The following is a 115,343-nucleotide window of genomic DNA, read 5'->3' as shown; positions in this document are numbered from 1 at the left end:
AAATAGCTGCACCCCAGGTTAAACCAGCACCAAAACCAGAGGTAGCAATGATATCATTTGGTTTAATTTTTCCTTGCCTTACTGCTTCATCTAATGCGAGGGGAATGGAAGCAGCAGAGGTGTTACCATAATGGGCAACGTTACTGATTACTTTATGTTCAGGAATATTTAACCGATCAGCTACAGAGTTAATAATCCGCTGATTTGCTTGATGTAAAATCAGCCAATCTATTTGATCTACGCTGAGATGAGCTTCAAATAAAGCTTTATCTATGACTTCTGGAACTTTCTGAACAGCAAAACGATATACTTCTTTACCGTTCATGGTGATGGGGTGATAAGTGCCTGTAGGTACATGAATATCTGGACTAACCTGTTTTGTAGTGCCTTGATAACCCAGGTTGAGATAGTGATTTTGACTACCATCGCTTTTCAGGGAAAATCCTAATAGGCGATCGCTCTTATTTGCTTGCAATACCACCGCCCCAGCACCATCGCCAAACAGCACACAAGTGCGCCGATCTTGCCAATCTACCCAACGAGAGAGGATATCTCCGCCTATCAACAGTACATTTTGATAAACTCCTGTTCTAATATATTGGGCTGCTGTCACCAGTCCAAACACAAACCCCGAACAGGCTGCAGTTAAATCAAAGGCTACTGCTTTAATTGCTCCTAATTCAGCTTGAATGCGACAAGCATTGCCAAACAAATCATCTGGGGTAGAAGTTGCCAGCAAAATTAAATCAATATCTTCTGGTTTAATTCCCGCGGATGCGATCGCCTGTTTACTGGCATCGGTAGCTAGTGTAGTCAATGATTCTGGCGGTAATGCTAACTGCCGTTGACTAATTCCTGTTCTTGTGGTAATCCACTCATCAGAAGTTTCCACCAGTTGAGTTAGTAACTGGTTGTCTAACCTAGTTGCTGGTACTGCCGAGCCACTACCTGTAATTGCTATACCATGTAGGAATAAATTCTGCACTCCTAAATCTCCCCAGTTGTCAATTGTCAATTGTCAGTTGTCAAGAAGCAGTCAGAAGTCAGCAGTCAACAGTCAGCAAACCCCATTCATGATTGACTAATGACTAATGACAAATGACTATGGATTCTCGCTCACAGAAGGCTAATCACTCTCGCTCTGTAGAATTTGATATTGTGACTGTAGTCTTTGCAATACTTGATTGTCTACAGCTTCTTTGGCCATACGAATAGCACTAAAAATAGAAGGTGCTTCAGAACTACCATGACCGATAAAACAAATCCCATTCACGCCTAATAGTAATGCACCGCCATGTTCTGCGTGATCCATGCGCTGTTTAACCCGTTTCAGGTTAGGTTTTAAAATTGCTGTACCAATTTGTCCCCGGATACCTTGCGGTAGTTCTTCCCGCAGAATTTGTAAAATTACTCCTCCTACTGCTTCGGCAAATTTTAATAACACATTACCCACGAAGCCATCACAAACGATGACATCAAATTCCCCTGATAATACATCACGTCCTTCCGCATTACCAGCAAAGTTAATTTGGGTATTTTCCCTTAATAATTGATGGGCGCGGAGGGCTGTTTCGTTACCTTTAGTGTCTTCTTCACCGATATTCAATAATCCTATTTTGGGTTCAGGCATTCCCAAAACATATTGACTATAAATTGAACCCATGACTGCAAACTGCTCTAAAAATTTAGGGCGACAGTCTACATTTGCACCAACATCCAGTATTAATACTGGCTTACCTGCTTTAATGGTGGGGAATACTGTGCCTATGGCTGGACGATCAATTCCTGGTAATCTGCCTAAACGTAGTAAAGCTGATGCCATTGCTGCCCCAGAGTGACCAGCAGAAAATACTGCATCTGCTTGTTTGTTTTTAACTAAATCCATCGCCACGTTAATAGAAGCCTGACGCTTTTTTCTGACCGCGTTTAAAGGCTCTTCATCCATTGCGATCGCTTCCTGTGCCGGAACAATCTCTAATCCTACCATATTGGTTTTTGGCGGTATGACAGCTTCAATTTGTTGCTGATCACCTACCAACAAGATTTTCACACCCAATTCTTCTTTCGCTCGTAATGCGCCAGCGACGATTTCAGCGGGTGCGTAATCCCCTCCCATAGCGTCAATTGCGATGCTTACACCAGTCGATCCCATTGCTCCTAGCTCAAAGAAACCTTACAAATTTTATCAGATCGCAACACTCAACAATTAAAAATTCCAGAAAAAAGGTTTTTCAGCGCCTTCAGCAACTATATTTTCTTTTTTCTGCAACTAAGCAACTTATTTATATTTATATCTATACAAGCCTAATTATTTATGTATACAAAGCATTTACTCAAATATTTAATTCAGTAATATTACTATATTATAGTATTTAAAATTTACTTTCAAGTAGCTATGATTAAGATAATTGTCTTTTTTAGGGCAATATATCAGGTTTGAATTGCCCTAAATATATCTAAAATTATTTAATTTTGCCTATCCAACCAAGTAACTAAATCAGATATTTCAGAAAAGTCTAAAAACTCTTCTCCTAAGATTTCTAATTGTTCGGTAGATAATAAGCGAATCCTTTCAACTATGAATGAATCTATTTCCCCAAAGCGCCGATTTAACTGACGATTTAAGAACCGGAAAGCTTCTTTTTGTTCTCCTTTTAATTCTCCTTTTTGCAAAATATCCTGATAAATTACAGATTCTTGCATAATATCCTCGCTCAATAATTGACGAATTAGATTTTTCTCGAATCGTAAACCTGCTAAAATCTCTGTGTAAGCAGCAGTATTCTGTCTGGCTGGTACATCTGTAATTTTAGCAATTTCTCTGGCTACTTGGGATAATAACCCTGGTGCGGAATTTGTTCTTGTTAATGGCGCTAATGGAAGTAATGCTGGGTTGTGGAGAAACAAATCTGAATCTTGCTCCCACATTCTGATGACTCGATAGCGATGATTTGTCATTTCATCAATATAAGCCTCGGTAAAAGCGATTTCATTACTTGTTTCTTGTAAGAAAATCACTACTTGGGTAACGGGTAGATTATATTGTCTAACTAATCTGACAAAATAATCTAATATTCTTAACGGAATGGGAGTTTCTGATTTGGTGTTGGTTTGAAATTCTAGATGTAGGATTCTGTTTTTTGTTTGCAACAATATAACGGAATCTGCGCGGATTGGTTCTATGCTGAGTTCAGTTTTTAAGACTTTAACTAAAGTTAGATATTTCGATGTAGCGAGGGTTGGCTGATAGGCATTGTTTTCCCACTGGCTAACTGTTTGCTGATAGACACCCTGTTATATCTTCCTCTACTATCATTGATAACATTCTACTAATCAGTTAGCATGGAATTGCCAAAGTTATTAATGTGTCCTGGTTGAAAAATTAAATTTTTTAATTCTTCACAAATAGATTTAATTAATTCTTCATTCTCTGCTATCAAATAACGTCCATGCATTAGTTTATTTCTCAATAAGCTGAGTTTCCTGATTTTGGTGGTAATCGTATCTCGCTCTTCTTTCCCAACTACACTAGCGAAAGTTAATTGAGAAACAAGCACAGGTTTCTTTCTTCCTTGTAGCTCATCTACTTTGCATTTCTCTAAAAAATCAACTATTTCAATAATATCTGCTAAATCCTTCAAATTTACATAATATAGCCAGTGCATGAACAGAGGATTATATTTTGGGTAGTCATTTCTCTGGGACTTTACTGCTTCTTCTTTTAACTCTTTGAAATCTTTTAGTTTGTCTTTCTAATCAGAATTTATTTGATATATATCAAATTGAATTTCAGTATTTTCTATATATTTATCAATAGTAAATTCCCAGTAATAACCATATTTTTTAAGCATTATAGATACAATAAACTCTCTAAGTGCATTTTCAATATTCATCACTAAAGGGAACAGTCGTTTACTGCGTTCATCTCCATAAGAGTTATAAACAAGAGTTGCTTTTTGAAAGTAATTTTCTGCTGGTATAACTAGAGAATTTTCTAGTTGGAAAGGTTCAACTGGAACAGCCATTTCAACATCAAAAGTTACCAAAATATAGGAACTTTTGCTAGACTGCCAGTGTACATTTAACTGAAACTCAAAATTTTGTGTAATATAGGCTGTTAGTTCATATTGGTTATTTGATGGATTTAAGGGGGTTGATTCATATTTGTCGTAGACAGCACCCAAATCATCGAAAAGATCATACAAGTATTTTTCCAATTCTTCTTGTGACTGTTCAAAGACGGTCACGTAACAAGCACGAATCATTCTTTTACTGTCCCGTGAAATATCTTTCCAAAAAGTTTCTGGGCTTCAGCACGGCAATCTTCAGAAGCTTTCGATAATTTCCCTGCCTCTTGTGTTAATCGTTGTGCTTCTGCAACAATCTGTTTTTGTTCATCAAGCGAGGGAAGCATCACAGGTAAATTATTTAGGGCAGTAATAGTTAACATAGGCTGAATGCTACCAGTCGCAAGGGAGTGAATCAGGGCTTGACCAACATCTGAATTAAGATAGAAAACTAAGTAAGCAGGATCAATTTTGTCTGTTAAGTGCAGTATTGCAAGATGTGTATCTATGTTGGCTGGTTCGTCAGATTCATAAACAGCAGCTATTCCCGGACGCATGATTAAACTAACCAGCACATCACCCTTATAAACTTGAGTTTTTTCTAGTTTCTTGTGTTCCTCTGGAGTTAGATAGCGCAGATGATTTAGGTTGATACCTTCAGTTGAAATATTACGTGCTGATATCAAAGGAATTTCGCCTATATCCTTAATCCCATTGATAAAATAACCACGCTGAGTAGTTCCTAAACTACCCAATTTGACTACTGGAAAGGGGCTTTTCTCTAACTGAGCCATTGCGCCTGTAATAGATTGGGAGTAAGGCTCGAAGTTCCAGACACCCTTTTGACGTAACTTTGAAAGATTAACTATGATTTTTTCCATTGAACTACCTTCCTAATAACTCAGCTAAATCTTTAATTGCTTTCCTCACTTCTGGCGGTTCATTAACTTCATCTTCTGAGGCAGAAATACGACCAGATGAGTCATAGCCAATATCATCAATCCTAGCCATGTAAATCTTATCATCCTGCTCAATTTCTAGCTGATTTTCTGCTGTCAAAGGTATATCCCGCTTTTCTAGAAGAACCACGCTAGTTTTTACAGCAGCACCATAGGGTCTAAATGTTTCTTGTGGTAAACTCACAACTGCCTTCAATCTTGCCCAACGTAAAATCCAATCTCTAACATCCTGCATGGAACTATTTGCTAACACTCCATCAGGTAAAAGAATTGCTAACTTACAATTTGGTGCTAGAAATTCAAGACAACGATTTAAAAAAGCAACTTCTTGAGGAATACTTTTAACAACCTTGCCATTTTTCTTTGTCACCCCATCCCGTGAAGCAAAATCCTTCAAAATATTATCATTTGTCAATTTAGAACCAAATGGAGGATTAGTTAAAATCATCGTTAAACCTCCCAGATAAAACCCAGGACGTTCTGGAAGTCCTTCTGTAATTCCTCCTGTAATGCTACCCAATCTTTCCAGTGAATCCATAACCTTTAAATCGGCATATTGTGCGCCATTCATTAAAGTGTTAACTCGCGCTACGTGCATGACATTTCGAGAATATTCAGCCCCAAATAAATGATTATCTCGAAACTTGATAAACTCTTCCGTTGGTTCTTCAGGATTAATCCCTTCCGCACTACCACCATTATTTGCTATTGCTTTTGCATATTCCTGTTTACGCACATAATCCAAAACGTGGGTTAGCATCCGCGCTGAACCGCAAGCAGGATCACCAACATAATCATTTACTGTTGGTTGCAAAATTCCTACCATTAAATTAATTACTGGTGTAGGTGTGAAATATTGCCCCAAATCATCGCGGAAAGTCTTACTTAAAAAGTCCTCAAATACCCCACCTTTGACATCTGCTGAAGATTTTCGCAAACTCCAAGGCTGTAAACGCTTGACAATTTCCATTGTGGTGTGAGGCTTGAATTGCAAAACATCAGCTTCATTAAAAGCCAACCTCACACCCAAATCATCACCAAATTTTTTCGCTAGTGTATCCCGTTCCCACTGCTTTGCTTTTTCAAAAGTGTCTCTGACTTGAACTAATAAACGTTCTGGGTCTGTTTCATTACTGACACTAAATACATAAGCCCGTGATTCTCCTGTTTGCTTTACTAAGTCAATTGTTGCTTGTTCGTCGTACCACTTAGCAAACAAGAATTTAACCATTGCATCAACGGCTTCTTGTGGTTGCAAACCTTCATTATCTCTGAGAATAGAATGACATCCAGAACGGGTATCTCCCAAAACCTCCCGAAACTTATCACGGGATAGTGGTGTGAGTCCGGTTTGAATCCCATCTGCTTCACTGGGATTAAGAATTACAGTATAAGGACTATGGTTTGCAGCTTCACGGGCGCTTTCATACTTTGGTAAATCACCTATAGGTTCTAATTTGCTGGGATAGTCCAGGTTACGACGATAAACTTCTGTATATTGACCACTAGTTAAAATTGCATAACGAGGAAATGGTGAAGCGGGTTTTACCCGCCCTATTTAAGTCACATTAACTAACTCAAAACCCAACTAACCAAAGTTCTCACCCCGAAACCGGTAGCACCAGCACCGTTATAGCCATTTTCCTTATCAGCCCAAACAGGACCGGCAATATCCAGGTGCGCCCAAGGAGTATCCTTAACAAACTGCTTCAAAAACAAAGCCGCAGTAATAGAACCACCGTAGCGAGGTCCGGTATTTTTCATGTCCGCAATACCCGATTTTAACCCTTCAAAATACTTTTCTTCCATCGGCATCCGCCAAATTTTCTCACCTGCTGCTTCTGAAGCGGTTTGTAGTTGGGAAGCTACTGTATCATCAGGTGTAAATAAACCAGCGATATCATCACCCAAAGCCACTACACAAGCACCTGTGAGAGTTGCTAAATCAACGATCGCATCTAAACCCAATTTATCCGCATAAACCAAAGCATCAGCCAAGGTTAAACGCCCTTCAGCGTCGGTATTGTTGACTTCGATTGTTTTGCCATTTGATGCGGTTAAGATATCTCCTGGGTGCATTGCCTTACCGCTAATCATATTTTCGGTGACGGCTGAGATAAAGTGAACTTCCACATCTGGCTTTAGCTGCCCGATAGCTTTAGCAGCGCCTAAAGTTGACGCAGCGCCACCCATGTCAATTTTCATGGTTTCAATACCGCTACCAGCGCCTTTAATGTTTAAACCACCGGAGTCGAAAGTTAAACCTTTACCAATAATCGCTAATTTGCGTCTGGGTGTAGTAGCTGGTTTGTAAGTGAGGTGAATAAATTTAGGTGGTAATTCAGAAGCTTGGGCTACTCCTAAATATGCCCCCATACCTAATTTTTCACAATCTTCTTTTTCCAAAATTTGTAATTCTAAACCGTGTTCCTGAGCTATTGCTTGGGCAGTTTCTGCCATTGTAATCGGTGTCACAGCGTTAGCTGGGGCGGCTACTAACTGCCTTGCTAAAATTACCCCAGAAACAATTTGTTCTGCACGGGTAATAGCCGCTTCTTGTCCAGCTAAACCCAATAAATCAATAGTTTCGATGTTGGGATTTTTATCTTCTGGTTCAGATTTAAAGCGAGTATCTTGATATAGTGCCAGTTGTGTGCCTTCTGCGATCGCTTGGGCTGTGGCTGCTGGATCGTTGTTGTAAACTGGTAAACTAACTGCCAGAGTTTTGGTTTTTTGCTTTTTGGCAGTGCGAGCGACAGCAGCAGCAACACGGCGTAAAGTTTCTAATTTCAAAGCATCCGGTTTTCCCAAACCTACCAAAATCACCTTCCGCACGGGATGACTAGCACCTAAGCGAATAACGACAGTGCTATGAGGTTTACCTGTAAATTCTTCTTCGGCAATGATTTCTTTGACAATTCCGGCGCATTTCTCGTCTAGAGTCGCTAAATCGCCTGTTAACTCTACTGCGTCTTCAAATAAGCCAACTGCTAAGGTATCACCAGTCCAATCTAATAAAGCTGTATTTGTAGGTTGAATCGTCATTTTTGTAATGTTCTGTAAACCTTCCTTACTTGTACCAGTATTGCTCAAAATTTCCAGCGTGTGGGAACTCCTGTTAAGATAATCCCTATTAGGGATTGTTTACCTACTTAGTAGCATGACTGTATTTTAAAGATTCTACAAATTCATGATCCTTCAAAATCTTATACAAATTCACATCTTCCTCTAATAAACAAGCATGACCACTATCAGGTAAGATTAATTTCTTAGGATTAGGTAAAATCTGATCTAACCGTTCCACTTCACTCACAGAAGGTAACAAGCGATCGCTCCCTCCAGCTATTAATAATACCTCTTGCTTTAATTTTTGCAATCTTTCCTCTTCAACTTGAAACTCCCGCAACAATGACAACCGCCAATTTACCGTTTCTGCGGGTAAAGAACGCATGGTTCTCAGCAGTTCATGGCGAATACTACTAGACATCCGTGATAAAGATGCTAAAAATGGTAGTAATCCTAATGCACCAATATCATAAAACCAAGATGGCACAAAGTCAGTCAGTTGAGATAAAGAATTGAGCCAAGGACGTAATTGAAAGGCTGAAGCAGGATTAATTAAAATAATACGTTTGAATAATTGTGGTGATTGGGTAGCGACTTTCATAGCTAAACAACCCCCAAAAGACTCACCACACAGGTAAACAGGACGGTGACAACTTCTTTCTAATTCTGCGTGAATTAAGTCTAAAACATTATTGGTTAACACCTCCCAGGTGGTGAGGTCTTGTCTGGGGATCGCTAAACAACGGACATCAAAACCCAATTCTAAGCCAGCAGTTTGCGATCGCAACATTTGACCAGTTCCATCCATTCCTGGTAAATAGACAAACAGGGGATACTCTGGTTGTACTCTTTTGGGAGTTAGGAAACAAGGTTTAAGTTCAATGTTTGTCATTTTGCCCGTGTGTCTCTATCTATTTGACCTTGTTTAACTGTACCGTTTCACTGCGAATTCTGGGGACTGGTGACTGGTGACTGGTGACTGGGGACTGGTGACTGGGGACTGGTGACTGGTGACTGGTGACTGGTGACTGGTGACTGGTGACTGGTGACTGGTGACTGGGGACTGGTGACTGGTGACTGGTGACTGGTGACTGGTGACTGGTGACTGGTGACTGGTGACTGGTGACTGGTGACTGGTGACTGGTGACTGGTGACTGGTGACTGGGTAAAAATAACTAATAACTAATGACTAATAACTAATGACTAATAACTAATGACTAATAACTAATAACTAATAACTAATGACTACTAACTAATGACTACTAACTAATGACTAAAATCAGCTTTTCGAGATAAAAATCGGCCAAGTCTGAAACTATGATTACAGATTTTAGTGAAGTTTGAATGAATTATATATAAATAAGTGAAATCGCTTAACCGATCCTTCACAAACTCGCTCAAGCTAGGTAATTGTTAATTGGTGATTCAATTTTAGATTTTAAATTTTAGATTTTAGATTGTATTGAGATTTTATTTCTCTGACTACAGCCTCAAATCTCCACACTAAAAACTAAAATTGCCTTAACCAGTCAGTTCCCAGCACCAATTAATTATCCCATTAGTTACTGTATCTTTTGTGAAAAATATCGTATTTTTTCTTGATGTGATTTTTACATTTCTTTACTTTCAACTGTCACATCTATGGTTAACAATAAGAGGCACTATCACTGAGCAATGTATAAATTACAGATTTAGCTTGCTTTTTTGAATTTTGGTTTGTTGAATGGATGATCACAACTGAGGAATAAACAGTTTACAACATGATTAACAACAACTATTTCCAGTGATTTGAGGATCAATGAGTAGAATTTCTAGATATGGCAAAACAATGATTAAGGTAATAAATTTGCTAAGATTAAGATATTGTTTGAAAAAAATAGTGGCAATATTATATAATTACCTGGCTTTACAGGAGCAACTAAGCAACAAAACTGTTTAATAATTTGTTTTTTAATTCCTATGAATCTAGAAAATAAAACTTCAAAAACCTTTGCCCTGACTACACCTCTCTACTATGTAAACGATGTTCCCCATATTGGTAGTGCGTACACCACAATGGCAGCGGATGTAGTAGCCAGATTTCAACGCTTGTTAGGAAATCAGGTACTGCTGATTACCGGTACAGATGAACATGGGCAAAAAATTCAGAGGTCAGCAGCAAGTTTAGAAAAACCACCACAGGAATTTTGTGATCAAATAGTACCGAGTTTCATCAACTTGTGGCAGGTTCTAAATATTCAATATGATCGCTTTAGTCGCACTACCGCTTTAAACCATCACGCGATTGTAAAAGAATTTTTCCAAAGAGTTTGGGAAAATGGCGACATTTACCAAGGACAACAAAAAGGCTGGTACTGCGTATCCTGTGAAGAATTTAAAGAAGAACGAGAACTGTTAGACGGCAAACGCTGCCCTATTCATACTACCAAAGAAGTAGAGTGGCGAGACGAGCAAAATTACTTTTTCCGGTTATCCAAGTATCAAACCCCGCTAGAGGAATTTTACCAGTCTAGGCCAGATTTTATTCAACCTGCCAGTCGCCGTAATGAAGTCCTCAGTTTTGTCAGTCAAGGTTTACAGGATTTTTCCATTTCGCGGGTAAATCTGGATTGGGGTTTTCCTGTACCTGTAGATCCTCAACATACCCTTTATGTGTGGTTTGATGCTCTGCTGGGTTATGTAACCGCATTATTAGAACCAGATGCAGAACCAACTTTAGCGAATGCTTTAGAAAAATGGTGGCCGATCAATCTCCATCTGATTGGTAAAGATATATTGCGGTTTCATGCAGTGTACTGGCCAGCAATGCTGATGTCAGCCGGTTTACCTTTGCCAGAAAGAGTATTTGGCCATGGATTTTTGACTAAAGATGGTCAAAAGATGGGGAAAACTCTGGGTAATACCCTTGATCCTGTAGCCTTAGTTGAAAGTTATGGTAGTGATGCCGTTCGTTATTACTTCCTTAAGGAAATCGAATTTGGCAAGGATGGAGATTTTAATGAAATTAGGTTCATTAATGTTCTCAATGCAGATTTGGCCAATGATTTAGGTAATTTGTTGAATCGCACTTTGAACATGGTGAAGAAATACTGCGCTGGTAAAGTTCCATCAATCGCTCCAGAAGTTATTCCCGCTGAGAATGCTTTAAAAGCGATTGGTTTAGGGCTGGGGGAACAGGTGAAACAATCTTATACAGCTTTAGCTTTCAATGAAGCTTGCTACGTTGTGTTGTCATTAGTTCAAGCCAGCAATAAGTTTATAGATGAACAAGCACCTTGGACATTATATAAACAGGGAAAACAGGAAGAAGTGGAAGCGGTGCTGTATACGGTTCTTGAATCAGTAAGACTAGCAGCTTATCTCCTTTCCCCAATTATTCCCAACATTAGCAGCGATATTTATCAGCAACTAGGCTGGGGAATCAATTTTAACAATCAAAAAGAAAGTTCAATGGTTGCACCTTTTACTACCCATGCAACATGGGGCGTACTATCAGATAAACAACAGTTGGGTACACCTCAACCAATTTTTAAACGGATAGAACTACCAAAAAACAATTAACACTTTCCATTTTTGATTGAGTGTAAAAACCTAATCGGGGGCCTACTTTGTTTGTTGGCCCCGGAATTTATCATAAGCCAATCTAGCAAGAGCGTAAAAGTTAATGATTTCTATCGGCAATAACATGGATAACAACCGAGGTATGACAATGATGTTGAATAATTTGGAAAATGACTCGATTTTTTCGCCGGAACAGGTTTTAGAAAATCGGGGTCGGGTGGCGATATTTATTGATGGCTCGAATTTATTTTATGCGGCTTTACAGTTAGGAATCGAAATTGATTATACTAAGCTTTTGTGTCGATTAACTGGAGGTTCTCGACTATTGCGGGCTTTTTTCTATACTGGTGTAGACCGCACAAATGAGAAACAGCAGGGATTTTTGTTGTGGATGCGTCGCAATGGTTATCGAGTCATTGCTAAGGATTTGGTGCAGTTACCGGATGGCTCAAAAAAAGCTAACCTAGATGTGGAAATAGCTGTGGATATGATGGCGTTAGTCGATTCCTATGATACCGCAGTTTTGGTGAGTGGTGACGGCGATTTGGCTTATGCTGTAAATTCTGTCAGTTATCGGGGTGTCAGGGTTGAAGTGGTGAGTTTAAGATCGATGACCAGTGATAGCTTAATTAATGTGAGCGATCGCTATATTGATTTAGAAGCTATCAAGGAAGATATTCAAAAAACACCCCGTCCAGGTTATCCCTATCGACCATTATCTAGTATGGGATTCTTGGACGATCCTAGAGATAGTCAAGGACATTTAGAAATTCCAGAATAATGCAAAATCCACAAGGCGGGAATCAGCGGAGAGAATGTTCACAACTTCAGAGGGGAAGTAAATCTCACTCCCCCCGCTTCTATTCTTATATTTTACAAATGCTGAGAAATTTCTCTTATCTGTCTTTAATTTTATTATTGTTACTTGGCTTATATTCTTGCGGAAATCCATCTTCTGTAAAACCAGAACAGGAAAGTTCAGCTAACCAAAATACAGATAGTAAGTTAACTTTTTTCGGTGTGGCTTTAGAACAGTTTGATGAAGAAGGTAGACCTATTTGGAAAGTCCAAGCTCAACAAGCCAAGTATACCAAAGAAACAGAAATTGGTGAAGCCCAAAATCCCCAAGGCGAACTTTATCAAGATGGCCAAATAGTTTATACAATTAAAGCCGAAACAGCCGATATTAAGCAAGATGGTAAACAACTGTTACTCAAAGGTAAAATTCTGGCTATAGATCCACGGAATGGAGTAGTATTACAAGGTAATGAATTAGAATGGCGACCTGAAGAAGATTTATTGATTGTTCGTAATCAATTTAATGGTAATCATAAACAATTAAAAGCCACAGCACAGGAAGCAAGAGTAAAAACCCGTGAACAGCGAATAGAATTTTCGGGAAAAGTCGTTGCTATATCAGGTGATCCGCAATTACAAATGCGAACTGAGCAGTTAGTTTGGCTTCTTAAAGAAGAAAAATTAATTGGCGATCGCCCTATCGAAATTGACCGTTATCAAGATAATAAAATAACTGATCGTGGTAGAGGAAATGGTGCTGAAGTCAACCTAAAAACTAAAGTTGCTACTCTTAAACCCCAAGGCCAATTACAGTTACTAAATCCACCGATGCAGATAATTAGTAACTCAATGACTTGGAATATTAACCAAGAAATAGTGAGAACAAATGCCCCTGTGCGTGTGGTTCATCAAGCTGAAAATGTCACTGTAACTGGCAATAAAGCAGAAATGAAAATACCAGAAAAAACAGTTTATTTAACAGGCAATGTAAATGCCGTGGGCAAAAAGAGTCAATCTTTAAAATCAAATCAACTCACTTGGTATTTAGAGAAAAAATTATTAGAAGCACAGGGAAATGTAGTTTATCGTCAAGTTGAACCACCATTAAACTTTCAAGGTACAACAGCAGTCGGTAATCTGGAAACAGAAAATATTGTTGTTAAAGGTGGTGGTTCGGGTAATAGAGTCATCACAGAAATTATTCCTCAAGATTAAACTGGTGACTGGTGACTGGTGACTGGGTAATCAATTTTATTTTTCCCAATTACCAATTACCAATTACCAATTACCAATTACCAATTACCAATTACCAATTACCAATTACCAATGACTAACCTCTATAAACAATTTCATTACGACTGGGTACACCTAATTTTGGTAAAGAATTTTTAGGTGAATGGGGAGTCAGGGCTGTAGGAACACCAGTATATACTTGTAATTGTTTCACCAGATGTTGTAAAAGCTGATCTTGTTCAGAGCGAAAACTGGGGACATTGTAACCGCGATTGATAATAGCAAACCAGACTAAACCGCGATCGCGTGTGGGTAAAACTCCTGCTAAAGCACTGACATCGCTGAGAGTTCCAGTTTTCATCACAGTTGCCGAGGGCATACTTCTAAACTGCATTGTGCCACGATTATCAAAGCCAGAGGTAGGGAACAAATCAGCTAAGGTCAAATTATGGGCGGATGCTTGGCGTTGTAGTGCCATAAACATAGCACAGACGGCTCTAGGGGAAATTTTATTTTCTCTTCCTAAACCAGAACCATTAATTAATTGAATTTCCGACTGTGGAACCATAGCTAGTTGAGCAGCAGTAGATTTAACTACATTTGCCCCTCCCACTGATTGAGCTAACATCTCAGCTATGTCGTTGTTACTGTAAACATTCATCTCTTTAATGAGTTGATGTAGGGGTAAAGAAAGATGACGTACCAGTAAAGTTTGTTTAGGGTTAGGTTGTGCTGTCACCTGCACCGTACCATTAATTACTACTTGGGGTTTAGGTGTTCCCTTGGGCATTCGGGAATATTGGTAAATTACAGAACGATTCCAACTTTTGTGGTTTAAAGCTTGTTTGAGTAATTGACCTGCTGCGGTAGGATTAGTATAGAAATTCATGGCAAAATTGCCAGTAATTACCAAATTTCCCTTGACTTGCTTAATACCGATTTTATTGAGAGCATTACCAACAGCGATCGCTTCCTCTCCGACAAACATCGGATCACCACCAGCAGTAATCACCAAATCACCCTGTACTACCCCATTAACTATAGGACCTGTAGCACTAATCAAAGTTTCAAATTGATGGTTTGGTCCCAAAATTGTAAAAGTTGCTAATGAAGTGGCCACCTTAGTTAAAGATGCTGCGGGTAGAGGAATTGTACCTTGGTGATTAGCCATTAACATCGGACCCGACTGCAACCAAACTCCCTGTTGCTGGATCAGATTTTCCGTTACCAGCTTAGAAGTCATCAACTCCTTGAGATATTCCTGTACTGTCATAGCTCCGGCTGGGTTGGGATCAGGTGCAATAACAAAGCCAGGACTACTTTGCCAAGCCAATGCTTGTAAAGCATTTACAGGTTGGATTTTGACTCCAGCCATATCGAGCCAAAGTGAAACCAAACCTGAACCTAATAATTCCAGCATATTTAATTCCTCTATCTTTTTTCAGATATCTAATAATTGTTTGCAGTGTTGGCATATTATGCCTTTTAATTCCACTTCTTACTATCTGGAAAACTTGCCACCAGGAAAACTCAATCATTAGTCATTAGTCATTAGTCATTAGTCATTAGTCATTAGTTATTAGTTATTAGTTATTAGTTATTTTTATCCAATCACCAGTCCCCAATCACCAGTCCCCAGCGATGCACTGAGCTTGTCGAAGTGTCCCCAATCACCAATCACCAATCACCAAATTACTTTCTTTCTGGATGGGCTGTTTCCTCTGGGGTAGGAATACCTAACTTATTAATCGCTGCAATCATCTGATACAAACGCCCCAAATCTCTTTGATTGAAGTATAAAACAAGGCGGGGTAAATCAGAGGTTTCATCTTGACCTTCTTGAGGTAATACCTGACTTTTTTCAATTTTGCCTTGAACCAGAATGTCTTTAAATTCATTATTTAATTGTTCCACCAATTCATTTGATAACTCGTGTCTGAGACGAATCACCAATAGATCACCTACGTAGCGGCTAGAGTGATAAACTTGGTAAAAACGGGTAATGGCATTGCAAGCCACCTCTAGATTATCTGTAACTGTGTACAGACTAGGATCTTCTGGACTCACAAGACCTTTTGCCACCAATTGCTCATCAATATATTTACTCCAAGAGTGCCAATAATCACCACCAGGAGGATCGATGAGAACCACAGGAACAGGACCGAATTTACCTGTTTGGCTTAATGTCATACATTCAAAAGCTTCATCTTGAGTGCCAAAACCACCGGGAAACAAAGCTACAGCATCACTTTCTTTGAGCAAAAAGAGTTTGCGGGTAAAGAAATATTTAAAGTGAATGAGTTTAGGATCACCTTCAATAAAAGGGTTAGCCTGTTGCTCAAAAGGTAACTGAATATTTAAACCAAAAGAATTGTTTCTTCCTGCACCTTCTTGGCCAGCTTGCATGATACCACCACCACCACCTGTCATCACCATAAATCCTAGTTGAGATACAGCGCGAGCAAATTGAACTGCCATTTGGTAATCAGGGGTTTCTGGTGCTAAACGAGCAGAACCAAAGATAGTAACTTTGCGAGTGTGTCGATAATCATAAAAGAGTTGAAAGCCTCTTTCCATATCTGCTAAAGCCGCAGACAGTATCTTCCAATCAAGACGATCAATTTCACTATCAGCTAAACGAACTATGGTAGCAAGTGCCTGCTGGATAAATTGCCGATGTTTTAAGGTCGGTAGACGATCTATTAATTCAGCAATATCAGCTTGGAGGGACTCTAGTATTTCAAAGGACTCTTGAGAGGTCATGAGAACTGCCACAACAATGGCATTATATTTTATGTGAACTACCTACGCTGCCGCAAGCGGAAACATTTACCCAAAAGGGGTTTGTATAATTTAGGTGGTCATAGGGTCAAGATTTTTCCGGGTTCCCCAAAAATCATCAATTGCAAATTGTCTGTTTTGTTGTGCAGAAAGTTTTCTAGAGACGCAAACTTTGCGCCTCAGAAACCAATTAACAAATACTTACCTAAAACACGACAAATCAATTAAATTTGTAAGCAGTTGAGGTTTAAAGATGTTTTTCCAAAGTGGTAGCCAAGGTAGATTTAGGCACAGCACCAACTACCATATCCACTTTTTGTCCATCTTTAAAAATCATTAATGTGGGAATGCTGCGGATACCATACTGACTGGCAACTTGAGGGTTTTCATCAGTGTTAACTTTCACTACCTTGAGTTGACCTTCATACTGACTGGCGATTTCCTCAACCACAGGAGCCACCATGCGACAAGGACCGCACCAGGGAGCCCAGAAGTCAACTAAAACGGGTACTTCGCTATCTAGTACTTCCTGCTTAAAACTAGAATCTGTAACTTGTGCTGCTGCTGACATTCCTAACAACCTTTGCCTATTATATTTATGAGTTTAGTGAAAATTCTACCATAGCAAAAACATCAGCTTGGGAGTGAAGGATGTACATTTGCAAAGAAGCTATGGAATTTATGGATAATTATAAGGAACCGCCCGAACATTAGTCCGGGCGGAGTGTGGTGTGAGGAGTGAACGGAAACATTTGTCTCCGCTATTTCTATTGTAGGCTACAGTTGGGATTTTTCCAGTGATTGTTTAGGTTTGCTGGGAAAAAATTTTTGTTTGAGGGAACAGGGAACAGGGAACAGGGAACAGGGAACAGGGAATAGGAAGTAACATATTATTCTTCCCAGTCACCAGTCACCAGTCACCAGTCACCAGTCACCAGTCACCAATCACCAGTCACCAATCACCAGTCACCAGTCACCAGTCACCAATCACCAGTCACCAGTCCCCAGTCCCCAGTCCCCAGTCCCCAATCACCAATCACCAATCACCAGTCACCAATCACCTATTTATTTACCCATACCCAACTGTTGGGCTTTTTGGTAAACTTTGCCTTCTGTCAACAGAGAGGGAGCAATAACTACTTCTACTTGCTGCATTTCTTTTAGGTCTTTTGCTCCTAATGTACCCATGCTGGTTTTTAATGCGCCAAGCAGGTTGTGAGTACCATCATCTAATGCTGCTGGACCTCTGAGTATTTGTTCTAGAGTTCCAGTTGTACCCACACGAATACGAGTACCACGGGGCAGCACTGGGCTAGGAGTTGCCATTCCCCAATGATAACCCCGTCCTGGGGCTTCTGCGGCTCTGGCAAAGGGTGAACCAATCATTACGCCATCAGCACCGCAAGCAATACATTTACAAATGTCGCCACCGGTGATTAAACCACCATCGGCAATGACAGGTACATATTTGCCCGTTTCTTGATAAAAGTCATCTCTGGCAGCGGCACAGTCGGCAACTGCTGTGGCTTGGGGTATACCCACACCTAAAACCCCACGGGATGTACAAGCTGCACCGGGTCCAATCCCTACTAACACTGCGGATGCACCTGCTTTCATTAAATGCAAGGTGACTTGATATGTAACGCAGTTACCCAAAACTACGGGAATAGGCATAGACTGGCAAAACTCTGCTAAGTCTAAAGGTTTAATAGACTCTGGAGAAAGGTGATCTGTAGAAACTACTGTAGCTTGGATAAAAAATAAATCAGCCCCAGCTTTAGCTACTACTTCACCATATTTGCTTGCTCCTACCGGTGTTGCACTAACTGCCGCAATACCGCCTTGTTGTTTAATTTCCTGAATACGTTTTTCAATGAGTTCGGGCTTGATCGGTTCGGCATAAAGTTCTTGCATCAGTCCCACAAATTCATCTTTGCCCACTGAAGCAATGCGATCTAATATCGGATTTGGGTCATCATATCGCGTTTGAATACCCTCTAGGTTAAGAACTCCTAAAGCTCCTAACTGGGATAGACGCACCGCCATACCAACATCTACTACACCATCCATTGCACTAGCAATAATGGGTATTTCTCGTTCAATATTACCAATTTTCCACTTTGTATCCGCTAGACTCGGATCTAATGTTCTGTTACCGGGGACTAAAGCTATTTCGTCAATGCCGTAGGCTCGGCGAGCCATTTTTCCCCGCCCAAGTTGAATTTCCACTCTTTCATTTTTCTCAAATCTGTTTAAGCTAGGGTATCAAATTGTGGGGATTTTGGCAGAGATTTTTTTAAATTTAGGAGTTCAGGAGTTCAGAAGTTCAGGAGTAAGGAGTTCAGGAAAGAATATAACTTTTGCCTTTTGCCTTCTATTCCCTGTTCCCTGTTCCCTATCTCTTTCTAGATTGAATTTTGTCAAAAATAGCACCATCATCAAAAAATTTCTTCTGCACAGCATCCCAACCACCTAAACTACCGACTGTATAAAGTTTGCTGATTCTGGGAAATTTATTTTGTACTTCTTTGGTTACAGTTGGGTTAACTGGTCTAAAACCAACTTTGGCAAATTCTCTCTGGGCTTCTGGTGTAAATAAAAACTTGACAAACGCTTCTGATACTTCACGAGTTCCGCGTTTATCTACGTTTTTATCAACTACTGCTACGGGTCCTTCTATGGATATATTCGTGGAAGGTACTACATAGGATGTATCTGTTTTTCCTTGTTGTGCTGCTAAAATTACTTCGTTCTCATAGTTGATTAGTACATCACCTTGATTTTTTTTGAAAAAAGCGTCACTTGATTCTCTGGCATCTTTAGGTAATACTACTACATTTCTAAATACCTGTTGCACAAAGTTGAAGGCCTGGTTTTCGTTGCCTCCATTTTGTGTTATTGCACCCCACAAGGCCAAAAAATTCCACCTTGCACCACCAGAAGTTTTAGGATTTGCTGTGACTATTTTTACCCCTGGTTTGGTGAGGTCGTTCCAGGTTTTGATACCTTTGGGATTTCCAGGACGGGTTTCTAATGCTACTACGGAACGGGTAATTATTGAGTTGTTGGGCGCTTCTTTTTCCCAACCACGGTTAATTAAACCTGCTTGTTCGATTTTTTTTGTGTCTAGTCCTAGTGCTAATGCTACTACATCGGCTGGTAAACCATCAATGACTGCGCGAGTTTGAGAACCAGAACCACCATAGCTTTCTCTAATGACCACATCCTGACCTTTTTCCCGTTTCCATTTGGCTACAAACTGCGGAATGATTTTGCTGTAAGCAGCTTTTGTTACTGCGTAAGTCACCAAGGTAATTTCTACTTTTTTGCTCTGTTGACTAATTAGGGTCTTTTGAGTTGTAGTCCCGGCAAATACGGGCAATAACGTATTTGTACTAAAAGTAATTGCTAAAACTACGGTTGATGCAGTTTTTACGGGCAAAAATTTTGCTGCTTTCTCAAAATTGTATGTCATTGGAGATTTTTCCTTCGTCCTTAAATAAACTACGGTAATTCGATAGGAATAATGTAATTACTTATAAAAACAGAGCTTATCAGATGCAATTGCGAAAATCAAGACGTAAAATACAAAAAATCTATCGGTAAACAAGTGTATTTATTTATATAATAAATTTGTAAACTTTGTATAAAGTAAAGTTATAAATAATTCTCTTATATGCAAATATTTAAATGTGATCAAAGAGAGATGTCACCGGAATCTGCTATAATCCCCATATTTTCTATCGAAAAAGTGCTGTTTTACTCTTGCGTTTATAACCCATATCTGCAATTATCTTGTATTATGTTCATTAAATCCCGTAATCCTATCGGGTAACTGTAGATTTTGAGGAAAAGAAATGAGTTGGTGGCAACGCGCACTAAAACAATTACAACGTAAATTAAGCGTAAATTCACTTAAAAGTTTTTTATCCCTATTTGTAGTGGGAATATTCTTGGGTTTGGCAGTTGCAGCTTGCTCTGGGACAAATGAGGGTGGTTCTACTCCAGGTAATTCGGCTACGACAAAACCAAAAAATGTAGAATTAACTTTGGTATCTTTTGCTGTCACCAGAGATGCGTATAAAGCCATTATTCCTAAATTTGTCGCCAAATGGCAACAAGAGCATAACCAAACGGTTACATTCAAGGAAAGCTATGGCGGTTCTGGTTCTCAGACTCGCGCTATTGTTGATGGTTTACCAGCAGATATTACTCACTTAGCGTTGGCATTGGATACCCAAAAAATTGAGAAAGCAGGTTTAATTCAACCAGGATGGGAAACAGAAGTTCCCAATAATGGTATTGTTTCATCATCTGTAGCTGCATTGGTGACTCGTGAAGGCAACCCCAAAGGTATTAAAACTTGGGCAGATTTAGCAAAAAATGATGTTAAACTGATTACTGCTGATCCGAAAACATCGGGGGTAGCACGGTGGAATTTCTTAGCTTTGTGGAATTCAGCCATTAAAAGTGGAGATGAAGCAAAAGCTGTTGAATTTGTGACTACTGTTTACAACAATGTGCCTGTTTTGACTAAAGATGCACGTGAAGCTACAGATGCCTTTTTTAAACAAGGTCAAGGAGATGCTTTAATTAATTATGAAAATGAAATCATTTTGGCACAGCAAAAAGGTTTGAAGGTCAACTATAGTATCCCTGATGTGAATATTTCCATTGATAATCCTGTGGCAGTGGTAGATAAAAATGTTGATCAAAATGGTACTCGTGAAGTAGCAGAAGCATTTGTCAAATATTTATTTACCCCAGAAGCACAACAGGAATTTGCTAAAGTTGGTTTTCGACCTGTGGATGAGACGGTAGCTAAAAGCAAAGAATTTTCTGAAAAATATCCTCCAGTGAAAAGTTTGAGTACAGTTCAAGAATTAGGTGGTTGGGATGCTGTGCAGCAAAAATTCTTTGCTGATGGGGCTATTTTTGATCAAATTCAACAAGCTAAAAATAAGCAGTAATTAGTTAGTTTCAGTTATCAGTTTAATCTCATGTTTTGGGAATTTTGAATTGGGAATTTTGCATCATTTATGGCAGTATCTACAAGCGGTAAGAGGGAGAGAAAACCCTTTATTGGCAAAGAGTTTTTAGATAAAGTAATTCGTCTACCTTGGACTTGGCGAATTACAATTTTATACCTAGCTTTCATGTTGTTTCTGCCTATTGCGGCTATGTTTTTCAAAGCTAGTACAGAACCACCTGCAAAGTTTTGGGAAATTGCTACCAGTGAATTAGCATTGGCAACTTATAATGTAACTTTTGTAACTTCATTTTTGGCTGCTGCTGTTAATGGTATATTTGGTACATTAATTGCTTGGGTATTGGTAAGGTACGATTTCCCTTTAAAGCGAATTTTTGATGCTACCGTAGATTTACCCTTTGCTTTGCCGACATCGGTAGCAGGTTTAACTTTAGCAACTGTGTATAGTGATAATGGTTGGATCGGTTCTTTACTTGCACCTTTAGGTATAAAAGTTTCCTTTACTCGTTTGGGTGTAGGTGTGGCGATGATTTATATATCTTTGCCGTTTGTGGTGAGGACCGTACAACCTGTATTGCAAGAGATGGAAAAGGAACTTGAAGAAGTAGCTTGGAGTTTGGGCGCTTCTCAGTGGACAACTTTTACAAAGGTGATTTTACCGCCTTTATTTCCCACAATTTTAACTGGTATTGCTTTGGGTTTTTCCCGTGCAGTGGGTGAGTATGGTTCGACGGTAATTATTGCTTCTAACACACCGTTTCAAGATTTAATTGCACCAGTGTTAATTTTCCAACGTTTAGAACAATATGATTATTCAGGTGCAACGGTGATAGGGGTTGTTTTATTGGCAATTTCTCTAGTTTTACTCTTAGCAATTAATTTATTACAAGCTTGGGCAAGAAGATATGACAACAGGTAAACCAAAGCAAAGTTGGGTTCCAGGGGTTTTAATTGGGATAGCTGTTGCTTATTTATTTCTGGTGCAGTATATCCCAACTATTAATGTGTTTTACCAAGCTTTTAAAAACGGAATTGGACCATTTTTTGAGAATTTGAGTAGAGTGGACTTTCTCCATGCTGCTTGGTTAACTCTATTATTAGCTGTGATTTCTATACCTATCAATACTGTTTTTGGTTTGTGTGCAGCTTGGGCGATCGCTCGTCATAAATTCCCTGGTCGTGCTATTGTTTTAAGTATTATTGATCTACCTTTTTCTATCTCTCCAGTTGTTGCAGGTTTGATGATTGTTTTACTCTATGGTAGACAAGGTTGGTTTGGTCCTTGGCTGCAAAGTCATGATATTCAAATCATTTTTGCTTTTCCAGGAATGGTTTTAGCTACTTCTTTTGTGAGTATGCCTTTTGTTGCTAGGGAAGTGATTCCGGTTTTGGAAGAGTTTGGGAAAGACCCGGAAGAAGCAGCGAAAACTTTGGGTGCAAATGAGTGGCAAACTTTTTGGCGTGTGACTTTACCTAGTATTCGTTGGGGTTTACTCTATGGTTTAATTTTAACAAATGCCAGAGCTATGGGTGAATTTGGGGCGGTTTCTGTGGTGTCTGGTAATATTGCTGGTAAAACCCAAAGTTTGCCTTTGTTTGTGGAAGATGCCTATAAGCAATATGAGACGGAAGCAGCTTTTTCGGCAGCGGTTTTGTTGGCATTTTTGGCGGTGGTAACTTTGGTGGTGAAGGAAGTTTTGGAGAGGAAAACTCGTATTAAGGATGTGGAGTAATTGGTGATTGGTGATTGGTGATTGGTGATTGGGTAAAATATAATCCGTATTAAGGATGTGGAGTAATTCTTACTTTGCGCTGACACAAAGGAAAGAGGTTTTAGAGGGATTTTGTGTGAGTTTTCAAATTTTCAAAGAATTGGAATTAAGAAAATAGGATCAAGATTGTAAATTGCTGGGCAGGTGTTTTTATGAGTGATGAAAATATTTTGATAAGTCAGAGAATTAGGGTGAGAATTACCAAGGATTATCATCAAGAACCTGTTATTTCTCGTCTGGTTTCTGATTATGGTTTAACTATCAATATCAAAGCTGCTTTTTTAGGTCAGGATGCTATTAGTGATGGTTGGTTTGATTTAGATTTACAGGGAACTGAAACGCAAATTTCTAATGGTTTAAGTTATCTGCAAGAGTTAAAGTTAGAAGTTTGGGATGAGGATAGAATAGGTAATTGGTAATATCAAATATCACCCTAACCCCCCTTTTTTAGGGGGGCTTATTTTTATTTTATTTCTAGGTTTAACTAAGACACTCTGCTAGGTCTTTTTCTGGTGTGGTGATAAGTTGTAAATGATAGGTTTCTGATAGCAATTTGACAAGGTTTGCTGATAGGAATGCGGGAAGGGTTGGCCCGATGCGAATGTTTTTGATGCCTAAATAAAGTAGAGTTAATAAAACAGCGATCGCCTTTTGTTCATACCATGATATTATCATTGATAATGGTAGTTCATTCACTCCTACTTCAAAGGCATTTGCTAAAGCTACGGCAATTTGAATTACTGAATAAGCATCATTACATTGTCCCACATCTAATAATCTGGGAATACCGCCAATATCACCTAATTGTTTATCAAAAAAGCGGAATTTTCCACAACCTAATGTTAATACTACACAATCACTAGGAACTTTTTCTACTAAGTCGGTGTAGTAGTTTCTGCCTGGTTTTGCACCATCACAACCACCTACTAGGAAGAAGTGTTTGATGTCTCCTGATTTTACAGCATCAATTACTGTATCTGCAACTCCTAAAACCGCATTTCTGGCAAAACCTGTGGTTACTATTCCTTTGTTTTCTTCATCTGTAAAACCTGGTAGTTCTAATGCTTTATTAATGATGGGTGAAACATCAGAAATACTCAAATGTTGTAAACCAGGATAACCCACTGGACCTAATGTAAATACTTTGTTTTTGTAAGTTTCATGGGGTGGTACAAGACAGTTTGTAGTCATGGCGATCGCACCAGGAAATTTTTCAAATTCATGGGTTTGATTTTGCCATGCTGTACCATAATGTCCATAAAGATGGGGGTATTGTTGTTTTAATTTTGGATAACCATGCGCTGGTAATAATTCCCCATGAGTGTAAACTTTAATTTCTGTTCCTGCGGTTGCTTCTAAAATAGCTTTTAATGCTAATAAATCATGTCCAGAAACGAGAATTGCTTTTCCTTTTATATGTCCTAATTTTACAGGTGTGGGTGTGGGATGTCCAAAGGTTTCTGTATTTCCTGCGTCTAAAAGCTGCATTGCTGTCAGGTTAATTTCCCCAATTTTTAAAGCTAAGTTTAACCAATCTTGTAAAGTTTTATCTTGGTTATCTAAATCAGCTAAAACTTCATGGCAGAATGTATATAAACCTTCATCATGCTGATTTAATTCTAAGGCATGAAAAGCATAAGCAGCTAAACCTTTTAAACCATATAATACTGTAAGTTTGAGAGAGAAAATATCAACGTTATTTGCAGATTGACTGATAAATTCAAATTCTAAATCTTTACCTTGTTGAATTTGATCTGTTAAACTACTGGCAGGTTGGAAAGTGTTAATATTGGAAACAACAACTTTATTACCTAATGCTTGAATTTTTAATTTGAGACTGTCACGCAGTGCGATCGCCCGATTCACAAAAGCGATAAAATCAGAAGTTGTAAAATTCACATTGGTTAATGTGGAAAATAGCATCTCACAGGTAAACTCATCGGTGTCACGAGTATTAATACCTAAAGATTTTGCTTGTAATGCTATTTGGGAAAGTCCGCGTAAACAATGTACTAATAAATCTTGTAAAGCATCTACTTCGGGACTTTTACCACACGCACCCCACTGATGACAGACATCTCCACGGGTGGTTTGTTCACATTGGTTACAGAACATAATTCGTTCCTCAACTCTTGATGCTTACAGTGTAGTGATTGCGATTGAGGATATCCTTGATTTAAGTCAAGTGTATTGGTAAAGTTTGGTAAAGTTTTTTCAGTACACAGTTATTAAAAGTTAACTAAACTTAAATAACACAAAAACTAAAGTAATATACTATACTAAAGAATAAGATTGAATATGAAACCTCACAGTAAATACTCAGTAAATAATATATTTTATGAATCAACAATCTCGAAATAACAAAAACATTAAACTAGAAAATCTCAAAAAGATAACCAGTAATGGCTTTAATATTGAAGATGCAAGTGATAAAAGTGTTGATTTAGCATTTCTCTCTTTAAAAATTGCGCTAGAGGCTTACTTTTCTACGTATCATTGTTATGGCGGTCAATTTCATTTGATAACTGATGATAGTTACAAAGATTTACCAGATTTTTTAACATATAGCGATATTGTAGGAGTGTTAGTTTTATCAAAATATTGTGAAGCATACACAGAGTGTATAATTCATTTTCATCATTTTGCTGAATTAGTATTAAAGAATTTTCTAAGGCATGATAATCCTTTATTTGTAGTTTCTCCATCTAGTGAAAAAAATATACTTTTAACAATACAAAATTAGTAAAAATGAATTATCTTTAGAAGATGAAAAAGATTTAAAAACAATTACCTTTTCGGAATCTTTAACAGCACTTTTATCTCTAATCAAGAATATAGAAAATGATTATTATGAAAAATTATCATTTATAGTTGATAATAAAGAAATATTGGAAACATTAAATAATTTAAGAAATACAATTTGGCATCGTGGTTTATATATTCTTAATTATGAAGCTTTAGACGAATTTATTGGGAGGTATATCCTTCCTTTTGTTGATGAAGTAATAAACCATGAAAATTATCTTGGACGTAGAAATTTCTGGAATTATGAAGAATTAGATTGTGGAATAGACCCAATTAAAGAGATTATTAACCATTTCCAGGAAGTTAAAGAAGGGGAATCTTATAATTTAGAGAAAATTGCTTTTTTTAAAGAATTAGGTAGAGCAGCTTATAATGTTAATATTCCTTGGTTACAATATCAATCATCAATTGAGAACAAAGCTCTTATTGTTATTAAAGATAATGATTATAATCAGATATGCAAATGTCCAGTGTGTGGTGTTAATTCTCTAATAATTTATAAAGAGATAGACTATGAAAGAGATCCTTATAATGATGAAATTGTTCACATCTTATCCTCTTGGCCTATTCATGTTAGGTGTGAATGTTGCTCATTTGAATTACATCATGACATCGGAAACGCTAGTCAATATGGAATTGAAGGAATAAGAGATTTCTGGATATAGTATATTATTTAAAAAGTAGGGAGGCAAAATTATATATAAGACAATCTCACGTAATTATTGCTATTCGCTGATTACTGATAGCTGACTGCTGAATACTAACAAATTAAATTGCTATAATCAAAGTATCAACCTTAATCATCAACTATAATGACCATCAAAGAATTACTCTTACAAGAAATTGATAATACTCCCCAGGAACTACTAGAGGATGTTTTAAGTTTTTTGCGATCGCTCAAAACAACACCACAAGCATCCCTAGCTACATATCAGGAACTATTGGCAAGAATTGATTATTTAGAAGCAATAGTAGGTATTCGCAAAGGATTAGATGAATTTAAGCAAGGGGAAGGAATACCAGCAGAAGAAGCTCTAGCAACTTTAAAGAATAAATTTAACATTCCTCCACGCCCATGAATTATGCCCATGAATTATGACGTTATTATTCAACCTACTGCTTTTCAAGAAATCGAAACAGCTTATCGTTGGATGTGCGATAATACAAGTCCTGAATTAGCAAACAATTGGTATTATCAACTAGAAGATGCTATAGAATCATTAAAGAAATTTCCTAAGCGTTGCAGTATAGCACCAGAAACCAAAGCAATAGGTTCTGAAGTTCGGCAACTCTGGATCGGAAAACAAAGAAAATATCGAGTTTTATTTGTCGTTGAAGAATATGTTGTTGCTATTATTCATATTCGTCATAGTAGCCAATCTTATATAGATGAAAACTGGGAATAAGAATAATAGTTCATAAATCAAATAGTATGACTATAAATAAATACACTCTTATTTATGACTCTCACTGAAAAAGTCCTAGAAGTCAAAAACTTCCTCCACCAAACCCCCATCTTTGAAAACATCATTGATGAACAACTCCAAGCAGTTGCTAATATTGCTATTCTCCAAACATACAAAAAAAACGAAACCCTATTTTGGGAAGGAGACGCAGCAACGGGATTTTTTATTGTTAAATCTGGTAAAATCAAAGTATTCAAAGTAGCAAACCACGGTAAAGAACAAATATTACACATCTTTGAAATATCAGAATACTTTGCAGAAGTTCCCGCTTTTGATGGGGGAAACTTCCCCGCATCCGCAGCAGCAATAGAATTTTCTGAAGTTGTCTTTATTCCCAGAACTTCATTTTTCATGGTTTTACAACAACATCCCACTTTAGCAATAGCCATGCTGGGAACTTTTGCACGACATCTCAGGCATTTAACCCACTTGGTTAATGCTCTTTCTTTCCAAGAAGTTCCAGAAAGATTAACCAATTATCTATTAAAATTAAGTCAGAAAAACGGTAATATCAATGTTGTCGAATTAGACTTACCCAAAACCCAACTAGCTGCTTTATTAGGTACTGTTCCTGAAACCCTTTCTCGCGCTTTTTATAAACTCACTCAAGAGGGTAAAATTACAGTGAACGGAACAAAAATTATGTTATCTGATGAAATACTCACATCCAAGAGTACCTAAAGCTTAATATATGACTCCCTTGGATCATACATATATGATACCAGAAAAAAAGAGTATGTCAATATCAATGGCTGAAATAACCGATCTTCGTAAAATTATTGATAATATTCTCAATAATATTGAGAATAGAGGCTTGTTATTGCGAAAAAAAGGAAGTTAAAAAATTTTTGGATTTTTGAGATTTAAAAAATTTATGAATAACGAACCGCAAAGTACGCAAAGGAAAGAGGTTTTATCTCTGCGACTCTGCGTGAGCTTTAAAAATTCTGTAACTTATATTGCTTCCACTTCTCCTGCTGTCTTGCTCTTTTTTCCTCCGTCAAACTATCAAAACAGTGAGGACAAGAAATACCTTCTTCATACTTAGGTGAAGTTTTATCAGCCTCAGCAATGGGATGTCCACAACAGAAGCATAACTCATAACTGCCCTCTTCCAATCCGTGACGCACCGCAACCCGTTCATCAAATACAAAACATTCCCCTTCCCATAAACTTTCTTCTTTGGGGACTTCTTCTAAGTATTTCAGAATACCCCCTTTGAGATGATAAACTTCCTCAAAACCTTGAGCCAGCATATAAGATGTGGCTTTTTCGCAGCGAATACCACCAGTACAGAATAAGGCAACTTTTTTATGTTTGTTCGGGTCTAAGTTTTTACTTACATATTCAGGAAAATCTCGGAAAATCTGCGTTTGGGGATTTTTTGCCCTTTTGAAAGTTCCTATACTAACTTCATAATCATTACGGGTATCAACTACTGTTACTTCTGGATCAGAAATCAAATCATTCCATTCCTTTGGAGTGACGTAGTTTCCTACCTTTTCATTTGGGTCAACTTCCGGTATTCCTAATGTAACAATTTCGCGTTTTAACCGCACTTTCATCTTTTCAAATGGCGGTGTGTCGGTGTATGATTCTTTGTGTTCTAAGTCTGCTAACCGCGCATCACTACGCAGAAATGCCAAAACCGCATCAATCCCAGAACGAGAACCAGCTATGGTCCCGTTAATGCCTTCTTTGGCTAGTAAAATTGTGCCTTTGATGCCTTGTTGCTGACAAAAAGATAACAGCGGTGCTTGCAGTTCTTGATCATCGGGTAAACTGACAAATTTATACAGCGCAGCTACAACTATAATATTTTCTTGGTTATTTTCTGGGTTCATCTGTTTACAAAAAAAGAATAATAGGATATTATTTACTTTAAGTTTAAAGTTAACTCGTTTCTGAAAAAGAGGAACTTGTTTAATTTTGAATTTTGACTTGAAAAACGGGGGTTTAGCTCAGTTGGTAGAGCGCCTGCTTTGCAAGCAGGATGTCAGCGGTTCGAGTCCGCTAACCTCCATCTAGGTTTTTTGGAAGACAACGGATAAATTATTTGCTGGCATTTGGTAAATTTTCTGCAATGTCAAATTTTCAGCTTTTGCTGCTTTTACCACATTTTCTAAATTACGCACTCCCCAAGCTGGGTTTTGCGATCGCAAAGACTCATCAAAAGCAGCGTTACTGGGTGCGGTATGTTGACCGTTTTGTTTATAAGGTCCGTATAAATAAAGAATACCATCTGGCGGTAAAATTCGTCCAGCCCCGGACATCAGTCCTAAACAAGCTGACCAAGGGGAAATATGAATCATATTAATATTGACTATAGCAACTATTGGCGAGTCGGTGATTTTTTCTTTCTCAACTGGCCAAACGGGTAACTGTACATCTATATCTAAAGGTGGGTAAATATAATCACTTTTACATTCTGCCATCCAAGCTGTGATACTGTCTCTTAAGAGGGGGTTTGGGTCAGAAGGTAGCCATTTTCGCGGTGCTAGATGATGTGCAAAAAATACCGCGTGTTCTCCTGTACCACTGGCTATTTCTAAAATTGTTCCTGTTGTGGGTAAGACTTGTTGAAGTACCTCTAAAATGGGTTCGCGGTTGCGTTGGGTTGCGGGTGCAAATTGTTTTTGTTCTGGGGTTGTGTGCATGTTTTTGAGTTTTTAGGGAACGCAGATGAACGCAGATAAACGCAGATAATTTCAGAAGTTTTATTTTTTGTAGTTTTACATATTTGTATAATATTCACATAAAATTATTATAATTGCGATCTTCGCTTTCTATTTACATAATTTGTGAGCATCCAACTTTGCTAAAATCATAGCATGGATAAAAAACCCCTTATCCATTCTCTTCCCTTTGTGTACTTTGCGTACTTTGCGGTTTGCTTATTTCATAACCTGGACAAATTACTATTTGCAATACTCACTCATATTGTTTTACGTTTTACCACACTACAGGAGAAAAAGTTGCCTAAGTCTATTCATTCCACCCAACCACCATTAAAATTTATTCCCCCAAATTTTCAACCGTTGGTACTCAAGGTGATGTCTTTTTTTCTCCCTTTTATTTTACGGGTGAGAACTAGACCTTGGCTACCTGCTGGTATTGTGAACATAGAAGCTGAAAACGCCGAAGTGTTAGCTAAATTATATCATGAATTTCAAGAGGGTAAAATTAGATTTTTAATTGCTTTTCGTCATCCAGAAGTTGAAGATCCTTTAACAATGCTATATTTGCTTTCTCGCATTGTTCCCAAGGTAGCGCGGGAAAAAGGCATTGATTTAAAATATCCTGTTCATAGTCATTTTATGTATGAAAGAGGCATGACTTTATGGGCGGGAAATTGGTTAGGATGGTTATTTTCTCGCTGCGGTGGTGTACCAGTTCGTAGGGGAAGAAAAGTAGATAGAAATGCGATTCAAATGGTAAGAAATTTATTTGTCAATGCAGAAATGCCTATTGCGATCGCTCCTGAAGGTGGTACAAATGGTCATAGTAGTATTGTCAGTCCTTTAGAACCTGGTGTAGCACAAATAAGTTTTTGGTGTGTGGAAGATTTGCAAAAAGCTAACCGCCCAGAAACGGTTTTTATTATTCCTATTGGTATTAAATATAGTTATGTTAACCCACCTTGGGAAAAAATAGAATGGCTAATATCAAAATTAGAAGCTGATAGTGGTTTACCAGTTGATGAAATTAATCAAACTGGCAAGAATGGGGAAGAAATTTTATATCAGCGACTTTTTCGTTTAGCAGAATATTTAATTACGGAAATGGAAGACTTTTATCGGCGTTTTTATCATCGAGATTTACCAGTAATTATTGGTGAAGAAACAGCTAACCCTAATCAGGTTTTAATTAATAGGTTAGGAAATTTAATGGATACAGCTTTACAGGTGGCTGAAGAATATTTTAATGTGACGGCACAAGGTAATTTTATTGATAGATGTCGGCGGTTAGAAGAAGCCGGTTGGAATTATATTTATCGTGATGATATCGAGGATATCAATAGTTTACCACCTTTTAAACGTGGTCTAGCTGACTGGGTAGCAGAAGAAGCAGATTTGCGAATGCAACATATCCGAATAGCCGAAAGTTTTGTAGCGGTGACAGCTAATTATATTCAAGAAAAACCGACAGCTGATAGGTTTGCAGAAACGACTTTATTAATGTTTGATATGTTGTCTAGAATTAAAGATTCGACTTTACCTGGAAGACCACGTTTAGGTTTAAAACAAGCGATGATTACTGTCGGTGAACCAATTTCCGTAACAGAAAGATGGGAAAAATGTCAGGGAAATAAACAAGCTGCTAGAAAAGGTGTGAGTGATTTAACAAAGGATTTATTTGCAGCTTTGCAGCAGTTGATTAAAGATTAAAAAAAGATTAAAATCTTACGCAATTTCTGTCAGGATATCCCCAGGGTAGACGCAAAGACTCAAAAAAGACTCAAATAAGTTTATTGGTATCTTTGCGTGATTTTATAACAAACCTAGTCTTCCAAATCTAAACCTGTATCATCATCATTATCATAAGCCAGATCGTCGAGGTCGATAATCTCGGAAATTTCTTCTTCAACGTCACTGGTCAGGTCAGATTCTATATGCTCACGCGCTATTAGACGACCAGTTGATTTTAACCATTCCAGCAGTATAAATTCATTACTGGTACGAATTACTGTAGCTCTTTGGTTGCGGGGTTGTTCATGTAGTGGTCCGTTGAGCATAAAATATATTGCCTATATGCCTATATATTGCCTAAAAATTTTGTCCGTATAAGGTCTAATTTCTTAACAACAATTTAGTTGTGCTTTAATTATAAACTATTTTTTGCATAATTAATTATTCATGGCTAAAATATTTTTTGCTACAGATTCTCCTACAGAAATTACTGATAAACGATTACCTTTTTTAACTACTAATAATTCATCTCCCGTAAATTTTTCTTTAAGTGTAGATAAAAAAATCGGTTGAGAAAATACCTCGGCAAACTCTACCTTTACAGTTAACCACCGGGGAGATTCAGGAGTAGACTTAGGATCATAATATTTACTATTAGTATCAAATTGAGTTGGATCAGCAATACCAGTTTCTACTATTTTCATCAAACCGAAAATTCCTGGAGGTTCAGCATTAGAATGATAGAAAAAAGCCAAATCTCCTATTTGCATTTGCTTTAAAAAATTCCGTGCTTGATAATTTCGCACACCATCCCAAATAGTTTGTTTTTGAGTTTGTAAATCAAGAATACTATAGACAGAAGGTTCAGATTTCATTAACCAGTAATTCATATATTAAATTGGGAATAGGGAATTGGGAATAGGGAATTGGGAATTGGGAATAGGGAATTGGGAATAGCTGATTAAAAAACATAAAAGTGATTCCCAGTCACCAGTCACCAGTCACCAGTCCCCAGTCACCAGTCCCCAGTCACCAGTCCCCAGTCCCCAGTCCCCAGTCCCCAGTCACCTAACTAGCAGCTAATTTACCCCAACCAATATAAGGTAAATTGTTTGCTACAGCTTTCACCTGTGCTGCATTTGCTACCAACTGTCCGCAAGCATCCCAAGTACCAGACACAAAAGTGGTTTTAGTTCCCTCACCCATAAACACCGGAAAAGTCAAATCATTGATTTTTACTTGCAAATTTTCCACATTTATGGTAATAGGCGCTTGGGGATTAGCAGTAACTAAATCTTGCAATTGCTTAACTATACTCGGTTCGGCTGTAACGCAAGGTATACCCATTGCCACACAGTTACCAAAGAAAATTTCCGCAAAGCTTTCACCAATAATGGCTTTGATGCCCCATTTAGCTAACGCTTGGGGTGCGTGTTCTCTGGATGAACCACAGCCAAAGTTACGGTTAACAATTAATATCTTTGCTCCTTGGTATTGGGGAAGATCGAAAGGATGTTGACCATTTAAAGCTGTTCTATCGTCAATAAATGCACCTTCTCCTAAACCATCAAAGGTGATGGCTTTTAAGTAGCGGGCGGGTATAATGCGATCTGTGTCGATGTCATCGCCAATTAAAGGAACGGCGCGATCGCTTATCTGTTTGATTTCACTTACCATAGTTTTAATGAACCGCAAAGTACACAAAGGACACGAAGGAAGAAGAGCTTAAGAGAGATTTTTCTTGTGTTTCTAGAGTTTTTTAATGAATGAACCACAGAGACACAGAGGAAACAGAGAAAGAAGAGTTTAAGAAACTTTATGTATGTAAACCACACTTTTAATTTCTCTCTGCGCCTCTGCGCCTCTGCGTGAGATAAAAAAGATGTAGTTTTTTTACCGACAATTTCGGTCTACAGCATTTCCCGTACATCAGCAACTTCACCCTTAATAGCGGCAGTTGCTACCATTGCCGGACTCATTAGCAGGGTGCGACCGGATGCTGATCCTTGTCTACCTTTGAAGTTGCGGTTAGACGATGAGGCGCTGATCTGTCTTCCTTGTAGTTTGTCGGGGTTCATGGCTAAACACATGGAACACCCTGGTTCTCTCCACTCAAAGCCAGCTTCAACAAAGATTTTATCTAGTCCTTCGGCTTCGGCTTCTTTTTTCACTCGTTCTGAACCGGGAACGACAAAGGCTTTTACACCTGCTGCAACTTTACGACCTTGGGCTATTTTCGCCGCTTCTCTTAGGTCGCTGATGCGTCCGTTGGTGCAGCTACCGATAAAGCAAACGTCAATTTTTGTACCTTGGATCGGTTGACCAGGGTAAAGGTCCATGTAACGATAAGCTTCTTCAGCAACAAAGCGATCTTCTTCTGCTAGTTCTGCTGCTGCGGGAATTTTCTGATCAACGCCTATTCCTTGACCGGGTGTTATTCCCCAGGTGACTGTCGGGGGTATGTCTTCGGCATTAAATACTACTACATCATCATATTCGGCATTGGCATCACTCCGCAGAGATTCCCACCAAGCAACGGCTTTGTCCCAGTCTGCGCCTTGGGGAGCGAAGTCTCTATTTTTCAAATATTCGTAAGTAATTTTATCAGGGTTCACATATCCGCATCTTGCACCACCTTCGATCGCCATATTGCAAACGGTCATCCGTTCTTCCATGTTCATCTGTTCAAAGGTAGTTCCTGCATATTCGTAAGCGTAACCTACACCACCTTTAACTCCCAAGGTGCGGATAATGTGTAAAATTACATCTTTAGCGTAAACTCCGGGTCTGAGTTTTCCGTTAACTTCAATTTTTCTAACTTTGAGTTTTGATAATGCTAGGGTTTGGGAAGCGAGAACGTCGCGGACTTGACTTGTACCAATACCAAAAGCGATCGCCCCAAAAGCACCATGACTAGATGTATGACTATCTCCACAAGCTATAGTCATTCCCGGTTGGGTTAGTCCCAACTCAGGGGCAATAACATGAACTATACCTTGATTTCCCGAACCAATATTATGGAAAGTAATGTTATTTTCTTGACAGTTTTGCTCTAACGCCTGGATCATTTCTTCCGCCATGCTATCCAAAAACGGACGTGCTTGGTTATCCGTAGGAACAATATGATCAACAGTGGCCACTGTGCGCTGTGGGAATAAAACTTTTAAACCCCTCTCTTTGAGCATAGCAAAGGCTTGAGGACTGGTAACTTCATGGATAAGGTGGAGGCCGATGAATAGTTGCGTTAGTCCTGATGGAAGTGTACCAACGGTGTGGATGTCCCAAACTTTGTCAAACAGAGTTCCCTTGCTCATACATCAAATTCTATGTTAAAGGAGTCGAGCTTTTGATTATATCAGAAAAGCGATAACGTTATCGAAAAATCAACAGGTAGGTTGGGTTGACGTGAGGAAACCCAACATGATTAAAACCGGGAGCATCCCAATTTTGAAACAATAACCGCAGTAACACTAAAAAATCTCTTAAACTCTCTTACCTTTGCGTCCTTTGCGTTCTTTGCGGTTTAATTATATCAACACTTTGAGTAGGTAGGTTGGGTTGACGTGAGGAAACCCAACATGATTCAATCTAATAATTAACGTAATTTGTTGGGTTTAATTTGTTGGGTTGCGCTGTCGCTTAACCCAACCTACATTTAGTAACTTTAAATTGTCTCCGGGTCAATATTTAATTCTCTCAATTTTGCCGCTAACCGTGCTGCTTTTTCAGCTTCTGCTTCTGCTCTTTTAGCTTCAACTTTTCTTGCTTCAGCATCAAGTTGTAATTTTTTGATTATAACATTTATTTGTCTGAATCAGGATTTCCAGGATTAGAGGATTTTCAGGATTGAATATTTGTCTGAATCAGGATGTCCAGGATTTCAGGATTTTCAGGATTTATACAAAATTCAATTATTTTTAACCATAGGATTCCCTTAATATTAAACTGACTAAATGAAATTGTGTAATAATCGTATTTGTTAAAAAATAACACCTAACGCAGACCATCAAAATCATTAAATTCTCAAAACCCACATCCTGGACATCCTGATTCAGACAATTAAAAAAAAGTCAACTCCTCAAAATAATTAACTGAAAAAAACATCCTGGAAATTTCGATATTGCTAATGTAGTCGGTTAAGATAGGCAGCGCACTAGAATGTAAGTTTACAAGAACTCATAAAATTTTGGTTAGAGTTCAGGAACATTAACGTTTTTCATTCGTCAAATGATATAGCCTTACTTTGAGAAGAGTAATAGGGAGTGTTTGAATGAGGGACAGGAAATTGACAGTTCTGGTAATTGTTTGGGCAATTAGTATCATTCTACTAGATACAACCAGACCGACTTATCTTGTTGAAAAAGCAATGGAAGTTTTTAACTTTGAATTTTCGTCAAAAGACGCTTACGTGCTGACTGTCGAGATTGTTCAGTGGGTTCGTTGGTTGTATTTTGGATCTTTGATTTTCCTAACCTTTTATCTGTTTCAACGTCAGCGTAGTTGGCAGTGAATGTTGTAGTAACAAGTACTTACCTTAAAGCCGTCATGATTCCCTCTGGTTTCAATAAATTCAAACCTTTCTCATAAAAATAAATATAGATATCCGCTACCCCATCATAGGTTTGATAGTTTTCCTGTAAGTAAGGTTTAAAAGGTGATAATAATTCCTGACGAATATAAGGAGGATTTCCAATTACTACATCAAAACCACCTTCAGCGCAAACTTGAGGAAATTCATTTTCCCAAATAAAAGGTAAATCTGTAAACTCTGCATCAGCAACAATAGAATTACCAACTTTGATATTATCATCTAAATAAGTTAAAGCTTTACCCTGAGTTGCAGTTTTTAACCACAAAGATAACTTAGTAATTTCTACTGACTCTGGAGATAAGTCAACCCCAAATAAATTATTACTCAGAATAGTTTTATCTAATTCTAGATTTTCTGAATCTTGATATTGTAAAAACCGCAAATTATCATGCACTCGTTGATACTGACTTTGCAAATAATCAAAAGCAGCAATTAAAAATGCACCCGAACCACACGCAGGATCAACAACTCGCGTTTTTACTAATATCTCATTTCGGTAAGTTAACCAAAATTGAATTTCTTGCGATCGCTGTTTTTCTGAATCTGTAAATTCTGCTAACTGTAAACTCTGTCTTAACTGAGTTTCCCGTTTTTGTAAATATCCACCAATGGCAATCTCGACAATATATTGAGTAATATAAGCAGGAGTATAAAACACTCCTAATTTTTTCCGCTTACCTTGTTTTTTATCAAACTCCTGTTTAGTAAAATCAGCTTTTAATTCTTCTAAATCTGTAATTGACTGTTCAAAAATCCGCCCTAAAATATCTACAGAAACTTCGGAATCAAAATCAAACCGTGTCAGGTTTTTCAGTTGGGTACATAAAGGATCAGGAATATTTAATGTTTCATCTAATAGCGGATCATGTTGAAACAAACCACCATTATAACCGGGAATTGGTGGATCATCATTACCTTGATCAACCCAGCGAAAAACGTCTTTATAAATTTCCCAAATCGGACGATTATTATAAGCATTTCTGCTATCATGAGCTTTAGTAATTGTCTGTTCTGGTAATAATCCCCTATCCTCACAAAATGCAATAAATAAAATTCTGTCTAATGTCTTTTGTGCTTTTTCAATTAATACCGCATCACGGTTAGGAATAGATGATTTATCAATAAAGCGAAAATGTTTAACTATGTTTAATCTGACTTGTTTATATTCCTCATACAGTTGTTTGGTAATATCTTCCTGTGCTTGATCAGAAGTGGTTAATAATCTATCAATTACAGATACATCTTTGATCGGTAAAAAATTATCCCGACAAAGAATAAAATAGAATTTTTTAAACTCCTGAAAATCTGCTAAATTTGCTAATACAAACTTTTCATAATAAGCTGGAGTTTTATTAATATGATATAATCGTAATTCTCGATAATTAGAAATAATGATCCAACGACAATCAGGAGTATAATTAGCATAATGCCATCCTTGATCAACTGCTGATTTATCCCTTCCTGATGCAGCACGATCTAAATTATTTTTAGTTCCTTTTAATTCAATAGGTGCTACTACTTGACCTTGTAATTTTACCTGACCTTTTTGGTTTTCTGTCGCGGTAAAATATCCTAAAGCAGCATCAGCAAAACCACCACCATCAGCAATGTTTTTTTCTGGGTAAAGTTCCCATTTTTTACCCCCACCATCAATTACAGAACGATAACTTAATACATCTTGAAATATCTCTTTTAAGAAATTTCCCTGTAAGGAAACTTCACTGATTTTATCCAGTGTACCTGAATTTAAAGCTTCAACCCATTTGCTAATTATTTGATGACGTGCTGTTAAATCTTCAGGAAATTTAAAAGCAACCAAGGCATTTTTTAACGCCTTTTTCTGAAATAAAGCTTTATCGTCTTTTTGATTCATATCTCATACCTATTGGTTCACTATTATTGAGTCTAACCTACCATGATTAAACAACAAATAAGCGTAACTGCCGAGGTAGGAAAACCGGGGATATTCCCATAAGGGTTAACGGCTATAGAATAAGGTTTTTAGATTGTTATAATAATCTAAAATCTGCTTCACCTGTTCCTCATTAGTATTTGGTTGGCAAGAAATAGACAAACCAGCAATTTGACTTTGATCATAATCAAAATCTGAAGAAGTTTGGGGAATTAAATCCACATCAACCCCTTCCACCTGCCGCAAATGTGCTGCTATTTCTCGATATACAGCTAAAGGTAAATTAGGAAATTCTATTTTTTGTTGATTCTGTTCCATAATTCCATAAAAAGTATAAAATCATCACTATAATATAAAACCGGACATTTCCGGTTATGCAACCAATTTAATTGCCAGAATTGATGTTATATCTATAAACTTACAGCAAACTTACAGCAGATTGTCAATGAATGAAGTACAAACTGCACAACAAAATGACTCCTGACTCCTGACAGCGTAGCGCCAGCCATATTCTGCTGTAACCAGATAGCTAACCAACTCTTACAAACCCATTGAAATGGAAACCCCAACAGCAGGTTGTGCAGGTTCAGACTTTGCAGGTTCAGACTTTGCAGGTTCAGACTTTGCAGGTTCGGTAGAGGGTTTTTCTCCCACTGCTTTAGCAACTTCAATTCCGAACTGTTCAAACACAACCACAGGATTAAAACCTCTGTTCATCTCAATTCGTTTAATCAAAACCCCATTACCCAATCTTTGCCCAGCTTGTACATAGCGGCTGGTAAGTTCTTCCGGCACTTTAATAATTGCCTGGGGTTCTTTACCAATAACAACTATACCACTGACCAAAACCGCTTGAGCATCTTCATGCTTGGGAGCAGGTGGTAACACAGGCTTAACAGGCTCTTTAGCCACAACTTGAGGTAAAACCATGGGCAAAACTGGAGTCAAAGGAGGTTTTGGTTGAGGTGGAGGAGTAGTAATTTGTACACGAGCCTGGACATTTTGTCCCCCCTGAGCTTGATTTGTTCCTGTTTGTTGTGGAGTTGGCAAAGGAGGCAGTTTAGGAACTTCTTTTTGCTCAGAATTGGCAGCAATTGGTACCCATAAGGGCTTAATAATTTCCGCAAATGGATCAGTCCGCCCTTTTTGTGCCAAATCCACGCGCAAATCGCCTCTAGTGGATTCAATCAAGCCGGGATTATTTGCCTTTATTGCTTGATCTTTTTGAGAAGACACCACAGGATTAGCAAAGGGTGTCTTTTCTTCTGGTTTTTCTGCTGCTGTTTGGGGAATTGTTGCTGCTGGAGGAGTGTTAGTAGCTTCTGGCGTATCATTAACTGTACATCCAGCGATCGCCAAAGTTAAAATAGCCGCAGCTACAATCTGTGAATTAATTTGTGAATTTATACCCATTAGCTGTTCTCGAGAGCTATAGGAAAGTTTACTTATGGAAATCAACACGCCTGAAATTGTGATTACAGGCCAAGTCTGTTTTCTTTATAACCTAAATTTTACATTTCCAGAGTTATTTTTAACACTCCAGCAAATCATGGTTTCAGAGGATTGGCTATTAATTTTCAGGCGCTACCATGATTTTTTTCAGCATATCCAATCCTTTTTTGACTTTACGAGAAACAGTAACTACACTAATTCCTAAATGTTCTGCAACTTGCTTCTGTGTCAAATCATGTAAAAACACGCATTCTAACACTTCCCGGGTGCGGTTTTCCAACTGTACTAATACTTGTTGTAATCTGATTTGGTCTTCTTGCGCTAATTGAAAGCTGCGGTAATTTGGATCGGGAACCAATTCCCCCAAACTGGTAGATCCTTCTTCTCCATTCTGTATGGGTACATCCAAACTCAGAGGAGAGCGATTCACCCATGCTAATTTAATTTCCTGCCATTCACTTTGAGAAATTTCCAATGCACCAGCTATTTCTGCATCAGTCGGTTGGCGGTTGTATTTTTCCCGCAAAGAACGGGAAACACCTATGGCTTGCTGTTGTAGTGCTAACCAGCGCCGGGGTATCCGCATGGTTACGCCTTTGTCCCGGAGGTAATGTTGAATTTCCCCACGAATGTAAGGAATAGCGTAAGAACTAAAGGCGTGTCCTTTAGAAAGTTCAAATTTCTCAATAGCTCTAATTAAACCCAAACAGCCGACTTGGATCAAATCTTCATAGCTTTCATGACATTGATTTATCCAGTAGTGAGCTTCTTTTCTCACCAGCCCAAAATTTAGTTTCACTAGTTGATTACGAAGGCGTTCTGAGGGACATTGCTCATATTCTCGCAACAACTGTGAAATCTCATGTTTTAGTTCGTTCGTGGCTGTAGTAGGCATAGCACATTCAGGATTTAGCAAATAGAGTGTTTATTAATCGCTGCTAAACTTAATTTTTAGACGCGCTATAGGCAGATATGCACGTTCTTGAACAACTCATAAAGCCATCAGGCAGACTAAAATTTTTGGCTAGAAAAGATTTTGAGGATGGGTTGAAAATCTAGGGCGATTTTCAGCAGAGTTGCTTTTTAGTGATCGAAGTCAATTTGGTCTGTTGTAGCTTATTAAACAACTCGCATAGAATTAAAATATACAATTCTTTCCCTAATGTCAAACCGGGATATTACGTAACTTAATAAATGCAATATGAAATGTACTGATAAATAGCCAAAAATTCTATCTATTATTTTTCTAAATTAATAAAAATTATTGATTAGTAATAGTACGTATTTAATTTTATTAAATTCATCTAATTTCCCAAAACATGAATTTGACAACTGTTTATTTACGGAAAAATCACAGGTGATGAGAAATCAGCCAAAAGTTTACCAGTCTAAAAAAAACCAACTACCCTCTCAAAAAGCAGGGCAGTTGGATAAATTTTTTTATAGCTGTAGACAGAGTAGTTAGAACATCAATTAATCATGAAACTGCTACTAAAAAAGGATTTTACTCCTGACTCTTGAACGGTAGTTGCTTCATTTGAGGAGTTACCCCTGTGGACGGGTTTCTCGGCTGGAAGGGAGTGGCGTGAGACCCTAAGACCGCACCGCCTCCTCCTGACTACTGCTATAACAACAGGAATTTAGCCGCGATTTGTTTCTACGCGACCGTAGAATAAACCACGAATCTTAACTTCTTTAGGTTCGCCAGCACCCAAATCTGTATCAGAGGGCTGTATACTTTCAAAAGTACCAGCTATTTCGCCAGTAGAACTGTCTACTTTAGCTACTTGTAAAGAAATCTTGCCATTGAGGATTTCTGTACGCTTCACATTAGCTCGTGTCAAATCATCATCGTCGGCTTGGGCTGGTAATGCCACAGCATTATCATAACCACTGACAACACCACGACCTTTGGGATCTAGGAAAGAAGCACCACGATAAGAAGGAACTTTAAACTTACCTTCAAAATCAGTAGAAGTATTAATGCTGGTCAAATTAGGCTGTGTTTGTGCAATCAAGTTTTTGACAGTAAATAAGAAAGGTACTAGTTCACCACCAGGAAGTTTGACTGTGATAGCTTGGAAATCAAGACCATCTTTTTCTACAAAGGTCAGACTGTTATCTGGGTTGATTTTTAAATCACCTTGTACTTGATCAATAGTGGATGTGTTACGAGTCACCAATTTACCAGCTACAAATTCAGCTTCTTGCCGTTTGTTAGCGGGTTCTTCTTTGACAAAGTAATTGGTAGGTTCTAAGCACAGTTCTTTGATGGTGTAGGTCTGACCGTTATCCAAAGCAATAGAACCACGGCTTGTTTCTGCCAGCTGAGGGCATTTGTTAGCCAAGCCAGTACCTCGAATTTGTTCGTAAGTCAGCAAGTCTCTGCTGCTAGATGAAGGCGCATCACTACAAGCAGTTATCAGCCCCAAGCATAAAGCTAAGAATGCAACTATTAAAGCGCGATACCTCATGGTCAACCTCAATGTCATTAATATTTAAGTTGTAAAACGGCTCTACTAAACGTAATAAAACGCATTCCGTTTTGAGTTTTCAGGTTTAGCTTCAGAACCAGCAGTTTCTCTCATCAGAGTTAGATGGAAGTTGCTTTTTCCTTAGCTTCAAACCAACAGTCTACTGAGTGGCATTTGGCAGGGTTTGGCTAAATGGATGAGTAGACCACAACACAGAAACGCCTCAAGGCATCTGTTATTAATGCGAAGTAGGCTATACTTCGCGCTTTGCTCTTACATCAGGTAAAAGCGGCATGACCCAAATCATCCTGTATTGTATATGTATTGCTAGTACATACAATCTTTGGTTTGATAGGGAAATTAGCCAAGTTATAGTGCCAAAAAGCATAAGATTTCTCTGATGCTATTTGTTAGTCGGAAATGAATCCCCAAAATTCACTAAAACGTAATTAAGCCCTCACATTAAATCTGTGGGGATTACTTTACGTACAATATTCAAACTACCATTCACATTGGCATCAATCAATTGACAATTAGCGCCTCGTCATTAGTAGTTCTTCGCTTGATTTTCGCTTGCTTTTTGTGATTTCGCTCTTACCCCTGCCCATCCTCCCTTTTTTCGGGTGTTTCGGGTATTGTATTACTTTTATAGAACAGCAGCAGAAAATTACATGAACAATGACCAAAATTTGCCAGCGGGAAATTTATCTGCTAAGTTGCAAGCGATCGCATCTGCTGTGCAAGATGCAGCCCACGCTTGTCAAGGCAATGTTACAGCATTATTATCTTTGCTGAGACAATTGGAAAAGTTACATAAAGAGATTCGTGATGGAATTTTTCAAGATAGTTTGCCCGATAACCGCCAAAGACTCTACGCACTGCTCAGAGATATTGAGTCTGAGGGGGGTTGGCCTTATATTGAACGTATGCGATTACAAGAATTTCTAGTGAATTTACCAGTAGAAAGTAATGAAAAAACTCCTGTTATCCACAACACTAACGAATCCTGTGATACTGATAACTGGTTAGAATGGTAAGCTCAAGAGTTTACCAATCACCAATTACCGTGGTTTTCAGGAATTAGACTCAAACCAGAAAGGGGTTTTCATGGCCGGTATAGTATCAGTTTCCCGCAAGAATTTAGCTCAACGCCGTAAAAAATTACGTAGGCAGCAGCAAAGAAAAATCATTCACACTATTTGGCGAACACTGGCTGCTAGTGGTCTAGCAGGTGGATTGCTGTGGGTAACACTCCAACCAATGTGGGTGTTAAAAAAACCTGCACAAATAGTTATGAAATCAGGCAATCAATTATTATCCGAGCAAGCTATTCAATCGCTGTTGGCGCTGTCCTATCCCCAATCTTTGTGGCGAATAGAGCCTTCTGCAATTGCCGAAACTTTAGAAGCACAACCCGCTATTGCACAAGCCACTGTAAGCCGTCGTCTGTTTCCGCCTGGGTTAATGATTGAAATTCAAGAGAGATTACCAGTGGCAGTGATTCACACCCTACCAAAACAAAGCACAACCAGTTGCAATACTCAGCCTCAATCTTCGGCAAACTCTGGCAAACAAGCAACATCTTCATGTTTGCAAAATACTCCTGCTGGAAGCAAACAGGATGATGTCAGTTTACTAGATGCTAGTGGCGCTTTGATTCCTCTAGCAAAATACACTGCACTTAACCCCACAGGTAAATTGCCTACCCTCAAAGTTCTTGGTTCACCAGAAAAATATTGCCCCTATTGGACTGAACTTTATCAAGCTGTCAGTCAGAGTTCTGTTAAAGTGATGGAAATTGATTGCCAAGATCCCACAAATTTAATTTTGAAAACAGAATTAGGAAATGTCCATCTTGGTGTTCCTAATGCCCAATTACCGGAAAAAATCCAATTACTTGTGCAAATGCGGCATTTACCAGCAAAATTCAAGCCCAAACAATTAGCCTATATTGATATCAAAAATCCTGACCGACCTTTAGTACAAATGAACCAAAAATAACAAATTAACTTCCCAGATACCTAACAAGCTTGAGCCTGTTTGAGTACAGAAACCAGTTTTTGAGGATAAAAATGATAAAAATATTAGTTAGTTTTACGGTTCGCACCATTGAAATAAAAATTGGCATGAACTTTTGATTAAAATGGCAGGATAAATATTAGAAACTTCTTGGAGATAATCTTTATGCAGGTCGATAAAAAATCAAGGGTTTGGGTGCAGCGTTCTTGCACCTTGGTGGGGAGGTTTCCCAATCAAAACTACCGTCGTCCATTGGTAACTGCATTTTGTATGTGAGTATTCAACCTCATAGGTTTATAACCAAAAACTAAACCAAACGCATTTTTGATATATCTTCTGGAGTAAAAAGTAATGCTTTACACAGTAAATCACTGAAAAATTTAGTAGTTATCGAAAAAATGAACAAATAAAGCTGTAAAATTGACTGCTAATAAAAGTTTCGAGCAGAAATAGTGGGGGATACTGAGCATCAAATTCACAGAGTAATACTGGGAAAACTTAGCAACATAGTATAGAAAATCTTAATGTCTAGATCAAGTTATATAAACCGATTTTCGGACAATGTAGGTATACTTTTCTAGAATTAGTTATGCGATTGCGCGGTGCGCAGTGCTGACAGCCCAGTTTGCTCTAAGCCATAGGCGATCGCCTAAGTTGCCAAATGATCCCATAACTAATTATGATCGTGTCTCGCAGACAGCGCCAAAACTTACAGAGATTTACAGAGACTTACAGAGGGATAACCGCTCCCATGCTCCCCTTGAGTAAGAATTAAAAGTCTAGATTTGTCTAGGTTTTGCACAGCAGAACAATAAAAAATATTGATTGTCATAGACGGTGACAGTCTCCAACTCAACTATATTTGACTCTTAGGTGAATAACACCAAAACAAGTCGTTTATCTACCTTCATCAAGCCAATGACATTTGATAATAACCAAGAGCTTACCTATAAAAATGCCCAATCTGTGGGACAAACAGGGTTATCTTTGTCCGTTAACTCTAATAATCCCTTTGGTAGTTCCGGGCTAAACTTTGCCCAAAGTAACGACAGTAAAAAAATTACGGAAAATAGTCGCATTGGTGAAATTGTTCCGGGCCGAGTCGCCAATATTAAAGTTATTGGTGTTGGTGGTGGCGGTGGCAATGCTGTTAACCGCATGATTGAATCTGATGTTTCTGGGGTGGAATTTTGGTCAATTAACACCGATGCCCAAGCCTTGACTTTAGCTGGCGCTCCCAGTCGTTTGCAAATCGGGCAGAAACTAACCAGGGGTTTAGGTGCGGGGGGTAATCCCGCTATTGGTCAGAAGGCAGCGGAAGAATCACGTGATGAAATTGCTACCGCTTTAGAAGGTGCAGACCTAGTTTTTATCACTGCGGGTATGGGTGGTGGAACAGGTACGGGTGCTGCGCCAATTGTGGCGGAAGTGGCCAAAGAAATGGGCGCTTTGACTGTGGGTGTAGTGACCCGTCCGTTTGTATTTGAGGGACGGCGACGCACTAGCCAAGCCGAGCAGGGTATTGAAGGATTAAAAAGTAGGGTTGATACCTTGATTATTATTCCTAACAATAAGCTGTTGGAGGTAATTCCTGAACAAACACCTGTACAAGAAGCTTTTCGCTATGCCGATGATGTGTTGCGTCAAGGGGTACAGGGTATTTCTGATATTATTACGATTCCTGGTTTGGTGAATGTGGACTTTGCCGATGTGCGAGCAGTCATGGCAGATGCGGGATCAGCATTGATGGGTATTGGTGTGAGTTCTGGCAAATCTAGAGCTAGAGAAGCTGCGATCGCCGCGATTTCCTCACCATTATTAGAATGCTCTATTGAAGGTGCTAGAGGGGTTGTCTTCAATATCACTGGTGGTAGTGATCTCACTCTGCATGAAGTGAATGCGGCTGCGGAAACAATTTATGAGGTGGTTGATCCCAATGCCAATATTATTTTCGGTGCAGTGATTGATGACAGACTGCAAGGAGAAGTCAGAATTACCGTGATTGCGACTGGGTTTACCGGAGAAATTCAAGCTGCTCCACAACAAACTGTGGCCACTCCCAGAGTAGTGACTCCATCTCCCAGGAAGCTAGGAGTACAACCAACTGTTAATCAACCAACTGTTAATCAACCAACTCCAACTCCTGAACCTAAAGAAAAACCGATTCTAGATATTCCTGATTTTCTCCAACGACGACGCACACCACCGAAAAATTAAGTAATTGTAGATTTGAGATTTTAGATTAAGTTTGCAGTCTCAGTTCTGGCGTTTGTGCTTTATACAATTTCTTAGTTTTACGTTTATCACCAAAGATAGGGGTCTGCAATTTAGTTGCCTACCCCATATTTTATTGGAGTTTTTTTATTTGGTAATTGGTAATTGGTAATTGGTAATTGGTAATTGGTAATTGGTAATTCAATTTTGGATTTTGGATTTTGGATTTTGGATTTTGGATTGTTTTTGTCAATTCCAATCTAAAATCTAAAATCTAAAATCTAAAATTTTCTTCCCCAGTCACCAGTTCCCATTCACCTGCTCTAGCCATTGAATAACCTGATGAGCAAGGTGAGTACCATCTAGGCGATCAATTTCTCGGATGCCCGTGGGACTGGTAACGTTGACTTCTGTGAGGTAGCCACCAATCACGTCAATACCAACAAAAATCAAGCCGTCTTGACGCAGTTTTTCTGCCAATAAGGTGCAAATTTCCTGTTCTCTTGCGGTAATTTCCGTTGGAGCAACAGTACCACCTGTTGCCATATTATTGCGAAAATCACTACCACTAGAAAGGCGATTGAGCGCCCCAATGGGTTCGCCATTGAGCAAGATAATTCGCTTGTCTCCCTCCTTAGCTGCGGGTAAATAGTTTTGTACCATTACTGGTAATCGACCTTGCAGGGTACTGAGTTCGACTATTGAGTTAAAATTGCGATCGCCTGATTGTAAAAATAAAATCCCCTCCCCAGCTTTGTTACCCAATGGTTTGAGAACTGTTGCACCCTTAGCTTCTACAAATTGGCGGATCACCTTTTTATCAGCACTCACAATGGTTTCAGGGATGGCTTGAGTAAATTGCAAGGCATACATTTTTTCATTTGCGGCTCTGATACCATTGGGGTTGTTAATTACCAGGGTTTTATTTTGGTCAATGTAATCCAAAATATAAGTAGCATAGAGGTAGGAATCGTTGACTGGTGGGTCTGTCCGCATAAATACAGCGTCCATTGACTCCAAAGCAGTGAGGAGGCTAGAACCTAACTTATACCAAGGATTTGCGGCTACCCAACGTCCCTCTATTAATTCCACTGGTACAAGTTCTACTTGCTGTAAAACAGCCCAAGCTTTGCTATCCACAACATTTAACAAATTCGCTTGGGTTATCCAAACTTCATGACCAAGAATTTGCGCTGCTTCCATGAGGGCAACACTCGTATCATGGCAAGGGTCAAGCTGATGGATGGGATCAATAATAAAAGCCAGTTTCACCCTTTCTACCTCAATTATCAAAAAAAATTTAATTGTTATGGATCTAAAAATCACGTTACAACCCAAGGTTTAACGGGTGATGAACTGCGGGCAAAGCTGATTTAAGGATGCCAGTATTCAAATGAAACGCCTGTAAACGCTGCTGGAGATATTCTAATAATTCCAAAAAGCAGGTTTCTAAGAAAACTTGAATCTCCCGCTACACCGTTAGGTTGGTGGGGGAGTCTCAAGACGCTTGACCTAAACCTTAGAACCTCCAAGAAGAGTATCTAGTTGGCCTGTACTGTCTAAAGTGTAAAGATTATCACAACCACCAATGTGATGATTATTGATAAAAATTTGAGGCAGAGAACGCTTTCCATTTGCTCTTTGAGCCATTTCAGTTCTTGCTACCTCATCTCCATCAATGTTGTATTCGATGAAATCAACGCCTTTATTTAATAGTAGGTTTTTGGCACGGTTACAAAATGGGCAGGTACTCCAAGTGTAGATTTCTACTTTGGCAGTCATAACATCCTCAAGTTGAGCAAATACTTTTCAATTATAAAAGGTAGCTTCTGTCTCATCCTTGGCCAGAACGATGCCAGAGCTACCAGCAAATCATCCAAAATCCAAAATCTAAAATTTTCAAGCTCAATTTTCAAGCTCAATTTTCAAGCTCAATTTTCAAGCTCAATTTTCAAGCTCAACCGCCGTCTACTGCATATTGAATCAACTGGGACAGGCGTAGGCGTACAGTATCTAAACCTAAACGTTGACTGGCGGAGATAAACACCGCTAGAGGAAATTCTTCTTGCGCCAAAGCCAGAGTTTCACTATTGACTTGATCGATCTTGTTAAATACAACTAATGCCGGACCGGGAGTAATAGGCATTTGGGCAAGAATATCCCGAACTGACCGAATATGACTTAACCAGGCAGGATGGGATAAATCCACTAAATGTAGTAGGGCATCTGCTTCGGTGACTTCCTCCAAGGTGGCGCGGAAAGCATCCATTAAAGAAGCTGGTAATTCATGAATAAACCCTACAGTATCTGTGATTAAGGTTTCCTGGGGTTCATTTGTATCCGCATGAGGAATAATCAGACGACGGGTGGTGGGATCAAGTGTGGCAAACAGTTGGTCGGCTGTATATACTTCCGCGTTGGTGAGGGCGTTGAGCAAGGTAGACTTGCCCGCGTTGGTATAACCCACCAAGGCCACTGAAGGAACTTCCCGATGTTGTCGCCGTTGCCTTAACCGACAACGATGAGCTTGTAATTGGTTTACTTCTTGCTGTAGTCGAGAAATCCTTCTTTGAATTGCTCGCCGTTCTGTTTCTAATTTGGTTTCACCAGGTCCACGAGTCCCGATCCCACCCCCTAGTCGGGACATGGCACGGCCTCTGCCGGTGAGTCTTGGCAGCATATATTCTAGCTGCGCTAGTTCAACTTGTAATTTACCAGCACCAGATTGGGCGCGTTGGGCAAAGATATCTAATATCACTTCTGTGCGGTCAACAACTCTGACACCAATCTGCGCTTCTAGGTTGCGGACTTGAGCGGGTGAAAGGTCACGGTCAAAAACTACCAAATTTGCTCCCAATGTTTGGGCGGTTAAAGCTACTTCTTGGACTTTACCTTCACCAATTACTGTTTGAGGATGAATGCGCGATCGCTTTTGTTGTAAGGCCTGCAAGACATCACCCCCAGCCGTATCCACTAGCCTTGCTAGTTCGGCTATGGTGTCTTGAAATCGTTGGGGAGTCATATCATCGGTTAGTACCCCGACTATAACCACGCGATCATGGTCAGCGTCTACTTCTTGAGCAATATATTCCCGACGGAATTCTGCTTCTAGACTTTCCACCAAGTCCAGAAAATCCTGTTCGGCGATCGCATCTAAACTCAGAGGTGGCGATACGCTGGAATATAAGGCTGAATCTGGAATATTCATTCCTGATGACTGAGTTAAAACTAATTGTCTGCTATTAGCTACCAAATGCGCCAAATAAGCTTCTTTTACGTACCCAGTCGCTCCCCCACCCCGACGGGTAAATCCAGTGCCGGTAATATTCAGCATTACTAGAGCATCTAAACGTTGTAGCGCCATTGCTGTCAGTGCCGCCTCATTCGGTGGTTCTGCTTTGAGATGGGTGGCTATACAACGAATACCGCTCAACCGTTCTGCACCATAACGGGGCAGTTCTAGGGGTGGGATTTGGGTTTGACGTGGATTGCCTACTCCTACCCGGATCACTTGTCCGCGACGGTTGAGATAGGCACATACAGGTTGATTTATTTCCGTACTAATTGCTGCCAGCCTTTGGGCGAACTCCGGTGTTGTCATGCGATCGCCCGATATACGCTGGTGGTACAGCCGCTGTAGTTGCTTGAGCTGGCTGGACTTTAAACCTTGGAGATTTCCGAAGATAGTCTCTATAGGCGCTTATGACCAGTAAACTGGCCCCCCCGAATTATTTTATATTTTTATTTTAACAAAAACGGTGTCAGTCCGTAGTTTACCATAAGCTACGGAAATACTGTTCGGAAACAGGGACTTGTGACTTCCACCCAGAACTACTAGCTGATGCTTTTAAGTCTAAATCTGGTACTGTTGTTAACTTCAAGACATTTGATGATTTCCAATCAAAAAAATCCTGGGCGCGATGAATAAAATAATCAATTAAAAAAGGTCTCCCCAAAAAAACAAACGTAATGGGAATATTATCTCTAAAACTCTCTCGCAGTTTATTTAAGTGATCTAAAATTGGGGGAACACTGCTTAAATCATGAGCATGGGTTTCTGTGACTTCGCCGAACTTTTCTTTTTCATACTTATAGAGCGAATATTCTAAACCTTTAATAAATAAGATATCAAATTGCTTATTTATGTAGAGATTTAAAACTCGCTCATATAAAGTATTAACTGGCTCAACTAGACGTAAAATTTCTAGTTTTTTCTCTGGTATATCATGGAGAGTCCGAGAAAAAAGTTTCTCAGTCTCCAGGGGTGTACACTCAACAAACAATAAGCCAAACTCATTGTTGTTTTTGCGTTTTATAGCGTTGAGGAAAGTTTGATATTCTTCGTTTCCTTCTGCGGGTACGTCTTGATCCCAGTCACTAAAATCTAAATTCATGGGAGATTTTCTACAGCTTCTTTAAATTCCTGAATACCTTGAATCAGTGGGTGAATATCATACCAACGCTGCATTTCCCCTTCTTCATCCAAATAGCGGTACTCTAACAGGCAGCGATTAAACATCAAACTCCGATATTGATCATCGTTGATGATACGCTTAGAAAGGGAGACTTCTGCTAATAAACTCCATTGATGGTTTTCCACAGCGCGGCGGTAAGTATCTCTAGCTTGAGTAATGGCGCGTCGAACTGCTCTTTCGGAAATTGGCAAATCTTGAGTGCGTCCAATGGCATCCTGAGTCAACAATAGCAAATTTCTGACGTGACCTCCACTCATCAAACAAAGTCGTTCTAGGGTTTGAGAACTGTCAAATATTTCCGTTTCTAGTGGTTTATCTGGTGCAAACTGCCTGATGCGCCGGGAAATGACCTCTTTAACTTTTTTTAGCCCTGGTTGATATATTTCTCCTCTAGGAGTGCGTACCATTACCATTGGTAAAATTTGCGGATCACCATATATATCACGCAGGTCTGTAGCCCTGGCAGAATAGACCATAGCAATGGGTACAGTATAGATTAAATGGCAATCTAAGGCTTTCAGTTGTTCACAGCGGTCTAAAAAAACTTCTTCATAATTGGTGCGATCGCCATCTTGAACTAACACCATTCTATCTAAGTTGTCAATAATTACTGCCAGTTGGGTGCAGTGAGCAGGTAGGCGCTTTTTCACATCGGCGATAAACTCATTTAAAACCTTAATCAAAGTCACCGTATGGGGATTAACTTTTTCTCGTATTTGCTGCCTTAGTGCCGGTACTGCTCTTAAATTTGCTGTTAATTTGGAAAACTGACTAATTTGCATTTCTACATTCATATCCTCGATGTGAATTTCAGTTAGCGCCAAATCTTTCAAATCTTGCCAACGATCTTTGAGCCAATTAAGCACAGGTTGAGGATTACCAATTGCGCGTAAATCTTTTAGTAATCTCCGAGTACAAGCCAAGAGAATATCTGTATATTGAGCATCTTCTGAATCTATATCTTCTTCATCCGCAGCAAAATAAACTACATAACATTGTCTTGCTTCCAAATATTCCTTGAGTCTGAGTAATTCCGTAGATTTACCTGCTCCTCTATGTCCAGAATATAATTGACAAGTATTTTGATTTGCTAACTGAATACGATTTCCCAATTCTTCTAAAATATCTGCTTCTCCTCGCACATCTTGACAGTCTACATAGTTAGGATCACCTGCGGGTAAGGGTTGGAATGGGTTAAAAGCATTATAGAGGTTTTTGAGTAATTCAGTATTGTTGGACATAGGTAAACAACTTAGTTGATGCAGTTCTGATGATGCTAAAAAGTTAGATGAAGTCAGCAATAACAAGCAAGCGATATAATTTTAATGTCAGAAGCTAAAAATGTCAGATATTTAAAATCTCCACAGTGAAAATTTTAGCAAAAATGTATACACATATATGGACGACAAATGCAAGTACCTGATCAAAAAATATTTTCATAATAAATTCACCAAAAGATTTTAATTTTAAATTAATCAAATTTAATTCATCATACCCCTACGTATTAAATCTTGAAAACGTGCATCTTCTCGAATACAATGAAAATCAGGATCAGCGTTGGCCATTGTTGCAAACTCTTCAGGTCTGAGATTAATTGCTTGCTCCAAGTTTTCTAGTGCTTGCTCAATACTACCTTGAACAGCATAACAACAAGCTTTATTGTACCAAGCATATTTATCATCAGGTTTTATTCTTAATGCTTGATCATAAGAGAACAGAGCTTCGTCCATACGTCCCAAATCATCCAGTGCATTACCTCGATTGTTCCAAGCATAGTGATCATCAGGTTTAATTTTCAGAGCTTGATCATAAGAGAAAACAGCTTCTTCATTACATCCTATCTTGCGGAGTGCGATACCCAAATTGTACCAAGCATAGTGGTCATCAGGTTTAATTTTTAAAGCTTGTTTATAAGAAAAAATTGCTTCTTCATATCTGCTTAAATTCCGAAATGCGATACCACGATTATTCCAAGTAAAACAATCATTGGGTCTTAAATTGAGAGATTGGTCATAAGCTGAAATTGCTTCTTCATTGCGTCCTAAATTTCGTAGTGCATTACCTTTATTATACCAAAAATATGGGTAGTCTGCCTTAAATTTTAAAGCTTCTTCATAAGAAGAAAGTGCTTCTTCATTACGTCCTAAGTTCAGCAGAGCATTACCTCGGTTGTACCAAAAATATGGATCATCAGGCTTAAATTCTAAAGCTTTTTCATAAGATGAGATTGCTTTTTCGTTGCATCCTAAATTCAAGAGTGCATGACCACGGTTGTACCAAGCAAAATGATCATCAGGTTTAAATTTTAATTCTTGTTCATAGAATGTAATTGCAGTTTCATATTCACCAGCAGAATAAAGTAGATTTCCCAATTCAAAAAGCAAACTTGCTCTATTACTATCTGTTTGATGTTTTTCTGCCAGAAGTTCTTGAATTTCTAGAACTTTTTCAATTTTTCCTTCTGAAGTAAGTTGTAGATATTTTTCATAGTCTCCTTCTAGTAAAAGACGACGTGATTCTTCTTCAACTAATTCTGGTGTAGTCGGTAATTCATATACTCCAGAACGCCAATCAAAAAAATCAGGAGCGCGATGGATTAAATAGCTGAGTGAAAATGAACGCAATAAAAATACAAAGCAAAAGGGAAAATCATCCCTAAATCTTTCTCTTTGTTGGTTAAGATGATTTAGTATTGGTGGTACTTTAGTTAAATTGTTAAACTGACCTTCAGTTATTTCGCCAAAGTTTCTTTTTTCATATTTATACAAGGAATATTCCAAACCTTTAATTAATAAGATGTCAACTGTTTGACCTTGAATATAATTCGCTACTTGCTGATATAGCTTATCCACTGGTTCTAGCAAGCGTAATACAGCAATATTTTTATGCGGAAGATCCTGGGGAATTTTATGTATAAAACAATCTGATTCCACAGGAGTACATTGTACAAAATATAACCCAAATCCTAATTTTCTATCCAGAGCGCAGAGTAAATCTTGATATATTTCTTCGGGATCTGGAGGTAAATCATCATCCCAGCTACTGCTATTGAGTATCATATAGATTTGATGGTAGATGCTTGCGTAAAAAATCCAAAGTCAGATATAAATTTTACACTATGGTTATTTTTTAGTATTTGAGCTTCATATCCAATCATCATAATCCTGTTCTTTAAGTTAAGGTAAAATTTAAGGAATATTTTAAACATCAATGTTTACATAATAATACGGTTTTTTCTTTGATTTGGTATCCGTATATTCACTTAAATATATTAATGTCAGGCTATTTGTCTTTCTTAAATTTTTCTAAAAACATATTATTAGGACTTACGCATTGACAGGATCAACCAAATATGAGGTATGGGTTTCGGGCATTTTAACGTGATTTTTTAATTAGGGGTTGCTGAGAAAGTCTTTCCGTGATGGCATAGGAGTCAGGAGTCAGGAGTCAGGAGTCAGGAGGAGATTTGAAAATTTCTTTGCCATCTCTTGAAATCCCAAAAAATGCACACTTTTTCCGGTATACCCTTCAAAACCCTTGCACTAATTTCTGTGTTTATCAGCCTCTAACCTTTGATATATCAAGGTTTTAGGTTTATTCAGCAAACCCTAATTATTTTTGGGCGATAGCGAAGCGCTGCTGCAAGCAGTTCGCTATTGATCGGAAGTTAATCGCCAAAAGCCTGAAACGACGGATTTTCGTTCATGCACATCATGGTGAATTTGTACAGTGCGTAAGTCCTAATTATCACACTTTGATGAGTAAAAAAGAGTTTTATTGTTTTGAGTTTTAACAACAGTAAATTGAGAAAAACCCGAACTTAGTGATTTTATTGATTATAATAATAACCCAAGTTCCTAGTTATTATCTAGGACTTTTGCAGACTATCTTGTTATTCTAATTTGAGAGTCTTTCTTGCATAACTAGGAGGCTAACGCCACGCTTACTTCGACAGGCTCAGTACAAGTCGCTATCAAGGAGTCAGGAGTTTAAGGATATCAAGGAGTTTTTTGTATTTGGAAACGAGGTAAAAACCAACAAAGTGCAAGGTTTTCCTACTCATAGTTTCCAAAACCTTGCACCTATTTTCTTTGTTACAGTCAATGGGTAAAGCGTCGTAATAAAATGGAGTTGGTGACAACACTAACTGAACTAAAAGCCATGAGGGCAGCGGCGCTGGAGGGGCTAAGAACAAAACCAAAATGGGGTAGTAAAACACCGGCTGCTAAGGGAATACCAATTGTATTATATGCAAAAGCCCAAAACAAGTTTTGACGTATTTTGTTGAAAGTGGCACGGCTGAGTTGTATTGATTCCACAACATCAGAAAGACTATCACGCATTAATATAATTTCGGCGGTTTCCATAGCTACATCTGTTCCAGAATGTAAAGCAATGCCGACATCTGCCTGAGATAAGGCGGGAGCGTCATTAATGCCATCTCCTACCATAGCAACGCTAGTGGTTTTACTTATCTCCCCAGTTTGAAGAGCTTGGATGGTGCTGGCTTTTTTCGCTGGGGGAATACCTGCCATGACATCGGTGCTGTTGAGTCCGAGTTGTTGAGCGATCGCATTCGCTGCTTCTAATCTATCACCACTCAGTATAATTACTCGCAAACCCAGCTGACGCAATTTGTCTACTGTTGCTTTGGCATCTGGTCTGAGGGTATCACTGACGGCAATTAATCCAACTAAATTATCACCAACTGCAACACTAATAACTGTTTTCCCCTGTTCCGCTAATCTTTGTGCGTGTTCTTGGGCAGTGTCAGTAATTCCGTGCCAGTTTAACCATTCCCAGTTACCTAACAACACAGTTTTACCATCCACGACAGCGGATACACCCATTCCTGGTTCAGTATGAAAGTCTACTGCGTGGGAAATAGATAAATTTAGCCGCTGTGCTTCTTGTTGAATTGCTTTAGCTAGGGGGTGATAGGTGCCGCTTTCTACTGCTGCTGCTAGTTGCAGAAGTGAGGATGGTTCTAAGTCTGTAAATGGTAAACAGTCTGTAACTGTGGGGTTGCCTGTGGTGAGAGTGCCGGTTTTATCAAAGACTACGGTATTTAGTTGGTGGACTTTTTCTAACACATCACCACCTTTGATTAATAAACCGCGTTCTGCACCCATCCCAGTACCGACAAGAATAGCTGTGGGGGTAGCGAGTCCTAAAGCACAGGGACAAGCAACCACCATCACAGCGATCGCTAATTTTAAACTAATTAAAAGTGAAGAATATTCAATGTTGGCGGTTTGATGATGTGCTGCATGACTCATCATTTCCATACCATTGGAAATAATATTCACCTCTGGCCAAATATGAGTACCAAAAAAGTACCAAAACAGAAAAGTTAGCAAAGAAGCTGTTAAAACGCCATAAGTAAAATAACCAGCAACCGTATCTGCTAATTTCTGAACAGGTGCTTTGCGAGTTTGGGCGGTTTCTACCAAAGCGACAATGTGCGCCAAAGTGGTATCATCGCCGGTTCTGGTAGCTTGAATAGCGATCGCACCAGACTGGTTAATAGTTCCCGCTGCAACAGCATCTCCTGGTTGCTTCATCATTGGTACTGCTTCACCAGTTAACATCGACTCATCTACCGTTGTTTGTCCAAACCGCACCTCGCCATCAACAGGTATTTTATCACCTGGTAACACCTGCAACCATTCACCAACCCGCACTTGTTCGGCTGGTATTTCAATAATATTTGCCCCTGCTACTAATTTATCTGAGTCTGGGTTAACAATTAACCTAGCTATCTGAGGTTGAAGTGCTAATAATTGTCGAAATGCAGATGCTGCGCGTCCTCTAGCTTGTTTTTCTAAAGTTCTGCCTAAGAGGATAAAACCCAGCATCATCACTGGTTCATCAAAAAAGCATTCCCAACCCATTTGGGGAAACAACAGCGCCACCAAACTAGCAATATAAGCTGTTAGACTTCCCAAACCGATCAAGGTATTCATATTTGGCGTTCCCCGTCGCCAACCTTGCCAGCCATCTATAATAATGGGACGACCAGGAATAAGTAATGCTACTGTTGCTAGTCCACAGTGAAACCAGATGTTATTCAATATTGGGAAAATAAAACCACCAAAATGTCCTATTCCTGAAAATAACAATAATACAAAAGCAACTACTAATTGTTTGAAAGCCGCTTGCATTTCCTGACGCTGTTTTGCGTCTGGATCATATTTTTCTTTCCCTGCTTGAGTTTTCGGTGTGCGGGGTTGAGAAGGAAAACCTGTAGCTGTTAATGTTTGTGCTAATGTTTGTGCTAATGCTTGTGCCAGTGCATCGGCATCTATAGCACCAACTTCTGCTTCTACAACTGCCACTTCTGTAGCTAGGTTGACGCAGACATTTTTAACGTCTGGATGTTGGGTTAGCTGTCTTTCTACTGCTTTCACACAGCCAGCGCACTTCATACCCCCTACATCTAAAATAATTTTCTCTGAGTTGGTATCTCTATTGGAGAGGGCGGTTTCTGGGGTAAGTTTATTTTCGGGAACAAGTTGCATGACAAGTTATGAGATTCGCTACAAAAATGCAATGCCTAAAAAAAGGCAGTTCTACTTTGAGAGTAGGCGAAATCTGGAACTATGACCAACTGTGATAGTATTTAATTTAAAAGTTAAAATATTGAATTAAATTTGTAAACTATTGTCAAGGAATCCAGTGCCTATAGGTAAAATATATCACAGATACAAGCTGTATAGGCAACATAAAAATTAGACTTTTGTAGAAATAGTTAATTTCCCAATTGGATGTAGTGGTAAAATACACCATAGATATTAGTAATAATATTAGCAATGTGAGATATTTAGATTTGGATATTGGCATATTTTAAGAAAATAGGGAATGGGGGAAAATTTTTAGATTTTAGATTTTAGATTTTAGATTTTAGATTTTAGATTTTAGATTTTAGATTGGAGATCACAAAAACAATCCAAAATCAAAAATCCAAAATTAATAACTCCTGGCTTCTTTTTTTAGAACCAACCCTGCTTTTTGACGAAGTAGGTATTAACAAAGTCTTCATGGTTTTTATTCAAGTAAATCATGCCTTCAATTAACCCTACAAGCTGCATAATTATTAGTGTAAATCCGTAAGTGAGAGAACCACCGACTACAGAAATAACTAGCATGATAAAGCCTTCTGGGGCATAACCCAGAATAAATTTATGTATCCCAAATCCCCCCAAAATAATGCCACAGTACCCAGATAAAAGTTGTTTGGTAGCATGAGATGGATTAAGATTAGTCATATTTAGTGAAGCTCCTGTATATGTAGGGTTTGCTCTTGAAAGTCTTCTGGTGCGGGCAGGCAAGAGGCAAGAGGCAAGAGTTTGAGCTATCTGTTGGTAACAAATTTTTTCATATTTCATCCTCAAAATGCTCAATTTTGCCATTCTTACCTTCAAAACCCTTGCACCTCAAAATCTTCTTTATCAGCCTTAAACCTTTGATTTATCAGGGTTTTGCATTTATATGGCTTACGCCACGCTCCGCTATCAGCATCCCCTATGTAATTATCAGAGTATTTCTAGTTTAAGTAAATGAGAAATTTAACCACAGAAGAGAATTCTGAAGGTGAGATCAACAAATTTGATTTTGAATCTTCAATGTCAAATCAAAAATCCAAAATTTCAAATCTAAAATTTGGTAAGTTAGTTGATAAATTTTGGTGCAGATAGTTTACAGATTTATATGTTCAACTTCAGCAAAGTTGAATATCATTAACCTGAATAATCGGCAGCATCTGTGATACTACTCTAGTGTTTACGGGTTGATTGTTATTATGTCCGGGAATTTTTTTCATTTATACCCATCTGCAAAATTAATTTTACAGATGTAGGTGGGGTTGAGGTAAGAAACCCAAAACCTCAAGGACTGGTATAAGTTGGGTTTCCCTATCAACTGTCACCTATTACCTGCTATAGCGGTGATGTTGCGCTGCTGGAAATTTGAGAATTTCAGATTTATATGTCGATATAATCAAATATTTTTGATTTTTTCAACTGTAATTGTCGGTTTTAATTATTGCTGCCCAAAAGAAATAAACTGAGCAAAGTACCACTATTCCAAAGTCCGTGGAGGAGCATGGGAGCGAGAAGATTGCGCGATCGCGTGTATACTATTCCTAAAACCATGCCTAATGCTGTGAGTGGCAAAATTTCCGATAAGCTGAGGTGAGCAGCAGCAAATAACAAACTACTCAAAAAAATTGCACTCCAAACAGGTAAATAACGAGTGAGGGAGGGTAATAAAAACCCACGAAATAGAAATTCCTCAAAAAATGGCGCTGCTATGGCCGCAGTAAAGAAAAATATTCCCAATGCTACATCATCTCTGCTTTCTAGCGCCAATTGTAACAGGGGGTTGCTTCCGCCTTGTCCGTTCCATAGTTGTTGATTGATTAATGATACTATGACGACTATGGGTAAAGCTGTGCAGTAGCCACCCAGTCCCCAGAAAAACCAATTACTGAAAAACCGGAAGCGAAACCAATCTTCTGGTAAGGGAAAATAACGTTTAATAGAAAAATACAGCACTGAGAACGCACCCAAGGCAACCATTACATAACTCACCAAGACAGAAAAAGCCTGAACTCGCACATTATCCGAGGAACGGGAGATAGGGAGGAGGGTTAACAATTCAGGTATAAATAATTGTCCCATCAAGAAAAATCCCAGGACAAAAACCTGTAAAATTGTTTCCACATTCCAAGGAGTTGACCAAGGCTTTTGGGCATTTGTCGCTAAGATAGACTCTCTGCCCTTGAGTAAAAGCTGAATAATTAAAGCTATTAGTAAGATTAGACCAATAAAAGCTGTTAAGCTGGGAATAGTGGCAATTAAGGCTAATTTTAATACTGCATCGGTAGCGGCTGCTTGTTGTGCAGCCTGAACATCTGCTAAAGCAGCTTGACGTTGTTGGAGTTGGTAAAGCTGAGTTAAAGCCGTGGAGCGAAACCAACCTTCTAAATTTTTTTGTATCAGTGGTTGAGCATTTGGGAGTAGACGCGGCGGGTTACTCCATAGTCCACTGAGGACGTTAGCGGTGGCGGTAAATTCGGTTTCAGAGGGTTCTTGTACTTGACTCCAAGTTTTTTGGGCTTTATCTGTTTCCCCTTGCTGTGCTTGTAATATTCCTAAGCGTAAGTCTAATTCATCCCGCAATTTTTGCAGTTTGCTGATAGACTTCTCTAGCTCTTTTTGTTGTTGTTGGGGAGAGGTTTTGGTTTCCAGGGGTTCATTTGGTAGGGGTTTGGCAGGTGTGACAGCGGTAATATCTTGAGCGCGAAGCTTGTCCAGTTGGTTTTTGGTTTTATCCAAGTTTGTTTTTACAGACTCACGCGCCTCTAGATATTGCTTGGCTGCACTTTCTAGGGGTTTATCACCTACTATTGCTGCCCGAAGAGCTTGAAAACTCTCGTCGTTGCTATCTTCTGGTTGCCATGCTTGGGCTTGCAAGACAATATTCGTTTGGTACAGTTCCAAACGACTTTGAAACTGAGGTTTTTGCCAACTAGCAAATAAAGACAAGCCGGACAACATAATCGCTAACAATGTTAGCGCAGTTAACAGCAATCGTTTAAGTGACATCTATCCCCCTTGAACTTACCTGTAGAGAGCGATCGCCCCTTGGCAATTATAAGATAATCTGGCAGGTTGGGGGGATAAGGGAATTGACACATAATTACCCCCGCATCTTGCGGGGGATTTGTGATCAAAAATGTCGTTTACCTTAGTTTAGTATGGAGTAGATTTACTGACCGGACATTTGTGGTGCTTTGTCTAGTCTCCAGGTGAAGTAGCTCTCTGGGTTGTTGTCAGGAACTATAAACCCAGTTGCTCCTCCTGATGTCTGAGGGGGTCTAGGAGAACTACTTTGTCCTTGTCCTTGTTGTCCTGGTATTTGTGGTATTTTTGGTATTTGTGGTATTTTTGGTATTTGTGGCATTTGTTGTTCTTGTCCTTGTCCTCCAACTAACAACTCTTGTGCATTTGTGGATAGTTCTTCCAGTAAATTAAACATTGAAACTTACCTCACTTACGTTATTGATTTAGTTAAGGGTTCTGTCCCATTTATTAATTGACAATAAGTGGTTTTTTGAAGGTAATTCATGTGTCAGATGGCAGAATTTCTATTATGCTTTTTGGTTACTATAAGAGGTAGAGTATTATTGATACAGATAAAATCAATCTTTTTCTCGGTTTTTTGGATTAAGAGCTAACCGATCTTCCCTCTCACCCAAGCACGGAAAGATTTTAACAAAGCAATTTCACCCATATTTTTACTCTGCTGAATGAATCTAGTCATATCACTAACAGAAATCACAGGAAAAGCAACACTAAAATTAATTTCAATATACTCGCCTTCTAACAATTGATAAAACCTCAAAACATCACCGTCATATCTCCAAAGTTCAGCCACACCTAACGCAGCGTAAATATTAAACTTATTTACAGAACTGCTAGTAATATCAATTTCAATTGCTAAATCTGGAGGAGGATCTGTTTCTAAATTTAAAGTTTCTTTACCTCTGATAGCTGGTTCATTTTGGATATAATAACAAGTATCTGGTTCAATGCCTTTTTTATTTATTTTACGTTTTAATGTAGTAGATCCAGCACTTATTAATTCTGTATCTAATACTTCAGCTAAAGCAAATATCAATCTATCAAATTGAATTTTTGGGTTTTCGTGTTCAAATAGTGGAGTCATAATTTCTAAAGTACCGCACTCATAAGCAAAGCGAGAACCTCTATTTTCACCTGTATCTTTTAGCAAGGATTCAAAGGTATCCCAACTAACGTCATATAAAACTGTTCTTTGTTCTGCGGGTGTTGATTGGAGAAGCATATACAATACCTATTCCATCACGATACTAGATAAAATACCTAAAATTTTACCGATATTATTAATATAATATTCACTCAAGTCAATTTCTACCACTTGATTAATAAGTTTTAAAAATTTCCAGTTAGTTCCAGTAGTAACAGTTCCATAAATTGTTTGAATGTTATTACCTTCACGTTCATTAAATATTCTAGCAGCGATCATTTCTGCTACACATTGTCCTAAACCTGCATTAATATTTTCTTTTTTTGCTTCTACAATTGTCACCACAGGAGCATTAACAATTAATAATTCTGGGGAACGACTAATAATAAAATCACAATTACCATTTAATCCCTTTTCACTATCTACAGTAAAATCAATACCAGAAAATAGACTAATTTGATTTTTTAAATACTTTCTCACACTAATTAAAATCGGTGCAATAATCATTTCCGAGCGTGATTTTTCCGTATTACTTGCAAGTGCTAAAGGGACATTTTCTTGTAATAACTCTGCTAATAAAGCTGGACATTCAATTTCTGGAATAGAAGCAAAAATATTAACTTTATCTATAATAGTTAAAGCAAAGGATTTTCTAACTTTGTCTAGAGTAAATTCACTGTATGACATAACTATCTTCTCCAGAAGCAATTAATATTATCTCTGCTCCTCTGCGTCTCTGCGTGAGAAATAAAAAAGGTGGGCATTGCCCACCCAAAATATTATTTATCTATTCACCAAACACACTAGCAAAGAAATCTAAAGTTTCCTTCAAAGCTTTGATAAAAACATCAATTTCTTCACGGGTATTGTAAAAAGATAAACTGACTCGTGCAGTTCCCGCTAAACCTAAATGACGGTGTAAAGGTTGGGTACAATGATGTCCAGAACGAATAGCAACACCTTCTTGATCTAACAAAGTTGCTAAATCATTGGCGTGAACTTCGGAAGCTGTAAAAGCTGCTAAAGCGGCTCTACCTTCACCGTGAGCATCGGGTTTTGGTCCGTAGATTCTGATTTGAGGTATTTGGGCTAATTGATCGAATAAATAGGCTGTTAATTCCGCTTCATAAGCATGAATTTTATCCATACCAATGTTAGTTAAATAATCTATAGCTGCACCCAGGGCGATCGCCTCCCCAATAGCAGGTGTACCGGCTTCAAATTTGTGGGGTAATTCTGCATAGGTGGAATGGTCTAAATACACCTCTGCAATCATTTCTCCACCACCAAAAAATGGCGGCATTGCTTCTAATAATTCTAATTTCCCATATAAGAAACCAATACCAGTGGGAGCTAACATTTTATGTCCAGAAGCTACCAACCAATCACAGTCAATTTCTTGGACATTAATAGGAGTATGGGGGACACTTTGGCAAGCATCCATTAAGAATTTCGCACCGTATTGGTGAGCAATTTCAGCTATTTCTTTAACTGGGTTAATACAACCCAAGGTATTAGAAATATGAACTATAGAAACGAGTTTTGTTTTTTCGGAAATCAGTTTTTTAAACTGTTCAAAATCAAAGGTTTCTTCTGGAGTGAGTTCGACAAATTTTAAAACTGCACCTGTTTTTTGAGCGACAAATTGCCAAGGAACTATATTACTATGGTGTTCCATAACTGAGAGAATTATTTCGTCTCCCGGTTGTAAGTTGTTCATTCCCCAACTGTAAGCAACTAGGTTAATAGCTTCACTAGCGTTGCGTGTAAAAACAATTTCTTGGCGAGATTTGGCGTTAATAAAATTAGCTACTTTGTCTCTTGCTGCTTCGTAAGCGTCGGTAGCTTTGGCACTTAAATAATGTGCGCCGCGATGCACATTGGCGTTATATTGTTCGTAATAATCACGCCATGCGTTTAATACTGATAATGGTTTTTGGGAAGTTGCAGCGTTATCGAGGTAAACGAGGGGTTTACCGTGGACTTCTTGATGTAATATTGGGAAGTCTTGGCGAACTTTATCAGCGAGGGTTTTGGTAGAAGTGAATGTCATTTTTAATAAGTATTTCAGGAGTACAGAATAATTTCTAAATTTTAGAAATTCGACAATTCAACAGAAAATATAAAGTTCGTAGTAAGGACTTTAGTCCTTAAAATCTTTATGTTTGAGCGATGAATCGCTCACTACGAACTTACAATGCTTTACTTACTTGTGAGAGCGACGACTGTTTTTAACAGTTTTTCTCTCAATGATGAAACAGGAATTAAGTTAATAATTTCTGCTGCGAAGGCGTTAACTAATAGTTTGCGTGCGTCGGTTTCATCTATTCCGCGACTTTGCAAGTAGAAGATTTCATCGTCTTCCAATTGACTGACGGTTGCACCGTGAGCGCATTTAACGTTATCTGCGGTTATTTCTAGTTGGGGTTTGGTGTCAACTCTGGCTTTTGATGATAACAATAAGTTGCGGTTTAATTGTGCAGCGTCGGTTAATTGTGCGGGTTTGGGAACGAAAATTTTACCGTTAAATACTCCATGAGCGCGATCGCCTATAATGCACTTGTGTAGTTGTTTACTAACACCATGCGGATGATTTAAGGATATAGCACTGTGAGTATCAGCTAATTGTTTATCACCAATAACTGTTAAACCATTGAGTGTTGTTTCTGTTTGTTCTCCTGTTTGTAAAATCTCCAAATTATGACGGGAAATTTTACCACCAATTGTTACAGTATTACAAGTATAACGACTATACCGCGCTTGTGTTACCGCAGTTTTGCTAATGTGAAAAGCAGCATTACTTTCTAACACAATTCTATTGTGATTAACCTGAGCATTTTCATTTACCCAGATTTCCGTCACACTATTATTAAAGTAAACTTGCTCCTCTTGTGGAACAGGCATCTTGCCTGTTAAATATTCTCCAATACCTGTAACATACTCTTCAATCAAACTCACCTGAGAATTACTTTCAGCTATTACCAAACAACGGGGTTGAGAAATAATAGCTGACTCACCAGCAACAGAAATAAATAACAGATGAATGGGATTTTCTACAACTACATTTTTACCAATCAAAACCACTGCGACATCATTTAAACCAGCAGTATTCAGAGCAGTAAAAACATCCCTTGTTCCCTCAGACTTGTCCTGAGCGAAGTAGAAGGGCTGTGCTAAATATTCCTGAGCAACATCATCATCTAAAACATCTAAATTACCAACCTTTAAACCAGCAGGTAAATTTTCAGTATCAGATAAATTCGCTGCAAAAACACCATTTACAAAAACCAAACGGTGAGCAACTTCAGGTAAAGCAAAATCATCTGGTAGGGACAATTCATGAATTGTCCCTACATTAAAACTTACCTCTTTCAGTGGAGATAAATCAGTAAAACGCCATTCTTCATCGCGGGTGTTGGGAATAACAGAATGACGTACCCACTTAACAGCATCATTCTTAATTTGTTGTACCCAACCGCTTTTTTCAGATGCAGAAACCTGATTTAATAAACCAGTTAAAAAAGCATCTCGATTTAACAAAGAATTAGAAATAGAACTAGGAGAAACATCAATATTCATGATTACACACCTACTCCTAAAGCTTCTTCCAACACCCAATCATAACCACGAGATTCTAACTCTAAAGCTAACTCTTTACCACCACTTCTAATAATGCGTCCTTGAGCCATTACATGAACAAAATCAGGGACAATATAATCAAGAAGACGCTGATAGTGAGTAATCATAATTGTGGCATTTTCAGCATTAGTTAACTGATTCACCCCATTAGCAACAATTTTCAGAGCATCAATATCTAAACCAGAATCAGTTTCATCCAAAATTGCTAACTTAGGTTCTAAAATAGCCATTTGCAGAATTTCATTCCGCTTTTTCTCACCACCAGAAAAACCCTCATTCACACTACGATTGAGAAAAGAAGGATTCATTTTCACAACTTCCAACTTTTCTTCAACCAAATCATCAAAATCGAAAGCGTCAACTTCTTCCAAACCTTGAGCTTTTCTCCGAGAATTATAAGCAACCCGTAAAAAATCCAAATTGCTCACACCGGGAATTTCTAGAGGATATTGAAAAGCCAAAAACACACCACTTCTAGCGCGTTCTTCCGCTTCCATTTCCAAAAGATTTTGTCCTTGGAAAATCACCTCACCACCAGTCACAGAATAAGCAGGATGTCCCGCTAACACTTTAGAAAACGTACTCTTACCAGAACCATTTGGACCCATAATCGCGTGAACTTCACCAGCGCGAACCTCCAAATTTAACCCCTTTAAAATTTGAGTTCCATCAACATCAGCCTTCAAATCCTTAACAGACAAAATCAAATCACTATTTTCAATAATCATGTTCTCTCTCTCTTCTCTCTTCTTTCTTTGTGAACTTTGCGTACTTTGCGGTTCGTTTCAAAAAAAACCTCAAAGAAAACAGATTAACCCACACTACCTTCCAACTTCAAACTCAATAACTTATCAGCCTCAACAGCAAACTCCATAGGAAGCTGATTAAAAACATCCTTACAGAAACCGCTAATCATCATAGAAATAGCATCTTCTGCGGAAATACCACGTTGAGCAAAAAAGAATAATTGATCTTCACCAATCTTAGAAGTAGATGCTTCATGCTCAACCTTTCCAGTATTATTCTGAACTTGAATATAAGGAAAAGTATTAGCCTGTGCATTATCCCCAATTAACATCGAATCACATTGAGAATAATTTCTAGCACCCTTCGCAGTAGGATTAATCTTCACCAAACCCCGGTAACTATTACTTGATTTTCCAGCAGAAATACCTTTAGAAATAATTGTACTGCGAGTGTTTTTACCAATATGAATCATCTTAGTGCCAGTATCAGCTTGTTGCTTATGATTTGTTAATGCAACAGAGTAGAACTCACCCACAGAATTATCACCAACTAACACACAGCTAGGATATTTCCAAGTAATAGCAGAACCGGTTTCTACTTGAGTCCAAGAAATCTTAGAATTGACACCTTGACACAAACCGCGCTTGGTTACAAAGTTGTAAATTCCACCTTTACCATTTTCATCCCCAGCGTACCAGTTTTGCACGGTAGAATATTTAATTTCCGCATTATTTAAAGCTACCAATTCCACAACCGCAGCGTGTAATTGATTGCTGTCGTACATCGGTGCTGTACAACCTTCTAAATAGGAAACATAACTATCATCTTCGGCAATAATTAAGGTTCTTTCAAACTGTCCTGTATCACCGGAATTAATGCGGAAATAAGTTGATAATTCCATTGGTGATTTTACACCTTTGGGGATATAAACAAAAGAGCCATCGCTGAATACTGCGGAATTTAAAGCCGCAAAATAATTATCAGCAATAGGTACAACACTACCCAGATATTTTTTTACTAATTCTGGATGTTCCCGTAATGCTTCGGAAATAGAACAGAAAATAATGCCATCTTTAGCGAGTTTTTCTTTATAAGTAGTCGCTACAGAAACACTGTCAAAAATTGCATCAACAGCAACATTAGTTAATCTTTTTTGTTCATTTAAAGGAATACCTAATTTCTCGAAGGTTTCCAATAAAGTGGGATCAACTTCATCCAAACTGTTGAGTTTTTCTTTCTTTTGTTTCGGTGCGGAATAATAAATGATATCCTGATAATTAATAGGTGGATAGGTGACATGAGGCCATGTAGGTTCGGTCATCTTCAACCATTGACGGTAAGCACGAAGACGAAATTCTAGCATAAATTCCGGTTCTTCTTTTTTAGCGGAAATTAAGCGAATAATGTCTTCATTTAGTCCACGAGGGATGGTGTCGGTTTCGATGTCGGTGACAAAACCGTACTTGTAAGGTTGGTTAACTAAGGTTTTGACGGATGCGCTCATCGGTTCTCTTGTGTTCTCTTTAAAGGATAGGCGACGGGTTCTATAAAGCTGATTCCCGTTTTTTGTTAGCGATCGCTAACAGGGCTGTTAGAATAGGTTTACACACTAAAACAACTCGGCTGTTGTTTAATCTAAATCTATTGTACGATAGATTAACAACAACAATGTTGTTTTAGTCAAATTTTTTTAGAGATTTTTTGAATTTTTGGAAATTTTTATTGGGACTAACATGGCCACTACCCAGCAGTCCTCTACTAAGCAGGATATACTAGAGTATCTTTTAAAACACTCACAAGCTACGGCTCTTGAACTTGCGGAAATATTAGAAGTTAGCCCCCAAGCGATTCGTCGCCATTTAAAGGATTTGGAGGCTGAAGAATTAGTGATATATTCTATACCGGAAAATTCTGGTATGGGTAGGCCTCAACATATATATAGTTTAAGTCAAAGGGGTAGGGAACATTTACAAAAGAGTGTTAGCAGTGTCGGTGGTGGTTATGGAGAGTTTGCGGTTGCGCTGTTAGATACTTTAGCGGAAACTGTAGGGCGTGAGCAGGTAAAAACGATTTTACAAAAACAGTGGGAAAGAAAGGCGCTGGAATATCGGGAAAGGGTGGGTAATGGTTCTTTAAAGGAACGGGTTGCCGCTTTGGTGGAATTGCGAAAAGCTGAAGGTTTTATGGCTGAGTTTCACCCTATAGAATCAGATGCTAACGGTGGTGATAGGTTTTTATTTATGGAACACACCTGCGCTATTTCTAATGTGGCTGAGTCGTTTCCTAGTGTGTGTGGTCATGAGTTGGAAATGTTTGGAGCGATTTTACCAGATTGTAGTGTGGAAAGGACTCATTGGTTAATTCATGGTGAGCATCGTTGCGGGTATTTGGTACAGAAGAGGTAGGATGTTGAACGCAGATGAACGCAGATGAACGCGGATGAGGAAAAAATATAAAAAATAAAGAATTTTATGTAGTAATTGAAAGAGATGAAAATGGTATTGATATTGGTGAAGTTCCTCAACTTAAAGCCTGTTATATTCAGGGATAAACGATTGATTAACTATTACTATTATACATAAAAGTATGAACGCTCACAAAATAGAAATAACTTTAACTGAAGATGGAACTCTGACACTGCGGGGTTTACCATTTCAAGCAGGTGAAGCTGTGGAAGTGATTATTCTCGAAGCTAAACATTCAGATCAAAAAGTGTCAGTAAAACCACAATCAAATACCAATCTTTATCCATTGCAAAATACACAGCCATACTCTTATGAAGAACCTACAGAACCCGTTGGTTTAGAAGATTGGGAAGTTCTATAATGATTGTACTTGATACACATATCTGGGTTTGGTGGGTTCAGAACGATTCACGACTGACACAACAACAAAAACAATGGTTAAAAGATTATGAATCTGATGGTTTAGGAGTTAGTATTCTTTCTTGTTGGGAAGTAGCAAAATTAGTAGAGAAAAATAGACTCATCTTACCCTTAGATATTGATAAATGGCTAGAATTTGCTTTAGCTTATCCAGGAGTAAAATTATTAAATTTATCCTTACCAATAATTGTTGATTCAACTCAGTTAAACGGTTTTCATAGCGATCCGTTTGATCAACTTATTGTCGCTACTGCCAGATTTTATGATTGTTTTTTGTTAACTGCTGATGCTAAAATTCTTAACTATCCTCATGTGAAAACACTCAAGTAGTGAAGAAGTTTTTATTTCCTCGTTCCCAGTCGGAGACTGGGAATGCTATATAGAGGTTCTACCTCTTCAAATTAAAATAACATCACCACACTACCCAAATCATACCCGACTGTGCCAAAATGTACATAACTATATTTTAGGCATCTGTAATCTATGGTTTGGCAAAAAGGTGATAAATTACAGGGTGGGAGATACGTTATAGAAAAAGTTCTGGGAGAAGGTGGTTTCGGGATTACATATCAAGCACAACATACACTTTTAAAGCAGTGGGTAGTAATTAAAACGCCTAATGAAAGCCTAAAAAATGATTCAGAATACCCCAATTATGTGAAAAGATTTATTCAAGAAGGACGCAAATTAGCCAAACTTTCTCAACAACCACACCCGAATATTGTCCGTGTAAATGAGTTATTTGAAGAAAGTAAAACATATTGTTTAATAATGGATTTTGTGCCTGGTGAGAGTTTATTTAATTTGGTACAGAAACGGGGAGCATTACCAGAATTAGAAGCGGTAGGATATATCAAACAAATTGGAGAGGCTTTAATTTTTGTTCATCAACAGGGTTTAGTTCATCGGGATACACACCCTGGTAATATTATGGTACAAAAAAATGGTAAAGCTGTATTAATTGATTTTGGAATTGCTGGGGAAATAATGCCCCAAGATGGATATTTTACTTCTCATCATCCTGCTAATATTGCTTTTGCACCTTATGAACAAATGGGAGGAAATAGACAAGTAACCATAGATGTTTATACTTTAGCTGCTTCTTTATATTATGCAGTTACAGGTAAACGTCCTGAAAGTTCCCTGGATAGAAAATTGTATAATAAACCGTTAATTTCTCCTAATAAATATGTTTTTGGTATTAGTGATGGGTTGAATCTGGCAATACTTAAAGGTATGAATTTAGAAGCAGAATATCGTCCGCAATCTATGAGAGAATGGTTAAAGTTATTGCCTGATTTTAGTAATCAGGTTTATCAGATTAGTCAGAAAATAGAACATCAAACAATTAGGACAGAGAAAACTGTTCCTGTTATTGTAGGTGTTAATAACAAGGCTAAACTCAACAATATTAGTTTTAAGTTATTGAAATTAATGGGTATATGTTATTCAATGATGGGATTTTTATTAGCATCTTCTCCTTGGTATTATTCAGCTTTTGCTTGTTTCTTAGGTTTGAATTTGGCGTTTATCTCTGCTTTGATTTTAGTGTTAAATAAACCATTGCCTTATTTTTCATCAACTTGGTACATAGCTTTGCTTTTAAAGTTTGCTTTACAAATGGTTTTGAGTTTACCTTTGATTTTAGCTATGTTGGGACCTATTTATTTATCTATTGGATCAATTGAAGGTAAAGGAGAGGGTTCTATTGCCGGTTTAGCTGGTATTATTATTTTTTGTATTAATATTGTCTTGATTTTCATTTATGTTACAATTACTAAAAAATTCGAGAATTGTTTAAGTAGATGGAATCAATTTTTATTATTACTTGGCACATCTTGGTTAGGCTTATTTTTAGGCTGGTTAACCTATCAATTCCTCCCAATATTTCCAAATCGCTAAACCTTACATTTTTTATTATCTTATGATACAATATAATTGAGTTCCAAAAATATAACTACATAAATATAAAAAATGTGAACAACCTATCAATTCAAGTGCAAACATTACAGGAAGCATGGGAAAAAGGTTTACAGCAAGGTTTAACCCTAGTTGCTGTAAATATGTTACGAGAAGGTATTGATTTAGATTTTATCGTTAAACTAACTGGATTGCCATTAGAAGTAGTTAAAAATTTACAAGCTGTTGATATAGATGATGATAAAACATTAGTTAAAGATTTTTTAGAAATGAGTGAATCATCATTAGATAAAGTTTGGCTTGATCCAGAGGAAGACGAAGCATGGAAGGATCTATAGAACATTTAATTAAAGGTGATGTTATATCTGTTCCTTTTCCTTTCTCTGATACATCTACCACTAAGAAACGTCCAGCTTTAGTTATAACTGAATCGGACAATAATAATATTATAATTTGTCCTATCACCAGTAAACCAGGTCGAGATTATGAAATTAAGTTAGAAGATCAAGATTTTAGAGTTGGTAAATTGAATTTAAGTCCTTGCTATATTCGCCCTAATATTATTGCGACGGTTGATAAAAGTAACGTAATTCGGTACATTGGAAAAATCAAAGATGAGAAAATTCATCAAGTCATTACCGCAATTATTGAAATTATAGAAAAGCCATCATCACCACCACCAGTATCAAAAGCTTGGGAAAGAGGTAAAAAACCAAAATGATGAAATACCCATATCACCGACTTCTTGGATAAACTATTGAAGTAAGAAGTTGGGGATCTTTAACTACTTACGATTAAACCAATTTTCCCCACCTGGTAACTGTATTAAAACTTCCGCGATCGCTTTCGGTAAAGTTTTCGCCGAATGTTCATAAGTCAAAGTTAAAAATTGACAACTTTTTGCTATCAACTCCGGTTTATCAATCATTTCCTCCAATTGAAATTGATTATATGCACCATTTAAAACCTCATCACTTGCATCAGCAATAGCTTTCTCTATAACCTCCTCTAAAATTAAATCTTCCCATTCATCAACATTAATATAATAGGATTTTTTATTTTCCTTTAAGTTGATATCTTGAATACCTACCACTGAATTTCTAATAGAAGCTGCCCAGGAATTGGTTAGCAGTTGCTCAATTTGATTTTTAATTAAATGTATTAGTAAAATCTTTAAAAAAGACTTTATTTGTTGTATAATTGCTTTCTTACTCATCCCCTCTAACTCATCAACAATAGCTAAAGCATCGCTATAACGCTGTTCTAAGATACTATTTCTGAGGTCTATTAATTCCTGTGTCATCTTTGTATTAACCTCAAATTAACTCAACTACATTTAATATACCATCAAATATGGTTAATGAAACTCAAACCCCATGATTAACCCCTCTCTGCGTTCTCTGCGTCTGGAGCGTGAGAAAAAACAATTATTCAAAAATTACCACAATATGATTTAATATTATAAAAACAACTTCAGTTTAAATCTTATGGATATCTCCCCCAACCAATCATCAAGCCAATTTTTAACCCCTGACGAATCTGCACAAGTTGACGCAGCTTTATTATCTTCCCCTGAAAAATTTTTAACCAGATTGACAATTTCCTCCTTACGGATTTTACAACATATCGCCAAAGAATATGATGTACCCATTGAAGATTTGACAGCAAAACAAATTATTAACTGGTTTGAAATTGATGCAAAAATTAGAAGAGAAAAAGGAGTAGAAGAAGCATTTTTGAAGTGGTAGGGGATAATTTATAAGGGGACATGATCTTGATATATATAACTAAAAGGCGAGTTTTTATAACTCAGTCCTTTGCTATTTTTGGATTATTAGGACTATCTCTAATTAGTTGTAATCCCAAGGTAGCAAAAACTATGAAATTAACCAGCAGTGCTTTTGTAGATAATGGTTTAATTCCTGCAAAATATACCTGTGATGGCGCGGATATTTCGCCGCCTTTAAATTGGGATGAAATTCCCCCCAATACCCAAAGTTTAGTATTAATTGTAGATGACCCAGATGCACCAAAAAATACTTTTGTACATTGGGTTATTTATGATATTCCCCCTTCAGTTAACCAATTAGCGGAAAAAATTCCTGCGGGTAAAACTATTGCTAATGGTGGGATACAGGGTAAAAATGATTTTGGCAAATTGGGTTATGGTGGTCCTTGTCCTCCTAGTGGAACTCACCGTTATTTTTTCCATCTTTATGCTTTAGATAAAAAGCTAAATTTAGAACCTGGTGTTAGTAAAAATCAAATTTTAACAGCAATAGCAGGTCATGTTTTAGCAAAAGCCGAATTAATGGGAAAATATCAACGTCAGGGTTAAATGATTTAACAATGAAAAGAATCATTAGATCCCCGATTCATTTAATAAATAATAAATCAGGGATCTAATCACCAATTACCAATTACCCATTACCAAAAAAACAGATATGATAAATATTCAACACAGACAAAATCAATGATTGTAATTATTAGTCCGAGGACTACGCGCACCTGCAACTGCACCCATTAATGCTGCTGCTAAACTTAATAGAGAACCAAGGACAAACCACCATAAAGTTCTGGAAGTTGCTGCGGCAATTTCACGAGTTTGTTCAGCAGTTAAAGCAGGTAAATTTTGTGGTATCGTAGTACCTTGTCCTTGAATTTGATTAATTACTGATGCTGCATTGTAAGCAGCAACCCCAAAAGCACCCCAGACTCCATTTGCTAATAGAAAAGAGCTAATTGCTAAAGTAGTCGCCCAAAGAATTGCACCGTTAAGTAAAGCTGTATCTCGGTGCATTGGTCCACAACCACGGGTTGCTATCCAACCACCCAGAAACAGGGAAAGTAATAAAGCTATGGTTGACCAAATCCCCACATTACTAATAATTCCGGCGGCGATTGTTCTTGGTGCTAACGAGTCAGCTATTCTACCTGCACCTAGCGCCCCAAAAAATGAACTTAATATTAATTGCGTAGCTAGAGCAACTAAAACACCGGAAATTATTGGACCCCACCGCACGCGATCGCGGTATTCTGTTACTCGACTAGCTACCGCAGACTCAGAAGGCAGAATTTCATCCCCTATTCTATTTACATAAGACATAGTTTATTTTCTCCCTTGCTATTTCAGTAAAGTTGCTCAGGTATATTTATGCTTTATGCTTTTATTTACAATTAAATTGCTATTTTGTGTTTTTATTATCTATCAGTGGAAAGAGTTAATTACTATGTCTTTAGTGAGAAGATAAGGTTGTGAAATACAGTTTTGAAATATAGATGTAATGTTGAATTTTTCAGACTTTTTACATATTCAAAAAAGACAAAATTCTAACGCATTTTTACAGCCGTACCTGTAGCAGTAATCAGTAACAAAACTCCAGATTGGTCAACGTTAATTGTGCCTGTATCAATTTCAATTCCGATCACAGCATCTGCTCCTAAACGTTGCGCTCTTTGTACTAGTTGTTCTAGTGCTTTCCGTTGTCCTTCTTCAAATAAACGTTCGTAGCTGCCAGTACGTCCCGTCCACCAACAATATCCCTAATGCTGGCTAAAAAGTCCCGCAAAAAATTGCTGCCATAGACAACTTCCGCTGTGACAATGCCCAAATATGAATCAATGACAGCGCCTTGAATGACATCGGTTATGCTTAAAAGCATAATATTTCCTTATTGACAGCCAATAGTTTAAAGTTTGGGTTTTTATGTGCCTCTGATACAGATTGCCATAACTTCTGGAACTTTTTGGATCTTATTTTCATCCTATATTTTCATCCTGCTACACTTGTAAATGCCAATTGAATTGCATCTAGTTCATAGTCTTGCCACTTATCAGATGAGTATAGATGTTCGCCTGAATTCCTATATACAGCAACAGGACAGGGTTCTAAAAATTACCAATTTTAGAAGATTTTGTTAATGTGAATAAATACAGTTTTCAAAACTAAATATTTTTGTTTTAATGTACAAACAAAAACTTCACTAAAATTTAAGGATCTTTATGGTATACAAACAAACATCATTTTTGGTGGCTGTTCTATTATTAGGAAGTTTTGTAACTGCAATTCCTGTAGTGGCTGAAAGTACAGAGGTATTAGTTGCCCAAGCAAGTAACCCACGGTTAAGGGAATTATTAGAGGAAGGGCGGAAATTAGTCGATGCGGGGGATTATAATGGGGCGATCGCTGTCTATCAGGAAGCAGCAAAATTAGCTCCCAGAAATGCGAGAATTCATTCTGGAATTGGGTTCTTATATGCTCAACAAGGTAATTTTCAGTTAGCTTTAACTGCTTATCGTCGTGCGATCGCCCTAGATGGGAATAATAGTGACTTTTATTACGCTGTAGGTTATATCAAAGGTAATTTAGGAGACACCAACGGAGCAAAAGAAGCTTATCGTCGATCCATCCAGCTAAACCGTAGCAATTTTAATGCTTATTTAGGTTTAGGTGTCACACAAACTGCTTTAGGTGATTATACCTCAGCGATGTGGGCTTTTGAAGAAGCAATTAAATTAAACCGTAACAATCCACGTACTTATGAATTGATGGGTTCAATGTTCAAACAACGTAGACAAACTCAACAGGCCAGCAATGCTTTAAGACAAGCTCTTAGTTTATATCGCAGCAGTAATGATGCAGAAGGTGCAAACAGAGTAGAAAATATGCTCAGAGAGATCGGAGGTTAATGTTAGTAGGTAGCAGAAAAAAATTCCTTGACAAATTAAATGATTGCTGAACTCTAACCAATGCTAAAAATAAGAAATAGACTCTGGTGAATTACCAAAATTATGAATACTCAGGGAATAGAAAATCAGCAAAATTTGTCATGGTCTTTTTGGCCTATTTTACCTCTGTATCCCTACGGAAAAAGAAAGACTCTATGCCGAGAAATTATCAAAGATAGCCTATGGATATTTGATCAATTACAGGGCATTCTGTATACAGTTGTACCAGTTAGAATGACCATAATTAAGCTACAGGAAGGCGGACTTTTAGTTTATGCACCTGTAGCACCTACCCCAGAATGTATCAATTTAGTAAAAGAATTGGAACAAAAACATGGGGAAGTAAAATATATAATTTTACCTACCAGTTCCGGTTTAGAACATAAAATATTTGTCGGTCCTTTTGCCAGAAAATTTCCCCAGGCTTTAGTTTATGTTGCTCCCCATCAATGGAGTATTCCTTTTAATCTTCCCCTCATTTGGTTAGGTTTTCCTCAAAAACGGACATTATTTTTATCAATAAATCATCAAAACAACCCCTTTGGTAATGAATTTGAATATAAAATTTTAGATATCAATTTAGGTAAAGGTTCTTTCCAAGAAGTTGCATTATTACACAAACCATCTCGCACTTTATTATTAACAGATACCATACTTTCTATTTCTGAAGAACCACCAGAAATTTTACAAATAGATCCCTATCCCTTACTATTTCATGCTAGAGACAACGCCCAGCAAAAAATGATAGATAATGCTGATAACCGTCGTCGTGGTTGGCAAAGAATAGCTTTATTTGCAATTTATTTTCGTCCCAGTGCAGTCAAAATTTCTCAACTTGGGGAAATGTGGAAAGATGCCAAAAAATCCCCTGATCGTTCACATCAAGCATACTTTGGTTTTTTCCCCTTTAAATGGGATGAAAATTGGCAAGATACCTTTACTGCATTATCTGGTAATGGTCGTCCTTTTGTCGCCCCAATTTTACAAATTCTCATCCTTCCTCAAGGAGGAAGAGAAGTAATAGAATGGGCTGATCAAATTGCAAATTGGGATTTTCAACAAATTATTTCTTGTCATTTTGATGCACCTATTAAAGCTACTCCTCAACAATTTAGACAAGCATTTAGTTTTTTAGAAAAGCAACCAAAAGCGAGTTATCAGCAACCTTTATTAAAAGAAGATGTGCGTTTTATTGAAGAATTGGAAGCTGGTTTAGTGAAGCGGGGTATTGCTACACCTCAAAAGGAAAAGGTGTAATTTGTAATATTTCCTTCGGAAACGCTACGCGAATGTAATTCGTAATTATTAGGGAACAGAATTTTTGACTTTTGACTTGATTTTCCCCAGTCACCAGTCACCAGTCACCAGTCACCAATTACCTTGCTAGCAATAGGCATTCTCCAACCAGTACCAAAAGCACGATCAGTAATTTTCAATCCTGGTGCTGCTTGACGGCGTTTAAATTCCGCAATAGAAACCAGTTTTAACACCCTATTTACTATTACTTGATCATGACCTGCATTAACTATTTCCCCTGCTGATTGATGTTTATTAATCAACCGTTCTAAAATATCATCTAAAATGTCATAAGCTGGTAAAGAATCTTGATCAACTTGACCAGGTTTTAACTCTGCACTTGGTGCTTTTGTGATAATATGTTGAGGAATAATTTCTTTTTGATGATGGGTATTTAACCAATTACAAATAGAATAAACACGGGTTTTTGGCACATCTGCAATTACCGCTAAACCACCATTCATATCACCATAAAGTGTACAATAACCTACAGCCATTTCTGATTTATTACCAGTAGATAAAAGCAGATGTCCAAATTTATTAGATATCCCCATTAACAAAGTACCACGAATGCGAGATTGAATATTTTCCTCAGCAATACCAAATTCTGTACCTGTGAATAAATCAGCTAAAGTATGATCAAAACTTTGCATTAATTCCCCAATAGGTAAAATTTGAGTTTTAATTCCTAAATTTTCCCCTAACTTTAAAGCATCACTCACAGAATGTTCAGAACTATAAGGAGAAGGCATTAATACACCTAAAACATTTTCTTTACCTAATGCAGTTGTCGCAATAGCAGCAACTAAAGCGGAATCAATACCACCACTTAAACCTAAAACAATTTGAGAAAAACGGCATTTTTTTACATAATCTCGCACACCTAAAACCAAAGCTTGCCAAATTTCCTGATCTTCAGATTCATAAACTGGGGAAATAGAATCTAACTGTAAATCTCGCATTTGTTCATCAAATTCAATAGTTAAAAAATCTGTTTCAAAACCTTTAGCACGACAAATAATTTCACCCTGATTATTTACAGCAAAACTACGTCCATCAAATATTAAATCATCATTTCCACCAACTTGATTAGTATAAATAATTGACTGTTGAAAATTGGCTGCACTATGTTTTAACATTGCTTCCCTTAATTTTTGCTTACCAACTGTATAAGGAGAAGCGGATAAATTGACAATTAAATCTACACCTAAAATGGATAAATCAGCAATGGGATTAACTGCATAATGACGTTTTCCCCAAAATTCCTCATCATTCCATAAATCTTCGCAAATAGTCACACCAATATTGATATCATCTAAAGCGAAATAATTAGCTTGCAATCCTGGTTCAAAATAGCGATTTTCATCAAATACATCGTAAGTTGGTAATAGTCGCTTATAGAAATATTGTTTAATTTTTCCTGCTTCTAATAAAGCAATACTATTAAATAAAGTTTTACCCCCTGTAATATGAGCATCTTTATTTTTAACTACAGTTCCCACTAAAACAGCTAAATTAGCTGGTAAATCTTGAGCTAATTTTTTTAATGTGATATCCATTGATTTCACAAAACTAGGATTTAATAATAAATCCCTGGGTGGATAACCACATAAAGACAGTTCAGGTGTTAATAATAAACGGACATTATTTGCTGCTGCTTGTTGTGCAACTTCCAGGATTTTTTGAGTGTTTCCTGTTAAGTCACCGATAATAGGGTTAAGTTGGGCAATTGCAATTTTCATAAGACAAGGGAATAGGTAATTGGTAATTGGTAATTGGTAATTGGTAATTGGTGATTGGTAATTGGTGATTTGTAACTAATTTTTATCTATTCTCTATTAACTGTCACCTGTCACCTAATTTAAATAAAAACTAAATGTTTATCCTTAAACGGTGCAAAAGCTTCTGCATCAAATTTATATAAACTCGCGGGACGACCTGCACCTCTTGATACTTTAATTCCTGTATCTAATAAAAAACCAAGTTTCAATAAACGCGCTCGAAAATTTGAATAATCAGAAAAGTTTTCTCCTAAAACTGTGGTGTATAACTGATATAAGTCATTTAAAGTAAAGGTTTCTGGTAAAACATCAAATGCTACGGGACTATATTCTAATTTATTTTTCAGTCTTCTGTGTCCATAGGTGATAATTTCATTATGATCAAATGCTAACTGAGGTATTTGTTTAACGGGATACCATGCAATACCCGCAACTTTATCAGCAATTAATTCTGCTTCTTCAAACCGAACTAAAGCAAAATAACTAACTGATAAATAACGCACTCCATAACTATTAATTTCTTCTCTGGGGTCACGGTTTGGACCACCAAAAGTATAAAGTTGTTCTAAATAAAGATTATTAACCTTTATTTTTTCTGCCATAATGCGATAAGCAGCATCTTCTAAAGATTCTCCTTGTCTAACTAAAGTACCAGGGAGACTCCAAGAATTTAAAAATGGTTCTTGCTGTCGCATTACTAATAAAACTAACAGCCGATTTTTGGTAGTATCTACAGAAAATATGACATTATCCACACCGACTTTAAAATCAGCCAAAGTTTGTTGAAGTGTGGAATTTGAGATTTTCTTATGGTTACGTAGTGGCATTTAAACGTACAATTTCTCCCGATAAATATAATCTATAACAGGGGGTGTGAGAGTTTGATGATCTTTTTGTTGACGAAAAGCGGTAGAGGAAACATCTAAACCTGTTAAACTAGCGATCGCAATTTTTCCTCCTAATTCCCTAATTTTTTCCAAACTAATATTATCTATTACATATCCAGGACGAGGAATCACCAACAATTTCACTTGTTTTAATAAATCTTCAATATGATACCATCTTGGTAATTGAATAACTAAATCTGATCCAATTACTAAGGTATATTCGACATCATTACCCCATCTTAATTTCGCTTTTTCTAATGTTTCCAAAGTTCGCCAACTACTTAATTCTTGTTCCAAACTAATATTACCTAATGGTGCTTGAATATCTGTAATTAACAAATTCAACATTGCTGCACGATGAGGTAAAGGAGTTTGTTGCTCTTTAAAAGGATTATCAGCAGCCCAAACCGCTACCCAATCATAATGTTGAGATAACCATTTAATAATTTTTTGATGTCCCGCAGTTGGTGGATCAGCACTTGTTCCGAATAAAGCGATCTTTTTCATCTTACTTTGCGTCCTTTGCGTTCTTTGCGGTTAGTTTCTTAGTCTTTTCCTTCAACTCATGCAGCATTTCCGAAATTTCTACTTTTACAGAAATTGGATTTTCTAAACTTCTTGTTTCCTGCGGTAAACTCGCTACAGATAATGCGCTTCTTTCTCGAATAGTTTGTAAATTTTCTGTTGGTTTTATCTGCTTACCTGATTTCATCACTAACTCTAACAAAGGTTTTTCTTTCCCAGAATTTTCATCTAATAAACCTAATCTATCAGATTGTAATTTACCATCAACTAAAGACCTAAAAATTTGTTTTTTACCAGGATAAGTAAACTTACCGCTAGACATTTTCATCACCGGAATACCATCAATGTCTACTAATTTATAAACTCCATTTACAGGAGAACCTGTTACTAACTTTGTGCCTAAACCATAACCATCAATTTCTGCACCTTGATTTTTTAATCTTTGTATTTCCCATTCATCTAAGTCACCACTGGCAAAAATTGTAATTTGTGGTAGGAGCGATCGCACTTGTTTTGATAAACTAACTAAATCACCAGAATCTAACCTCACCCCAGTTAATGTCATTTCCCCACTATTTACCTTTTTAGCTAACTTTTCAGCAGCAGCAACAGTATCAAAAGTATCAATCAATAAAGGCGCACCCGGAAAATATTGATGAAAAGCTATAAACGCTTGTTGTTCACTTCCTTCTAAAGCTGATAACGCCATTACTAAAGCGTGAGCCATTGTACCAGTTGGGTTTTCACCTAGTTGTAATGCTGCTAACACATTGGAAGTGGCATCTAAACCACCTGCTAAAGCTGCCCTTGCAGCCCATAAAGAAGCTTGAGGACTAAAAGCTCTGCGTGTGCCAAATTCTAAGAGTTTTGCTTTTTCCCCCGCAATATTACGTAATCTAGCAGCCCTGGTAGCGATTAATGTTTGATAATTAAGTGTATTTAAAAGATAAGTTTCTACTATTTGTGCTTGCCATAAAGGCGCTTCAATTCTTAATAATGGCTCATTAGCAAATACAGCAGTTCCTTCTGGGACTGCCCACACATCCCCAGTAAAACAACCCTCTGTTAATAATGACCAAAAACGCTCAGGTGCATGATAAAATATACCTGTTCTTTGTAAAGCAGCAATTTGGGCAGAATTAAAACGAAAATTAGCTAAATATTCCAAAGCTTGCGCCAAACCCATCGCTATTAAATAGCCAAACCCTTCAGGTAAGCGTCTAACAAACAATTCAAAGCTGGCTCGTTTTTGTTCTATTCCTTCACCTGTGTAACAAGCTGCCATTGTTAGCTGGTAAAGGTCTGTCAGCAAACTATAATTTTCAGGACAAAGATTCAGTTCTGGGTTTTGGTATCTGTACTTGTCATCATCAACATTTGCAAAAGCTGTCATCTGAAAGCGTCCTACTAAGAGTGCTTCTCTTATTATGGTAAATCATACCATAATTAATGTCAAGTATAGAAAAGATGATGCCTGAAAACCTTGCCAATCAAGGCAAATTAATCTTTATATATCTTTATATATCTATTATTTCACAGTTTTTAATGGTAAGACTAATAATTATGTCAGAAAAATACCCGATTACTCGCCAAGAATTTACAATTAGAATTAAAAGAAAAAGTGTGATTCTTCAACTCAATGAAGTATTGCAAAGCAATCTAAAAAAACATTGCGTAAAATATAAATATATTGCGAATATGAGCAACCAACAAATATCAGCATTAAAGTAATAGATATCTCAGATAAAGGGCATAAAAAAGGAGTCTTAGATTATGTTTATCTCCAGAATGCTTGCTAGTATGACCCAATTTATTTCTGAAGCCTTCATGCGAATTTTTAGCCCTACAGATGACGCTTATCCTGTCACTGGTTTTCAACCTTTTACTGGCGTTCCCTATAAGAGACGTAAAGCTGCATCTTGGTAGATTTTTCTTAGGAGTTCAGGAGTTCAGGAGACAGAATAAATCTCCCCAACTCCCCAACTCCCCATCTTCCTGTCACCTGTCACCTAACCATATTTTCAAACACTGGTTTATGTAGTAACCAATCTTGACCTACTTGAATACTAATATCAGAGGCGATATTACCAGTGCTTTCAACCCGCACTTCTCCAAAACCTAAAGTATTACGAATAGATTCAGCACTATCACTATCACCTTGTTGAGCAACAATGTGAGTAGTATCCAAAGGTTCACCCCAAGGTCGAGAAATAAAGATATTACGATATCCAGCTTGTTCTAAAGCTGCAATTAAGGGACGAATTTGAGAGCGATCGCCACCTGTACTATCTTGAATTGCGATCCGTAGCCGAGAGGGATCAGTGATTTCAGGATCAACTGATGTTGATTCTAAACCAAAGTTTTGCACCATTAATTTATTAATTATTTGTGGATCGGGTATCCAATAACTAGCCTCATACTCATGTTTTTCACTAAAACGACCGGGAAGCATTAACATCTGCATATTAGAGCGATTGGTTCGCGCCCCAAAACCAACCAAAGCCACAAGTTCCTCAACAGATAAGTTAGTATCAATATGTTCTCTCACTGTTTCTAGAATTTCTGGTAATCGTGTTAATGTTGCTGGATTAAGACTTTGTTCAATCAAGGCACGTAATACCATTTGTTGCCGTTGAATCCTGCCAATATCTCCGAGTTCATCATGGCGAAACCGGAGTAATTGTAGTGCTTGATCACCTGCCAAATGCTGTTTACCAGCCTTTAAATTAATATATAAATGTTGAGAATCATCCTTATATTTCATATCTTTGGGGACATAGACAGTTACACCACCCAAGGCATCAATTAACTTGCCAACACCCAAGACATTAATGCGGACATAACGATCAATTCCCACGCCTCCCAAGAGATTGCTGACAGTTTTAGCAGTTAAAGCCGGTCCACCATCGACATTGGCGGCGTTAATTTTTTTCAACCCAAACCCTTCAACCTCTGTCCGGGTATCTCTGGGAATGGAAAGCATAACTATTTTTTTGGTATCTGGATCAAACTTGATCAAGAGCATGACATCAGCAAGACCGTCAAAAGAATTAACTTGGGGTAGATATCTAAGTCCTTGGGTTTCAATAGGTGGATTTTGGATATCTGGAGGCAGTACACTCATCCCCATCACCAAGATATTCACAGGGCGAGTTAATTGAGAAAATTGGAAGCCATTGCCAGAAATGCGATCGCTATCAAAAACTGCCGCCTCCTTAGCACTTAACTGAGCTTGCTGCAAAGGTGTACTATCCCAAGAAACAGCCAACAAAGCCCCTGCCATACCTGAGACCATTGCTATCCCGCCCATACCCACCGCAAACCATAGCCAGCGACCTGATTTTGATTTGCGAGAGTTTTTGCCTTTAGCTTTAGCTTTCGCTGATTTTTTGCCTGCTGCTGATGTTCTTTGACTAGTCACAGATTTCCTCACACTGACTGCTAAAATACCGTAAATTTGCTTACTCAATACCAACTCAATATATGTAAATAAATTAGACCATGATGGATAATTCTTGGTGTTGTCTACTTACTTACCTATCGTAGATACTACAAGACCTTTACCTGCATTTCTGTTGATTTTTTGATCATCCGGGAAGTTGATGGAAGTAGTTTATGGAAGTATGGCAATAATAAACCAAATTTGATTATTTGATGATATTGGTGGGTAGATTACCTATAAATGCTGGTATCAATCCTCAGATTGTTAAAAACATGAACAAATGTAAATTTACTATTTACGCAGTATTCGCTCGGCAAAACTACTGAATCCAGGCAAAGGATAAGACCTGCCTTGAATGACACGAGAAATTAACCAAACACTCACTAAAAAGTAACCAGATGTGAGAAAACTGTTAAGAATTAACAACCGGAGTGTAAAAAAATCTGAAGTAGCTGCCCCAGTTGCTAACAGCAAGTACCCTAACATCCATGTAAAGCCCAAGGTAATGGACAGACGACTCACGGCCAGTTGTTCCCGACTACCCTCATGGCGATAGAGAGTCCAAAGGGAAGGAAAAAAGCCGATGACAGGAATCAAGTATAAAAGCAGCAATCTTTTAGAAGTGGCAGTTTCTGGAGCAGGTGGGTAATTATCAATAGGTGGTAGATTTTCCATTGTGGAGGGTCTCATCATAAACCAGAGGAAGACATAAGATTCATATAGTTAGAGATAATAGTCTGTAAACAAGAATTTAGCTTAAGTTGTATTTAGTTCTATCCCCAATCAGCTAAAAATGCAGACACGAAAGCTACTTGACTGGTGGCAAACATTTACACCAGTAGCGCGAATCGGGGCGATCGCGCTATTCGCTCCTCTATTAGTTCTCAATGGTTGGGCGATATCGGCAATTTTTCATTATTTCCACTCTTTGATAGTCATTTTAGTCGGAGCCTCAGTGCTGGCATTTCTGCTTAACTACCCAGTAAGTTGGATGGAAAAGCACGGTGCAAGACGAGAACAAGTCGCCATTTTGGTATTTTTATCAGCTTTATCAATTTTATTGGCGCTGGGTGTCACCCTCTTTCCTCTAGCCCTAACTCAAGCCCAGCAGTTAGTAGCCCGTTTACCAGAGTTGATAGACTCTGGGCGATCGCAGTTAATGATGTTAAATGAGAAAGCCGAGATGATGGGCTTACCGATTAATCTTGATGCTATCGTCGTGCAAATTAATGATCGCGTCAAGAGTCAACTGCAAGCTATAGCCGGACAAGTATTAAATCTCGCTGTCGTCACCTTTACCAGCTTGTTAGACTTTCTGTTAACGATGGTTTTGACTTTCTATCTATTGCAACATGGCGGTGAACTTTGGCAAAGCTTAGTAGAATGGCTCCCTACTAAATTTCGTGAACCTTTTTCCCGAACAGTACGCCTAAGTTTTCAAAACTTCTTTATCACCCAGTTGATTTTATCTACTTGTATGGCCTCGGCTCTGATTCCCACCTTTTTGTGGTTGAAAGTGCCTTATGGGTTGTTGTTTGGCTTAACTATCGGCATTATGGCGCTAATCCCCTTTGGTGGTTCTGTGGGTATCGCCATGACAACTTTGTTAGTCTCCCTACAAGACTTTTGGATGGGTGCTAGAGTCTTAGCCGCCGCAGTCATCGTGCAGCAAATTCTGGAAAATATCATTGCACCCCGGATTTTAGGAAGTTTTACAGGTTTAAATCCAGTTTGGATACTCATTTCCGTTTTGACTGGGGCAAGAATCGGTGGACTTTTGGGCGTGATTGTGGCGGTTCCTTGTGCTGTTGTCATCAAGACAGTTATTAGCGCCATTCGTCCACCGATTATGAGTGATGAAACAGAAAACGCTGCTTCTGGAGAGTTAGCCGCACCCATGACACCAGAAGCATCTCCTTCACCTCCAGGCAATAATTCTCTCAGTGTTTCTGATGGTGTTCCTTGCCGTCAGCCGATACAAAACGGCTAACTCTATCTAGGTTTTACATTTATTCGACAAGCCCTAACTAATGCGAACAAAAGTCGACTTTTTCTTCCTGCTTTATTCTAGAAGTGTCGGCACTGTCTATTTTACAGGCTTTAAGTCGGGTGTATCTCATAGTTATTTTGCTGTATTGAATCATCAGGAATAAGTAGCTCAAGTAGCTCCCAGAATTTTACAAACCTTGGAAAAACCCTTTCATCTGCATGGAATTGATCGGTCTTTTATCAAAGAATTGGCCAGAGATGCTAAAGTAGCTCATATCATCAAGGCTATAGTTGACTTGGGACGCAGCTTGGGGTTAACACTAATTGCTGAAGGAGTAGAAAAGCCTGAATAACTAGATTTCTTAAAGTCTATTAATTGTGATGATGTGCAAGGATATCTGTTCTATAAACCTCTTTCTGCCCAACAAGCTACAGAACTCATTAAAGAAGGAGTCAGGAGTTCAAGGAGTCAGGAGTCGTAGGGGCGAAGTAGGGGCGAAGTAGGGGCGAAGCATTCGGAAAATAACCTGTGATAAAAATTGATAATTGATTGCCTTCGGCACGCTACGCGAACGCCCGAATGCTGATGCTTCCAGCACGCTTCGCGAACGCCCGTACAGGAGTCAGGAGTCAGGAGTCAGGAATAGGCTATCAACTATCAACTATCAACTATCAACTATCAACTATCAAATTTTAACTTTTAGGAAATTCTGATGAACCGTTCAAAAATAGTCGCCATTATTACAGGTGCAATTTCTATACTTTTAGCTATAGCTTACCTAATTGTCGTTCAAATCCTCGACTACCGAGATATGAAACCCGCCCCTATTAGCTACATAAACTCATCAGCACCAATTATAGCAGAATTGCAAATTTCTAGAAGTCAGTAGAAACTTTCTGGCGCAGTTTATGTACAGGAGTCAGGAGCAAGAATTAATTTTTTTGACCTTGCTCCCGCTATTTCCTGTTGTTTGGTATATTCATAGATTCTATACGATAGATACTATCAGATAAATCAATCCATAGAACTATAAGAAAAAATTAGATAAAATATCGTGGATTTATCTAGTTAAGTAATTCCCTTTTGGCAGAGATAACGGTAAGCTATATCTAACAATATTAAGCAAAAATAAAATTGTCTTATTATTTCTAGTTAACATCATCAGGGATCAACGCTTGTTGACAAACAAGCAACAATATTCAGTGCAAATATAGAGGTGAGTTCATGTCTCAGTACCTGCTAGAGACCGTTTGGCTAGTCCCTTGCTATGCTTTATTAGGTGGTGTTTTAGCTTTACCTTGGTCGCCGGGAATAATCAGGAAAACCGGACCAAGACCGGCAGGTTATGTCAACTTAGTAATGACATTTTTGGCGTTTTTACATTCTGCAATAGCCTTTCTGGGTACTTGGAATCATCCTGCTAAAGAGGTATTTATTCCTTGGTTATCCACAGCAGGTTTAAAACTAACTATTAATTTAGAACTCTCTGCAATTAATGTAGGGGCATTAATGGTTATTACGGGTTTAAATTTCCTTGCCCAAGTTTATGCTGTGGGTTATATGGAAATGGACTGGGGTTGGGGAAGATTTTATTCTTTATTAGGTTTATTTGAAGCTGGTTTATGTGCCTTAGCTTTATGTAATAACCTATTTTTCAGTTATGTAGTTTTAGAAATTCTCACTTTAGGAACTTACCTGTTGGTAGGTTTATGGTTTAGTCAACCATTGGTTGTGACCGGTGCGCGAGATGCGTTTTTAACCAAGCGGGTTGGTGACTTATTCCTGTTAATGGGAGTTCTCGGACTGTGGACTTTAGCAGGAACTTGGGATTATAAAGATTTAGCAATTTGGGCGCAAACTGCCCAAGTAGACCCGACAATTATTACTTTGGTTTGTTTGGCTTTAATTGCCGGTCCAATGGGTAAATGCGCTCAGTTTCCCTTGCATTTGTGGTTGGATGAAGCAATGGAAGGACCTGTTCCCAGTACCATTTTACGGAACTCAGTGGTAGTTGCCAGTGGTGCATGGGTGCTGATTAAATTACAACCTGTATTTAGTTTGTCTCCCATAGCTTCCTCCGCAATGGTAGCTATTGGTGCAGTTACAGCTATTGGTGGTTCATTAATTGCGATCGCCCAAATTGACATCAAACGCTGTTTATCTTATTCTGTCAGTGCTTACATGGGCTTAGTGTTTATCGCCGTAGGCACACAACAGGATGAAGCCGCATTATTATTAGTCCTCACTCATGCTTTATCTGCTGCACTTTTAGTCATGAGTACCGGAGGAATAGTTTGGAATAGTGTCACCCAAGACGTTACCCAACTCGGTGGTTTATGGTCACGTCGTCCCATTTCCGGTTTAGCATTTATTGTGGGAACATTGGGTTTAATTGGTTTCCCACCTTTAGGAAGTTTTTGGGCATTAGTAAAATTAGCTGATGGTTTATGGGGAACACACCCTTGGTTAGTAGGAATAATAATTGCCGTCAATGTGTTTACAGCCTTTAGTTTAACCAGAGAATTTGGTTTAATCTTTGGTGGTAAACCCAAACAAATGAGTGAACGTTCACCGGAAGCTATTTGGTTGATGGTTTTACCAATGATGGTTTTATTTGGTTTTGTTTTACATCTGCCTTTAGTGTTGGAAAGTTTATCTTTATTACCTAGTTGGGCAACATTAAATAAAGATGTGGCACTGTTATTTATTTGGTCAAGTATTTTCGGTTGCAGTATTAGTGCTGTAATTTATTTAGGAAACATTATTCCTAAACCAGTTCGCTTACCCTTCCAAGGTTTACAAAATTTACTTGCTTACGATTTTTATACCCCCAACCTTTACAAAATGACCATCATTTTTGGCGTTGCCCAACTTTCTAAATTAGCTGACATGGTGGATAGATTTGTCGTTGATGGCATTGTTAATTTTGTCGGTTTATTCTCCTTATTAGGTGGGGAAGGGTTGAAATATAGCAACAATGGACAAACCCAATTTTACGCTTTCACTGTTTTATTAGGAGTTAGCGTTTTAGGTGCTTGGGTTACATGGCCTTTCTGGGGTGTGCAGTTCATGAATTTGGTTTTTTAAAAGCTATCAGTAGGTGATAGGTGAAAGAAAATTAGGAAACAAAATATCATAATTTTACCCAATCACCAATCACCAATCACCAATCACCAATTACCAATTACCAATTACCAAAGATGTTAAGTGTTTTAATTTGGTTGCCAATTATTGGCGCTGCAATTATCGGATTTTTACCAGATACAGTCATTCCTAAAACGAGAACTAGATTAGTAGCTTTAACTCTTTCCTTTGTAGTTCTATTGTGGAATGCTTTCATCCTGCTGAAATTTGATATCAATAGTCCAGGAATGCAGTTTCAAGAGAATTTACCTTGGAATGAAACCTTGGGTTTAAATTATCAATTAGGTGTTGATGGGCTATCAATTCTAATGTTGATATTGAATAGCTTATTAACTTGGATAGCCATTTACAGCAGTAACCAAAATACCGAACGTCCTAAACTTTTCTATTCGCTGATTTTATTAGTTAGCGGTGGTGTTGCTGGTGCTTTCTTAGCCCAAAACTTACTACTTTTCTTCCTTTTCTATGAATTGGAATTAATACCTTTCTATTTATTAATTTCCATTTGGGGAGGAGAAAAACGCGCCTATGCTGGGATGAAATTTTTGATTTATACAGCAGTTTCCGGGGCATTTATTTTAGCAACATTCCTGGGCATAGTTTGGTTAAGTGGTTCTCATAGTTTTGCCTTAGATGCGGTTAATACTCAAAACCTGTCTGCGGGAATGCAACTGTTATTATTAGTAGGAATAATTTTAGGTTTTGGCATCAAAATTCCTTTAATTCCTTTCCATACTTGGCTACCTGATGCTTACGTTGAAGCTTCTGCACCTATTGCTATTTTATTAGGTGGAATTTTAGCTAAATTAGGAACTTATGGACTCTTAAGATTTGGGTTTGGTTTATTTCCCCAAGCTTGGAATGTAGTAGCACCAACCTTAGCAATATGGGGTGCTGTTAGTGCAATTTATGGGGCAGTTGTAGCGATCGCCCAAAAAGACATCAAGCGCATGGTAGCATATAGTTCAATCGGACACATGGGCTATATTTTACTTGCAGCCGCAGCTAGTACCAACCTGGCCTTAGTTGGTGCAGTCGCGCAAATGTTTAGTCATGGTTTAATTCTGGCTATTCTCTTCCATTTAGTGGGACTTGTAGAAACCAAAGTTGGAACAAGAGAACTAGATAAACTCAATGGTTTAATGAGTCCTATTCGCGGTTTACCTATCGTCAGTGCTTTACTGGTGTTAGGTGGTATGGCCAGCGCCGGTATCCCTGGTTTAACTGGTTTTATTGCAGAATTTATCGTTTTCCAAGGCAGTTTTTCCACCTTCCCCATCCCCACATTATTGTGTGTAGCTTCCTCTGGTTTAACTGCGGTTTACTTCGTTATTCTTCTCAACCGCACCTGTTTCGGTAGACTAAATAACGACTTAGCTTATTATCCCAGAGTGGTTTGGGCAGAAAAAATTCCCGCATTAATATTAGCTTCCCTGATCATTTTCTTGGGAGTACAACCTACCTGGTTAGTGCGCTGGAGTGAAACCACAACTACAGCAATGGTAGCAGCTATTCCTACTCCTGAAAAAACCGTAATTTCTCAAGTGGCTTTGAAGTAATTTTTTAAGCTGTCAGCTTGTCAGAAAAATTGATCTCGTTCCCAGTCTGAGACTGGGAATGCTATCTCAGAGGATCTGCCTCTACTGTAAAAAAACTAAAAGGCAGAACCTTTTAAAATTCATTCCCATACTCTGTATGGGAACGAGAAAAAAACGAGAAAAACCACGAAGGCACGAAGAACACTAAGGAAGAGAAGAATGAGAAGAAGAAAAGGAATAAGATAGATAATCTAGTACATTTATTAACCTCTTAAATCTCTCTGCGCCTCTGCGTCTCTGCGTGATAAATTCATAAATATAGGAAATCAAAATGGTACAAACTCCCGATAAACCAATCACCAAACTACCACCATCAAATCACGAATTTGCCGATGTCATTCATCGTCTAGAAGCTGGTGGTTCAATGCTGCCAGATACACCAGAAAACTTAATGCAAATCATCGGTATTTATAAAGCTTACGCAGTACCGATGGATTTTTACTGGCGCGACTTGCTTTATATTGGGGAAAGAGTCTTTTTAAATCCTCTGCCTGCTTTTAAATATTTCTTACCTCAAGAATATTTAGACTTACATAATCATTATGCAGGGGATGATGCTGATTTAAGAATTTGGCGCGGTGAAGCTACAGCACATCCTGAACTTTTGGCATTTATGGAAAAGGGTGAAACTCGCAAAATGCCAAAGTTACTACATCATTTATTCCATGACAGAATTAACATGGAATTTGCGGAAGCTTGTATGCAAGCGATGTTATGGCATCGGAAAATGTACGCCCCTGTAAATCAATTTGATGCCTATTTAGATTCGGATGAATATAAAGCTAATGCTGATAAAGCAATTAAAGCTTACTTTAAGAAAAATCCTTTAATGTTGGGACTTTATAAACTGTTCCCTGATATGTTTTTGGAACAGTGCCGGATGATGTCTTATTATGCCAATTTAGGACTTTTCTGGGAAGTAATGGCACCGGTATTTTTTGAAATGTCGGATATTTATGATGAAGGCGGTTTTAAAGGTGTTCCTGATGCCATGAATTTTTTAGTGAATGGTATTTTTGCGATCGCCGGTCGTCCTATTTATCATCATGTTTATGTTGATGGTGAATGTTATGAAGTCATTCCCAAATCTAAAGGTTTTACTTGGTTATATGAAGCAGCTTTACCCTATGTAGAAGCTGTATTTTACCGGACTGCACCATTTAGAGGCACAAAGTCTTATAATGCCCAAGCAGGACAAGTACCAGAAGACCAAAAAGACTTCCATTATGGCATTCTTTACGCTGACGTATTCCCTGTAGGTACTGCGGGTATTCCACCCACATTATTAATGCAGGATATGTTGCATTTTCTGCCCCAATATTTAGTTGATTATTACAAAAAACATTGTCGGGGTGAAGATGATATGTTGATTCAGTTGGGTGTAACTTTCCAACGTTCAATGTACAATGTCACATCTGCGGTAATTCAAGCTTTAAGAACTGCGTTGTTATATCCTTTAGATGATCCCAATCCTAAACATTTACAGGCAAATCGGGAGTTTTTTGAAATGCAATTGAATCGCTTCACCCGTGCTGATTATGGTATGAGAGATGCGGCGAAATTGCGGAGTGTTCAAAGTCAAGATTATCGTTAATCAGCTAAAGATACCAGACTTCTTTAAAAAGTCCGGTATCTACACTTAAACTACGTAATTGGGGTTTGCTGAATAAACCTAAAACCTTGATATATCAAAGGTTAGAGGCTGATAAACACAGAAATTAGTGCAAGGGTTTTGAAGGGTATACCGGAAAAAGTGTGCATTTTTTGGGATTTCAAGAGATGGCAAAGAAATTTTCAAATCTTCTCCTGACTCCTGACTCCTGACTCCTGACTCCTATGCCCTCACGGAAAGACTTTCTCAGCAACCCCTAATTGAGTAGTTATTTACTATTACATAATTTCATCAGGATTAATACCCAATTTACGCAATTTTTCCGCTAATTTTTCGGCTTTTATTTTCGCTGCCTTTGCTTCTTCTGAAGGTTCGGGAATTAATTCCCCATCTAATGTAAACCACCTCAACCAAAGTTTAGGAATACCACGAAATGTTCCTTCCCATAACCCCAAACTTAAACCTATTTCTGGGATATGTAAACGTCCATCAATAAAATTTACAGATTCATAATGACCACCTACTAATTGAAATGCGCGGACTTCGTTGGTATAACGACTAAAAACAATATAATAAGGAATCCTTAATATGCGTTCGTAAACTTCCCATTTTGTAGGGGGTTTATCTGCTTGACTTGCTTTAGTTCCTAAATCTTCTTCTTCTGTTCCCGGTGATAATAATTCAACTACCACAAAAGGGTTAGCTGGTTCTTGCCAAGTGACATAACTTAAACGCAAATCTTGATGATTATATAATTTAGAAACTCCAACTACACCAAACCAATCAGGTCTTTTATACCATAAAGGATGTTGTAGATCATAATAAAGATTGAGATCCGCAGCACTATAAACTAATTCTGGATTCCAGTTTATGGGTTGAAAAGTCAAATATAAAAGTAAGGGTTGTAAAAAATGAAAATCATCTGGCAAACCTTTTTCCTCCTGGTTTTCGCTTGGTAAATCATACATTGTGGGTAAGGTTTCCCTTGGGGGAAGGGGTGGTTCTGTTTGTGGGGGTAAAGGTGGTGAGTAAGTCATTTTATTTTAGATTTTAGATTTTGGATTTTAGATTTTAGATTTTGGCTTCAAAAAACAAATCATGTTTTTCAACAATGATTTTTAAGGTTTTAATGTTTCATTTTTTCCATAATTGTTCTTTCACCCAATTTCTAAAAATGCGTGTTGTCGCTATTTCTCCGATGTTTGAAGTTTCTGCCAAAAATCCAGGAATTTCCTTGATAGTTATAGGTGTAAAAGTGGGACTGATTTCAACTTCTAAATATTCTCCATTGGTGAGAGTATAGATTCTTAATTTACTACCATTATAACGCCAAAATTCAGGAATACCCAAAGCGGCATAAAGTTTTAATTTATCAATTTGGGGTCGGGAATACTCCACTTCTAAAACTAAATCTGGTGGTGGATCAATAGCTAAATCTATTTTATCTTTACTTCTCACTAAATATTCATTTTGAATGTAATAACTACTATCTGGTTCTGCACCACGTTGGATATCATCTCTCGTTAATGTCAAAGAACCAGCGCGTTTAATTTCTAATCCTAATTCTTCACATAAAATTATTACAAAACCTTCTATATTACGGTTAGAATTTTCATGGGGCATTTGGGGAGTCATAATTTCTATATTTCCATGATCATAAGCAAATTTGGTGTTACGGTTACATCCCATTTCTGCCAGCATAGTTTTAAATGTTTGCCAGCTAATGTTTTCTACTAAAGTTCTCGTTTCTGCTGGGGTTGTAGTGGCTATCATAGTTTATTTTATTATGTATATTAATTTTATTATAGCAATCCTCAAGTTTATAGATACCGGACTTCTTGAAGAAGTCCGGTATCTCATACCAATTCACAATGCGAAAATATTTGAAAAAAGCTGCTGACAGTCTAGTTCAAGCAGGAGGTAATTTAGCAAATAGCGAACTACGAGTGTTGTTGCGCCTCCTGCTGCTGGTATTGTAGCTGGTTCACATCAATTTTGTTTCAAAAACTATCACTAAAGATATTGACAAATGTACCCTCTTAAACGAATGAAACAGCCCTGCTTTTTAAGGGGGGTTGGGGGGATCTAAAACCTATATTGTCAGTTTTATTACAAAACTCTATCAAACAGTAGGTTAGGGTGGACTTGATGCAATTAAAAAACCTCAATTTGGTGTCACCTTGTGTCTAATTTAGAACTGTACCAATATCTCCCTAAACTTACTGATGCTGCACTGCAAGAATTTACAGAATGGTGTGTTTTAGAACAGTCTAAAGCCGCAGGATTGGAATTTAAACCTGATCAAAGTAAGTTGCAAAATTTAGCACCAGCAGATTATTTAAAACAGCTAATTGATCAGTTTATGAAATTGAAACCTGATCCTATTCGTGCTGGTTTAGTTGCTGTTATTGCTGGACAACAATCTGATAAACATGATTTGTCTGGTTTAGCAGCTGTTGTTGATTTTGTTTCTCTTTATGTGAAGTATTTAATTCCTAAAGATGGTACTGATCCCACAGAAGCAGAAGCAATTTTAACGAAAGCAGCACAACATCAGTATGATCAACTTACTGAAATTGCTAAAAAACATGGTGTAACTTTATGATTTTCAGATCCCCGACTTCTTCAAGAAGTCGGGGATCTTAGTGGTAAAAAATTTGTTTTAATTAAATATGTTTTTCATATTTTTTTAAGTAATTTTTCTTCGATACCAGAATTTCCTTGTAACCCACCAGTATGTATTAATAGTATTTTACCTGGTGAAAAAAATCCCTTTTTTAATAAATCCATTACACCATAAAACATTTTTCCCGTATATACGTAATCTAGGGGTATGTTATGTTCCTGTTGGAATGTGTGACAAAATTTAATTAACTCTTGGTTAACTTTTGCATAACCTCCGAAATGGTAATTGTATAGCAATTGCCAATGTGCCGGATTATGAACTGGTACAGGTAAACCGGATTGAATATAATCTTGTGTTAAATTTGTAATCTGTGGTGCTAAAAATTCTCCACCTTTTAATATAGGAAATCCGATAATTTTCTGATTTGAATGTAATGATAAAGCAATTCCAGCTAGGGTTGTACCTGTGCCACAGGCGAGACAAATTGTGTCAATGTCAAGATATTTTAGGTTTTCCATGATTTCTGTACAACCACGCACACCATTTAAATTACCACCACCTTCGGGAATGATGAATACTTCACCAAATCGTTGTTTTAATTCTTCCTGTAGTTGGTTTGTGTGCCGTTTTTTGTAAGTTGTGCGATCGCAATATACTAACTCCATGCCTTGTTCTATGGCAAAATTTAAGGTAGGATTCAGCGGTAAAGTTTCTTCTCCACGAATCACCCCAAGAGTACGCAAACCAAAAACCTTACCTGCGGCAGCGGTAGCAAAAATATGGTTAGAATAAGCACCACCAAAAGTAAGAATGGTAGAGTATTTTTTTTCCTGAGCTTCTAATAAATTGTATTTCAGCTTGAACCATTTGTTACCATTAATTTGGGGGTGCATGAGATCAAGACGGAATACATATAACTCAACACCAGCACTATCAGCTATTTGATGATTAATTTTTTCTAGAGGTGGAGATAAAAATATTGACGACATTTCAAACACAAGTTAAGCTTTGTGAGAATGGTAGAAAATAACAAATCTGCAAAAACTATCAAACTGTTTATGGCTAAAGTTTTTGAATCTATCACCGAAGAATTGCAAAAATTTATTGCAAATCAGCAGATGTTTTTTGTTGGGACTGCCCCTTTAAGTCCTACTGGTCATGTTAACATTTCTCCTAAAGGTTTAGATAGCTTTCGTATTCTTTCACCCCATCGGGTTGCTTATTTAGATGTCACAGGTAGCGGTAATGAAACTTCTGCCCATCTGTTAGAAAATGGCAGAATTACATTTATGTTTTGCGCTTTTCAAGAACCACCTTCTATTTTGCGGCTTTATGGACAGGGAAAAACTATATTACCTAATGCTGCTGAATGGGATTATTTGTATTCTTTATTTCCTCCGATTAACGGAACTCGGCAAATAATTGTTGCTGATATTGACAGGGTGCAAACTTCCTGTGGTTTTGCTGTGCCATTTTATGAATATAAAAGACAAAGAGACACTTTAGTTAACTGGGCTATTAAGAAAGGTGAACAGGGAATTAAAGAATATCATCAACAGAAAAATTTTGTCAGTATTGATGGTTTGTTAACTCCCTTGTCTCAGGTTCACAATCAAAGGTAATTTGATGAATAGATGATGCTAGAAAATCAATATTTGATTTCTATTTCAATTAAATGTTTAAATCACGCAAAGCTAAACGAATTTGTTCCATACGTCTGCGGTTGACACCAAGATCCGACTCTCCCACACGAGAAGCTGAACGGATATGAATTACTGGTTCATCATTTGGTAAATAAAACTCTACATCATCAACAAATTTGAAGATGCGACTTTTAGAAATAGCATGAATGTAATTATCTGTTTGTTCTATAACTTCTGTACGTGGTACAACAGTGAGAACTTGGAGTAAGGTTTTTCTTGCTTGATCACGGTCTACATGATAAATAATCGGATCAATGGCGTGTTTAGTATCTGCATTTTGACTGACAACACAGTTATTTGTATTGGGACAAGGACTCAGATAACCTGATGTCACTCCTAAACCAGTTGCCCATGTAACAGCAGGAAGCATGAAACCAATAAATAAGGTTAAGAGTATTGCTAATGTAATACTCTTTATCCTTTGTGGAAATGTGTTTAGATATTGCATGATGATTTTCTTGACTACAGTTAATTGAATCATTGTTTGATATTTGACAATAAATGACAATAAAATATTAATATAAATTGGGAATATTGTTGAAAGTATTTTTGTGGAGTTAGAAAATAGTGAAGAAGGAATAGGGAATAGAGAATAGTTTTAGTTATCTAAAATAAACATATAAAATAAACATAATTAACAGAAATATAGGACTCCTATTTGATTTTTGAACAGAACTCAGTACATGGTTCGGCTTCGCTCACCATAAATACTGACAGCGTTCTTTCCTGTTAAGAGTTCCCTGTTCCCTGCCTCCACGAAAAATTCATGAATCAAATCGGATCACTATAGATGTAAATAACATTATTGAAATCAAAACTGCTTCATTTTGACTAATAATACTATTGGCTGATGACTGATAATTGATGACTGAGGGTGCAACTTTGATGACTTGATTTATAAAACCCTTTTTTGCTAATCTCTGTGTGCAACTCATTATTAATTTTTAATTTTGAATTTTTAATCACTCATCATGTCTACACAACGCATAATTCAAAGCATATATACCGATGGTGCTTGCACTGGCAACCCTGGTCCTGGTGGTTGGGGTGTTGTTGTTTACTTTAATGATGGTTCAGTTTACGAAATGGGGGACGCATCCCGGCATACCACCAATAATAAAATGGAAATGCAAGCGGCGATCGCTGCCCTAGAATTTTTTGCTACATCTGGACAAACCCAACCCATCACCCTGTACACCGATAGCGAATATCTCATTAACAGTGTTACCAAATGGATGCAGGGTTGGAAAAAGAAAGGTTGGAAAAAAGCAGACGGAAACCCAGTCCAAAACCAAGACCTGTTAGAAACCCTGGATAGACTCAACAGCCGACTTGTAAAATGGCAGCACGTGCGCGGACATTCTGGTAACATAGGTAACGAAAGGTGTGATGTGATTGCTCGCTCCTTTGCCAGCGGCAAAATTCCATCTCTTCAACAATTATCCCCGGAAAATCTTGATGCAACCTTAACCAATACAAACAATGTAAATTTCACAAAAGTATCTGATTCTCCAATCAACTCTACACAAATCAAAGAAAACATTTCGGAAAGCAGAACTTTTTTATCAGACACAACCACTATGGAACCATCTACAGCGTCAGCTGCAACCACAAACAACGAAAAACCACCTGAGATGAGGGTTTTACACCTCCGCAACCTAGTTGAAACTTTGCGGGTTGCTGACGAAATTGCCGAAAAAGGCTATTTAATCACCAGTTCCGAACTAGCAGACTTGATGGATGTCCATGCAAGTGCTGTCACCAGTCGGGGAGATCAATGGCGTTGGCGAAATTGGATAGTTTCACGGGTACGACGGGAAGGAAATCAAATTCTTTGGGAACTAGAAAGAGGTGATCAAGTGGTAAATGACAATGAATAAATCATGGTAATGGGTAATGGGTAATGGGTAATTGGTAAAAACTCTTTTCTGTCACCTGTCACCTACTCAATACTTTCTTCCTCGCCATTCCTTGGGTTTGCGGAGTGCAGATAAAAAGATTCTCAGCACAGCGAGGGGATCAGCTAAAGGAGAAAGCCAGAACAACCAACCACCCTGAGCATTTTTACGGTCGTAGGAAGGAGCGATCGCCAATAACAAAGCAAAGCGAATTACCAGTAAAAATATATTCAGTCCCAATAACAGGCGCAGGGGGAGCAGGGGAGGCAGGGGAAGCAGGGGAAGCAGGGGAAGAAAGCCCAGTAAAATCAATATGGGTAAACCCTGTACAGAGGACAATAACCATAAATCACCCCAAATTTGAGCGCGGTTAGAAGCATCCTTTAAATCTAAACTGCGCCCCCACTCCTTCCAAGTTTCCTTTGCTCCCTCATACATCCGCACTTTGAAAACTTTAGCCCCATCCAAAAACCCCACCTTAAAACCAGCCGCCGCAATATTTCGCGCTAAGGTAACATCATCACAAAAAGAACCTTTAGCAGTGCTATAACCATCTACAGCCGCTAAAACCGAGCGCCGACATAAAAAACACTGTCCGTTAGCCATCACCCTTTCCGGTTGTTCAGTGTGAATACCCGCAGGATCAAATCTATATAACAGCGTCATCAACAAAGCCGGTTGTAACCAACATTCACCAGGATACTTGAGAATAAACTGAGGAGACAGGGAAACCAAATCATAACCCTCTGTTTGGGCTGTTTTCACCAAACTAGCGACCAAACCGGGATGAGGTTGAATATCGGCATCCATCCCCAAAAACCACTCACTGTCTGGGGAACTAAACAAAAAGCCGTTATGTAAAGCCCAAGGACGACCCACCCAACCGGGAGGTAAAGGATCATCATTCATGACCCGAAAGCGGGGATCTTTTTGTTGTGTAGCTTTTACCAAGTCGGGAGTACCATCCTGGGATCTGCTATCCACAACAATAACTTCTCGGACTTCATAGCTTTGCCGACTTAACCCAGCTAACAGGGGACTAATACGCAAAGCTTCATTTAAAGTGGGAACAACCACACTCACACTACCCAAAATATCCGGGGTTGGTTGTTGTGGTTGCAAAGGTGGATGTCTTCTGGGACCCTTGAGCAAACGTGACAATAACAGCGCCGTTGCTGGTACTTGGATCAGTAATAGTAGAAGTGAAATAATGCTTTCTGTAATCAAAATATGTATACCAATTAAAAATATAGGAGGCAGGAGGCAGAAGGCAGAAAATATAAAATTTATACTAATTACCAATTACCCATTACCCATTACCAATTACCAAGTTAGTGCTGAGTGTAATTAATTAATTATTGACTCAGCACTATTGAAGTTACTTTAAAGCAACTTTCACATTACCAACAGAAACTTCCTGTTTTGCTGCTTCCACAGCTACGGAAGTGGATGCATCGGATCCTCTTAACCACAGTGCTACAGCAGGTGCAACGCCAAGTAACACACCCAGCAATACAGGGATAGAGAAGCCAGCAGCCAAACTCATCACTGTGGCAAAACCAAAGTTAGCCAAATAAACTACTAAAGGAATATTGAGTTGCGATCGCTCTAATTTAATGGGGTTGTTTCTCCACAACAGCGCCGCTACTGTCATAAACACTGAACCAGTACCCATCCAACCAGCAAAGTTTTGATAAGGCATTCCAAAGAAAGCACCAGGTTGTTGCCAATACCAGAAGGGAAGAGAAGTTTGGCTCATTGCCGGATCAAGTACAAAGTCCCAAGAAGTGAGCAATAAAGCACCGAGAGCGATCGCCCCTAAATGACGTAATAAACTGGGTTTTTTATCTACCTCTAAACCTACACGCGCCAGCAGGTAAGAAACACATCCCACATAAAACCAAGACAAAGGAATAGTAAACGGTACTAAACCCGCAATTTTATAACCCAAACCACTCAAATAGCTGTAGTGACCAAAAGGAAAACCTGTGCTAGTTCCCAATAACTCACTTGTCAAAGAAATGGACACCGAAGGCACTAAAAAACACAAAGCCCTTCCTAAACCCAAATTTCGGTACGCATACAGGAACACACCCACTGCACCTAAAATCATATAGGCAACACCGCCACCAGCCATGCTCCACTGCATGACAGTCTGACCGACCTCAGATAAGCTCAAAATCACTTCGGCATTAGGAATAACCAGTAATATCCCTACCAGTCCAAACACCATGGATACGATATGACCAATCAGGCATACGCGCTCAACAATAACTAGTTGTCTCATGATCAGTCCTTAACCTTCCTAAAATATGACATAAGGATACTCGACTGCTAATAGTTTACAAATGTTTAAGATCATAATTTAACTAATTTTTAAGAAATAATCCGGGAAAATTGAAAGTTCATTTGGTTTCATGCTCAAAAAAGTATAAATACCCAGAAGTCGGGAGATAGGAAAATTCTTTACCTGTTCCCAGTCCCCAGCGATGCACTGAGCTTGTCGAAGTGTCCCCAGTCCCCAGTCCCCAGTCACCTTTATGTCAAACTTGCAAAGAATTCCCTGGTTTTCCTTCACACTATTACTTCTAAGTTATAGTGCGTTAGGCTGGGTGATATCAGAAACCAAACCCACTTTGTTTGTGTGGTTAATAGTTGTATTTGGTATCTTGGTATTACTAGCCAGCTTGACAACTCCCTGGTCTAAAATGGTACAGTATTACAGTATATTGTCCAAATCTAATATCAGGAATTTTGGTATCACCGTTTTAGCAGCTTTTCTATTCTTTTTAATGCTGGCTTGGTTTCGTATATTTCTTGATCTTTTACTTATCCTCTCAGCGACTATCTTAGCCAAGATAGACTTTCAGTCGGCTGGGTTCAAAGAAGGTCTAGGTTTTTGGCTGACATCTATATTTGCACTCTCTGGTTTAGGCGCAGGTGCTTTATTACACAGGTTTATTTGAATTTAGGAGGCAGGAGGCAGGAGTTATTAATTTTTCTCTCCTGTTCCCTGTTCCCTAAGACTTAACTTGCTACCGCTTCAGCAGCGATCGCGGGATAAACGCTGACTTTTTTGCGGCTTTTGCCTTTTCTTTCAAAGGTAACAACGCCATCAACTAAGGCAAATAAAGTATCATCACTGCCAATACCGACATTGTTACCAGGGTGAAACTTAGTACCGCGCTGACGGACAAGAATATTTCCTGCAAGCACAGTTTGACCACCAAAACGCTTTACACCCAGACGTTGAGCATTAGAGTCACGACCGTTGCGTGTACTACCTGTTCCTTTCTTATGAGCCATGATTTCCTCTTCTCTTTAATTTATCTACTTCTGTTTATTATTCAGCAGCAGCTTCTTCAGCAGGTGTGCTATCTACCAGATTAGGAGATTCTGGGGTAGTTGGTGCTTCTGCGTGCGCCAAAACTTCACCATTGAGGTTGATGGAGTTAATCAAAAGTCTGGTAATTTCCTGGCGATGTCCCCGTTTTTTGCGGGTTTTCTTCTTGGGTTTCATTTTATAAACCAGGACTTTACGACCTCTCAAGTGTCGCATTACGGTCCCCTCTACAGTCGCACCTGCTACTCGTGGCTGTCCGATAGAGACTCCTCCCTCGTGCTGCACCAGTAATACTGCGTCTATTGTCACTTTTTCATCTGGTTCGGCACTCAGCAGTTCAATGTCGTAAAAACGACCTGCTTCGACTTTTACTTGTTTGCCACCAGTTTCAATAATTGCGTAGGTCATGAAATTGTCCTTGAAGTTGCCGTACAGGTAGCTGGCTTCCATCTCTTGTAGAGACTTGATTTATAGCTCTTGCCAGCTTTTGCAGTGTGTCTACCTGATCCGAGCAGGAATAAGACAGACAATCTAGTATATTATCTTAATCTATGTTATTGTGTCAAGCTTTTAAAAAAATGATCATAAATTTGGCTGAAAAGTTGGACTTGATGACCCATTTGGGCAATTGTTAGATTTTGGCGGATTTTTTTGCCCTATTTTTGCCCTGTGGATATAATACAGTTTAGCGTTTAATAAATCCAAATAAATCCAAAATCCTCGTCAAGACTTTTACCTAGAAAATTCATACAATTAGATTTCTACAAATCATTAAATAATGATATCAGGATTTATGCAAAGAATCGAAGTTGAACAAAGAACAATTTTTATTGGTTTAGCAGGTAGTCACGGATATGGTTTAAATCGCCCTGATTCAGATTATGATTATCGGGGTGTATTTATTGCACCTAAACGTTACTATTTAGGGTTTGATAGCATAGAACAAAAAGATAGTGGTTGGGATGAACCAGGAATATTTCCGTTTATAGATAGTAATCAAGATACAGTTATTTATGAATTAAGGAAAGTATTACATTTATTAGCAGGTGCAAATCCTAATGTTTTAGAATTACTATGGTTGCCCACCTATCCTATTTTAACAGATGTGGGACAACATTTAATTAACCATAGAAAAATATTTTTGAGCAAAAAAGTTAAACATACTTATTCTGGTTATGCTTTCGCACAAATCAAAAAAATGGAAACTCATCGCAAATGGTTATTAAATCCACCCGGGAAAAAACCCATCCCCTCGGATTTTGGTATCGAAGATGAAGCACCATTGAGCAAAGATGAACTCAATGCTTTTTTAGAATATCTTTATTTATTAATTCGTGGTAAGATAGAATTTTTAGAAGAATCAGAGCAATTATATAAATTGCTGACAGCAGATATTGATTTTAAAGGAATATTAAAACAATATGCTTTAAATGATGAAACTTTGGCATATACTCAAAATTTAACTCATGGACGTAAAGATTTTATTCGCTTATTGCAAAAAAGTCAAAGTTACCAAATTGCGTTAAGAGAATGGAAAGCTTATATATCCTGGCAGCAAAATAGAAATCCTGCTAGAGCAGAAATGGAAAGAAATTCAGGTTATGATTTAAAACACGGAATGCACTGTATTAGATTACTGCGTAGTGGTTTAGAAATTTTGCAGAGAGGAGAAGTAATTGTAGATAGAAGAATTGCGGGTGATGTTGATGATTTAAAAGCTATTATTAGAGGAGAATATACTTATGAAGAGTTGATGAAAATGGCAGAAGATTTAGTTGCTCAAATGGATATTTTTTATCAACAATCAACTTTACCACATAAACCTGATTTAGAGCAAATTAATGATTTATGTATGGAATTAGTAGAAATGCAGGGATGGGAATAAAGGGAGTATTCAGTGTTCTGTTTTACCTTGTAGGGGCGAAGCATCGGACGGAATATGAACTGGTTTCAGCGATAGGTTATCGCCCGAATGCTTCGCCCTTACGATTAATGAATCGGTATTCTAGCGAAATGCTGACAATTTGAATTAAAATAAAATATAAAATTGTTAAACCTGTAAATAATCAGCAATGAAAGGATCATTTTTTAGTCGTAATACCAGATTAATCAGCCAAAAAATTATAGCATCCTGGCATTCATTTAATCATTGGTTTTTCACAACTCCAGAAAGAGCTATTTTAGAAGCTTATCAAGCTGCTCAAGCTATTCAAAAAATTGAAATTGAGCAATTTGGAGGTAAAAAAATTTCTGCCGAATCAGGTAATTATAGTGCCAACGTGATGGCTTTTTGGCGAGGAGATTTAAATAGAAATTTGACTATTATTAAAGTCAGACTAGCAGAATTTCAATTAGGTTTTACCATTGCTGATACTACTGATTCAAACTTATTAGAAAAACTCAAGTTTATTGATGAAACGATATCTAAGTATAGCAAACAAGATGAAGCAATTACAGAACCGTTAAGCATTAATCTTGAACTTGAAACTGTTACAAATCAGGCAAATTCAGAAGAAACTGAGATTATTAAAGAACCATCTGCAACTCAAAAGAAAGGTATATTTCCCAGATCAATTGGTAGAACATTTAATAAAATTGCCAAGGATTTTACACCAACAGCAGAAGAAGAGTTTGTTAGAAATTATCGAACTTCTAGAACGAGAACAAGGAGGGCAGTGAGATTTTTATTACTGCTGATTATTATACCACTTTTAACGCAACATTTTTCTAAACAATTATTATTAAAACCGATATTACAGTATTTTCAGAGTGAAAATACACCAACAATTTTTTTGAACTCAGAAATGGAGGAAAAAGCACTGAATGAATTAAAGAGTTTTGAGAGAAAATTGCAATTTGAAAGACTACTTCGTCAAGCACCAGAACTTTCACCAGAAAAAATTAAAGCTGAAGTAAAAAACAAAGCTATCGAAATATCAGAAGAGTTTCGCTATCAGAGTAGTAGTGCTATCAGTAATGTATTTGCTGATGTGATATCACTAATTTCTTTTGCGATGGTTATTGCTTTGAGCAAAAAAGATATTGTTTTTATTCAGTCACTTCTAGATAAAATAGTCTACGGTTTAAGTGACAGTGCTAAGGCGTTTTTAATTATTTTAATTACAGATATATTCGTTGGTTTCCACTCTCCACATGGTTGGGAAGTTCTTTTAGAAGGTGTTGCTCAACATTTAGGTTTACCAGCAAGTAGAAACGCCATATTTTTGTTTATTGCTACATTTCCAGTCATATTAAATACTATATTTAAATACTGGATATTCCGTTATTTGAGTCGCTTGTCACCTTCAGCATTAGCAACATTAAAAGAAATGGATGAATAATATAATGTTTGTGTAGTTCCTAAATTTATTGATGGGTATACCCCACACCTCACAAGGGTAGTGTCACCTTGTCCACCTTGTCCACCAAGTCTTGCCCTCACGACAATGTAAAATACCTACCCTTGTGAGATACCCCACACTCCGCACCCTTCCTATTTAAATAGGGTTTGCTGAGAAAGTCTTTTCGTTGAAGCAGGAGGCAGGAGGAAATTTGAAAATTTCTTTTCCATCTCTCGAACTCGACAAAAGTGCAAGGTTTTTGAGGCACAAAACGGTATATCTTTGCACCTACTTTCCTGTTGATCCGCCTCCAACCTTTGATTTATCTGGGTTTTGCATTTTTTCAGCAAACCCTAGATAGATGAGTCATTTCAAATAACTTTTGGGCATTTTTGCCTAAGAAACCATCAAATAACTGATGCTTTCCCGGTGCTACTTCTACAAGATAACGTTGGGCTATTTCATAATAGGCATAAGTCCAAGGTATATTAATTTCTGCATCGGTTTTATCATCTATAGCTGTTACAAATTCTGTCACTGCTTGGGTTGCTGTTTGTCGCAACCCACAACTCATATCACCCTCTATTTCTGCTTTCATAGGTACACCTAAATTAGCTAAACCTGCAGCAGTACTATCTATATCTGGATATTTTGATGTTTGCTGATGGTTGACATATCCTGTAAAGTGGTTAACGGCGTAACCATGCAAAAGCACCCAAGCACCATATTGTGTTACCTTATTTACTTTTTCTATCACAGAACAAAAGGGAGGTTTCCAAGGACGGGTAAAGATTTGTGATAGTTGGTTAAGTTCTAACTCATTAAACTCATTAAATTGATGAAACGAGGAAGAATTAGTAACAGTTTGCTGAATAACTTCCTGGATATTATCAGGTAATTTATCAACTATCAATTCACTAATAAATAACTTGGGTAAATCTAATTCTTCTTGTTGAGGATGAGAATAATGACGGGCATAAAGATGAGTTTTAGCAAAATCATATTCACCAGAAACTACATAACCTAAACTAGCAAATATTTGCCCTAAATAATCAATTCCTAAATTAATTTTACCTGCTTGACTATCAACAGCTAAACGCAAAGACCGAAAAGCAATATGGTCATTAGCAATATTGCCTCCTGCATTTATAATCATTTGCTGATAAATACGAGCATAACTGACCCTATTAATATAATCTTGCCAAAGTAATGAAAAAAGATGAGAAATAAATTCAGATGTCATAGTTATCCTTTGCGTCTTTGCGTGAGCTTTCTATTACAAAAAACTTAAAACTTCAGCAAGAATTTCCAAAGCAGTTTGAACTTGGTTATTATCTATAACTATACACAAAAATGGTGTTTTGTCAATAAAATTTAGATGCGTTTCCCCTACCCTTGCAATAGGTTTTACTACAATTGCTGCTATCTCTTAGAGGGTGTTTGAAAAGTTTTGGATCGTGATTTTAGGCACTTCATGATCCCCCCTAACCCCCCTTAAAAAGGGGGGAACTAGAGTCAAAGTCCCCCTTTTCAAGGGGGATTTAGGGGGATCTAGAAATAGTTGATACACCATCAGCGACTTTTAAAACATCCTCTTAGGATGGTAAGATAGACGTAAATAATTGTTTTTCTCAATAATCTAAACTGGCATGAGTACCGTAGAGAATATGACTAACCTGGTCATGCTGTTATTAAGCGGGGTATTCGTGGTAAACTCAGACTCACAGGGATACTAGTCATATAGGAGTCCTATAGTTTTGTAATATGCTTTTAATATTACCGATGATTTAACGGGAAAACATGATTATTTACAGTAACATTTGTTGCTATTTACGTTAAATTTGCTCATTAAATTTACTCATTGACAGGCAAATAAGAAAGTAGATTAGTAATTTTGTCAAGCTCCCAACAATTTTTCATGAATACATAAAAAGATTTAGTGCATAAACTCCAGTTTTCTGCTAATAATTGAGGTGAATAATTGCTTTGGTTTTGAAAAAAAAGTGATTATTCATACAGTTGAATGTTAATATTCAGCATTAACTCTAGGATAAAAATCAATTTAGAAGTGTAGTTACCGAATTAGGCTTATGAATCTCTTATTCAATCGTAAATTCCAACTTTTATCAGGTATTTTTGCTTTCTTGCTAGTTATTTTCACGCATCAAAATATATATGCACAATCAGAAACTCAGCAACTAATATCACAACAAACAACCACACAAAATCAACCTAATAAACAAGATACATCTATATTTTATTCTGTCATTGATGAATGGCAAAAATATAAATATAGTGTTAATGGTAAACACATTTTAAAATCTGTGAAATTACCAACAGCTAAGGTGAATTTCAATCAAAATGATTTATTAACTGTTCTCACTAATACGAGAAAATATTTTCAAGATTACAAGGAAAACGATCCCAATATTTCTCGGAATGGATTACTATTAAGTCAAGGTGTAACAGTCGAAGACATGAGCAAAACCTTAGATTTTATGATTACTGTTTTAGAGGAGGATATTAGCAAGAATCGCCCGACTCGGTTACAAGATCCTAATTTTATCAATGCTAATTTTCGTGTGATTAAATGGTCAGCTTATAATCCCGAAAAACCCGGACAAAAACAACTGAGAATTACAAAATATGCTGTTTTTACCCATACTGGTTCTCATACCAAAACAGCTAAATATAATATCCCAATTTATAGCTTAAAAGACGATTTAGCTGGTGATAAATTCTACACCAAATATACAAAACAAGAGGTTTTATCTGGGATTTATGAACCAGGTGGTAAAGAATATGGTAAAGTCGAACCTTTGGCATATCTCACCCGTGAAGGTTTGGAAGAAGCATTAATGCAGGGAACAATTTTGATTAATTTTACAGATGGAACAAAGGCATTTTTTAATGTAGACAGAAACAATGGAATTTCTTATGTTAGAGGATTAAAAGCCACAGCACAAAAGCGTTATTGGTATTTTCGACAAGTTGATGCAATTAAAGGTTATGGATATAAGATTGATGCGAAAATTTCCATTAAACCTGGTGTAACTTTTGCGGGAGATGTGCTAAACATTGGCTTGGGAAGAGTTATTATGATGGAGTATAATCAAGGTGGAAGTAAGCGCCTACAAATGGGGGTAATAGCAGATACAGGCGGCGCATTTTTACCCAATTTACATCAATTAGATTACCTGGCAGGTATTTTTAAAAATCAAACAGAATTTAGGCAGTATATCCGCAAATTACCTGAATATGCTACTGCATATATTCTGGTGAAGAAGTGAAAAAAGTTACCAGCATTTAGTTATAAGTAGTCAAAAAGAGACACAAAAAAAATTAAATACAGGACTTACGCAAAAGGGAACGAAAGTAGGGGTAATTCATGAATTACCCCTACGCAAGAATAAGGTTTTTAGTCATATCTTGCGTAAGTCCTAAAATAATTGACAATTGTTAATTGTCCATTATCAATTGATATCGCTATGGCAGTGCTAAAACCCTAAAAAATATATGTAGTTTTTCTTGCTAATTTTTAAGATTTGTTGTATAATTATAACAGTTAATATACTCAAAGCCACTGGCTAATAAATCAAAAAACTGAAATAAACTGAAAGAAATTTTATGTATCAATTTTTAAAACCTGTTGCATTAAATTTGTTAGCACTGACTATTGTTTTGATATTGCAACCAGATGTAGTTTTTGCACAGGAAAATGTGAATATATCTGCTTTCAATCCCCAAGCTATTTTAAAAGATGCTTTACAATGGATTGATAGTCTTGGTACAGTGGGAGCAATAGCTTTTATTGCTATCTATATTATGGCGACTGTTGCTTTTTTACCAGGTTCGATTTTAACTTTAGGTGCGGGTGTTTTATTTGATGTTTTTTGGGGTTCGGTTTATGTATTTATCGGTGCTACTTTAGGTGCAACAGCAGCATTTTTAATAGGACGTTATTTAGCGAGAAATTGGGTGATTAAAAAAATTGCAAATAATAAAAAATTTGCTGCTATTGATAACGCTGTAGGGAGAGAAGGTTTAAAAATAGTGTTGTTAACGCGACTTTCTCCCATATTTCCTTTTAATTTATTAAACTATGCTTTTGGAGTTACTGCTGTTTCTCTTAAAGATTATTTTCTTGGTTGTGTGGGGATGATTCCTGGTACAATTATGTATGTTTATATTGGTTCTTTGGCTGGTAATTTGGCTTTAATTGGAACAGAAAATCAACCTACTAATTCTACTCTCACATGGCTTATTAGAATTGTCGGTTTTATTGCCACTGTTGCTGTCACAATTTATGTTACTAAAATAGCTAAGAAAGCTTTAGAAATAATTGATAATTGACAATTGATAATTTTTTCAAAAATGTTAAATACACAACTGACAAAATTTTCTGAAGGCTATATGTATTGTAAATACAACACCGGATTAAATTAAAACGACAATCACAAGATAATTTATACTACATTTTTAGAGGCAATATTAATGTCTAATTTAGAATTTGAAAGAATCACAGTTTTACCAATGGATGAATATAATCAAAGATTGGTAGCTAATGTACATCCTGAAAATTGGGTAAATCCCCAACCTGCGGAATGTTATGATTTAGTAGTAATTGGTGCGGGTACTGCGGGTTTGGTTGTTGCTGCGGGTGCTGCGGGTTTAGGTTTGGGTTTAAAAGTAGCATTAATTGAAAAACATCTCATGGGTGGAGATTGTTTAAATGTTGGTTGTGTACCATCTAAAGCTTTAATTCGTTCTTCCCGTGTAGTTGGTGAAATTGGCAAAGCTAAAAATTTAGGTGTGAATATTTCCCAAAATTATGATGTTGATTTTGCCACAGTTATGGCTAGATTACGTAAAATTAGAGCAGGTATTAGTCATCATGATTCAGCAGCAAGATTCAAAAATTTAGGAGTAGATGTTTTTTTAGGAAGTGGTAAATTTGCTAGTAATAATACTATAGCAGTTGATGGACAAATTCTGAAGTTTAAAAAAGCGGTAATTGCCACAGGAGCAAGAGCAGTTAAACCAGAAATTAGAGGTATTGAAGAGGCAGGATTTTTAACTAATGAAAATGTATTTTCTCTCATTCAAAAACCAGATAAATTAGCGGTAATTGGTGGCGGTCCTATTGGTTGTGAATTGGCGCAAGCTTTTCGGCGTTTGGGTTGTGAAGTGACGTTATTTCATAAAGGTTCGCATATTTTAAATAAAGAAGATCGGGAAGCAGCGGAAATTTTACAAAAAGTTTTTAGTGATGAAGGAATTAGATTAGTTTTAAATTGTCAGTTAGAAGAAGTGGTGACAGTAACGGAAGGCAAACGGCTGTATTTTTCAGCTAATGGAAATCGAGATTCTGTAACTGTTAATGAAATTTTAGTAGGTGCAGGAAGAGCGCCAAATGTGGAAGGTTTGAATTTAGAAGCGGTGGGTGTAGAGTATGACAAAAAGCATGGTGTCAAGGTAAATGATTATCTACAAACTACCAACCCTAATATTTATGCAGCAGGTGATATATGTATGAATTGGAAATTTACTCATGCGGCGGATGCTGCTGCTAGAATAGTTATTAAAAATACGCTGTTTTCGCCTTTTGGTTTAGGACGTTCTCAACTCAGTAAATTAGTAATACCTTGGGTGACATATACCGATCCAGAAATTGCCCATCTGGGAATGTATGCAGAAGCAGCGGAAAAAATGGGTTTAGAAGTGGCGACAATTAAAATTGATTTTAATCATGTAGATCGAGCAATAACTGATAGTGAAGAATTGGGATTTTTAAAGATTTACCACAAAAAAGGAACTGATGAAATTATCGGTGCAACCATTGTTGCGAGTCATGCAGGAGAAATGATTTCAGAACTTACTACCGCTATTGTTCATAAAATTGGTTTAAGTAAATTAAGCAATGTAATTCATCCTTACCCCACTCAAGCGGAAGCAATTAAAAAAGCAGCAGACGCTTATCGTCGTACACTACTAACACCCAGAACTAAAAGACTTTTGAAATTTTTAACTAAGTTTTCTTGATAGGTAGAAATTTAATCAGGAGCGTCTATTTTTTTCCTGTTATTAAAATTATTCTCACTTCTGACTCCTGTAAGGGCGAAGCATTCGGGCAACAAATTATCAATTTTCTGACCAGGCTATTTTCCGAATGCTTCGCCCCTACGACTTCTAACTTTTTTTAAAGTTCTGATTCTGTTTCAGGAGCAATAATTTCACCAGTACCCATTCTTAAAATCATATCCTGGTCAGTAATCAGTTCATTCAATTCTTTAACTTTTAAATTCATCAGTTCACAAGCTATGCGTAATTCTTCAGCAAATGTTTTAATATCATCAGCATATCCACATTGATAAGCAGCAATTTTAATGCCTTGTTTAGCATTTGCTCTAGCACAATCTACTAATTCTGTACCATGTAATTGTGTTGGCGATACCATAGATTTAGTTATTATTGATTATACAATTTTACCTAAATAGATTATCAATTTCTGTATTTTAAATCATCCCTCTAATGGTAGAATATAGAGAATATAAATACCCAACTTCTCCAACGAAGTCGGGTATCTAGGAATGAGTGATTCAACAATGGACAATTAACAACGGAAAATTAACACTTCTTTAGCAAATGCGATCGCTACCGCACGACCAATAGCGATTTTATCTTTTAATTTTCCACTACCCCTATATTTTTCATCTTCCGCTTTGGGTCTTGGTTTCATTTCCGATTCTAAACCAGGTGTTTCTTGTGTTTGTGTCGGTTGTAATGTCTTTTCTGCCGGCATAATTTACTCCTAATTTAAACATTTAAAAACATTTAAAACTTCTGCAAAAATTGTCAATTATCAATTGTTAATTATCAATTACTAAAAATAAACCTTGGATGGAAATTATCGATCCAAGGTTTACTTTTTGCTTACGCTCCCACTAGTCTTTGGCAATTTCAGACTTTTATACCCCGGATATTTGCAAACTAATATTTGCAAAATGCGCTCATTTATGGCAAATGGGCGCGGATTTTTAAGCTTCCTCCTCACATCTCACACGCTCTTAATCCAACCACTGAAAACAAGTACACAACTCTCTGTTGATGCAGGATTTATCCTTGACATCTGCTCTTAATTTAACTATTATCTCCTGGTTGTTTATCGTTCCCAAGAAATAAAGAAAATGTTAATTTTATCAACCCTAAGATGTAGTTATCATTAATTGTCAATTATGGATTTTGCCTGATGATGAATATGGGTAATTTCACAGATTTGATACCTTATCAGTAGATTTAAAAACTCATTGGTGACAATATTTAAACTGAAGATAACTCAAATAACCATTTCAAATTATTTACTCAATTAACAAAAAGATACATACACAAGCATCATCTCATGTCTTCCTTGGGATATACCTGAGATAGAAAGACTGAAGAGAGATATATTTTGGTACGAATGTGGGGTATGGGTTATGGTAAAAATGAATATTTCCGAGCTAGAGCAGATTGATAAGTTTCGTAACTTACAATTAACTTTGCGCGATCGCTGGAAAACTAGCGAATTATTTGACAACAGTGAAGCGGATATTTTAATTGTTCCTTCTTTAAGTATCGATCAACGGGAACTGCAAAAAATAGCAGGGTGCGAACATTATGAAGAAAGATTGCTATTTTCTTTAATCCGGTTGCGAAATCCCCGCAATAGGTTAATTTATGTAACATCAATGCCACTACACCCTAGCATTATTGACTACTATTTACAACTACTACCAGGAATACCATTTTCCCATGCTCGTCATCGTTTATTACTACTTTCTACTTATGATTCTTCCCTAAAACCGCTCAGTCAAAAAATCTTAGAACGGCCGCGTTTGATAGAAAGAATTCGTCAAGCTTTGCGGTTAGATAAAGCTTTTATGACTTGTTACAATTCCACATTTTGGGAAGCAGAATTATCACTAAAATTGAATGTTCCTTTGTATGCTGCTGCACCAGATTTACAAATTTGGGGGACAAAAAGCGGGAGTAGAGAAATTTTTCATCAAAGCAATGTACCCCATCCAGATGGTAGTAAATTAGTTTGGAAATATCAAGATTTAGCAACAGCAGCAGCTAATTTATGGGAAAGTCAACCAACATTAAAACGGATGGTTGTGAAACTAAATGAAGGTATTTCTGGAGAAGGAAACGCGCTTTTGGATTTGCGTCCATTGCTAGATGTTGCACCAGGGACAAGTTCCCACAGTGAAAGAGTAGAAAAAATCAGTAATAACTTTACAAATTTGCGCTTTCAAGCTACACAAGAAACTTGGGGTAATTTTTCTCAAAGAATCCCAGAATTAGGCGCAATAGTCGAAGCATTTGTAGAAGGTGAAATCAAATTTTCTCCTAGTGTTCAAGGACGAATCACACCTGATGGAAAAGTAGAAATACTCTCCACCCATGATCAAATTCTCGGCGGACCAGACGGACAAATTTATCTTGGTTGTCGTTTTCCTGCGGATGAAAAGTATCGAGTACAATTACAGACTTTAGGTTTACAAGTAGGTAAAAAACTAGCAGAAAAAGGAGCATTAGAAAGATTTGGTGTTGATTTTGTCGTAGTTGATCAAGGTAATGGTAAATGGGATATTCAAGCAATAGAAATTAACCTCCGCAAAGGTGGAACTACTCACCCTTTTATGACTTTGAAATTATTAACTAACGGACGCTATGACTTGTCCACAGGTTTATTTTATAGTCAACAAGGAAAAGCTAAATATTACGTCGCTACAGACAACTTACAAAAAGATCAATATCGGGGATTATTACCTAATGATTTAATGGATATTATTGCCCATCATAGATTACATTTTGATACGGGTACTGAAACAGGAACAGTATTTCATCTCATGGGTTGTCTGTCTCAATTTGGTAAATTGGGATTAACAAGTATTGGAGATTCTCCCCAACAAGCAGAAGAAATTTATAACAAAGTTGTCAAAGTTCTAGATCAAGAAACCAGTGACGAACATAATAGTTATAACCTGTTTTCCGATTATGCTTTTCCCATTGCTGGGGATACTGCTGGTTATTGTTGAATTGTAAACAGCCAGTATTCGATAGGGGTTTAGCACTGCTAAACCCTTACAGGAATCAGAATTAATTTTTATCAATTACCTAAAAAACCTGGCAATAATTACACCTAACTGCACACTAAAAACTCCCAAAATCGCACTACCAAACCAATAACCAGCAGTAGTTAATAAATTACCACCACGCATTAAAACCAGAGATTCTAAACCATAAGTAGAAAAAGTTGTGTAAGCACCTAAAAAACCAGTAGCTATCATTAAACGTAATTCTGGGGAAATTATCGCTACCTTTTCTACTGCCAAAGTTGTAAAAAATCCCATTCCTAAACAACCGCTAACATTAATAAAAAACGTACCATAGGGAAAACTTGTACCAAATCTGGATGCAAACCATAATGTTAAATAATATCGACTTAAAGCACCAGCGATCGCCCCTAAACTCACAGCTAACGCTTGACGCAAATTAGGATCTTGTAACATAGCATTTACAGCGTGAAACCCGTACTGGTGGGAGAGGTTTTCATCACTGTACACCATAGTTGAACTCGATACAATCAGAATATAGCTAAACCAAAGCTATTATCTAGTACAAATTAAACAAAATCATGCAGATTAACAGGAGAAAACTACTATGGGAAATCAATTCAAAACTGCTGCTTTATTAGCCGCCCTTAGTGGCTTATTAATTGCCATTAGTTATTGGATAATTGGTGGCAGTAGCGGTTTAATGATCGGCATCGGTTTAGCAGCAGTTACCAACCTATTTTCTTGGTATCAATCTGATAAAATTGCCTTAGCAGTTTATAACGCCCAACCTGTCAGCGAAGCCCAAGCACCGGGACTTTATCGCATGGTGGAAAGACTATCAAACCGTGCTAATATTCCCATGCCAGGAGTGTACATTGTTCCTAGTCAAACTGCCAATGCTTTCGCTACGGGTAGAGATCCAGAACACGCTGCGGTTGCTGTTACCGAAGGTATTTTAAACATCTTACCAGAGGAAGAATTAGAAGGCGTAATTGCCCACGAACTCACCCACATTATTAATCGTGATACTTTAACTCAAGCCGTTGCTGCTACTGTCGCCGGTGCGATATCTTTCCTCGCCCAAATGTTAAGTTATAGCCTTTGGTTTGGTGGTGGTTCTAGAGATAATAATAGGGGTGGTAATCCTCTAGGAGTGCTATTAACAGTCATGCTTGCACCTATAGCAGCCACAATTATTCAATTAGCAATTTCCCGCACTAGAGAATTTTCTGCTGATGCTGGTGCTGCTAAATTAACAGGTAATCCCCGCGCTTTAGCTAAGGCTTTACAAAGACTAGA

Annotated in this window: 103 protein-coding genes, 1 tRNA gene and 7 pseudogenes (2 of these 111 only partly in view); 48 read left to right on the top strand and 63 right to left on the bottom strand. The window is 37.7% G+C overall.

Going from position 1 to position 115,343, the window contains the following annotated elements:
- From H6F45_RS02105 to H6F45_RS02065, 9 genes and pseudogenes are all read right to left on the bottom strand, one after another.
- Positions 1-985, bottom strand: the 5' portion of a protein-coding gene (locus tag H6F45_RS02105; RefSeq protein ID WP_190346361.1) for a beta-ketoacyl-ACP synthase III. The gene continues 17 nt to the left of window position 1, outside the view; 985 of the gene's 1,002 nt are visible here — the first part of the coding sequence; the start codon lies at positions 983-985; its stop codon lies beyond the left edge, outside the window.
- 141 nt (positions 986-1,126) lie between these two features.
- Positions 1,127-2,152, bottom strand: coding sequence for a phosphate acyltransferase PlsX (gene plsX, locus H6F45_RS02100; RefSeq protein ID WP_190346335.1), 1,026 nt, complete (start codon positions 2,150-2,152; stop codon positions 1,127-1,129).
- A 314-nt stretch (positions 2,153-2,466) separates the two neighbouring features.
- Positions 2,467-3,210 (bottom strand): annotated as a pseudogene (locus tag H6F45_RS02095) (DUF4351 domain-containing protein); the annotation flags it as partial.
- Positions 3,211-3,329: 119 nt separating this feature from the next.
- On the bottom strand, positions 3,330-3,641 hold the full coding sequence (locus H6F45_RS02090; RefSeq protein ID WP_190346334.1) for a hypothetical protein: 312 nt from the start codon (positions 3,639-3,641) through the stop codon (positions 3,330-3,332).
- Between the two features lie 111 nt (positions 3,642-3,752).
- Positions 3,753-4,265: a hypothetical protein gene (locus tag H6F45_RS02085; protein WP_190346333.1), complete on the bottom strand. Its 513-nt coding sequence runs from the start codon at positions 4,263-4,265 to the stop codon at positions 3,753-3,755.
- Positions 4,262-4,948, bottom strand: a complete 687-nt coding sequence (locus tag H6F45_RS02080) for a restriction endonuclease subunit S (RefSeq protein ID WP_190346332.1) — start codon at positions 4,946-4,948, stop codon at positions 4,262-4,264. Before H6F45_RS02080 ends, H6F45_RS02085 begins: the two co-directional genes overlap by 4 nt.
- A 4-nt stretch (positions 4,949-4,952) precedes the next feature.
- Positions 4,953-6,335, bottom strand: coding sequence for an N-6 DNA methylase (locus H6F45_RS02075; RefSeq protein ID WP_190346331.1), 1,383 nt, complete (start codon positions 6,333-6,335; stop codon positions 4,953-4,955).
- 263 nt (positions 6,336-6,598) lie between these two features.
- On the bottom strand, positions 6,599-8,071 hold the full coding sequence (locus H6F45_RS02070; protein WP_190346330.1) for a leucyl aminopeptidase: 1,473 nt from the start codon (positions 8,069-8,071) through the stop codon (positions 6,599-6,601).
- Between the two features lie 103 nt (positions 8,072-8,174).
- Positions 8,175-8,984 (bottom strand): alpha/beta hydrolase, encoded by an 810-nt coding sequence (locus H6F45_RS02065; RefSeq protein WP_096566736.1) that lies wholly within the window; start codon positions 8,982-8,984, stop codon positions 8,175-8,177.
- Positions 8,985-10,051: 1,067 nt separating this feature from the next.
- On the opposite strand from H6F45_RS02065, the gene metG reads away from it, so the two are divergent.
- The 3 genes from metG (at position 10,052) to lptC (ending at position 13,666) form a co-directional block, all read left to right on the top strand.
- Positions 10,052-11,653 carry a methionine--tRNA ligase gene (gene metG, locus H6F45_RS02060; protein WP_190346329.1) on the top strand — a complete coding sequence of 534 codons (1,602 nt, stop codon included), beginning with the start codon at positions 10,052-10,054 and terminating at the stop codon, positions 11,651-11,653.
- 151 nt (positions 11,654-11,804) lie between these two features.
- Positions 11,805-12,434 (top strand): NYN domain-containing protein, encoded by a 630-nt coding sequence (locus H6F45_RS02055; RefSeq protein ID WP_096572612.1) that lies wholly within the window; start codon positions 11,805-11,807, stop codon positions 12,432-12,434.
- The gene (gene lptC / locus H6F45_RS02050; RefSeq protein ID WP_190346328.1) at positions 12,434-13,666 is read left to right on the top strand and encodes an LPS export ABC transporter periplasmic protein LptC; all 1,233 of its coding nucleotides are present in this window, start codon (positions 12,434-12,436) and stop codon (positions 13,664-13,666) included. Before H6F45_RS02055 ends, lptC begins: the two co-directional genes overlap by 1 nt.
- A gap of 115 nt (positions 13,667-13,781) precedes the next feature.
- On the opposite strand, the gene H6F45_RS02045 is transcribed toward lptC, so the two are convergent.
- The 5 genes and pseudogenes from H6F45_RS02045 to H6F45_RS02025 all read right to left on the bottom strand — a co-directional run bounded on the left by H6F45_RS02045 (position 13,782) and on the right by H6F45_RS02025 (position 19,940).
- The gene (locus H6F45_RS02045) at positions 13,782-15,104 is read right to left on the bottom strand and encodes a D-alanyl-D-alanine carboxypeptidase (protein ID WP_137666186.1); all 1,323 of its coding nucleotides are present in this window, start codon (positions 15,102-15,104) and stop codon (positions 13,782-13,784) included.
- Positions 15,105-15,376: 272 nt separating this feature from the next.
- Positions 15,377-16,447 carry an LOG family protein gene (locus tag H6F45_RS02040; RefSeq protein ID WP_096566729.1) on the bottom strand — a complete coding sequence of 357 codons (1,071 nt, stop codon included), beginning with the start codon at positions 16,445-16,447 and terminating at the stop codon, positions 15,377-15,379.
- Between the two features lie 265 nt (positions 16,448-16,712).
- A pseudogene (gene trxA, locus H6F45_RS02035) lies at positions 16,713-17,048 on the bottom strand (thioredoxin); the annotation flags it as partial.
- 482 nt (positions 17,049-17,530) lie between these two features.
- The gene (locus H6F45_RS02030; protein ID WP_096566725.1) at positions 17,531-18,694 is read right to left on the bottom strand and encodes a GuaB3 family IMP dehydrogenase-related protein; all 1,164 of its coding nucleotides are present in this window, start codon (positions 18,692-18,694) and stop codon (positions 17,531-17,533) included.
- 166 nt (positions 18,695-18,860) lie between these two features.
- Entirely contained in the window at positions 18,861-19,940 is a 1,080-nt protein-coding gene (locus tag H6F45_RS02025; RefSeq protein WP_096566723.1) for a sulfate ABC transporter substrate-binding protein, read from the bottom strand.
- A gap of 382 nt (positions 19,941-20,322) precedes the next feature.
- Here H6F45_RS02025 and H6F45_RS02020 point away from each other — a divergent pair, with 382 nt between their 5' ends.
- The 4 genes from H6F45_RS02020 to H6F45_RS02005 all read left to right on the top strand — a co-directional run bounded on the left by H6F45_RS02020 (position 20,323) and on the right by H6F45_RS02005 (position 23,646).
- Positions 20,323-21,435 (top strand): sulfate ABC transporter substrate-binding protein, encoded by a 1,113-nt coding sequence (locus H6F45_RS02020; protein WP_096566721.1) that lies wholly within the window; start codon positions 20,323-20,325, stop codon positions 21,433-21,435.
- 69 nt (positions 21,436-21,504) lie between these two features.
- Entirely contained in the window at positions 21,505-22,374 is an 870-nt protein-coding gene (gene cysT / locus H6F45_RS02015) for a sulfate ABC transporter permease subunit CysT (protein WP_096566719.1), read from the top strand.
- Positions 22,361-23,188, top strand: a complete 828-nt coding sequence (gene cysW / locus H6F45_RS02010) for a sulfate ABC transporter permease subunit CysW (RefSeq protein WP_137666191.1) — start codon at positions 22,361-22,363, stop codon at positions 23,186-23,188. Before cysT ends, cysW begins: the two co-directional genes overlap by 14 nt.
- Before the next feature lie 191 nt (positions 23,189-23,379).
- Positions 23,380-23,646 carry an NIL domain-containing protein gene (locus H6F45_RS02005; protein ID WP_137666192.1) on the top strand — a complete coding sequence of 89 codons (267 nt, stop codon included), beginning with the start codon at positions 23,380-23,382 and terminating at the stop codon, positions 23,644-23,646.
- Positions 23,647-23,707: 61 nt separating this feature from the next.
- Here H6F45_RS02005 and hcp read toward each other — a convergent pair whose 3' ends face one another.
- Positions 23,708-25,342, bottom strand: a complete 1,635-nt coding sequence (hcp, locus tag H6F45_RS02000) for a hydroxylamine reductase (protein WP_190346327.1) — start codon at positions 25,340-25,342, stop codon at positions 23,708-23,710.
- Positions 25,343-25,565: 223 nt separating this feature from the next.
- Between hcp and H6F45_RS01995 the strand changes: the two genes are divergently transcribed.
- The 5 genes from H6F45_RS01995 (at position 25,566) to H6F45_RS01975 (ending at position 28,179) form a co-directional block, all read left to right on the top strand.
- Positions 25,566-25,970, top strand: a complete 405-nt coding sequence (locus H6F45_RS01995; protein WP_190346326.1) for a hypothetical protein — start codon at positions 25,566-25,568, stop codon at positions 25,968-25,970.
- Positions 25,971-26,115: 145 nt separating this feature from the next.
- Positions 26,116-26,697 (top strand): hypothetical protein, encoded by a 582-nt coding sequence (locus tag H6F45_RS01990; protein WP_190346325.1) that lies wholly within the window; start codon positions 26,116-26,118, stop codon positions 26,695-26,697.
- Positions 26,698-26,844: 147 nt separating this feature from the next.
- Complete coding sequence (locus H6F45_RS01985; RefSeq protein ID WP_190346324.1) at positions 26,845-27,111, top strand: prevent-host-death family protein; 267 nt, start codon at positions 26,845-26,847, stop codon at positions 27,109-27,111.
- Positions 27,112-27,114: 3 nt separating this feature from the next.
- Positions 27,115-27,438, top strand: coding sequence for a type II toxin-antitoxin system RelE/ParE family toxin (locus H6F45_RS01980; protein ID WP_242027446.1), 324 nt, complete (start codon positions 27,115-27,117; stop codon positions 27,436-27,438).
- A 54-nt stretch (positions 27,439-27,492) separates the two neighbouring features.
- Positions 27,493-28,179 carry a Crp/Fnr family transcriptional regulator gene (locus H6F45_RS01975; RefSeq protein ID WP_137666195.1) on the top strand — a complete coding sequence of 229 codons (687 nt, stop codon included), beginning with the start codon at positions 27,493-27,495 and terminating at the stop codon, positions 28,177-28,179.
- A gap of 257 nt (positions 28,180-28,436) precedes the next feature.
- On the opposite strand, the gene H6F45_RS01970 is transcribed toward H6F45_RS01975, so the two are convergent.
- Positions 28,437-29,342, bottom strand: a complete 906-nt coding sequence (locus tag H6F45_RS01970; RefSeq protein ID WP_190346323.1) for a rhodanese-related sulfurtransferase — start codon at positions 29,340-29,342, stop codon at positions 28,437-28,439.
- 106 nt (positions 29,343-29,448) lie between these two features.
- Here H6F45_RS01970 and H6F45_RS01965 point away from each other — a divergent pair.
- Positions 29,449-29,521, top strand: a tRNA-Ala gene (locus H6F45_RS01965).
- Position 29,522: 1 nt separating this feature from the next.
- Here the strand turns inward: H6F45_RS01965 and H6F45_RS01960 are convergent.
- Positions 29,523-30,155, bottom strand: coding sequence for a class I SAM-dependent methyltransferase (locus H6F45_RS01960; protein ID WP_190346322.1), 633 nt, complete (start codon positions 30,153-30,155; stop codon positions 29,523-29,525).
- 318 nt (positions 30,156-30,473) lie between these two features.
- On the opposite strand from H6F45_RS01960, the gene H6F45_RS01955 reads away from it, so the two are divergent.
- Entirely contained in the window at positions 30,474-31,886 is a 1,413-nt protein-coding gene (locus H6F45_RS01955) for a 1-acyl-sn-glycerol-3-phosphate acyltransferase (RefSeq protein ID WP_190346321.1), read from the top strand.
- Positions 31,887-31,999: 113 nt separating this feature from the next.
- Here the strand turns inward: H6F45_RS01955 and H6F45_RS01950 are convergent, their stop codons facing one another.
- From H6F45_RS01950 to leuC, 4 genes are all read right to left on the bottom strand, one after another.
- Positions 32,000-32,233 (bottom strand): DUF3134 domain-containing protein, encoded by a 234-nt coding sequence (locus H6F45_RS01950; protein ID WP_096566699.1) that lies wholly within the window; start codon positions 32,231-32,233, stop codon positions 32,000-32,002.
- 111 nt (positions 32,234-32,344) lie between these two features.
- Entirely contained in the window at positions 32,345-32,782 is a 438-nt protein-coding gene (locus H6F45_RS01945; protein ID WP_222620764.1) for an EVE domain-containing protein, read from the bottom strand.
- A 193-nt stretch (positions 32,783-32,975) separates the two neighbouring features.
- The gene (gene leuD / locus H6F45_RS01935) at positions 32,976-33,584 is read right to left on the bottom strand and encodes a 3-isopropylmalate dehydratase small subunit (RefSeq protein ID WP_096566695.1); all 609 of its coding nucleotides are present in this window, start codon (positions 33,582-33,584) and stop codon (positions 32,976-32,978) included.
- Between the two features lie 233 nt (positions 33,585-33,817).
- Positions 33,818-35,221: a 3-isopropylmalate dehydratase large subunit gene (gene leuC, locus H6F45_RS01930; protein WP_190346320.1), complete on the bottom strand. Its 1,404-nt coding sequence runs from the start codon at positions 35,219-35,221 to the stop codon at positions 33,818-33,820.
- Between the two features lie 971 nt (positions 35,222-36,192).
- On the opposite strand from leuC, the gene H6F45_RS01925 reads away from it, so the two are divergent.
- Positions 36,193-36,417, top strand: coding sequence for a hypothetical protein (locus H6F45_RS01925; RefSeq protein ID WP_190346319.1), 225 nt, complete (start codon positions 36,193-36,195; stop codon positions 36,415-36,417).
- Positions 36,418-36,436: 19 nt separating this feature from the next.
- Here the strand turns inward: H6F45_RS01925 and H6F45_RS01920 are convergent, their stop codons facing one another.
- The 5 genes from H6F45_RS01920 to H6F45_RS01900 form a co-directional block, all read right to left on the bottom strand.
- Positions 36,437-38,371, bottom strand: coding sequence for a DNA methyltransferase (locus tag H6F45_RS01920; RefSeq protein WP_242052543.1), 1,935 nt, complete (start codon positions 38,369-38,371; stop codon positions 36,437-36,439).
- Positions 38,372-38,476: 105 nt separating this feature from the next.
- Complete coding sequence (locus H6F45_RS01915) at positions 38,477-38,728, bottom strand: hypothetical protein (protein ID WP_190346318.1); 252 nt, start codon at positions 38,726-38,728, stop codon at positions 38,477-38,479.
- A gap of 222 nt (positions 38,729-38,950) precedes the next feature.
- Entirely contained in the window at positions 38,951-39,823 is an 873-nt protein-coding gene (locus tag H6F45_RS01910) for a hypothetical protein (protein WP_190346317.1), read from the bottom strand.
- A gap of 157 nt (positions 39,824-39,980) precedes the next feature.
- Positions 39,981-40,757 (bottom strand): RNA polymerase sigma factor SigF, encoded by a 777-nt coding sequence (locus H6F45_RS01905; protein ID WP_137666204.1) that lies wholly within the window; start codon positions 40,755-40,757, stop codon positions 39,981-39,983.
- Between the two features lie 745 nt (positions 40,758-41,502).
- Positions 41,503-42,336, bottom strand: a complete 834-nt coding sequence (locus H6F45_RS01900) for a photosystem II manganese-stabilizing polypeptide (protein ID WP_096566685.1) — start codon at positions 42,334-42,336, stop codon at positions 41,503-41,505.
- A gap of 671 nt (positions 42,337-43,007) precedes the next feature.
- On the opposite strand from H6F45_RS01900, the gene H6F45_RS01895 reads away from it, so the two are divergent.
- From H6F45_RS01895 to ftsZ, 3 genes are all read left to right on the top strand, one after another.
- Positions 43,008-43,373 (top strand): hypothetical protein, encoded by a 366-nt coding sequence (locus H6F45_RS01895; RefSeq protein WP_137666205.1) that lies wholly within the window; start codon positions 43,008-43,010, stop codon positions 43,371-43,373.
- Between the two features lie 70 nt (positions 43,374-43,443).
- The gene (locus H6F45_RS01890) at positions 43,444-44,337 is read left to right on the top strand and encodes an FtsQ-type POTRA domain-containing protein (protein ID WP_190346316.1); all 894 of its coding nucleotides are present in this window, start codon (positions 43,444-43,446) and stop codon (positions 44,335-44,337) included.
- 936 nt (positions 44,338-45,273) lie between these two features.
- Positions 45,274-46,572 carry a cell division protein FtsZ gene (ftsZ, locus tag H6F45_RS01885; RefSeq protein WP_096566679.1) on the top strand — a complete coding sequence of 433 codons (1,299 nt, stop codon included), beginning with the start codon at positions 45,274-45,276 and terminating at the stop codon, positions 46,570-46,572.
- Positions 46,573-46,869: 297 nt separating this feature from the next.
- Here ftsZ and gshB read toward each other — a convergent pair whose 3' ends face one another.
- The 16 genes from gshB to sufB form a co-directional block, all read right to left on the bottom strand.
- Positions 46,870-47,841 carry a glutathione synthase gene (gene gshB, locus H6F45_RS01880; protein WP_190346315.1) on the bottom strand — a complete coding sequence of 324 codons (972 nt, stop codon included), beginning with the start codon at positions 47,839-47,841 and terminating at the stop codon, positions 46,870-46,872.
- Between the two features lie 240 nt (positions 47,842-48,081).
- Positions 48,082-48,351, bottom strand: a complete 270-nt coding sequence (gene grxC / locus H6F45_RS01875; protein WP_137666207.1) for a glutaredoxin 3 — start codon at positions 48,349-48,351, stop codon at positions 48,082-48,084.
- Between the two features lie 175 nt (positions 48,352-48,526).
- Positions 48,527-50,263, bottom strand: coding sequence for a GTPase HflX (hflX, locus tag H6F45_RS01870; RefSeq protein ID WP_190346359.1), 1,737 nt, complete (start codon positions 50,261-50,263; stop codon positions 48,527-48,529).
- A gap of 79 nt (positions 50,264-50,342) precedes the next feature.
- The gene (locus H6F45_RS01865; RefSeq protein ID WP_190346314.1) at positions 50,343-50,963 is read right to left on the bottom strand and encodes a hypothetical protein; all 621 of its coding nucleotides are present in this window, start codon (positions 50,961-50,963) and stop codon (positions 50,343-50,345) included.
- The gene (locus tag H6F45_RS01860) at positions 50,960-52,285 is read right to left on the bottom strand and encodes an AAA family ATPase (protein WP_190346313.1); all 1,326 of its coding nucleotides are present in this window, start codon (positions 52,283-52,285) and stop codon (positions 50,960-50,962) included. Before H6F45_RS01860 ends, H6F45_RS01865 begins: the two co-directional genes overlap by 4 nt.
- Before the next feature lie 240 nt (positions 52,286-52,525).
- Positions 52,526-54,103, bottom strand: coding sequence for a tetratricopeptide repeat protein (locus H6F45_RS01855; RefSeq protein WP_190346312.1), 1,578 nt, complete (start codon positions 54,101-54,103; stop codon positions 52,526-52,528).
- 1,041 nt (positions 54,104-55,144) lie between these two features.
- Entirely contained in the window at positions 55,145-57,565 is a 2,421-nt protein-coding gene (locus H6F45_RS01850; protein WP_190346311.1) for a heavy metal translocating P-type ATPase, read from the bottom strand.
- Positions 57,566-58,036: 471 nt separating this feature from the next.
- Positions 58,037-58,312: an NINE protein gene (locus tag H6F45_RS01845; RefSeq protein WP_096572610.1), complete on the bottom strand. Its 276-nt coding sequence runs from the start codon at positions 58,310-58,312 to the stop codon at positions 58,037-58,039.
- 768 nt (positions 58,313-59,080) lie between these two features.
- Positions 59,081-60,652: a CPBP family glutamic-type intramembrane protease gene (locus H6F45_RS01840; protein WP_190346310.1), complete on the bottom strand. Its 1,572-nt coding sequence runs from the start codon at positions 60,650-60,652 to the stop codon at positions 59,081-59,083.
- 163 nt (positions 60,653-60,815) lie between these two features.
- Positions 60,816-61,085, bottom strand: a complete 270-nt coding sequence (locus H6F45_RS01835) for a hypothetical protein (protein ID WP_190346309.1) — start codon at positions 61,083-61,085, stop codon at positions 60,816-60,818.
- A 195-nt stretch (positions 61,086-61,280) separates the two neighbouring features.
- Positions 61,281-61,913, bottom strand: coding sequence for a Uma2 family endonuclease (locus H6F45_RS01830; protein WP_190346308.1), 633 nt, complete (start codon positions 61,911-61,913; stop codon positions 61,281-61,283).
- A 9-nt stretch (positions 61,914-61,922) separates the two neighbouring features.
- Positions 61,923-62,522: a hypothetical protein gene (locus H6F45_RS01825; RefSeq protein WP_137668473.1), complete on the bottom strand. Its 600-nt coding sequence runs from the start codon at positions 62,520-62,522 to the stop codon at positions 61,923-61,925.
- 100 nt (positions 62,523-62,622) lie between these two features.
- A complete protein-coding gene (locus H6F45_RS01820) occupies positions 62,623-63,888 on the bottom strand; it encodes a cysteine desulfurase (RefSeq protein WP_096566655.1) in 1,266 nt (421 codons plus the stop codon).
- Between the two features lie 149 nt (positions 63,889-64,037).
- On the bottom strand, positions 64,038-65,414 hold the full coding sequence (gene sufD / locus H6F45_RS01815; RefSeq protein WP_190346307.1) for a Fe-S cluster assembly protein SufD: 1,377 nt from the start codon (positions 65,412-65,414) through the stop codon (positions 64,038-64,040).
- A gap of 2 nt (positions 65,415-65,416) precedes the next feature.
- A complete protein-coding gene (sufC, locus tag H6F45_RS01810; protein ID WP_096566651.1) occupies positions 65,417-66,202 on the bottom strand; it encodes a Fe-S cluster assembly ATPase SufC in 786 nt (261 codons plus the stop codon).
- 83 nt (positions 66,203-66,285) lie between these two features.
- On the bottom strand, positions 66,286-67,725 hold the full coding sequence (gene sufB / locus H6F45_RS01805; RefSeq protein ID WP_096566649.1) for a Fe-S cluster assembly protein SufB: 1,440 nt from the start codon (positions 67,723-67,725) through the stop codon (positions 66,286-66,288).
- 229 nt (positions 67,726-67,954) lie between these two features.
- On the opposite strand from sufB, the gene sufR reads away from it, so the two are divergent.
- The 7 genes and pseudogenes from sufR to H6F45_RS01770 all read left to right on the top strand — a co-directional run bounded on the left by sufR (position 67,955) and on the right by H6F45_RS01770 (position 71,747).
- Positions 67,955-68,626 carry an iron-sulfur cluster biosynthesis transcriptional regulator SufR gene (gene sufR / locus H6F45_RS01800; RefSeq protein WP_190346306.1) on the top strand — a complete coding sequence of 224 codons (672 nt, stop codon included), beginning with the start codon at positions 67,955-67,957 and terminating at the stop codon, positions 68,624-68,626.
- Positions 68,627-68,673: 47 nt separating this feature from the next.
- Positions 68,674-68,769 (top strand): annotated as a pseudogene (locus H6F45_RS27240) (type II toxin-antitoxin system HicB family antitoxin); the annotation flags it as partial.
- Positions 68,770-68,807: 38 nt separating this feature from the next.
- Complete coding sequence (locus tag H6F45_RS01790; protein WP_137668478.1) at positions 68,808-69,047, top strand: hypothetical protein; 240 nt, start codon at positions 68,808-68,810, stop codon at positions 69,045-69,047.
- Positions 69,047-69,436: a type II toxin-antitoxin system VapC family toxin gene (locus H6F45_RS01785; RefSeq protein WP_137668479.1), complete on the top strand. Its 390-nt coding sequence runs from the start codon at positions 69,047-69,049 to the stop codon at positions 69,434-69,436. Before H6F45_RS01790 ends, H6F45_RS01785 begins: the two co-directional genes overlap by 1 nt.
- Before the next feature lie 153 nt (positions 69,437-69,589).
- Positions 69,590-71,008, top strand: coding sequence for a serine/threonine-protein kinase (locus tag H6F45_RS01780; protein ID WP_190346305.1), 1,419 nt, complete (start codon positions 69,590-69,592; stop codon positions 71,006-71,008).
- 74 nt (positions 71,009-71,082) lie between these two features.
- Positions 71,083-71,364 (top strand): hypothetical protein, encoded by a 282-nt coding sequence (locus tag H6F45_RS01775; RefSeq protein ID WP_137668481.1) that lies wholly within the window; start codon positions 71,083-71,085, stop codon positions 71,362-71,364.
- On the top strand, positions 71,349-71,747 hold the full coding sequence (locus tag H6F45_RS01770; RefSeq protein ID WP_096566637.1) for a type II toxin-antitoxin system PemK/MazF family toxin: 399 nt from the start codon (positions 71,349-71,351) through the stop codon (positions 71,745-71,747). Before H6F45_RS01775 ends, H6F45_RS01770 begins: the two co-directional genes overlap by 16 nt.
- A gap of 63 nt (positions 71,748-71,810) precedes the next feature.
- Here the strand turns inward: H6F45_RS01770 and H6F45_RS01765 are convergent, their stop codons facing one another.
- Positions 71,811-72,329, bottom strand: a complete 519-nt coding sequence (locus H6F45_RS01765; protein ID WP_190346304.1) for a DUF29 family protein — start codon at positions 72,327-72,329, stop codon at positions 71,811-71,813.
- A 184-nt stretch (positions 72,330-72,513) separates the two neighbouring features.
- Here H6F45_RS01765 and H6F45_RS01760 point away from each other — a divergent pair, with 184 nt between their 5' ends.
- Both H6F45_RS01760 and H6F45_RS01755 read left to right on the top strand, forming a co-directional pair.
- Positions 72,514-72,774, top strand: coding sequence for a hypothetical protein (locus H6F45_RS01760; RefSeq protein WP_190346303.1), 261 nt, complete (start codon positions 72,514-72,516; stop codon positions 72,772-72,774).
- 131 nt (positions 72,775-72,905) lie between these two features.
- On the top strand, positions 72,906-73,364 hold the full coding sequence (locus tag H6F45_RS01755) for a YbhB/YbcL family Raf kinase inhibitor-like protein (RefSeq protein WP_242052542.1): 459 nt from the start codon (positions 72,906-72,908) through the stop codon (positions 73,362-73,364).
- Positions 73,365-73,496: 132 nt separating this feature from the next.
- Here the strand turns inward: H6F45_RS01755 and H6F45_RS01750 are convergent, their stop codons facing one another.
- Positions 73,497-74,132 carry a hypothetical protein gene (locus H6F45_RS01750; protein WP_190346302.1) on the bottom strand — a complete coding sequence of 212 codons (636 nt, stop codon included), beginning with the start codon at positions 74,130-74,132 and terminating at the stop codon, positions 73,497-73,499.
- A gap of 224 nt (positions 74,133-74,356) precedes the next feature.
- A pseudogene (locus tag H6F45_RS01745) lies at positions 74,357-74,688 on the bottom strand (YbjQ family protein).
- Positions 74,689-75,028: 340 nt separating this feature from the next.
- On the opposite strand from H6F45_RS01745, the gene H6F45_RS01740 reads away from it, so the two are divergent.
- Entirely contained in the window at positions 75,029-75,715 is a 687-nt protein-coding gene (locus tag H6F45_RS01740) for a tetratricopeptide repeat protein (protein WP_190346301.1), read from the top strand.
- 102 nt (positions 75,716-75,817) lie between these two features.
- Complete coding sequence (locus tag H6F45_RS01735; RefSeq protein WP_190346300.1) at positions 75,818-77,011, top strand: DUF4336 domain-containing protein; 1,194 nt, start codon at positions 75,818-75,820, stop codon at positions 77,009-77,011.
- Positions 77,012-77,115: 104 nt separating this feature from the next.
- Here the strand turns inward: H6F45_RS01735 and H6F45_RS01730 are convergent, their stop codons facing one another.
- The 4 genes and pseudogenes from H6F45_RS01730 to H6F45_RS01715 form a co-directional block, all read right to left on the bottom strand.
- Positions 77,116-78,792 carry an NAD+ synthase gene (locus tag H6F45_RS01730; protein WP_137667748.1) on the bottom strand — a complete coding sequence of 559 codons (1,677 nt, stop codon included), beginning with the start codon at positions 78,790-78,792 and terminating at the stop codon, positions 77,116-77,118.
- Positions 78,793-78,911: 119 nt separating this feature from the next.
- Positions 78,912-79,658 carry an NUDIX domain-containing protein gene (locus H6F45_RS01725; protein ID WP_190346299.1) on the bottom strand — a complete coding sequence of 249 codons (747 nt, stop codon included), beginning with the start codon at positions 79,656-79,658 and terminating at the stop codon, positions 78,912-78,914.
- 3 nt (positions 79,659-79,661) lie between these two features.
- Positions 79,662-80,225 (bottom strand): annotated as a pseudogene (locus H6F45_RS01720) (nicotinate-nucleotide adenylyltransferase); the annotation flags it as partial.
- Between the two features lies 1 nt (position 80,226).
- Positions 80,227-81,636: a nicotinate phosphoribosyltransferase gene (locus tag H6F45_RS01715; RefSeq protein WP_190346298.1), complete on the bottom strand. Its 1,410-nt coding sequence runs from the start codon at positions 81,634-81,636 to the stop codon at positions 80,227-80,229.
- A gap of 56 nt (positions 81,637-81,692) precedes the next feature.
- Here H6F45_RS01715 and H6F45_RS01710 point away from each other — a divergent pair, with 56 nt between their 5' ends.
- Both H6F45_RS01710 and H6F45_RS01705 read left to right on the top strand, forming a co-directional pair.
- Positions 81,693-81,974, top strand: a complete 282-nt coding sequence (locus H6F45_RS01710) for a hypothetical protein (RefSeq protein ID WP_137667745.1) — start codon at positions 81,693-81,695, stop codon at positions 81,972-81,974.
- A gap of 42 nt (positions 81,975-82,016) precedes the next feature.
- A complete protein-coding gene (locus H6F45_RS01705; protein ID WP_096566607.1) occupies positions 82,017-82,169 on the top strand; it encodes a nicotinate phosphoribosyltransferase in 153 nt (50 codons plus the stop codon).
- Positions 82,170-82,248: 79 nt separating this feature from the next.
- Here the strand turns inward: H6F45_RS01705 and H6F45_RS01700 are convergent, their stop codons facing one another.
- Both H6F45_RS01700 and H6F45_RS01695 read right to left on the bottom strand, forming a co-directional pair.
- Positions 82,249-83,664, bottom strand: a complete 1,416-nt coding sequence (locus H6F45_RS01700; protein WP_190346297.1) for an LCP family protein — start codon at positions 83,662-83,664, stop codon at positions 82,249-82,251.
- 312 nt (positions 83,665-83,976) lie between these two features.
- A complete protein-coding gene (locus H6F45_RS01695; RefSeq protein ID WP_190346357.1) occupies positions 83,977-84,360 on the bottom strand; it encodes a hypothetical protein in 384 nt (127 codons plus the stop codon).
- A 118-nt stretch (positions 84,361-84,478) separates the two neighbouring features.
- On the opposite strand from H6F45_RS01695, the gene H6F45_RS01690 reads away from it, so the two are divergent.
- The 6 genes and pseudogenes from H6F45_RS01690 (at position 84,479) to H6F45_RS01665 (ending at position 92,011) form a co-directional block, all read left to right on the top strand.
- Positions 84,479-85,675: an AI-2E family transporter gene (locus tag H6F45_RS01690; RefSeq protein ID WP_190346296.1), complete on the top strand. Its 1,197-nt coding sequence runs from the start codon at positions 84,479-84,481 to the stop codon at positions 85,673-85,675.
- 223 nt (positions 85,676-85,898) lie between these two features.
- Positions 85,899-86,156, top strand: a pseudogene (locus tag H6F45_RS01685) (EAL domain-containing protein); the annotation flags it as partial.
- Between the two features lie 231 nt (positions 86,157-86,387).
- The gene (locus tag H6F45_RS01680; protein ID WP_187039704.1) at positions 86,388-86,564 is read left to right on the top strand and encodes a hypothetical protein; all 177 of its coding nucleotides are present in this window, start codon (positions 86,388-86,390) and stop codon (positions 86,562-86,564) included.
- A 335-nt stretch (positions 86,565-86,899) separates the two neighbouring features.
- The gene (locus tag H6F45_RS01675; RefSeq protein WP_096566599.1) at positions 86,900-88,762 is read left to right on the top strand and encodes an NAD(P)H-quinone oxidoreductase subunit F; all 1,863 of its coding nucleotides are present in this window, start codon (positions 86,900-86,902) and stop codon (positions 88,760-88,762) included.
- A gap of 113 nt (positions 88,763-88,875) precedes the next feature.
- Entirely contained in the window at positions 88,876-90,378 is a 1,503-nt protein-coding gene (locus H6F45_RS01670; protein ID WP_096566597.1) for an NADH-quinone oxidoreductase subunit M, read from the top strand.
- A gap of 310 nt (positions 90,379-90,688) precedes the next feature.
- The gene (locus H6F45_RS01665; RefSeq protein ID WP_096566595.1) at positions 90,689-92,011 is read left to right on the top strand and encodes a CO2 hydration protein; all 1,323 of its coding nucleotides are present in this window, start codon (positions 90,689-90,691) and stop codon (positions 92,009-92,011) included.
- 296 nt (positions 92,012-92,307) lie between these two features.
- Here H6F45_RS01665 and H6F45_RS01660 read toward each other — a convergent pair whose 3' ends face one another.
- Together H6F45_RS01660 and H6F45_RS01655 are read right to left on the bottom strand one after the other, a co-directional pair.
- On the bottom strand, positions 92,308-93,066 hold the full coding sequence (locus H6F45_RS01660) for a Uma2 family endonuclease (RefSeq protein ID WP_096566593.1): 759 nt from the start codon (positions 93,064-93,066) through the stop codon (positions 92,308-92,310).
- 97 nt (positions 93,067-93,163) lie between these two features.
- Positions 93,164-93,802 (bottom strand): Uma2 family endonuclease, encoded by a 639-nt coding sequence (locus H6F45_RS01655; protein ID WP_137667740.1) that lies wholly within the window; start codon positions 93,800-93,802, stop codon positions 93,164-93,166.
- Between the two features lie 409 nt (positions 93,803-94,211).
- Here H6F45_RS01655 and H6F45_RS01650 point away from each other — a divergent pair, with 409 nt between their 5' ends.
- Positions 94,212-94,634, top strand: a complete 423-nt coding sequence (locus H6F45_RS01650; RefSeq protein WP_190346295.1) for a hypothetical protein — start codon at positions 94,212-94,214, stop codon at positions 94,632-94,634.
- 74 nt (positions 94,635-94,708) lie between these two features.
- On the opposite strand, the gene H6F45_RS01645 is transcribed toward H6F45_RS01650, so the two are convergent.
- A complete protein-coding gene (locus H6F45_RS01645; RefSeq protein ID WP_096566587.1) occupies positions 94,709-95,644 on the bottom strand; it encodes a pyridoxal-phosphate dependent enzyme in 936 nt (311 codons plus the stop codon).
- A gap of 69 nt (positions 95,645-95,713) precedes the next feature.
- Here H6F45_RS01645 and H6F45_RS01640 point away from each other — a divergent pair, with 69 nt between their 5' ends.
- On the top strand, positions 95,714-96,277 hold the full coding sequence (locus H6F45_RS01640; protein WP_096572608.1) for a pyridoxamine 5'-phosphate oxidase family protein: 564 nt from the start codon (positions 95,714-95,716) through the stop codon (positions 96,275-96,277).
- Between the two features lie 49 nt (positions 96,278-96,326).
- Here H6F45_RS01640 and H6F45_RS01635 read toward each other — a convergent pair whose 3' ends face one another.
- Positions 96,327-96,806, bottom strand: a complete 480-nt coding sequence (locus tag H6F45_RS01635; protein ID WP_096572607.1) for a DUF1499 domain-containing protein — start codon at positions 96,804-96,806, stop codon at positions 96,327-96,329.
- Between the two features lie 523 nt (positions 96,807-97,329).
- Between H6F45_RS01635 and rnhA the strand changes: the two genes are divergently transcribed.
- Positions 97,330-98,238 carry a ribonuclease HI gene (rnhA, locus tag H6F45_RS01630; protein ID WP_137667737.1) on the top strand — a complete coding sequence of 303 codons (909 nt, stop codon included), beginning with the start codon at positions 97,330-97,332 and terminating at the stop codon, positions 98,236-98,238.
- A 66-nt stretch (positions 98,239-98,304) separates the two neighbouring features.
- On the opposite strand, the gene cruG is transcribed toward rnhA, so the two are convergent.
- On the bottom strand, positions 98,305-99,483 hold the full coding sequence (gene cruG, locus H6F45_RS01625) for a 2'-O-glycosyltransferase CruG (protein ID WP_190346294.1): 1,179 nt from the start codon (positions 99,481-99,483) through the stop codon (positions 98,305-98,307).
- Here cruG and H6F45_RS01620 point away from each other — a divergent pair.
- The gene (locus H6F45_RS01620; RefSeq protein ID WP_190346364.1) at positions 99,401-99,607 is read left to right on the top strand and encodes a hypothetical protein; all 207 of its coding nucleotides are present in this window, start codon (positions 99,401-99,403) and stop codon (positions 99,605-99,607) included. The two genes, cruG and H6F45_RS01620, sit on opposite strands and share 83 nt — an antisense overlap.
- A gap of 27 nt (positions 99,608-99,634) precedes the next feature.
- On the opposite strand, the gene cruF is transcribed toward H6F45_RS01620, so the two are convergent.
- The 3 genes from cruF to rplU form a co-directional block, all read right to left on the bottom strand.
- The gene (cruF, locus tag H6F45_RS01615; RefSeq protein WP_096566581.1) at positions 99,635-100,543 is read right to left on the bottom strand and encodes a gamma-carotene 1'-hydroxylase CruF; all 909 of its coding nucleotides are present in this window, start codon (positions 100,541-100,543) and stop codon (positions 99,635-99,637) included.
- A 740-nt stretch (positions 100,544-101,283) separates the two neighbouring features.
- Positions 101,284-101,562 carry a 50S ribosomal protein L27 gene (rpmA, locus tag H6F45_RS01610; protein WP_096566577.1) on the bottom strand — a complete coding sequence of 93 codons (279 nt, stop codon included), beginning with the start codon at positions 101,560-101,562 and terminating at the stop codon, positions 101,284-101,286.
- Between the two features lie 37 nt (positions 101,563-101,599).
- Positions 101,600-102,007: a 50S ribosomal protein L21 gene (rplU, locus tag H6F45_RS01605; RefSeq protein WP_096566575.1), complete on the bottom strand. Its 408-nt coding sequence runs from the start codon at positions 102,005-102,007 to the stop codon at positions 101,600-101,602.
- Positions 102,008-102,392: 385 nt separating this feature from the next.
- Between rplU and H6F45_RS01600 the strand changes: the two genes are divergently transcribed.
- Together H6F45_RS01600 and H6F45_RS01595 are read left to right on the top strand one after the other, a co-directional pair.
- A complete protein-coding gene (locus H6F45_RS01600) occupies positions 102,393-103,484 on the top strand; it encodes a nucleotidyltransferase domain-containing protein (protein ID WP_137667734.1) in 1,092 nt (363 codons plus the stop codon).
- Positions 103,485-103,671: 187 nt separating this feature from the next.
- A complete protein-coding gene (locus H6F45_RS01595) occupies positions 103,672-104,940 on the top strand; it encodes a proton extrusion protein PcxA (protein WP_190346293.1) in 1,269 nt (422 codons plus the stop codon).
- A gap of 343 nt (positions 104,941-105,283) precedes the next feature.
- Here H6F45_RS01595 and H6F45_RS01590 read toward each other — a convergent pair whose 3' ends face one another.
- Positions 105,284-106,183, bottom strand: coding sequence for a DUF1338 domain-containing protein (locus tag H6F45_RS01590; protein WP_190346292.1), 900 nt, complete (start codon positions 106,181-106,183; stop codon positions 105,284-105,286).
- 847 nt (positions 106,184-107,030) lie between these two features.
- On the opposite strand from H6F45_RS01590, the gene H6F45_RS01585 reads away from it, so the two are divergent.
- The 3 genes from H6F45_RS01585 to H6F45_RS01575 all read left to right on the top strand — a co-directional run bounded on the left by H6F45_RS01585 (position 107,031) and on the right by H6F45_RS01575 (position 110,982).
- Positions 107,031-108,230 carry a hypothetical protein gene (locus H6F45_RS01585; RefSeq protein WP_190346291.1) on the top strand — a complete coding sequence of 400 codons (1,200 nt, stop codon included), beginning with the start codon at positions 107,031-107,033 and terminating at the stop codon, positions 108,228-108,230.
- Between the two features lie 337 nt (positions 108,231-108,567).
- Positions 108,568-109,293 carry a TVP38/TMEM64 family protein gene (locus H6F45_RS01580; RefSeq protein WP_137667731.1) on the top strand — a complete coding sequence of 242 codons (726 nt, stop codon included), beginning with the start codon at positions 108,568-108,570 and terminating at the stop codon, positions 109,291-109,293.
- A gap of 141 nt (positions 109,294-109,434) precedes the next feature.
- On the top strand, positions 109,435-110,982 hold the full coding sequence (locus tag H6F45_RS01575; RefSeq protein WP_137667730.1) for a mercuric reductase: 1,548 nt from the start codon (positions 109,435-109,437) through the stop codon (positions 110,980-110,982).
- A gap of 157 nt (positions 110,983-111,139) precedes the next feature.
- Here the strand turns inward: H6F45_RS01575 and H6F45_RS01570 are convergent, their stop codons facing one another.
- Together H6F45_RS01570 and H6F45_RS01565 are read right to left on the bottom strand one after the other, a co-directional pair.
- Entirely contained in the window at positions 111,140-111,397 is a 258-nt protein-coding gene (locus H6F45_RS01570; protein ID WP_096566562.1) for a hypothetical protein, read from the bottom strand.
- A gap of 177 nt (positions 111,398-111,574) precedes the next feature.
- Positions 111,575-111,742 (bottom strand): annotated as a pseudogene (locus H6F45_RS01565) (NAD(P)-dependent oxidoreductase); the annotation flags it as partial.
- Positions 111,743-112,415: 673 nt separating this feature from the next.
- On the opposite strand from H6F45_RS01565, the gene H6F45_RS01560 reads away from it, so the two are divergent.
- Positions 112,416-114,023, top strand: a complete 1,608-nt coding sequence (locus H6F45_RS01560) for a peptide ligase PGM1-related protein (protein WP_137667728.1) — start codon at positions 112,416-112,418, stop codon at positions 114,021-114,023.
- A 75-nt stretch (positions 114,024-114,098) separates the two neighbouring features.
- Here H6F45_RS01560 and crcB read toward each other — a convergent pair whose 3' ends face one another.
- A complete protein-coding gene (gene crcB, locus H6F45_RS01555; protein ID WP_190346356.1) occupies positions 114,099-114,497 on the bottom strand; it encodes a fluoride efflux transporter CrcB in 399 nt (132 codons plus the stop codon).
- 151 nt (positions 114,498-114,648) lie between these two features.
- On the opposite strand from crcB, the gene H6F45_RS01550 reads away from it, so the two are divergent.
- On the top strand, positions 114,649-115,343 hold the 5' portion of the coding sequence (locus H6F45_RS01550; RefSeq protein ID WP_190346290.1) for a zinc metalloprotease HtpX. The gene runs 172 nt beyond the window's last position; only the first 695 of its 867 coding nucleotides appear in the window; its start codon is at positions 114,649-114,651; its stop codon lies beyond the right edge, outside the window.

Origin of the sequence: Sphaerospermopsis sp. FACHB-1194, assembly GCF_014696235.1 — a bacterium.
Lineage (GTDB): Bacteria > Cyanobacteriota > Cyanobacteriia > Cyanobacteriales > Nostocaceae > Sphaerospermopsis > Sphaerospermopsis kisseleviana.
Note: the sequence above shows the minus strand (reverse complement) of the source record. Positions and strands in the feature narration are given on the sequence as shown.

Bases quoted from the DNA above. Each gene is read 5' to 3' on its own strand.
- sufR (WP_190346306.1), top strand. From the start codon at position 67,955: ATGGCCACTACCCAGCAGTCCTCTACTAAGCAGGATATACTAGAGTAT.
- leuD (WP_096566695.1), bottom strand. From the start codon at position 33,584: ATGGTAAGTGAAATCAAACAGATAAGCGATCGCGCCGTTCCTTTAATT.
- H6F45_RS01695 (WP_190346357.1), bottom strand. From the start codon at position 84,360: ATGGAAAATCTACCACCTATTGATAATTACCCACCTGCTCCAGAAACT.
- H6F45_RS01640 (WP_096572608.1), top strand. From the start codon at position 95,714: ATGGCTAAAGTTTTTGAATCTATCACCGAAGAATTGCAAAAATTTATT.
- sufD (WP_190346307.1), bottom strand. From the start codon at position 65,414: ATGAATATTGATGTTTCTCCTAGTTCTATTTCTAATTCTTTGTTAAAT.
- H6F45_RS01920 (WP_242052543.1), bottom strand. From the start codon at position 38,371: ATGAATCAAAAAGACGATAAAGCTTTATTTCAGAAAAAGGCGTTAAAA.
- H6F45_RS01600 (WP_137667734.1), top strand. From the start codon at position 102,393: ATGCAAAGAATCGAAGTTGAACAAAGAACAATTTTTATTGGTTTAGCA.
- rnhA (WP_137667737.1), top strand. From the start codon at position 97,330: ATGTCTACACAACGCATAATTCAAAGCATATATACCGATGGTGCTTGC.
- H6F45_RS01755 (WP_242052542.1), top strand. From the start codon at position 72,906: ATGAAATTAACCAGCAGTGCTTTTGTAGATAATGGTTTAATTCCTGCA.
- H6F45_RS01840 (WP_190346310.1), bottom strand. From the start codon at position 60,652: ATGTCACTTAAACGATTGCTGTTAACTGCGCTAACATTGTTAGCGATT.
- H6F45_RS01590 (WP_190346292.1), bottom strand. From the start codon at position 106,183: ATGACATCTGAATTTATTTCTCATCTTTTTTCATTACTTTGGCAAGAT.
- H6F45_RS01900 (WP_096566685.1), bottom strand. From the start codon at position 42,336: ATGAGGTATCGCGCTTTAATAGTTGCATTCTTAGCTTTATGCTTGGGG.
- H6F45_RS01645 (WP_096566587.1), bottom strand. From the start codon at position 95,644: ATGTCGTCAATATTTTTATCTCCACCTCTAGAAAAAATTAATCATCAA.
- H6F45_RS01710 (WP_137667745.1), top strand. From the start codon at position 81,693: ATGTCAAGTATAGAAAAGATGATGCCTGAAAACCTTGCCAATCAAGGC.
- H6F45_RS02080 (WP_190346332.1), bottom strand. From the start codon at position 4,948: ATGGAAAAAATCATAGTTAATCTTTCAAAGTTACGTCAAAAGGGTGTC.
- H6F45_RS01780 (WP_190346305.1), top strand. From the start codon at position 69,590: ATGGTTTGGCAAAAAGGTGATAAATTACAGGGTGGGAGATACGTTATA.
- H6F45_RS02065 (WP_096566736.1), bottom strand. From the start codon at position 8,984: ATGACAAACATTGAACTTAAACCTTGTTTCCTAACTCCCAAAAGAGTA.
- H6F45_RS01895 (WP_137666205.1), top strand. From the start codon at position 43,008: ATGAACAATGACCAAAATTTGCCAGCGGGAAATTTATCTGCTAAGTTG.
- H6F45_RS01765 (WP_190346304.1), bottom strand. From the start codon at position 72,329: ATGACACAGGAATTAATAGACCTCAGAAATAGTATCTTAGAACAGCGT.
- H6F45_RS01690 (WP_190346296.1), top strand. From the start codon at position 84,479: ATGCAGACACGAAAGCTACTTGACTGGTGGCAAACATTTACACCAGTA.
- H6F45_RS01790 (WP_137668478.1), top strand. From the start codon at position 68,808: ATGAACGCTCACAAAATAGAAATAACTTTAACTGAAGATGGAACTCTG.
- crcB (WP_190346356.1), bottom strand. From the start codon at position 114,497: ATGTTACAAGATCCTAATTTGCGTCAAGCGTTAGCTGTGAGTTTAGGG.
- sufB (WP_096566649.1), bottom strand. From the start codon at position 67,725: ATGAGCGCATCCGTCAAAACCTTAGTTAACCAACCTTACAAGTACGGT.
- H6F45_RS01865 (WP_190346314.1), bottom strand. From the start codon at position 50,963: ATGAATTTAGATTTTAGTGACTGGGATCAAGACGTACCCGCAGAAGGA.
- H6F45_RS01730 (WP_137667748.1), bottom strand. From the start codon at position 78,792: ATGAAAATTGCAATTGCCCAACTTAACCCTATTATCGGTGACTTAACA.
- H6F45_RS01785 (WP_137668479.1), top strand. From the start codon at position 69,047: ATGATTGTACTTGATACACATATCTGGGTTTGGTGGGTTCAGAACGAT.
- H6F45_RS01665 (WP_096566595.1), top strand. From the start codon at position 90,689: ATGGTACAAACTCCCGATAAACCAATCACCAAACTACCACCATCAAAT.
- sufC (WP_096566651.1), bottom strand. From the start codon at position 66,202: ATGATTATTGAAAATAGTGATTTGATTTTGTCTGTTAAGGATTTGAAG.
- H6F45_RS01980 (WP_242027446.1), top strand. From the start codon at position 27,115: ATGCCCATGAATTATGACGTTATTATTCAACCTACTGCTTTTCAAGAA.
- H6F45_RS01735 (WP_190346300.1), top strand. From the start codon at position 75,818: ATGAATACTCAGGGAATAGAAAATCAGCAAAATTTGTCATGGTCTTTT.
- lptC (WP_190346328.1), top strand. From the start codon at position 12,434: ATGCAAAATCCACAAGGCGGGAATCAGCGGAGAGAATGTTCACAACTT.
- H6F45_RS01975 (WP_137666195.1), top strand. From the start codon at position 27,493: ATGACTCTCACTGAAAAAGTCCTAGAAGTCAAAAACTTCCTCCACCAA.
- H6F45_RS02025 (WP_096566723.1), bottom strand. From the start codon at position 19,940: ATGACATACAATTTTGAGAAAGCAGCAAAATTTTTGCCCGTAAAAACT.
- cysW (WP_137666191.1), top strand. From the start codon at position 22,361: ATGACAACAGGTAAACCAAAGCAAAGTTGGGTTCCAGGGGTTTTAATT.
- H6F45_RS01830 (WP_190346308.1), bottom strand. From the start codon at position 61,913: ATGCTTCTCCAATCAACACCCGCAGAACAAAGAACAGTTTTATATGAC.
- H6F45_RS01910 (WP_190346317.1), bottom strand. From the start codon at position 39,823: ATGGGTATAAATTCACAAATTAATTCACAGATTGTAGCTGCGGCTATT.
- H6F45_RS02055 (WP_096572612.1), top strand. From the start codon at position 11,805: ATGTTGAATAATTTGGAAAATGACTCGATTTTTTCGCCGGAACAGGTT.
- cruF (WP_096566581.1), bottom strand. From the start codon at position 100,543: ATGAGACAACTAGTTATTGTTGAGCGCGTATGCCTGATTGGTCATATC.
- leuC (WP_190346320.1), bottom strand. From the start codon at position 35,221: ATGAGCAAGGGAACTCTGTTTGACAAAGTTTGGGACATCCACACCGTT.
- H6F45_RS01680 (WP_187039704.1), top strand. From the start codon at position 86,388: ATGAACCGTTCAAAAATAGTCGCCATTATTACAGGTGCAATTTCTATA.
- H6F45_RS01950 (WP_096566699.1), bottom strand. From the start codon at position 32,233: ATGCTCAACGGACCACTACATGAACAACCCCGCAACCAAAGAGCTACA.
- H6F45_RS01845 (WP_096572610.1), bottom strand. From the start codon at position 58,312: ATGACTAATCTTAATCCATCTCATGCTACCAAACAACTTTTATCTGGG.
- H6F45_RS01715 (WP_190346298.1), bottom strand. From the start codon at position 81,636: ATGACAGCTTTTGCAAATGTTGATGATGACAAGTACAGATACCAAAAC.
- grxC (WP_137666207.1), bottom strand. From the start codon at position 48,351: ATGACTGCCAAAGTAGAAATCTACACTTGGAGTACCTGCCCATTTTGT.
- hcp (WP_190346327.1), bottom strand. From the start codon at position 25,342: ATGTTCTGTAACCAATGTGAACAAACCACCCGTGGAGATGTCTGTCAT.
- H6F45_RS01655 (WP_137667740.1), bottom strand. From the start codon at position 93,802: ATGATAGCCACTACAACCCCAGCAGAAACGAGAACTTTAGTAGAAAAC.
- H6F45_RS02005 (WP_137666192.1), top strand. From the start codon at position 23,380: ATGAGTGATGAAAATATTTTGATAAGTCAGAGAATTAGGGTGAGAATT.
- H6F45_RS01820 (WP_096566655.1), bottom strand. From the start codon at position 63,888: ATGACATTCACTTCTACCAAAACCCTCGCTGATAAAGTTCGCCAAGAC.
- metG (WP_190346329.1), top strand. From the start codon at position 10,052: ATGAATCTAGAAAATAAAACTTCAAAAACCTTTGCCCTGACTACACCT.
- H6F45_RS02040 (WP_096566729.1), bottom strand. From the start codon at position 16,447: ATGACCTCTCAAGAGTCCTTTGAAATACTAGAGTCCCTCCAAGCTGAT.
- H6F45_RS01675 (WP_096566599.1), top strand. From the start codon at position 86,900: ATGTCTCAGTACCTGCTAGAGACCGTTTGGCTAGTCCCTTGCTATGCT.
- H6F45_RS02020 (WP_096566721.1), top strand. From the start codon at position 20,323: ATGAGTTGGTGGCAACGCGCACTAAAACAATTACAACGTAAATTAAGC.
- H6F45_RS01560 (WP_137667728.1), top strand. From the start codon at position 112,416: ATGGTAAAAATGAATATTTCCGAGCTAGAGCAGATTGATAAGTTTCGT.
- H6F45_RS01570 (WP_096566562.1), bottom strand. From the start codon at position 111,397: ATGGTATCGCCAACACAATTACATGGTACAGAATTAGTAGATTGTGCT.
- H6F45_RS01635 (WP_096572607.1), bottom strand. From the start codon at position 96,806: ATGCAATATCTAAACACATTTCCACAAAGGATAAAGAGTATTACATTA.
- ftsZ (WP_096566679.1), top strand. From the start codon at position 45,274: ATGACATTTGATAATAACCAAGAGCTTACCTATAAAAATGCCCAATCT.
- rpmA (WP_096566577.1), bottom strand. From the start codon at position 101,562: ATGGCTCATAAGAAAGGAACAGGTAGTACACGCAACGGTCGTGACTCT.
- H6F45_RS01750 (WP_190346302.1), bottom strand. From the start codon at position 74,132: ATGTCTTATGTAAATAGAATAGGGGATGAAATTCTGCCTTCTGAGTCT.
- H6F45_RS01825 (WP_137668473.1), bottom strand. From the start codon at position 62,522: ATGTCATACAGTGAATTTACTCTAGACAAAGTTAGAAAATCCTTTGCT.
- H6F45_RS01770 (WP_096566637.1), top strand. From the start codon at position 71,349: ATGGAAGGATCTATAGAACATTTAATTAAAGGTGATGTTATATCTGTT.
- H6F45_RS01995 (WP_190346326.1), top strand. From the start codon at position 25,566: ATGAATCAACAATCTCGAAATAACAAAAACATTAAACTAGAAAATCTC.
- H6F45_RS01970 (WP_190346323.1), bottom strand. From the start codon at position 29,342: ATGAACCCAGAAAATAACCAAGAAAATATTATAGTTGTAGCTGCGCTG.
- H6F45_RS02085 (WP_190346333.1), bottom strand. From the start codon at position 4,265: ATGATTCGTGCTTGTTACGTGACCGTCTTTGAACAGTCACAAGAAGAA.
- H6F45_RS01575 (WP_137667730.1), top strand. From the start codon at position 109,435: ATGTCTAATTTAGAATTTGAAAGAATCACAGTTTTACCAATGGATGAA.
- H6F45_RS01705 (WP_096566607.1), top strand. From the start codon at position 82,017: ATGTTTATCTCCAGAATGCTTGCTAGTATGACCCAATTTATTTCTGAA.
- H6F45_RS01960 (WP_190346322.1), bottom strand. From the start codon at position 30,155: ATGCACACAACCCCAGAACAAAAACAATTTGCACCCGCAACCCAACGC.
- H6F45_RS01725 (WP_190346299.1), bottom strand. From the start codon at position 79,658: ATGCCACTACGTAACCATAAGAAAATCTCAAATTCCACACTTCAACAA.
- H6F45_RS01760 (WP_190346303.1), top strand. From the start codon at position 72,514: ATGGATATCTCCCCCAACCAATCATCAAGCCAATTTTTAACCCCTGAC.
- H6F45_RS01915 (WP_190346318.1), bottom strand. From the start codon at position 38,728: ATGGAACAGAATCAACAAAAAATAGAATTTCCTAATTTACCTTTAGCT.
- H6F45_RS01855 (WP_190346312.1), bottom strand. From the start codon at position 54,103: ATGATACTCAATAGCAGTAGCTGGGATGATGATTTACCTCCAGATCCC.
- H6F45_RS02045 (WP_137666186.1), bottom strand. From the start codon at position 15,104: ATGCTGGAATTATTAGGTTCAGGTTTGGTTTCACTTTGGCTCGATATG.
- H6F45_RS01585 (WP_190346291.1), top strand. From the start codon at position 107,031: ATGAATCTCTTATTCAATCGTAAATTCCAACTTTTATCAGGTATTTTT.
- H6F45_RS01850 (WP_190346311.1), bottom strand. From the start codon at position 57,565: ATGCAACTTGTTCCCGAAAATAAACTTACCCCAGAAACCGCCCTCTCC.
- rplU (WP_096566575.1), bottom strand. From the start codon at position 102,007: ATGACCTACGCAATTATTGAAACTGGTGGCAAACAAGTAAAAGTCGAA.
- H6F45_RS01890 (WP_190346316.1), top strand. From the start codon at position 43,444: ATGGCCGGTATAGTATCAGTTTCCCGCAAGAATTTAGCTCAACGCCGT.
- plsX (WP_190346335.1), bottom strand. From the start codon at position 2,152: ATGGGATCGACTGGTGTAAGCATCGCAATTGACGCTATGGGAGGGGAT.
- H6F45_RS01660 (WP_096566593.1), bottom strand. From the start codon at position 93,066: ATGACTTACTCACCACCTTTACCCCCACAAACAGAACCACCCCTTCCC.
- H6F45_RS02070 (WP_190346330.1), bottom strand. From the start codon at position 8,071: ATGACGATTCAACCTACAAATACAGCTTTATTAGATTGGACTGGTGAT.
- H6F45_RS01835 (WP_190346309.1), bottom strand. From the start codon at position 61,085: ATGTTTAATTTACTGGAAGAACTATCCACAAATGCACAAGAGTTGTTA.
- H6F45_RS01740 (WP_190346301.1), top strand. From the start codon at position 75,029: ATGGTATACAAACAAACATCATTTTTGGTGGCTGTTCTATTATTAGGA.
- H6F45_RS01985 (WP_190346324.1), top strand. From the start codon at position 26,845: ATGACCATCAAAGAATTACTCTTACAAGAAATTGATAATACTCCCCAG.
- H6F45_RS01595 (WP_190346293.1), top strand. From the start codon at position 103,672: ATGAAAGGATCATTTTTTAGTCGTAATACCAGATTAATCAGCCAAAAA.
- H6F45_RS01860 (WP_190346313.1), bottom strand. From the start codon at position 52,285: ATGTCCAACAATACTGAATTACTCAAAAACCTCTATAATGCTTTTAAC.
- H6F45_RS01670 (WP_096566597.1), top strand. From the start codon at position 88,876: ATGTTAAGTGTTTTAATTTGGTTGCCAATTATTGGCGCTGCAATTATC.
- H6F45_RS01580 (WP_137667731.1), top strand. From the start codon at position 108,568: ATGTATCAATTTTTAAAACCTGTTGCATTAAATTTGTTAGCACTGACT.
- H6F45_RS01945 (WP_222620764.1), bottom strand. From the start codon at position 32,782: ATGAAATCTGAACCTTCTGTCTATAGTATTCTTGATTTACAAACTCAA.
- cysT (WP_096566719.1), top strand. From the start codon at position 21,505: ATGGCAGTATCTACAAGCGGTAAGAGGGAGAGAAAACCCTTTATTGGC.
- H6F45_RS01905 (WP_137666204.1), bottom strand. From the start codon at position 40,757: ATGCCTACTACAGCCACGAACGAACTAAAACATGAGATTTCACAGTTG.